Genomic DNA, 112,123 nt, shown 5'->3' on the forward strand with positions numbered 1-112,123 from the left:
CGCTTCGGTGCCTTGGCAGGCGGTGTCTCGGGGGGCGTCACAGTCGTCGTCACGGCCACAACTCCTTAACTGCTGGCGCGCAGCCGGCGCGAGATGACGTGGTTGATGATGCCGATGACGATCAGGATCGCGAACATCGTCCAGGCGATCGCCGAGGCACGGCCCAGATGCTGGTTCACCCAGCCCTGCTCGTACAGATACAGGCCGAGCGTCTGGAACTGGTGCTCCGCGCCGCCGGACGCCCCCTTGTTGGGGTCGAACAGCAGCGGCTCACCGAAGACCTGGCTGGCGCCGATCGTCGAGACGACCACCGTGAACAGGATCGTCGGACGCAGCGACGGCAGCGTCACATGCAGGAACTGCCGCCAGCGACTGGCGCCGTCCAGCGCCGCCGACTCGTACAGGTCCTGCGGGATCGCCTGCATCGCGGCCAGGTAGATCAGCGCGTTGTAGCCGGTCCAGCGCCAGATGATGATGCTGGAGACCGCGAACTGGCCGGGCCACTTGTCGTCCTGCCAGCCGATCGGGTCGATCCCGAAGATGTCGAGGACCCAGTTGATCATCCCGTAGTCGCGCCCGAAGAGCAGCACGAACACCAGGGTGGCGGCGGCGATCGAGGTGGCGTACGGGGCGAGCATCGCGACCCGCCAGAAGGTCGAGGCGCGCAGCTTGTAGTTGAGGATGTGGGCGATGCCCATCGCCATCATCAGCTGCGGGACCGTCGAGATGATGCCGATGGTCAGGGTGTTCTTCGCCGCGTTCCAGAAGAAGTCGTCGTCGAAGATCCGGGTGTAGTTCCTGAACCCGACCCAGTTCATGTCGGTCGGGGCGGTCAGCTCCACCTGGTGCAGCGAGGCCCAGCCGGTCCACAGCAGCGGAAACAGGCCGAAGGCGGCGAACAGCAGGAAGAACGGCGTGACGAACGCGTACGGGCTCCAGCGTGCGTCACGCTGCCAGCGGCGGGACAGCTTCGCCCGGCGCTTCGCCTCCTTGTCCGCGGCGGAGCCTCCGGGCGCACTGCCCGGGGCCGCGCCCCCCTTGACGGGGGACGCGGCGGTGTCGGAGCGGGTGGCCATTCGGGTCACTTGTCCAGGTTGTTGTCGATGGTCTTGGTGGCCGTCTCCCAGGCCTCCGCAGCCGACTTGCCCTTGGTGACCAGGATGACGCCGTTGTCCGTCAGACCCTGCTGGATGATCTGGTCCTTGGCGCCGATGACCTGGACCGGGATCTGCTTGGCGGCCTCGGAGAAGATCTCACCGATCGGCGAGTCGCCGGTCATCTCGTTCTTCGCGCCGGTCACCTCGGGGCTGTCGTACGCGGCCGGGGCGCTCGGGAAGCTGCCCTGCACCTTGAACAGCTTCGCCTGCTGCTCGGGCGCGGTCAGCCAGGCCACCAGCTTCTGCGCCTCCTCGACGTTCTTGCCGCTCTTCGGCACGCCGAGGAAGGAGCCGCCCCAGTTGCCGGACTTCGGCGCGACGGCCACGTCCCACTTGCCGGCGTCCTCCGGCTTCGCCTTGCCCTTGATGGTGCCGAGCATCCACGGCGGGCAGGCGACGGTGGCGAACTTGCTGTTGGCGATGGTCGTGTCCCAGGCCGGCTGGAACTGCGTCTGCGCCTGGACCAGGCCCTTCTTGGCGGCCTCGGCGGTCAGGTCGAAGGCGTCCTTGACGGCCGGGTTGGTCTTGTAGATGACCTCGCCGTCGGCGTCGTAGAACTTCTCCTTCTCACTGCTGAGGACGGCGTTGAGCAGGCCGCCGGGGGAGTCCATGAAGAAGGAGTCCTTGGCGGCACCCTTCTTGTACTTCTCACCGGCCGCGATGAACTTGTTCCAGTCACCGGCCCACAGCTTGCCGACCTCGGCGCGGTCGGTCGGCAGGCCGGCCTTCTCGAAGAGGTCCTTGCGGTAACAGATGGCCATCGGGCCGACATCCGTGCCGAGACCGATGGTCTGGCCGTCCTTGGCGGTGGCCTGCTCCCACTTCCAGGGCAGCCAGCCGTCCTTCTTCACACCCTCGACCTTGGACATGTCCGCGAACTTGTCCGCCTGGGTGCCGACGACCTCGGCGATGTTGGCGACCTCGATCGCCTGGACGTCCATCAGACCGCTGTTGGTGGTCAGGTGGTTGACGAGAGCCGGGTAGTAGTTCTCGTTCCGCTCGATCACGTTCTCGGCGATCTTGATGTCCGGGTTGAGCTTCTCGTACTCGGCGTAGAGGCCGGCCTCCTTGAAGCCCATGGTGCCGAAGAGCCCCAGGGTGATGGTGGTCTTGCCCTCACCACCGCCCGACGAGGAGTCGGAGTCGTCTCCACCGTCGTCGGCACAGCCGGCCAGCAGCCCGGTGCCCAGCGACACCACGGCCGCGATGGCCAGTGCCTTACGGGCGATGGGCTTCCCCCCGCCCGACCGCTGACGGGAGAGGGGGAGGGTACGTGCTCGCATTGCGTCCTCCTGTTGCCCTGACGTGCCGACCCCCCGGACAACGGCTTTGTTGGACCCGTATCTTGCGCGTTGCGGCTCGGGCGGGGAACGTGCGGGTTGTGTATGTGTCAGGTACTGTGGGAGCGCTCCCACAAGTGATGTGTTGAAGAGTCGCGGGTCCGGGCGAGGGTGTCAAGGGAACAGACGCGGCAAAGTGCCTTCAGTTATCGGGCTGTTAACTGGACGGCCGGGACCCGCTCCCGGAAGCCCGCGGTCCGCCGGAGGCCTCCCGGCGGTCGCCGCCGTCACCGACGGGGCTGTTACATTCCAGGCCAGCGTGACATACGACGGAAGGCGGAGCCGATGGCAAGCCACGGAGCGCGGGGCCGCGGCGGCGGCCGTCCCACCCTCGAAGAGGTGGCCGCCCGCGCCGGCGTGGGCCGAGGCACGGTCTCCCGCGTGATCAACGGCTCCCCCAGGGTGAGTGACGCCACACGCGCCGCGGTGGAGGCGGCGGTCGCCGAACTCGGTTACGTCCCGAACACGGCCGCCCGCGCGCTGGCCGCCAACCGTACCGACGCCATAGCCCTCGTCGTGCCCGAGCCGGAGACCCGCTTCTTCGCCGAGCCGTACTTCTCCGACATGCTCCGGGGCGTCGGGGCGGCGCTCTCCGACACCGAGATGCAGCTGCTGCTGATCTTCGCGGGCAGCGACCGGGAGCGGCAGCGGCTCGCCGAGTACCTCGCCGCGCACCGGGTGGACGGCGTCCTGCTGGTCTCCGTGCACGCCGACGACCCGCTGCCCGAACTGCTGTCCCAGCTGGAGATCCCGGCCGTGATCAGCGGCCCCCGCTCGGCCGCCGAGACGCTCGCCTCCGTGGACTCCGACAACTACGGCGGCGCCCGCCAGGCCGTCGAGCACCTCCTCGGCCGGGGCCGGCGCACCATCGCCCACATCACCGGCCGCCTCGACGTGTACGGCGCCCAGCGGCGCATCGACGGCTACCGCGACGCCCTGCGCGAGGCGGGCCACGCGGCCGACGACCTGCTGATCGAGGCGGGCGACTTCTCCGAGGACGGCGGCCGCCGCGCGATGGCGGCCCTCCTGGAGCGCCGCCCCGACCTGGACGCCGTCTTCGCCGCCTCGGACGTCACCGCGGCCGGCGCCCGGTACGCCCTGCGCGAGGCGGGCCGCCGCATCCCCGACGACGTGGCCCTGGTCGGCTACGACGACTCCGCGATCGCCCGCCACATGGACCCGCCGCTGACCAGCGTGCGCCAGCCCATAGAGGAGATGGGCCGCGCGATGATCGACCTCCTCCTCGCCGAGGTCGCCGACCGCCGCCCCACGGCCACCCGCGAACTGGAGCGCCGCCAGATGGTTCTGGCGACCGAACTGGTGGGCCGCGCCTCGTCGTGACCCCCGCGGCGAGTCGGCGGGACCGTCACGGGTCATGAAGAAACCCTGGTGTGAGAGTGCTGGTCAGTGGGTCAGCAGGTCGATCACGCCCGTCAGGTCCTCCTCGCCGTCGCCCTCGGCCAGGCGGCGCCGCATCAGCTCGAAGTACGGGGTGAGCAGTTCCGGGCTGACACCCTGCTGCTCGGCGGTGTTCAGGAAGGTCGGTGTGCCTGCCACCTGCATGGAGAGGCGGGAGACGACGTCCTTGGTGTAGTCGCCGCTGCGCAGCTGATCGGCGGTCCGGTGAACCGCTGGGGCCATCGCGACGAGCCAGTCGGCGAGCAGCGGGGCGAACGCCGCGGGGTCGATGTCCTCCGTGCGGATCAGGGCGAAGGCATGCGCCGCCCCGGCGAACATCCCGTACATGGCGCTGAGCAGGGCCACGTCGTGCAGGGCCGCGAAGCCCGGGTCCTCGCCGACGTAGGTGGTGCCGGCCGGGACGGCCAGGGTCTCCTGGTACCGCTCGAACAGCTCGTGCGAGCCGCTGTAGAAGACGTAGCCGCCGGACTCCGGGACGCCGATCATCGGAGGGACGGCCATGATCCCGCCGTCCAGGTGGCGGGCCCCGCGCTCGCTGACCCACCGGGCGCGGGCCCGGGCCTCGGCGGGGGTACCGGTGGTGAGGTCGACCACGTCCCGGCCGGCCAGGTCGGTGCCGGCCAGCGTCTCGGTGACCGAGGCGTCGTCCAGGAGGCAGATGACGACCAGGCTGTTGGCCGCGACGGCCGCGGCGGCGGTGTCCGCGACGCGTGCACCCTCGTCGGCGAGCGCCGCGGCGCGGTCCGGGGTGCGGTTCCAGACGGTGAGCGGGTGGCCGGCGGCAAGCCAGGCGCGGGCCAGCGCGGTGCCCATCGCGCCGAGGCCCAGCAGGGTGACGGGGGTCTTCTCAACAAGGTTCTGTGTCATGGCGATTAGGCTGGTCGCAGGCCCAGGAGTGATCAAGTACGCACTTGGGAGTGGGTGGTTACCCCGGGGTGAGCGAGCACGTCGGAAGGGGTGGGGCATGACGACGCTGAACCGGCCGGGCGCACCGGGCGGACACGTCTGCGGGATCGACACCGCGATGGAGGTGATCGGCGGCAAGTGGAAGGTGCTCATTCTCTGGGCGCTGCACGAGCAGCCCTGCCGTCGGTTCGGCGAACTTCGCCGGCTGCTTCCGGGCATCACCGAGAAGGTGCTCGCTTCTCATCTGCGTGAGCTGGAGGGGGACGGCGTGGTGCGCCGCGTCTCCTACGACGAGGTGCCGCCCCGGGTGGAGTACTCGCTGACCGAGAGCGGCATGCGCCTCAACGACGCCCTCGAGCCGCTGGCCGCCTGGGGCCGCGAGCGGGCGCCGGGCGGGGACGGAGAGAACGAGAGAGGCCGGTGACCTTGTCTTCCAAGGTCACCGGCCTCTTCGAGGAGGGTGAGTGACGGGACTCGAACCCGCGGCATCCTGGACCACAACCAGGTGCTCTACCAGCTGAGCTACACCCACCATGGCCTTGTCGGTGGGAGTCTGTGACTTCTCCGACCGGCCGAGAAAAAGTGTACAGGGTCCGAAGGGGTGCTCGCGCCCGGCTTTGGGGGGCACCCTCCGGTGACCCCCCGATCCGCCTACTGAGCAGGCAGAACGTGCTTCGCGGCGATCTTCTTCGCGGTCTCCGAGTCGGGGCCCGGCTGCGGTACGAAGACGGCCTCGCGGTAGTAGCGCAGCTCCGCGATCGACTCGCGGATGTCGGCGAGCGCGCGGTGGTTGCCGTTCTTCTCCGGGCTGTTGAAGTACGCCCTCGGGTACCAGCGGCGGGCCAGCTCCTTGACGCTGGACACGTCCACGATGCGGTAGTGGAGATAGCTCTCCAGGGTCGGCATGTCCCGCAGCAGGAAGCCGCGGTCGGTGCCGACGGAGTTGCCGCACAGGGGGGCCTTGCCGGGCTCCTTGACGTGCTCGCGCACATAGTCGAGGACCTGCCGCTCGGCCTCCTCGAGCGTCGTGCCGCCTTCCAGCTCGGCGAGCAGCCCGGACGCGGTGTGCATCTCGCGCACCACCTCCGGCATCGTCTCCAGGGCCCGGTCCGGCGGGCGGACGACGATGTCCACACCCTCGCCGAGCACGTTCAGCTCGGAGTCGGTGACGAGGGCGGCCACTTCGATGAGCGCGTCGTCCGACAGCGAGAGGCCGGTCATCTCGCAGTCGATCCACACCATGCGATCGTTCATGTGTCTCACCATAAGGGGCGCCGGCCCCGCGGTGACGTGCCGGTGTTCGTGTGAACGTCACAGGGGCTGTCGCCCGCCGGGCCGGAGACCACGTGGTCTCCGGCCCGGCGTTCAGCTCACGGTGCGCTGCGCTGGCTCGGCAGGGCCGAGGCCGTCAGGGACGGGCCCAGGGAGCCGGCCGCCGCCGTGCGGCGGGACTGGTGCGGGAGCGGGCTGTCCGGATGCAGGGCGGGCGGCACCTGGTGTCCCGGGTGGCCCGGACCCGCCGGCCCGAGCGCGCCCGGCGCGCCCTCGGTGTCCTGGTTCCGGTCCGCCTGCGGGCGCCGCGCGCGGTACGCGGCCCGGTAGGCGGCCGGGGACGAACCCAGCTGGCGCCGGAAGTGACCGCGCAGCGCGACCGGCGAGCGGAACCCGCAGCGGCCGGCCACCTCGTCCACCGAGTAGTCCGACGTCTCCAGCAGGCGCTGCGCCTGCAGCACCCGCTGGGTGATCAGCCACTGCAGCGGCGCGCTGCCGGTCAGCGAGCGGAACCGGCGGTCGAACGTACGCCTGCTCATGTACGCGCGTGCCGCCAGTGTCTCCACGTCGAACTGCTCGTGGAGGTGCTCCAGCGCCCAGGCGACGACCTCGGCGAGCGGGTCGGCGCCGATCTCCTCCGGTAAAGACCTGTCCAGGTAGCGTTCCTGGCCTCCGCTGCGCCGTGGCGGCACCACCAGCCGGCGGGCCAGCGCACCGGCCGCCTCGTTGCCGTGGTCCGTGCGCACGATGTGCAGACACAGATCGATTCCGGCCGCGGTGCCCGCGGACGTCAGCACGTCGCCGTCGTCCACGAACAGCTCCCGTGGATCGACGTGCACCGACGGATAGCGTTTCGCCAGCGTCGGCGCGTACATCCAGTGTGTGGTCGCGGGACGGCCGTCCAGCAGGCCCGCCGCCGCGAGGACGAAGGCGCCGGTGCACAGCCCTACTATGCGGGCGCCCTCCTCATGGGCCCGGCGCAGTGCCTCCAGTGCCTCCTCCGGCGGTGGCGAGGTGATCGAACGCCAGGCCGGCACGACTACGGTGCCCGCCCGGGATATCGCCTCCAGGCCATGTGGCGCGGTGAGTTCCAGGCCTCCCGTGGTCCGCAGCGGGCCCTCTTCGCCCCCGCAGACGAGCAGGCGGTAGCGCGGTACGCCGGCGTCCTGGCGGTCAACCCCGAACACCGACAGCGGTATGGAACTCTCGAAGATGGGGCCGCCGCTGAACAGCAGCACCGCGACGATCTCCTTGCGGCGGCGCCCGGAGAGTTTCCGGGCCGTCGTCTCCGGCGCGGCAGTGGAGTCGTGGCTCATACTGCTAAGCCCCCCTCGGTGGTCGCGGCGCCCTCTACCCTTACCTTTCGGGTCTGTCGCTCCTGCACGTTTCCCCTCGGTCCTGCACGAGTCCCCCGCCGTAAGACATCAAGATCGAATCTACTGCGTCCCGTCGCGCGCCGGTGGCCGGTTCGGCACCCGGCGCATTGTCGACTTGGCAACTTGGCGTGAAGCATTCGATCACGAAGCGTTGCACTCGTGGGCCGTGCGGGGAAGTGCGCCTTGTCGCGGTGGCCAATCCACGTAGGGCGCGCGGGGCCCCATGGACCCTTTTCGCGCAGGTCGAACGGGGGTTGGAGGGTGCTCGTGGCGGCAGATGCACACCGGCCAGAAGTTGGCTGAAAAGATACGGGCGAGGGCATGGAAACCGGTCAGTTGACCGGTGCGCCCGCGCCCCCGGGGCGCCGGGCCCGTCACGCTCCGGTTCCGGGCCGGTGGTCAAGCCGTTCGCGCCGGCCCCGCAAGGGGTCCCATGCCCCGTACGGCGTTCCGTATGGCCTGTGACGTGGGTCATGGGGTGTGTGGTGCGGGCGGTCCGGAACGGGTTCACTCTCGTCGTCAAGCGAATTCTGCGCAAACCGCCTGTACAGGGCAGCAACCATTGCGTGGCGGGCGGCCCCTCGGGCATGCTCCGGGGAACCCGCGTGCCGGTTGCGCGGGATCTGGGCGAAGGAGGCGTGCCGCCGTACCCTTGGGGGTATGGGGTTGGGAAGATAATTCCCGGACACCGCTCCGCCGCACACTGTCGTCCCCCACAAAGGATCGCAACCCCGAGACAGCCATGGCCGGTCACGAATTCTTCGAACCCGCGGACCGCAAGCGGTCGGTCGCCGATCCCACGGCGTCCGAACCCCTGGCGGCGGAGGAACCACGCCATCCCTGCGACCCGGCGTTCCTGCACGGAGTGGTCGTCGGCTTCGACGGCTCCACGTCGAGCGAACGGGCCCTCGCCTACGCCATCGGCATGGCGCGGCGCTTCGGGTCGGGGCTGATCATCGTCCACGTCGCCAATCGGTTGCCGACCACCGTGTGGGCGGGGTGCGAGCCGCCGGTGTTCGTCGACGTTCCGGACCACCGGACCGAGGTGCTCGGGCTCGAACTCGCCTGCGCGGACTATCTGGCGGAGGTGCCGTGGATTCTCGTCGAGCGGGGCGGGGACATCTGCCATGAGCTCGAGGAGGTGGGGCGGGAGTATGCCGCCGATGCGATTGTCGTGGGTTCCACCCACGGGCTCGTGGGGCGGCTTTTCGGGTCTGTCGCGGGGCGGTTGGCCAAGCGGGCGCAGCGGCCGGTGGTGGTGATCCCGTAAGTCCGGTGCGGACCCCTTGTGTTGCGTGGCAACGGGTGGGGCCCGTACCCGTTCTTCGGCCCGTGCGGCCCGGTGGGGGCTGGTCGCGCAGTTCCCCGCGCCCCTGAAAGCGCGGTGTTGTCCCCGGTGTTGGGGTGGTCGCGCGGTTCCCCGCGTCCCTGAAAGCGCGGTGCTGTCCCCGGTGTTGGGATGGTCGCGCAGTTCCCCGCGTCTCTTGGAAGCAGGGTGTTGGGCTGTTGCGGGGTCGCATCACCATGCGACCCCGCTTCCTTCTACTCCACCGTTACCGACTTGGCCAGGTTACGGGGCTTGTCGATGTCCCTGCCGAGGGCCAGAGCCGTGTGGTAGGCGAGGAGTTGGAGGGGGATGCCCATGAGGATGGGGTCCAGCTCGTCCTCGTTCTTGGGGACCAGGAGGGTGTGGTCGGCCTTCTCCTGGAGCTGGTGGGCCACCGCGAGGATCTGGCCGCTGCGGGCCTTGATCTCCTCCATGGCCGCGCGGTTCTTCTCCAGCAGGTCGTCGTCGGGGACGATCGCGACCGTGGGGAGGGCCGGCTCGATGAGCGCCAGCGGGCCGTGCTTCAGCTCGGACGCGGGGTAGGCCTCGGCGTGGATGTACGAGACCTCCTTGAGCTTCAGGGAGGCCTCACGGGCCACCGGGTAGCCCCGGACACGGCCGATGAAGAGCATCGAGCGGGCCTCGGCGTACCGCAGGGCCAGCTCCTTGATCTCCTCCTCCTGCTTCATGATCTCGGCGATCTGGCCGGGAAGCCGGCGCAGACCCTCGATGATCCGCTTGCCGTCGCGCACCGACAGGTCGCGCGTGCGGCCCAGGTGCAGGGCGAGCAGGGCGAAGGCGACGGTCGTGTTGGTGAAGCACTTGGTGGACACCACGCACACCTCGGGACCGGCGTGCACATACACGCCGCCGTCCGCCTCGCGGGCGATCGCGGAGCCGACGACGTTCACCACGCCCAGCACCCGCGCACCCTTGCGCTTCAGCTCCTGCACGGCCGCCAGCACGTCGTACGTCTCACCGGACTGCGAGACCGCGACGTACAGCGTGTCCGGGTCCACGACCGCGTTGCGGTAACGGAACTCGGAGGCCGGCTCGGCGTCGGCGGGAATCCGCGCCAGCTCCTCGATCATCTGCGCGCCGATCATGCCGGCGTGGTACGAGGTGCCGCAGCCGAGGATCTTCACCCGGCGGATCCGGCGCGCCTCACGCGCGTCCAGGTTGAGGCCGCCCAGGTGCACGGTGGAGAAACGGTCGTCGATCCGGCCGCGCAGCACCCGGTCCACGGCCTCGGCCTGCTCGTGGATCTCCTTGTGCATGTACGTGTCGTGGCCGCCCATGTCGTAGGACGCCGCCTCCCACTCCACGGTGGTCGGCTCGGAGGTCGTACGGGTGCCCTCGGTGGTGTACGTGCGGAAGTCGTCGGCCTTCAGCGTCGCCATCTCGCCGTCGTCCAGCGTGACGATCTGACGGGTGTGGGCGACCAGCGCGGCGATGTCCGAGGCGACGAACATCTCCCTCTCGCCGATGCCGAGCACGACCGGCGAGCCGTTGCGGGCCACCACTATGCGGTCCGGGAAGTCGGCGTGCAGCACGGCGATGCCGTACGTGCCCTCGATCAGGCGCACCGTCTCGCGGACCTTGTCCTCCAGCTTCTCGGCCGTCGAGCGGGCGATCAGATGGGTGAGGACCTCGGTGTCGGTCTCGGAGAGGAAGACGACACCGTCCGCCTCCAGCTTGCGGCGCAGGTCGGAGGCGTTGTCGATGATGCCGTTGTGGACGACGGCGACCTTGCCCTCGGCGTCCAGGTGCGGGTGGGCGTTGACGTCGGACGGGGCGCCGTGGGTGGCCCAGCGGGTGTGGGCGATGCCGGTCGTGCCCTTGAAACGCGCCGGGACCTTCGCCTCCAGATCACGCACCCGGCCCTTGGCCTTGACCATCTTCAGGCCGGCCGCCTTCGGGGACGTGACGGCGATGCCCGCCGAGTCGTAGCCGCGGTACTCCAGCCGCTGCAGGCCCTCGAGCAGCAGGGGAGCGACCTCGCGCCTGCCGATGTATCCGACGATTCCGCACATATACGTAGGTTCCTAGCCGTAGACGATGCGGCGGAGCTGCCGGAGCGAGAGCTCGGGCGGCGCCACCGCTCGGTATCTGAGGTCCGCCTCGATCCGTTCGAAGATCGTCGCGTTCACCAGGCCCTGGGCCTGGAGCTCGCGATGGCGGCGACGGACGTACTCCTCGGTCGTCTCGTCGAAGTAGGCCAGCACGTCCTGGACCACGCGCAGCGCCTCGCCCCGGCTGAGGGGCGTGGACCGCGTCAGATGATCAACAAGTTCGTCGTGCACCCGATGATCCTGAGGTACCGGCAGCAGATGCGCAAGAATCGTGCCCGATATCGGGCAGGCTGACCGCCCGACTGTCCGGGTGCGGTCACATACGCTTCAGAATCGCCTGTTTGGCGAGGGTGAACTCCTCGTCGGTGAGCACGCCGGACCGGTGCAGTTCCCCCAGCTCCCGCAGCCGGCGGAGCAGGGCGTCGTGACCGTCCTCGGCGGGGGAGAGGGCCGGCTGCGGGGCAGCCTCCCCCTCACGCGACGCGCCGTCGGCGAAGGGCGCGGCCGGGTGCGGGAGCCGGGCCTGCACGGCGGCGGCGACCAGCACCATCAGAGGGTCCTTCTTGAAGCCCCACAGTTCCACCGAGTTGGGGTCGTACTTGGCCGGGGCCTTGGTGGGGGCGTGCCGCACATGGAAGCGGAGGTGTCCGTTCTCCAGGCCGGACGCGGGCTGCCACTCCACGGCGGTCAGGTCCGTCACCGCGAGCGTGCGGGTGCCGGCGGCGGCCTTGGCGTCCTCCGTCTTCCAGTTCCACTCCAGCCGGACGCGCTCGCCGTCGAAGCTCACCGTGCCGTCCCCGGCGGAGACGGACAGCGGCACGGACGGGCCGGGCAGCAGGTACTCGGTGACCGGGTCGGAGGGGACCTGGTCCAGCAGCAGGGCGGTGCGAACCTCCTCGGTGACGTACTCGGCGACGCCGTAGCGATCGGATTCGACGATCAGCTGGTAGGGGTCGTGCGGCTCGGTGAGCCGGCCGGCGGCGGCGTGGAGGAGGGGGTCGGCGCCGTCGCGTATGCGCAGGCGCAGGCGGCCGGACCTCTTTCCCTGTTCCAGGGAGATGCGGGATATCGCCGCGAGCGGCACGGTTGTCTCACCAAGGGTGCTGCGGAGGAGGCTGACGTTCTTGTCCCGGCCGGGGGTGAGTCGGAGGGTGTCGCCGTCGAAGGTCCAGGTGCCGTCCTTCTGGATGATTTCCGCCATGGGGTGGATTGTTTCATTGGATCCTGCGGGCCGGTGGGGGCTTGTCGCGCAGTTCCCCGCGCCCCTTAGGAGCAGGATGCTGTCCTGCTGTTGGGGTGGTCGCGCCCGCGCGGCGGAGCCGCGGAGTGGTACTGCCCCGCGCCCCTTGAAGGCAGGGCGCTGCCCTGACGTCGGTCTGCGAAGGAGACGGGCGCCCCGGGGGACCGTACTTCGGGGGCGCCCGTCGGTTGTTGGGTCAGAACCCCGCGATCGGGTTCTTCAGGTTGCCCACCAGCTGGAGCGCGCCCGACGGGTCCGTCAGGTCGACCATCTGCCTGTTGTCGCGGAGCTGGAGGCGGTTGAGGCAGGACAGGGCGAACTCCGGGGTGAACATGTCGTAGCGGGCGAACTTGTCCGACAGTTCGGGGACCGATGTCTGGTACTCGCGGGTGGTCTCCGCGACCGTACGCCAGAAGTCGTCCTCCGGCAGGGTGCCCTCCTCTGTCAGGTTCGCCGCGAGGAAGCGGAAGAAGCAGTCGAAGACGTCCGTGAAGATGGACAGGAGCCTCGTGTCGTCCGGGACCTCCACCCGTATGCGGGACACCTCCGGCGGCAGTACCGCGTCCGGGTCCATCACCGCGATCTCCTCGGCGATGTCCTTGTAGACGGCCCGCCGCACCACCCCGTCCTGCAGGACGAGGATCACGTTCTCGCCGTGCGGCATGTACACCAGGTCATAGGCGTAGAAGCTGTGCAGCAGCGGGACGTAGTACGCCCGCAGGTAGTGCCGCAGCCACTCGGCCGGAGCCAGCCCCGAGCGTTCGATCAGCGCGGACGCGAAGGACTTCCCCTCGTGGTCGACATGGACGAGCGACGCCATGGTGGCGAGCGACTCGCCGTCCTTCAGGGACGGCACCGGGCTCTCCCGCCACAGCGCGGCCAGCATCTTCCGGTACGGCGAGTAGCGGTCCGTGGCCTGCTCGTACTCCAGGTGCCGGTAGCCCACGGCGGCCCGCTCGCGGATGATCGACAGCCCGGTGGCCCGCAGCACCGGATCGCTGTCGATGAGCCGGGCCAGCCAGTCGTTGATGGCCGGGGTGGCCTCCATGTAGGCGGCGGACAGTCCGCGCATGAAGCCCATGTTGAGGACGGACAGGGCCGTCTTCACATAGTGCTTCTCGGGGTGAGAGGTGTTGAAGAAGGTACGGATGGACTGCTGGGCCAGGTACTCGTCGTCGCCCTCGCCCAGGCAGACCAGGTGCCCGCGCGCCACCTCGGCGGCGAAGGTGACGGACAGCTTGTTCCACCACTGCCAGGGGTGGACGGGGATGAGGAGGTAGTCCTCGGGGGCGAGGTCCTGGTCGCGCAGGACGCCGTGGAAGCCCTCGACGGTCTCCTCGCCCAGCTCCTGCCGGATGAACGACTCGTACGCGATCCCCGCCCCCGCCGTGAACGCGGCCCGTGAGCGGTGCGCGGCCAGCCACACCAGCCGGACCGGGTTCGCGGTCTCCGGCGCGTACGACAGGTAGTCGTGGACGCCGAAGCCGAGCCGCCCGTTGTTGGCGACGAAGCAGGGGTGGCCCTCGGTCATCCCGGTCTCGATGGCCTGGAAGCCCGCGTCGACCAGCTCGGCGACCGGGACCTGCGGCTTGTTGAGCTTGTAGCAGGTGCCGGAGAGGGTGGACGAGATCTCCTCCAGGTACACCGGCAGGATCTCCTCGCTCAGGCCCAGCGACTTCTGCAGCTCGATGAAGAAGTCGAGTGCCGCGAGCGGGAGTTCGGCGTCTTCACGGTGACGGGTGATCGAGTCGGCGTCGATCCCCCAATGGTCCAGCGCGCGGACCGTCGCCGTGAAGGCGTACCGGGTCAGACCGTCGTCGCTGCGGACGACGTACCGGCCGTCACCGGTGGCTTCCGGCGTGATGAGCCGCTCGTGCGCGAACTCGGCGAGTGCCTTGCGGATCAGCAGGCGGTTGGCCCGCGCCCAGTGGTGGGGGGACAGATGCGCCACGGCGTCGGACAGGGTCATACGGCTACTCCTCGGGCGGCCACGAACTGCTCGCGCGTGCAGAAGCTCAGCAGCGCGCGCTTCTCCGGCTTGTCGATCTCACGTACGGGTGCGAAGCCCACGGCCTCGTTCAGCGCGTGCACGGCCTTGTTGGTCACGTCCGGCTCGACCACGACCCGCCGGGTGTCCGGGTCGGCGAACAGCGCCTCCATCACGGCGGTGATGACGGCGCGGGTGAAGCCGTGGAGCGGCCGGTCGGTCGGCGCGACCAGGAAGTGCATGCCGACATCGCCGGGCTCGGGGTCGTACAGGCCGACGAGTTCGACGTACCGGGGGTCGTACTTCTCCATCAGGAAGGACGGTTCGCCGTCGTGCAGGCCGAGGTAGGCGTGGTGGTGCTCGTGGGCGGCGATCCGCATGTACTCGCGCTCGACGTCCTGGAGCCTGGCGTCCTGCATCATCCAGAACGCCGCCTTGGGGTCGGTGACCCAGCGGTGCAGCAGCTCGGCGTCCTGCAGCGGGTCCAGGGGGCGGTTGGTAAACGTACCGATGCTCGTACTGCTCATCGGGTCCTTCCTTCGTGGATACCCCGTCCTTCGGGGCGGGGCGGGGGTACCTCCCGCTTGCGGGGGAGAAACGAAGCTCCTGCGGAGCAGGGCAGGAAGAGCCGGTTCGCCGCCAGGGCGGGCCGGTGCCCACCGCCCACTGCCCGATGTGTTCTCACACAGAAGCTGATAGAATGTGAGACATGACGCGGCAGGTCAAGCGGGCGTTCAAGTACCGCTTCCATCCCACGGACGAGCAGGCAGCGGAGCTGTCTCGCACGTTCGGCTGCGTCCGCCTCGTGTACAACAAGGCGCTGGAAGAGCGCACACGGGCCTGGTACGGCGAGCAGCGCCGCGTCTCCTACGTGCAGTCCTCCGCCGCGCTGACGGAGTGGAAGAAGACCGGGGAACTCGCCTTCCTGACAAAGGTGTCCTCCGTCCCGCTCCAGCAGGCGCTGCGCCACCTCCAGACAGCGTTCGGGAACTTCTTCGCCAAGCGTGCGAAGTACCCCCGCTACAAGAGCCGGAAGAAGTCCCGCGCGTCGGCCGAGTACACCCGCAGCGCCTTCAAGTGGCGCGACGGGCAGCTGACTCTGGCGAAGATGGCGGAGCCCTTGGACATCCGCTGGTCGCGTCCCCTTCCCGAGGGGACGGAGCCGACCACGGCGACGGTGTCCCGCGACGCGGCGGGCCGCTGGTTCGTGTCCCTGCTGTGCGAGGACACCATCACCGAGGCACCCGCCACCACGAACGCGGTCGGCCTGGACGCCGGGGTCACCTCCCTGGTGACCCTTTCCACCGGGGAGAAGATCGCCAACCCCAGCCACGAGCGGCGTGACCGCGCCTGCCTGGCCCGCGCGCAGCGGGAGCTGGCGCGCAAGGCGAAGGGCTCGGCGAACCGGGAGAAGGCCCGGCTCCGTGTCGCCAAGGTCCACGCGCGGATCGCCGACCGGCGCCGCGACTTCCTGCACAAGCTGTCGACTCGGCTCGTCCGTGAGAACCAAACGGTCGTGATCGAGGACCTCCCCGTCCGCAAGCTGCTGAAGAACGGCAGGCTCGCCCGCGCCATCAGTGACGCGTCGTGGACGGAACTGCGCTCCATGCTGGAGTACAAGTGCGCCTGGTACGGGCGCGACCTCGTCGTGATCGACCAATGGTTCCCCAGCTCCAAGCTGTGCGGGGCCTGCGGCACGGTCGCGGCGAAGCTGCCGCTGAACGTCCGCGAGTGGACGTGCGACTGCGGCGCCGTGCATGACCGCGACGTGAACGCGGCACGCAACATCCTGGCCGCCGGGCTGGCGGCCTCCGCCTGTGGAGACGGTGTAAGACCTCAACGGGAGTCCTCCCGGACGGGGCGGTCGTCGGCGAAGCAGGAACCCCAGCGGGCGACCGCTGGAACCCCCCGCCTTTAGGCGGGGGAGGAAGTCAAACGGCGAACTCCTGGAACGCGATGGTCTTCTCGACCGGGTAGTACTCGGTGCCGAGCAGCTCGCGGATGATGGTCGCGTTCCGGTACGGGCCCATGCCCAGGTCGGGGCTGGTGACGCTGTGCGTGTGCACGCCCGCGTTCTGCAGGAAGACCCCCCGGCCGGTGACGTCGACGGCGTAGTTGCGGGCGATGTCGAAGCGGCCGTGGCCGTCGAAGCGGAGCCGGTCGCGGACCGGTTCGAGGAAGGCCGGCGGCTCGTAGTGATAGCCGGTGGCCAGGACCAGGCCCTCGGTGCGGATCTCGAAGTCCTTGTCCTGCTCGTCCTGGTGGAAGCCGAGCAGGTAGCCGCCGTCCTCGTGACGGGCGCTCGTCAGCGAGGAGTTGCTGAGCAGCCGGGTGGGCACTCCGCGGTCGCCGCTCTCCACGTTCTTCTGGTACAGCAGGTCGAAGATCGCGTCGATGAGCTCCGAGTTGATGCCCTTGAACAGGCCCTTCTGCTGCTTCTCCAGCCGGTAGCGGGTCTCCTCCGGCAGGGCGCGGAAGTAGTCGATGTAGTCCGGGGACGTCATCTCCAGGGTCAGCTTGGTGTACTCCAGCGGGAAGAACCGCGGGGAGCGGGTGACCCAGTTGAGCCGGTAGCCGTGGACGTCGATCCCGGAGAGGAGCTCGTAGTAGATCTCGGCGGCGCTCTGCCCGCTGCCGACGATCGTGATGGACTCCTTGTCCAGCAGCTCGGCCTTGCGCCGCGTGTACTGCGCGTTGTGGAACAGGCCGCCGTCCAGCCCCCGGCACGGCTCCGGGACGTAGGGCACGGTGCCGGTGCCGAGCACCAGATGCCGGGCGCGGTACGTCTCCCCGGCCGCCGTCGCCACGGTGTACAGCCCGTCGCCCTCGTCGTAGGTCACCTCGGTGACCGTCGTGCCGAAGCGGACGCTGCTCAGCTTGCCGGCGGCCCAGCGGCAGTAGTCGTCGTACTCGACGCGCAGCGGGTAGAAGTTCTCCCGTATGTAGAACGAGTACAGCCTCCCCTTCTCCTTCAGGTAGTTGAGGAAGGAGTACGGGGACGTCGGGTCGGCCAGGGTGACCAGGTCCGACATGAACGGGGTCTGCAGATGGGCGCCGTCGAGGAACATCCCGGCGTGCCACTCGAAGTCGGGCTTGGACTCCAGGAAGACGCCGTCGAGTTCACCGATGGGCTCGGTGAGGCAGGCGAGGCCGAGGTTGAAGGGGCCCAGTCCGATGCCCACGAAGTCGTGGGCGGCGTTCGTGGCGTCAGGAAGCGCGGTCAAGGGACTCTCCCAGGTACTGCTCGGCGTGGCCGGCGATCAGATCGAGGACGGCGGTGATGTCGCGCGTCGTGGTCTCGGGGTTCAGCAGGGTGAACTTCAGGTAGTGGCGCCCGCCCACTTTGGTGCCGGCCACCACCGCGTCACCGGAGGCGAACAGCGCTTTGCGGGCGTAGAGATTGGCCCGGTCGATCCTGGCGGGGTCGGTGACGGCGGCCGGGATGTAGCGGAAGACCAGCGTGGACAGGCTCGGTTCGACCACCACGTCGAAGCGGGGGTCGGCGGCGAGCAGCCGCCAGCCCTCGGCGGCCAGTTCGCACACCTCGTCGAAGAGCTGTCCGATGCCGTCGGCGCCCATCACCCGCAGGGTCATCCACAGCTTCAGCGCGTCGAAACGGCGGGTGGTCTGCAGGGACTTGTCCACCTGGTTGGGGATGCGCTCCTCCACCATCCGGCGCGGGTTGAGGTACTCCGCGTGGTAGGTGGCGTGCCGCAGCGTGGCCGCGTCGCGGACCAGGACGGCCGAGGAACTCACCGGCTGGAAGAAGGACTTGTGGTAGTCGACCGTCACGGAGTCGGCGCGTTCGATGCCGTCGATGCGGTCCCGGTGCTTCAGCGAGGCGAGCAGGCCGCAGCCGTAGGCGGCGTCCACGTGCATCCAGGTGCCGTAGCGCGCGCACAGCTCGGCGATCCCGGGCAGCGGGTCGATGGAGCCGAAGTCGGTGGTGCCGGCGGTGGCGACGACGGCCATCGGGACGAGACCCTGCTCGGCGCAGCGCTCCAGTTCACGGGCGAGGGCGACGGTCTGCATCCGCTTGTCGTGGTCGACGGGTATGGACACGACGGCGTCCGGTCCGAGGCCGAGCAGTTTCGCGGACTTCTGCACGCTGAAGTGGCCGGCCTCGGAGGCGAGGACGCGCAGCTTCCCGAGATCCTCGGTCTTGGACTCCTCGCGGGCCAGGAGCAGCGCCTGGAGGTTGGACTGGGAGCCGCCGGAGGTGAACACGCCGTCGGCGGCCGGTCCGAGGCCGATACGGGCCGCCGTCCAGTCGATGAGTCTCCGCTCGATGAGGGTGCCGCCCGCGGACTGGTCCCAGGTGTCCAGGGAGGAGTTGACGGCACAGAGCACGGCCTCACCGAGCAGGGCCGGGATGACGACCGGGCAGTTGAGGTGGGCGAGGTAGCGCGGGTGGTGGAAGTAGACGGCGTCCCGGAGGTAGACGTCCTCCAGCTCGTCCAGTGCGGCGGTGGTGTCGTACAGCGGCCGGTCGAGGTCGATGCCGTCGATGCGCGGGGAGAGCGCGTCGACGGTGGCTCCGGTGAACGGCCGTTCGGCGGTGGCGATTCGGGCCGCCACCCGCTCGACTCCCAGGGTCACGGAGCTGCGGTAGTGCTCCGCGGTGGTGTCGTTGAGCAGGTGCGAGCGCATGTGGGGGTCCTCCGGTGGGGACGATCCGGTGCGGAAAGCCGACGGCGTGTTACTTAGGTAAGCCTAACCTAAGTAACACGCCGTGAATCAAGCCCCTCCCGTGACCGTGATCACTCCTGCCTCAGAAGCGGTCGGGGCCGGGGGAGTTCGGGGTCAGCCGACCTTCTTGGCCTTCTCGATGGCCTCCGCCAGGTTGTCGAGCAGAGGCGTGCACTTGTCGTACGACAGGATCGGCTCCGGCGAACGGGCGATGACCTGGCCGGCCTTGACCGCCGGCAGCTTCTTCCAGGTCGCCTCGGTGACGTCGGCGGGCTGGATGGTCGAGGCGCGGTCGTCCATGATGATGACGTCGGCCGGGTACTTGTCGACGTTCTCCCAGCTCAGCGTCTCGAACCAGCCGCCGGTGTCCTTCTTCGCCTCCTCCGGGGGCTCCACGAGGTTCACGCCGAGGGCCTTGAAGTACTCCAGGTCGACGGAGTAGTTGGAGCCGGAGACGTAGAAGACGTCCTGCGCGGCGGAACCGGCCAGCACCCGGATCTCCGGGCGGGCCCTGGCGGCCTTGCGCAGCCGCTCGGCGGCGGCCTCGAACCTCTTCTTCGCCTCGACGACCTTCGTGGCCTTCATGTCGGCGCCCAGCGACTCGGCCAGCTCGGCCATGCGCTGCAGCGGCTTCGGCAGCTGACGGTCGTAGACGGAGACGGCCACGCTCGGGGCCAGCTTGGCGATCTTGTCCGCCGAGGCCAGCGGGACGTACCAGAGCGACCCGGCGTCGTCGAACGTCGTGCTGATGAGCACCTCGGGCCGGAAGGCCGCGTACTGCTCGACGTTGAAGCTGTCGAACTTGTTGCCGAAGATCGTCAGCTTGCTGACGTCCATGTCACCGGCCTGGACGTCGGCTTTGCCGTCCGTCGTCCTGGTCGGGCCGAAGACACCCTTCACCTCGATGCCGTAGTCGAACAGCGCGGCGGCGACACCGGTGAACGCGACGATGTTCGTGGGCACCTTGTCGAGCTTCACCGTGGTGCCGCGGTCGTCCTCGAAGGACCAGGGGCCGGACTTCGCGGGAGCCGTCCCCTTGTCCGCGCCGCCGTCCTTCGCGTCGCCGTCCCCGCAGGCCGCGAGTACGGCGCCGAGGCCGAGCGCTCCGCCCGCGGCCAGGATGCCGCGTCGGGTGAGGTGGGTGGCACGGGCATGGGACATGGCTACGCTGCTTTCGAACGGGGCGGATCACTCGCCGGACAATTCGAAGGTAGGTTAGCCTAACCTCAATGGATGTTCAGGTGTGGGGCCGCTCACAGCCGGAGACGTGAGCTGTGCGGGTCGTTCCGCCACGGCATGACGCGGGGCCCAACTCCCCTGCAGGCAAAAGAGTTGGGCCCCGCGTCAGGGTCGTGCGCCAGCCCCTACGCGGCCGCCCGCTGCTTGCGGGCCAGGGACTTGGCGGCGCTACGGCGCTTGTCGGACCGGACGTCCACCGGGCCGCCGGCGCCCTTCCCCGGCACCTTCTCCCAGCCGCGCAGCTTGCCGGCCACCTCGGCCAGCAGCGGGCTGCCCGGCTTCACGGCGAGGTAGAACAGCGACTCGTCGGGCGTCCTGTCGTCCCCGCCCCAGCGGACGACGCCCTCGAGCTCGGCGAGGATGTCGCGGATCACCAGCTGCTGGGGGGCGAAGAAGCCGCCCTTGACGCCGCTCGGGTAGTGGCCGGGCCGGATCTGGACCGCGGTCCCGGACGCCTGGTTGGCCTCCGGCAGTGGGCGACGCACCGTGTCCGGGCTGCGCCAGCCGACCACGTCCCCCCTGCGGAGCTCGTCCACCTCGTAGTGGAACCGGCGGACGACATGGACCAGCACGGTCTCCACATCGCCGATCCGTACGGCGACACCCTCGACGGGCGTACCGGGCACCGGGCGCGTCCACACGGCCCCGCCCTGGTCGGCGGCCAGCTCCATCTCCCAGCCGTTCGGGCCCTGTTTCCCGGAGCGGGTGCGCTCGCGGCGGGCCAGGGCGCGGCGGGCCGCCTCCCTGACGTGCTTCGGCTCGGCATACCGGCCGGCCGCGTAGGCGGGAGAGGCGAGGTATTCGGAGAAGGGCAGCGTGGCCGCTGCCGCGGCACCCGCGATCACTGCGGTCCGGGTGAGGAAGGTACGGCGGGAGGTTGTCATGTACGCCTTGTCTCTCTCTTGAAGTCCCGGGTGGCCCGGCGTTCGGATTCCAGCAGGCTGAAGCCGCCCATCGCGACGGCCGTGAAGGCGAGAGCGCCCGCCGCGGGATTGAGGTAGCCGGGCACGCCCGTCGAATAGGTGGTGCCGCTCCTGACGTGGCAACCGAGACCGAGCGGGATGTACGTGGGCCGGTAGGAGTCGATCTCCATGACGTGCGCCGGTCCCACCGCCTCCTTGCACGCGAGGTCCCGCCTCGTCTCGTCCAGTGTCAGCAGGTGCAGGGCACCCCATACGTACAGGCACGCCGCGCCGGCGCCCGCGAGCGTGGCGCACGAGCGCAGCACCACCAGCGGGCCCGCGCGCCGGACACCGTGGCGGGCGAGCGTCGTACAGCCGTGGACCGCCAGAGCGGCGGCCACCGCCACACCGACGAGGAGGACGAGAAGCAGGACCAGCGGATTGTGCCCCGCGTACGGATCGGTTTCCACGATGCTCCTAGTACATCCGGGAGAGTCCGTCGTACTTCTCGAAGAGCTGGTAGAGCGCCATGCGCTTGGTGGCGTGCGCCTCGGCCTCGTCACCCCAGCCCTGATAGCGACGCAGGACCTCGAAGATCTCCTTCTGGGTGTAGTCCAGTCTCATGGACCGCAGCACGGTCTCGCCGCCGGGGCCGTTGTTGCCGCCGGGCTTGCCGCCCGCGTCCCACAGGTGGATGAGGGACACGGTCCGGACCGAGTAGGCGTTCTCCTGGTTGATCTTGTGCCACATCGTCCAGATGTCGGCGTCCTTGGCCGGGTCGAGGACGGTGCCGGTGGCCAGGCCCTTGCCGATGCAGTAGTTCCACGCCCGGATGCCGACGTCACCGCTGATCTGCGCGATACCGGTGGAGGAGTCCCGGACGGGTGATATGTCGTCACCACCGACGCCGGTGTGGTAGTAGGTCACGGCGGCGTCCACGCCCAGGTCGATCACGTCGTAGTGGCGCATCTCCCAGTAGGCCGACGTCTGGATCAGCGCCTTGCGCATGTTGTACGTGTGGGACAGGGACGTGATCAGATCGTCGTGCGCCATGATCGTCTCGAGGCACTCGGTGTGCGTGAAGATGCGGCTGGAGTCCGAGTCCGGGAATCCGATCGACTTCATGTACGTACTGATGTCGGCGTGCATCGCCTGGTAGTACGACGTGAAGTCGAACGCCACGTCGGGCTCGTCGTCCAGGCGTGAGGGGTTGAAGGAGCCCTCGCCGATGTCGCGGCCCGAGGCGATGTTGTGGTCGATGTTGATGGCGCCGTCGCCGGAGCCGACGGTCCGGGTGACGACCTGGTCGTAGGCCCAGTTCGCCGGCAGCGGATAGCCGTAGTTGCCGGAGAAGCCGCTGGACATGTCGGAGACGAAGCTCGCCGTGGCGTGGCCCGCCTCGGACACCCGGATGCACACGTTGCGCGGCCCGTAGACACCGATGCGGTAGGGGTTGCCGGACAGCGCCATGGCGTCCTCGACACCCTTGAAGTAGGGCAGGATGTCGTCGGTGACCTCGTAGTCGTAGGCGTCGAAGTCGACCGCGAAGAAGATACGGGCACCGTTCTTGAAGCCGTGGCGCTGGGCGGCGGAGACGGCGGCGAGGCCGTCCGCGTTCCCGGCGGGGTAGTTGAACCCCTCGGCGTCCCGGCCGTAGGTCTGCCAGATCGGGAAGCAGCGCAGCCCGTTGTCGGCGAGGGTCTGGAGCTCGCCGGCCTGGATCTCCTTCTCCAGCGGGGCACCGCCCGTGGGGTTGATCAGATAACGGCCGACGTACTTGATGCCCTCGGCCTTGAGTGTCGCCGCACGGGCCGGGGTGACCTTGGTGACGCCGTCGCAGGCCTCCCCCCGGCGGTTCTGGTCGCCGTACGACACCAGGAGCGACGCCCATGTGGAGTAGTCGCCCCGGCCGGTGACCGGGAGCTTCACGAACGCCTGGAACGCGGCGGTCTCGCTCGCGACCGTGCTGTCGAAGACGGAGGTGAACGGTGTCGCCGCACGCTGGTTGAGGATCAGCGCGCCGCTGTACAGCTGCGCCCAGGTGCCGGAGGAGCCCTCGGACAGCGTGTGGTCCGCCAGACCCGCCTTCGTACCCGGCCCGAAGTTGCCGTTGGCGACGCCGTCGGCCATGCCGAGCTCGTACTGGATGGCGTACAGCATGGACGAGGCCACGGTCCGGGAGTGGTGGCCGTCGCACGGCACGATGAAGAAGTCCTGGCGGCCGATGTACCGGCCGTTCAGCCACTGCTGGATCTGGCGGATCTTCGAACTGCCGCCGTTCACCGTGACATAGGGGTCCATGTTGAGGAGCCCCTTGACCACCTTGGGATAGAGGCTGCCGGAGTCCGGGAACGCCGCCGAGACGCCCATGTCGCTCATCATCGTGCTCACCGAGGCGGCCACCCGGGAGTTGTACTTTCCGTCGATCTCGCCGCCGTCGTACCCCTTGCAGTAAAGGGCGGACTGGATGATCCGGGCGAAATTCGCGGACGGTACGGTGCCGTCGTTCAGTACCGGGTATTTCGACTGCAGGGTATTCAGGGTGGTCGGGCCGAAACTGTTGGAAAGTGAGCTGATGCCCAATTCGAGCTGGAGGGCCCGGGTGAGCGCGTACATCACGGTCCAACTCGTCTGGCCGTTCTCCTCCAGGGGGGAGATGCCCAGCATGTTGGGATAGGTCGTGTTGATGAACCGCTGGGCACGGAGCACCATCTCGTCGGCCATGGACGACTCTCTTTCGCTGGGGAACGTCGCGGCAACTGCCGGTCAACAGGGACACGTTAGGGACGCCGACGTCCTGGTGACAGGCGCCCTTTCCCTGGTCAACCGGGCAAAGGGTGCGAACGCGGAGGCGTATTTACGCCTTTCCCGTCCCCGTGGGCGAGACGGGACGGGCGCGCCAATGACGCATTGGCTCCGAGAGTGCGGGAAGCGGCCCGCGCCGATATCCGTGGCCCTCCGGATGATCAAGGGCATAGGGTGCCGTGAGGGCTGCCCAAAAGGCGGCGCCGGTACCGTTTCATGGGAGTTTCGGGTGACCCGGGCAACGACGTTGAGTCAGACGGATCGTGACATCGTGCGGCTGCTGTACCAGGGGCTGGGGGACGCGGCGATCGGCCGTCGTCTGGGACTCGGCCACCGGACCGTCCAGCGGCGTGTCCAGCAGTTGATGAGACGCTGGGATGCTCCGGGACGGGTCGCGCTGGGAGCCAGGGCGCAGGAACTCGGACTCTTCGACGACCGGGGGAGCGAGGAACGGCACGGTGGTGCCGGGCCGTCGGTCGCGGCCTGAGACAGCGGGACGCGGGCCGGAGTCCGTCTCCGGCCCGCGTCCTGAAAGCGACGGGTTCGTCGCGTGCACGCCACGTCACGGCGGCGCCGGCGGTTCATATCGGCGCCGGCGGTTATGTCGGCGCCCCCCGGTTCACACCGGCGCCGGCCGTGAACGGCTCAGCCCGTCAGCCCCAGTTCCCTCGCGATCAGCATCCGCTGGACCTCGCTCGTGCCCTCGCCGATCTCCAGGATCTTGGAGTCGCGCCACATACGGGCCACCGGGTACTCGTTCATGAAGCCGTAGCCGCCGTGGATCTGTGTGGCGTCACGGGCGTTGTCCACGGCCACCGTGGACGAGTACAGCTTCGCCAGCGCCGCCTCCTTCTTGAACGGCTCCCCGGCAACCAGCCGGCTCGCCGCGTCCCGCCAGGCGAGCCGGGCCGTGTGCGCCTTCATCTCCATGTCGGCGATCTTGAACTGGATCGCCTGGTTCGCGCCGATCGGCTTGCCGAAGGCGTGCCGCTCCTTCGCGTACTTCACCGACTCGTCCACACAGCCCTGTGCGAGGCCCGTGCCCAGCGCCGCTATGGCGATCCGGCCCTCGTCCAGGATGCGCAGGAACTGCGCGTAGCCGCGCCCCTCCTCGCCCAGCAGATTGGCGGCCGGGACCCGCACGTCCTGGAAGGACAGCTCCCGCGTGTCCGACGCGTTCCAGCCGACCTTCGAGTACGGGGCCGCCACCGTGAACCCCGGTGTCCCGGACGGCACGATGATCGCCGAGATCAGCGGCCTGCCGTCGGGCCTCCGGCCCGTCACCGCCGTGACCGTGACCAGGCCGGTGATGTCCGTGCCCGAGTTGGTGATGAAGCACTTCGTGCCGTTGATGACCCACTCGTCCGTGGCCTCGTCCAGCCGGGCCGTCGTACGGGTCGCCCCCGCGTCACTGCCGCCGTCCGGCTCCGTCAGCCCGAACGCGCCCAGGATCTCGCCGGAGCACAGCCGGGGGAGCCACGCGCGCTTCTGCTCCTCGGTGCCGAAGAGATGGACCGGCATCGCGCCCAGCGACACCCCCGCCTCCAGGGTGATCGCCACCGAGGAGTCGACCCGCGCCAGCTCCTCCAGGGCCACGCCGAGGGCGAAGTAGTCGCCGCCCATACCGCCGTACTCCTCCGGGAACGGCAGCCCGAACAGTCCCATGCGGCCCATCTCCCGCACGATCTCGTACGGGAACTCGTGCCGCTCGTAGAAGTCGCCGATCTTCGGCGCCACCACATCGTGTGCGAACTCCTCGACCGTGCGGCGGAGTTCTTCCAGTTCGGGGGAGAGCTTGTGGTCCATGGTCGTTCACGACTCCTGGTGGGAGAGGGCTCGTACGGTGCGGGACGGGCTGGGTCGGCCCAGATGGGCGGCCATCCAGACGCTTGTGGCGACCAGACGGCCGAGATCGACTCCGGTGTCGATGCCGAGACCCCGCAGCATCCACACGAGGTCTTCGGTGGCGAGATTGCCGGTGGCGGACTTCGCGTACGGGCAGCCGCCCAGTCCGCCGGCGGAGGCGTCGACCGTGGTGACGCCGTGCTGGAGCGCGGCCAGCGTGTTGGACAGGGCCTGGCCGTAGGTGTCGTGGAAGTGCACGGCCAGCGCGGACACGGGCACATCCGCCTCGCCGAGTGCCGTGAGCAGCGCCGACACATGGCCCGGGGTCGCCACCCCGATCGTGTCGCCCAGGCTCAGTTCGTCACAGCCCATGTCCATCAGGGCCCGGCACACCTTCACCACCTGGGCGAGGGGGACCGCGCCCTCCCACGGATCGCCGAAGCACATCGAGAGATAGCCGCGGACATGGACGCCCTCCGTCTTCGCCCGGGTCACCACCGGCTCGAACATCGCCAGCGCCTCGTCGACCGTACGGTTGAGATTGGCCTTGGCGAAGGACTCCGTGGCACTGGCGAACACCGCCACCCGCCTCGCGCCCAGCGCCAGCGCGCGGTCCAGTCCGCGCTCGTTCGGCACCAGCACCGGCAGGGCGACCGGCAGGTCGGACACCGCCGGGTACAGCTCCTCGGCGTCCGCCAGCTGCGGCACCCACCTGGGGTGCACGAAGCTCGTCGCCTCGATGGTGCTCAGACCGGTGCCGGCCAGCCGGCGGACGAACTCCGCCTTGACGGCCGTCGGCACGGTCGCCTTCTCGTTCTGCAGTCCGTCGCGCGCGCCGACCTCGTGGATACGGACCCGCGCGGGCAGCCCCGAGGCCGGTACGGCCATGGGCAGGCCCAGTTCCGGGGCGTTCATGCCGTCTCCTCCTCCACCGGTGCGATGACCGCCAGCACCTGGTCCATCGCGACCGTCGTGCCCGGGGCCACGTCCAGTTCCGTGACCGTGCCGGCGTGCGGGGCGGAGACGACGTGCTCCATCTTCATCGCCTCCACCACCAGCAGGCTCTGGCCCGCGCTCACCTCGTCGCCGACGGCGACCTTCACCACTGTCACCGTGCCCGGCATCGGCGCGGTCAGCGAGTCGGCGCCCGCCTGGCCGGCGCGGGTGAGGGACGCGGCGACCGGGTCGTGATCGCGGACGTGCCAGGCGTCGCCGTCCCGGCCGATCCAGTCGGCTGCGCGGTGGAAGGTGTGGCGTACGCCGTCCAGGGTCACCGTCACGCGGTCGCCGGTGACGGTGTGGGTGCCGCGCGGGGTGTGCTCCACCGGGTCCGTGACGCGCAGGTGGAAGGCGGCCGGTTTCGGGGTACCGCCCAGACGCCAGCCGTCCGGCACCGAGAACGGATCCGTCCACCCGCCCGCGGCCGGCTTCAGCGCCTCCAGACGTACGGCCGCGGCGGCCTCGTACACCTCCTCGGGCACCTCGGTGGCAACGAGGTTCTCCACCTCGCGCTCCACCAGCCCCGTGTCCATGTCGCCCGACACCACCGCCGGATGCGCCAGCAGCCGCCGCAGGAACCCGGCGTTCGTCTGCACGCCCAGCGTCACCGTCTCCGCCAGCGCCGCCCGGAGCCTGCGCAGCGCCGTCGCGCGGTCGGGGCCGTACGCGATCACCTTCGACAGCATCGGGTCGTAGAGGCTGCCGACCTCCGTGCCCTCGCTCAGCCCCGAGTCGGTGCGCACACCGTCGCCCTGCGGTTCGCGCAGCCTCAGCACCGTGCCCCCGGAGGGGAGGAAGCCGCGGGAGGGGTCCTCGGCGCAGATACGGGCCTCCACCGCGTGCCCGGTGAGCGTGACGTCGTCCTGCCCGAAGCCCAGCGGCTCGCCGGCCGCCACCCGCAACTGCCACTCCACCAGGTCGAGCTTCCCCGCGGCGCCGGCCGCACCGATGGACACAGCCAGCTCGGTGACCGGGTGCTCCACCTGGAGGCGGGTGTTCATCTCCATGAAGTAGTACGACGACGGGTCGCCGCCCGGCACGATGAACTCCACCGTGCCCGCGCCCCGGTAGGCGCACGAGCGGGCCGCCTGGACCGCGGCCTCGCCCATCGCCGCCCGGGTCCTCTCGTCGAGGAGCACACTGGGCGCCTCCTCGATCACCTTCTGGTGCCGGCGCTGCAGCGAGCACTCGCGCTCGCCCAGATGGACGACGCCCCCGTGCCCGTCGGCCAGCACCTGGATCTCGATGTGCCGGGGACGGTCGATCCACCGCTCCACCAGCAGCGTGTCGTCACCGAAGGAGGCGCGGGCCTCCCGTCGGGCGGCGGCGATCTCGTCGGCCAGCGCCGGGACGTCCCGCACCAGCCGCATGCCCTTGCCGCCGCCGCCCGCCGACGGCTTCAGCAGCACCGGCATCCCGATCCCGCGGGCCGCTTCGGCGAGCTCCTCGTCCGTGAGACCGCTGCCGCTCGACCCCGGCACCACCGGCACCCCGGCCGCCCGCACCGTCTCCTTCGCCCGGATCTTGTCGCCCATCAGCGCGATCGCGTCCGCCGGCGGCCCGATGAACACCAGCCCCGCCTCCGCGCACGCCCGCGCGAACCCGGCGTTCTCCGCGAGGAACCCGTACCCCGGGTGAACGGCCTGCGCTCCGGTGCGGGCGGCGGCCTCCAGCAGCCGCTCCACCGACAGATAGCTCTCCGACGCCGCCGCCGGACCGATCCGTACCGCCGTGTCGGCCTCCCGTACATGACGGGCGTCGGCGTCCGCGTCGGAGTACACCGCCACCGAACGCACACCCATCGACCGCAGCGTACGGATGACACGGACCGCGATCTCGCCCCGGTTGGCCACAAGCACTGTCTCGAACATCGTTGTCCGTCCCCTCACATCCGGAAGACGCCGAACTGAGGGTCGCTCAGTGGCGCGTTGGCGCACGCGGTCAGGGCCAGGCCCAGGACCTGCCGGGTCTCCATCGGGTCGATCACGCCGTCGTCCCAGAGGCGGGCCGTCGCGTAGTAGGCGTTGCCCTGATGCTCGTACTGCGCGCGGATCGGCGCCTTGAAGGCGTCCTCGTCCCGCGCGGACCACTCCTCGCCGCGCCCCTCCAGCTGGTCCCGCTTCACGGTCGCGAGGACGGACGCGGCCTGCTCACCGCCCATCACCGAGATCTTGGCGTTCGGCCACATCCACAGGAAGCGCGGCGAGTACGCCCTGCCGCACATCGAGTAGTTCCCCGCGCCGTACGACCCGCCGACCACCACCGTCAGCTTCGGCACCCGCGTGCAGGCGACCGCCGTGACCATCTTGGCGCCGTGCTTGGCGATACCGCCCGCCTCGTAGTCCCGGCCCACCATGAAGCCCGAGATGTTCTGCAGGAACACCAGCGGGATGCCGCGCTGGTCGCACAGCTCGATGAAGTGCGCGCCCTTCTGCGCCGACTCCGAGAACAGGATGCCGTTGTTGGCGACGATCCCCACCGGATGCCCGTGGATCCGGGCGAAGCCGGTGACCAGGGTCTGCCCGAACTCCGACTTGAACTCCGCGAAACGGGAGCCGTCGACGACCCGCGCGATGATCTCGCGTACGTCGTAGGGGGTGCGGGAGTCGACCGGCACCGCCCCGTACAGCCCCGCCGGGTCCGCCTTCGGGCCGACGGCCGGCTCGACCGCCCAGGGGAGGGCGCCCCGCGCGGGGAGCGTGGAGACGATCGTCCGCACGATCCGCAGCGCGTGCGCGTCGTCCTCCGCGAGATGGTCGGTCACGCCCGACACCCGCGAGTGGACCTCGCCGCCGCCCAGCTCCTCCGCCGTCACCACCTCACCCGTCGCCGCCTTCACCAGCGGCGGGCCGCCCAGGAAGATCGTGCCCTGCCCCCGGACGATCACCGCCTCGTCGCTCATCGCCGGGACGTACGCCCCGCCCGCCGTGCACGAACCGAGCACCGCCGCGATCTGCGGGATGCCGGCGCCGGACATCCGGGCCTGGTTGTAGAAGATCCGCCCGAAGTGGTCCCGGTCCGGGAACACCTCGTCCTGCATCGGCAGGAAGGCACCCCCCGAGTCCACCAGGTAGAGGCACGGCAGCCGGTTGTCCAGGGCCACCTCCTGCGCGCGCAGGTGCTTCTTCACCGTCATCGGGTAGTACGTGCCGCCCTTGACGGTGGCGTCGTTGGCCACGACCACGCACTCGCGGCCGCTCACCCGCCCGATCCCGGCGATCACCCCCGCCGCCGGGGCCTGCCCCTCGTACATCCCGTCGGCCGCCAGCGGGGCCAGCTCCAGGAAGGGCGAGCCGGGGTCGAGGAGCGTGTCCACCCGGTCGCGCGGGAGCAGTTTCCCGCGCGCGGTGTGCCGTGCCCGCGCCCGCTCGCCACCGCCGAGCGCCGCCGCGGCCAGCTTGCCGCGCAGCTCCCCGACGAGGGCGCGGTGCGCCTCCTCGTTGGCCCGAAAGGCCTCCGACGCGGGGTCTGCCGCGCTGTGAAGCTCCGGTGCCTCATGCATCCTGCGGGTCCCCTCACCTTGTTAATGAGCGTTAACGCATTTCCTTCAGGTTAACGACCGCTAACCCCGCTGTCTAGAATCGTCTTCATGGCCACCAGAACCGACGCCCCCACCCGCCGTGAGCAGATCCTCAAGGAGGCCGCGCGGCTCTTCGCCGAACGCGGCTTCCACGGCGTCGGGGTCGACGAGATAGGCGCCGCGGTCGGTATCAGCGGCCCCGGGCTCTACCGGCACTTCGCGGGCAAGGACGCGATGCTCGCGGAACTGCTGGTCGGGATCAGCGGCTCGCTGCTGACCGGCGCGAAGCAGCGCCTGAAGGAGGCCGACGGGGTCGCGGCCCCCGAGGCGGTCCTCGACTCGCTGATCGAGGGGCACATCGACTTCGCGCTCGACGACCGCCCGCTCATCACCCTGCACGACCGTGAGCTGGACCGCCTCCGGGACAGTGACCGCAAGCTGGTCCGGCAGCTCCAGCGGCAGTACGTCGAGCTGTGGGTGGGGGTGGTGCGCGAGCTGTACCCGGAGCTCGCCGAACCGGCCGCCCGCTCGGCGGTCCACTCGGTGTTCGGCCTGCTCAACTCCACCCCGCACCTGACCCGCCCCGGCTCCCTGCCCGGCCGCGCGGGCACGGCGGAGCTGCTGCACCGGATGGCGCGCGGCGCCTTCGCGGCGGCGGGGTCGCGGTGACCCCGGGGGAGTGACGAGCGTTACGGGGCCTCCGCTCTGGACGCCTGTGGATACTCGCCGGTACCTTTGATCTGAGCAAGCGCTTAGACGCGTGGGACCGCAACCATCGATTGAGGAACCCCCACGGCGAGCAACCACGTACGCGAGAGCGGCGCCGGCTGAGGCGCGAGAAGGGGTGGCGGACAGTGCGCCGTACGGTTTTCAACGAGGATCACGAGGCGTTCCGGGAGACCATCCGCGCCTTCATCGAGGCCGAGGTCGTTCCCGTCTACGACGAGTGGTTCGCGGCGGGCCAGGCACCCCGCGACTTCTACTACAAGCTCGGTGAGCTGGGCATCTTCGGCATCAGCGTGCCGGAGGAGTTCGGCGGCGCGGGCATGGACACCCACAAGTTCGAGGCCGTCCTCTACGAGGAGACCGCCCGCGCGGGCGTCCAGTTCGGCGGCTCCGGGGTGCACGTGCTGCTCGCCCTGCCGTACCTCAAGATGCTCGCCACCGACGAGCAGAAGAAGCGCTTCCTGCCGAAGTTCGTCTCCGGCGAGGAGATGTGGGCCATCGCGATGACCGAGCCGGGCACCGGCTCCGACCTCGCGGGCATGAAGACCACCGCCAAGCTCAGCGCGGACGGCACCCACTACGTCCTCAACGGCGCCAAGACCTTCATCACGGGCGGCGTGCACGCCGACAAGGTGATCGTCTGCGCCCGCACCGACGCCCCGTCGGCCGAGGACCGCCGCCACGGCATCTCCCTGTTCGCCGTCGACACCAGGTCCGAGGGCTACTCCGTCGGCCGCAAGCTCGACAAGCTCGGCCTGAAGACCTCGGACACCGCCGAGCTGGCCTTCGTCGACGTCAAGGTCCCCGTCGAGGACCTCCTCGGCGAGGAGAACAAGGGCTTCTCCTACCTCGGCCACAACCTCGCCTCCGAGCGCTGGGGCATCGCCTTCGGCGCCTACGCGCAGGCCAAGGCCGCCGTCCGGTTCGCCAAGCAGTACGTGCAGGAGCGCACCGTCTTCGGCAAGCCCGTCGCCCACTTCCAGAACACCAAGTTCGAACTGGCCGCCTGCCAGGCCGAGGTCGACGCCGCCGAGGCCGTCGCCGACCGCGCCACCGAGGCCCTGGACGCCGGCGAGCTCACCCCCGCCGAGGCCGCCTCCGCCAAGCTGTTCTGCACCGAGGTCGCCCACCGCGTCATCGACCGCTGCCTCCAGCTGCACGGCGGCTACGGCTACATGAACGAGTACCCGATCGCCCGTCTGTACGCGGACAACCGGGTCAACCGCATCTACGGCGGCACCAGCGAGATCATGAAGTCGATCATCGCGAAGGACATGGGTCTGTAAGCCCCGCGAAACCCCTGCCGTATACAACTGACCCATGAGCCAGGCACTCCAGGAACTCCTCGATCTGCTCGACCTCGAGCAGATCGAGGAGAACATCTTCCGCGGCCGCTCGCGCAGCGCCGTCGTCCCCCGTGTCTTCGGCGGGCAGGTCGCGGCGCAGGCGCTGGTCGCCGCCGGGCGGACCGTCCCCGAGGACCGGCCCGCACACTCCCTGCACGCGTACTTCCTGCGCCCCGGCGACCCCGGCGCGCCCATCGTCTACACCGTCGACCGCATCCGCGACGGGCGCTCCTTCACCACCCGGCGGGTGGTCGCGGTCCAGCACGGCAAGCCGATCTTCCACCTCTCGGCGTCCTTCCAGACGTACGAGGAGGGTCTGGACCACCAGGACCCGATGCCGGCGTCCCCCGATCCGGACGCGCTCCCCACCTCCGAGGAACGCCTGCGCGGCTACGCCCACCTCGCGCCCGAGGTCGTGGACCGCTTCCTGGAGGCACGCGCCGCCGTCGACCTGCGCTATGTCGACGAGCCGCCGTACGGCCGCTTCGGCGAGCCCCGCGAACCCCACTCCCAGGTGTGGTTCCGCACCAACGGCAAGCTCGCCGACGACCCGCTGCTGCACGTCGTCCTCGCCACGTACGTCTCCGACATGACGCTCCTGGACTCCGTCCTCCTCGCCCACGGGCGCGGCGGCTGGGCCGTCGGAGACGTCGTCGGCGCGTCACTGGACCACGCGATGTGGTTCCACCGCCCGTTCCGCGCGGACGAGTGGCTCCTGTACGACCAGCAGTCCCCATCGGCCCACGGCGGCCGAGGCCTCGGCCAGGCCCGCATCCACACCCAGGACGGCCGCCTCGCGGTCTCGGTGATCCAGGAGGGCGTCGTCCGCGTTCCCCGGTGAGGCGGGCAACCCCGGGAAGGCCGTGCCCGCCGTACCGGGGCCGGGGCACGACCCGGTTGCCTAGAGCAGGCCCGCCTCCGTCAGGAGGTAGGCCGTCATCGGGTCGTAGTGGCGGGGGCTTGTGACGTGGTCGTCGAGGGGGACCGTGACCTGGACCGTGCCCTCGGACTCGGCGACGAACAGGGCCGGGTCGTTGCAGTCGGCGTAGCCGACGGAGTCGACGCCGTACTGTCCCGCCGCACCCGCCCAGCCGTGGTCCGCGACGACCAGGTCCGGCAGCGGGCGGCCCTCGCGCTCCAGCGTCGTCAGGATCGCCTTCATCGGCTCACCCGAGTGTGTGTGCCACAGGGTCGCGCCGTGCTCCAGCATCGACACGTCCGCGAACTGCATCACATAGCCCTCGTCCGTCGTCAGCCCGTCCGGGATGACGACGATCTCGCAGCCGGCGCCCCGCAGCGCGGCGGCCGTCGCCCGGTGCACATCCAGCAGCCCGCCCGGGTGACCGGTCGCGAACAGCACCCGCTGCTGCCCGTCCGCCGCCTTGCGCAGCCGCCCCGCCATGCGCTCGAGCCCGGCCACCGTCAGCTCCGGGTCGATGGTGTCCTGCCCATACCGGTACTGCGGGTCGTCGTTGACGCCGACCCGCTCCGCCATCACCGCCAGCACATCCTGCTCGTCCGTCCAGCGGTCGCCGAGCTCCAGGCCGAGCCAGAAATGGCGGTCGCCGTTCGCCAGCTTGCGGTAGTGGGAGAGGTTGTTCTCACGCGGCGTCGCCACATCCCCCGCGATGCGGGTGGCGACCAGGTGTTCGAGAAGTTCGGCGCGGCTGGGTGTCCCGGGTATCGGCATGCCCCCATTGTGGGGCAGCGGCCTGTGGGCGTCCCTGGCGTATCGCGCGCTGGGACGTGCGTCACGTACTCAGACGACTGCGTACGGCTACTCAGATCCTCAGGTGCGGCGCAGCGCGAACCACAGTTCCATGCGTACGTCCGGGTCGTCCAGGTCCGCCTCCAGCAGCGCCGCGCAGCGGGCGACCCGCTGCCGCACGGTGTTGCGGTGCACGGACAGGGCCACCGCCGTACGGTCCCAACTGCCGTGCAGGGACAGCCAGGTGCGGAGCGTGTCCATGAGCGCGGGGGCGGCCGCTATCGGGGCGAGCAGGGTCCGGGCGTGGGCGTCGGCGTCGTGCGGTTCGACGAGGTCGGCGAGGGCGGGGCGGTCGCCGTGCCGGAGCAGGGGGGTGCGGGTGGCGCGGGCCCGGGAGAGGGCGCGGGCGGCCTGGGTGTCGGCGGCGGGCCAGTCCTCGGGGGTGACGGTCGTGCTGACGCCGAGGGTCCAGCCGGGGAGCGGGTCCACGGGGCGGTCGGCCGGGATCAGGGCGCGGACGGTTCCGCCGGCGTCCTCCTGGTCGATGAGGGGGGTGCCGAGGGCGGTGGCGAGGGTGCCGGCGGCGGTCAGGGCGTCGTCCGGGGCGGGGTGGTCGTCCGGGCGGGCGTGGATCACCTGCCAGCGTTCTCCGCCGAGGAGGGGGGCGACGTTTTCGGGTGGGGTGCCGAGGAGGACTCGTACGAGGGCGGAGGCCGTGGCTTCGGCGGTGTCGTTCTGTTGCCGGGCGGTGAGGAGGGTGAGCAGGACCGCTGCGGCGGAGGCGATGGTGTGGTCGCCGGGGGTGCGGTGGGGTGCGGCTACACCGAGCACGTGGCCGTGGGGGCCGAGGGCGTAGGCGGTGAGGTGGGTGCCGTTGGCCGTGTCGGTGGCGGACGTGGGGGTGGGGCGGGGGGTGGTGCGCTGCTCGGCGCTGCGAGGTGCCGCTGCGCCCACCCTCCCCCACTCCCGGCCTCGCTCGAGCGGGGGGACCCCCCTCGCCCCGGAGGCACGACTGCCCGCGGCTGCGACGGCTGGGCGGACCACCTCGGTCAGGGTGTTCAGGGCTTCGCGTGTCATCGGGGGAGGGGGCGGGCCCGCTGTGACCGGTTCCTCCGTGTCCGGGGCGTACAGGGCGGCCCAGCCGCCGATGCGCTGGGCCAGTTGGTGGAGGAGCGGGTGGAGCGGGTCCGGGCGGGACGCCGCGGCGGCCAGGCTCTGCTGGGCCTCCGTGACGCGGCGCAGTTCGGCCAGCCGGGCCTGGGCCATCAGCTGCCAGACCGCCCGCGCCACCCCCGAGAACGTCGTCCCCGGCGGCACCTCCAGCAGCGGCAGTCCATGCATCTCGCACGCCTCCACCAGCGCCCCCGGCACCGCGTCGTGCACCGGGGCCAGGCCGAACCCGAGCGCCGCCCCGCCCGCCGCCACGATCCGGGAGACATACGCGTCGAAGTACCCCGCCCCCGCCCCCTCCGGGATGTGCGCCCCCGCCGACAGCAGCAGCTCCCCGCCCAGCAGATACGGATACGGGTCCGCCATCTCCGAGGCATGTGCCCAGTGCACCACCGTCGCGGGGTCGTCGGGCCCCGCGACGCGGCGCAGGCCCAGGTCCGCGCGGGCCAGCAGGGCCTCCAGGGACACGGGTGGCGTGGGCGGCTCCATGGGATCCGACATGCTTGGACACTTCCTCCATTCCGCGCGGCGGGAATGGAGGAAACGTACACTTCGCAGGTGCTTTCCGCCCCTCTATGGTCGGGAGGGACCGGCGAACAGCAGGAAAGAAGGCAGTGCCCATGACCAGCAACGAGACGCCCCGCGGCCCCGTCGACTCCTCCCGCGTCCCGCGCTACGCGGGCCCCGCGACCTTCGCCCGGCTGCCACGTCTCGACGAGGTCGGCCGCACCGACGTCGCCGTGGTGGGCGTGCCCTTCGACTCCGGCGTCTCCTACCGCCCCGGTGCCCGCTTCGGCGGCAACGCCATCCGCGAGGCGTCCCGGCTGCTGCGCCCCTACAACCCCGCGCAGGACGCCTCCCCCTTCGCCCTCGCCCAGGTCGCGGACGGCGGCGACATCGCGGTGAACCCCTTCAACATCAACGAGGCCGTGGAGACCATCGAGGCCGCCGCCGACGACCTCCTCGGCACCGGCGCCCGTCTGATGACCCTCGGCGGCGACCACACCATCGCCCTGCCGCTGCTCCGCTCCGTCGCCAGGAAGCACGGCCCGGTGGCGCTGCTCCACTTCGACGCCCACCTCGACACGTGGGACACCTACTTCGGCGCCGAGTACACCCACGGCACCCCGTTCCGCCGTGCGGTGGAGGAGGGCGTCCTGGACACCTCCGCCCTCTCCCACGTCGGCATCCGCGGCCCGCTGTACGGCAAGCAGGACATCACCGACGACGAGAAGATGGGCTTCGGCATCGTCACCTCCGCCGACGTCTACCGCCGGGGTGCCGACGAGGTCGCCGACCAGCTGCGCGGGCGCATCGGCGACCGCCCGCTGTACATCTCCATCGACATCGACTGCCTCGACCCCGCGCACGCGCCGGGCACCGGCACCCCCGAGGCCGGCGGCATGACCAGCCGCGAGCTCCTGGAGATCCTGCGCGGACTCGCCTCCTGCAACCTGGTCTCGGCGGACGTCGTCGAGGTGGCACCCGCGTACGATCACGCCGAGATCACGTCGGTGGCCGCGTCCCACACGGCGTACGAGCTGACCACGATCATGTCCCGCCAGATTGCCGAGGCCCGCGCGAAGTGACTCACGACCACGACCTGGTGCTCCGCCCGACCGCCGTCCAGACGGAGGCCGCGCTGAACCCTCCCCCCGGCCGCAACGGCGGAGACCTCGTCGTGGAGACCCTGGCCGGGCTCGGCGCCACCACCGTCTTCGGCCTGCCCGGCCAGCACGCCCTCGGCGTGTTCGACGCCCTGCGCCGCTCCGACCTGCGCTACATCGGCCTGCGCATGGAGAACAACGCCGGGTTCGCGGCCGACGCGTACGGCCGCATCACCGGCGAGGCGGCCCCCCTGCTGCTGTCGACCGGCCCGGGTGCCCTCACCTCCCTGGCCGCGCTCCAGGAGGCGGCGGCCGCCTCCGCCCCCGTGCTTGCGATCTGCGGTCAGGTCCCGACGGCCGGCCTCGGCGGCGGCCGCCACGGCCACCTGCACGAACTCCCCGACCAGTCGGCCGCGTTCCGGGGCGTCGTCAAGTCCGTCCACACGGTGCGTACGGCGTCCCAGATCCCGTCGGCGATCGCGGCGGCCTGGCAGTCGGCGCTGACCGTCCCGCACGGACCGGTGTGGGTGGAGATCCCGCAGGACGTCCTCCTCGCCGAGACGGTCCTGCCGGTGGTGACGGCGATGGACGCCACCCCGGACGAGCTGCCCCCACGCCCCGAACTGACCGCCCTCGCCGCCCACTTGCTGGCGACCGCCGAACGCCCGGCGATCATCGCGGGCGGCGGCGTGATCCGCTCCGACGCCTCCGGCAAGCTGAAGCGGCTCGCCGAGCGGATCCAGGCCCCGGTCGTCACCACCCCCGGCGGCAAGGGCGCCTTCCCCTGGACCCACCCGCTGTCGCTCCAGTCCTGGCTGGAGGACCGCCACACCACCGACTTCCTCGAGGACGCCGACGTCCTCCTGGTCATCGGCTCGGGCCTCGGCGAACTCTCCTCCAACTACCACACGTTCAGGCCCCGTGGCCGCGTCGTCCAGATCGAGGCCGACCTCGGCAAACTGGAGTCCAACCACCCCGGCGTCGGCATCCACGCCGACGCCCGCCTCGCCCTCCAGGCACTCCTCGAGACGGTGGAACAACGCGAGGACCCGACCGCGCCCGACCGCGTACGGGATCTGCTGAACCGCGTACGTGAACGCATCGCCGCGCAGGAACTCACCCTGGAACAGCAGGTGCTGACGGCCGTCCGCCGCGCCCTGCCCATCAACTCGCCGTCCTTCTGGGACATGACGATCCTGACCTACTGGGCCTGGTCCGCCTTCGACGCCATGGGCCCCAACCACCTGCACTCCGCCCAGGGCGCCGGCGGTCTCGGCTACGGCTTCCCGGCCGCCCTCGGCGCGGCCGCCGCCGACCCCACCCGTCCGGTCCTCGCCGTCTCCGGCGACGGCGGCGCCCTCTACTCCATCGCCGAACTGGCCACCGCCCGCCAGTACGACCTCGACGTCACCTGGCTGATCGTCGACGACGGCGGCTACGGCATCCTCCGCGAGTACATGACCGACGCCTTCGGCGAACCCACGGCCACGGAACTCACCCGCCCCGACTACGTCGCCCTGGCGGAGTCCTTCGGCGTCCCCGGCCTGCGGACCAGCCCGGAAACCCTGGAACAGGATCTCGCGAAGGCCCTGTCGGAGCCCGGCCCCTCGGTCGTGGTACTCCCCACCGTGCTACGGATGTTCGCGCCGACGCACCTGAACTGAGCCTCGTCGCTACGAGATGGCCCTGAGCCCGCCGTGCCGTGACCGCTCGCGCAGCCGGCCCACGTTCCGGGCCGTCTCCTCGTCCGCGGGCAGCAGCACGAGCAACTGCTGGGCGTCCGAGGAGAGTTCCAGCGTCTCGCGGTGCAGCCGGAGTTCGCACCCGGAGGGGTGGTGGAGCCGCAGCACTCCACGCGGCGGCACCACATGGGAGTTGAGCCGCCGGGTGAACTCGGGGCCGGCGGCGGGCGCGAGCTCCGCGGCGAGCCACTCCGCGTTCTCGACCTTCGGACCGCGCCACAGGTCGAACGCCTGCTCGTCGGCCACGTCGTCCCACTCGGTGAAGTACGCCTTCGCGCGGACGTCGGTGAACACGTACCGGGTGAGATTCGGGCTGTCGGCCTCCAGCAGTCCCGTACCGTCCGCCACGGCCCCGTAGGCGTCGGTCCAGGCGAGGAGGTCGCCCAGCCGGTTCGTCACCACCGCGATGCCCGGTTCGAGGAGGCGCAGGGTCTCCCGTACGGACGGGCGGACCTCTCGGCGGGCCGGTGCGGGCCCGAGGTGTCCGGCGCACTCGTCACCGGTGACTTTCGCGAGATAGCGCAGGTGCTCGCGCTCCGCCGTGTTGAGCGCGAGCGCGTCGCCGAGCGCGTGCAGCACGGCGACCGACGGATTGCGGTCACGGCCCTGCTCGATCCGGGTCAGGTACTCGACGCTGATCCCGGCCCGTGCGGCGACGTCCGAGCGGCGCAGCCCGGGCGACCTGCGGCGGCCGTGGTCCGGCAGCCCGAGCTGTTCCGGCTGCACGCTGTCGCGCCTGATCCGTATGAAGTCCCCCAGCGGTGTCCCCATGCCCCCGAGCCTAGGACGGCTCCCGGCCTCGCGCGTAGTGCTCAGGGTGGCCCTGTCGGGGCCAGCCTGAGCACGGCCTGGCTGCTGCCGGACCGGGATTCCAGGGTGGAGGGCATGGACAACACCAAGCACAGGCTCGTGGTCGTCGTCGGCAGCGTCCGCGAGGGACGGTTCGGCCCCGTGGCCGGCTCATGGGTCGCGGAGCAGGCCCGACAGCACGGCGGATTCGACGTGGAGGTCGTCGATCTGGCCGACTTCGACATCCCCACCGAGCTGCCCGCCGTATCCCCGAAGGCCGCCGGACACGACTACCCCCGCCCCGACCGGCTGGCCCCGCTCACGGCGGCGCTGGACGGCGCCGACGCGTTCATCCTGGTCACGCCGGAGTACAACCACAGCTACCCGGCCTCCCTCAAGGCGGCCATCGACTGGCACTACACCCAGTGGACGGCCAAGCCCGTCGCCTTCGTCAGCTACGGCGGCGCGGCGGGCGGCCGGCACGCGGTGCTTCACCTGGAGAACGTCCTGACGGAACTCCACGCGGTGACCATCCGCGACGGACTCGCCTTCCCGCTGTACTACGCCAACTGGAAGGACGGCCGCCCGCTCGACCCCGAGGCCCCCGGCTACGCGAAGACCCTGCTGGAGCAGCTTTCCTGGTGGGCGGGCGCACTGAGCTCGGCCCGCGAGGCGGCCCCCTACCCGGGGTGATGTCCGGGGCGTCAGCAGGCGCCCGGACCGACCCCGTCGATGCGGCCGCCGAAGTCGCCGAGGTAGCGGGAGCGCCAGTCGCCGTTGAAGACGTCCCGCTTCTCCACCGGCTGCCAGTTCACGAAGCAGGCCCGGGTACTGGCCACGGCCGAGCCCACGTGATCGTGCAGCCGGGGCGGCATGTCGCGGTAGCCGCTGCGCGCGGTCCACTCCCAGTAGTCGCCCTTGAAGCCCTCCTTGCTCCAGAAGCACACCGACCCGTCCGTGCAGGACGGGGGAGCGGCGGGGGCGGCGGACGCCGCCTGGGCCGGCAGCAGCAGGGCGGTCAGGGCGAGGGCGGCGGCAAGGGACCAGGAACGAGTCTTCACGGCACTCTCCAGTCAGGCGTCACGGAAAACACGGGAGTGCCCCGGCGAACCCGCCGGGGCACTCCCATGCTTCCGGCCGTACGCCCCCGCCGACCGACGCCGCGCCCCACACCACCCGATGGAGCGAACCCGGGGCTCGACGGCGTACCCCCGCCATCCGGTGGAGGCGTTCGCGCGGGGCGTGCGCGCTCGGCGTCACCGGACCGGTTCTCCAATGGGGGCCGACGTTCCCGTGCCTGCGGCATGTTGATCATTCGATCGGCTGCGGAGGTGATCCGGTGAACGATATGTTCCCTGGGGTCGCAGGCTTCCCAGCCGGGCCGCCGTCGGACGTGGCCATTACGCTGAGCGTGGAGAGGAGGACGGCTTGCTACTGAGATTCCGCGTCGCGAACGTACGGTCTCTGCGGGATGAGCAGGAACTGTCCTTCGTCGCGCCCGGCGACGGGCAGCACGTGTCCGCGAACCCGGTGGACCTCGCGGGCGGCGGATCCCTCTCCGTGCTCCCGCTGATCGGCATTTTCGGGGCCAACGCCTCCGGCAAGTCCAACGTGCTGACCGCGATGACCGACATGCGCAACGCGGTCCTCAACTCCTACGCGCACTGGGCCTCTTACGACGGTATCCCGCGCCAGGTCTTCTCCCTGGACCCCAAGAGCTGGAACGAACCCTCCTTCTTCGAGGTCGACGTCGTCATCGACGGGATCCGCTGGACGTATGGCTTCGAGCTCGGCGCCACCCGCGTCGAGTCCGAATGGCTGCACAGCTACCCGCACGGCCGCCGCCAGGAGTGGCTCGACCGTGACGCCTCCCGGCCGGACGTCTTCAAGTGGCCCGGCGCACGGGTCAGGGACCGGGCCCAGCTCGTACGGCGTACGCGGCCGAACGCCCTGCTGCTCTCCACGGCCGGCACGGACAACCACCCGCAGCTCTCGCCGCTCTTCCACTGGTTCCGTCGCAACTTCTGGATGATCAGCCCGGAGGTCGAGCGGGACGAGCGCGCGCGGTACACCACGAAGGAACTGTCCGGCCCGAGGGCCCTCAGGATCCAGGAGCTCCTGAGGGTCGCCGACCTCGGCATCACCGGAGCAACGGTGGTCCACGAGGGGCCGGGGCAGGACACGGTGAAGCTGACACACCACTCGGCCGCCGGAGACGTGTCCTTCGACTGGCAGGAGGAGTCGTACGGGACCCGGTCCTGGTTCGCCCTCCTCGGCCCTCTCCTCCTCGCCCTCGACGAGGGCGCGGTCCTGCTCGTCGACGAACTCGACGCCAGCCTGCACTCCCGTTTCGCGGCAGAGGTCGTCCGGCTCTTCCACGACCCGTACGCGAACCCCAAGGGCGCCCAGCTGGTCTTCACGTCGCACGACGCGACCGTGCTCACCACTCCTAGCGGCGAGCGGCTCCTCGACCCGGCGCAGGTGTGGCTGACGGAGAAGGACAAGGACGGGGCGACCGGGCTGTATCCGCTCACCGACGCGGAGCCGGGCAAGGACGAGGACCTCACGCAGTCCTATCTCGCGGGAGCGTTCGGCGGGGTTCCGGCTCTCCTGGAGGGGCAGATCGCGCGGCGACTGCTGGTGGCGCGTGAGGCCGGCGCGTACGACGGGACAGGCGAGCGAGCGGACGGGGCGGGGCGCGACTGATGGGGCGGGCGCAGAAGGGCAGGGACTCGTGGGAGCGTCCGGCCCGGCGGGGCGGGCAGCGCAAACGTCAGGTCTTCGTCTTCACCGAGGGCAAGGTGACCGAGCCCTCGTACTTGGACATCCTCAAGGACCAGGGTGTCCCCCTCGCCGGCGAGGTCCCGGTGGAGATGCACATCGCCAACCGCAAGGCGGACAGCGGGCGCAAGCCGCTCGACCTCGTCGAGCAGGCGATCGGGGTGAAGCGCGAAGAGGACCGCAAGGCGAAGCGGGCCAAGCTGGAGGCCAAGTACCTGTCACAGGTCTGGTGCCTCTTCGACCACGACAACTACGCGTACGTCCGGGACGCGCTGGAGCAGGCGGAGAAGGCGGGCATCGGCGTCGCCTTCTCCCATCCGTGCTTCGAGGTGTGGCGCCTCGCGCACTACAAGCCGGTCAGCGGCTCGTTCGCCGGGGTGTGCGACGGGGCGGCCGGCCGGCTCCCGTTCCAGCGGGGCTCCCAGGACGCCAAGACCCCCAAGGTCGTCCTGCCGGGCCAGATCCTGGGCCACTACAAGACGGCGCGCGAGAACGCCGAGCGGATGAACGGCCAGCACCCGGCGCATGTGGGCAAGTGGGACAGGGACCCTTACACGGACGTACACGAGTTCGTGGAGAAGGCGCTGCACATCGACACGTACTGACTGTTCTCGGCGTGATCGCGCGCTGCCTGAGAAAACGGTGTCCGGCCTGCCCGAAGATCGGGGCCGGATGGATTGTGGCGGTGGACGGTCAGGCGTGCAGGTGGCCGTTCTTGACCGCTGTGACGAACGATGTCCAGTCGGCCAACGGGAAGACCAGCGCGGGTCCCTCAAGGGCCTTGGAGTCGCGGACAGGAACGCCTATGGGGTGGTTCTCCAGAATCTCCAGACAGCTGCCGCCCTCGCTGCCGCTGTAGGAGGACTTCCGCCAGCCGGTCAGTGCGGCAGCGTTCGAGATGATCGGTTCAGCCATGATCTCCGTAATCCTTTGCTGTCGCCCTCAGTAGGGTCAGCGACTCCTTGAGTGGCAGAGCGTCGCTCAGTGCGAGATCGTAACGGCCTTGCAGTTCCTGAACCATGGCCGGGGAGTCGTGCACTTTTCCCATACGCACCCCCTCGCTGTATGCCACCGGCGGCTGATCGGCGAACCACATCAGCGTCAGCATGCTCTCCAGCAGGGGGTGGAAGCCCAAAGAACGCGGCAGCACGTGCACACGGACTCGTCGTGACCCGGCCAGCTTGACGATGTGTGTGATCTGCTCAGCCATGACCTCGGGGCCGCCGATCGGCCGGTCCAGGACGTTCTGGTCCAGAAGTGCCCACACTACTGGTGACACGGGATCCTCAAGGATCTTCGCCCGTTCCAGCCTTGTGACAACGAGCCTGTCACATTCCTCTTCACCCATGGGAGGGTAGGAGGGACCCAGAACCGCACGGGCGTACCTCTCCGTCTGAAGGACGCCGGGTACGAAGGAGAGGGCGAACTCGCGGATCTCCACAGCCTGCTGTTCGAGAGCGTGAGCCGCTTCAAAGTGCTTCACCACTGCGGTGTCATCGTCCGGCAGGAAGCTGCTGAGCACATCTCCCGTGTTCAGCGCCCTGTCGAGGCGTCTCGCGTCCTCCTTGGACGGGGTGCGCCGGCCCGCCTCGATGTGCGAGATGTGCGAACGCGTCATGACGGTTGCCGTAGCCAGCTCCTGCTGCGTCAGCCCGGCCGCCTCGCGCTGCGCCTTCAACCACTCCCCATAGATGTTGCTCATCGTCAACTCCCATGTGACAGATGCGTTGTCACCTCTGCCCCCCTGGCGAGCCTAGCCCGGCCTGTCTCACTCTGTGAGTGGATCGCTACACAGCGATGTTCATGCACGTCGACCTGCCCTCGGGCACGGAAGACCCCCGCGACCGCTAGCGACGGCCCGGGGGCATGGCCCTCAACCTCACCGGAGTTGAAGACGTGTTGCACCGTATCGCCCGCCTAGTCGAGCCGCTGCTGCGGCTCCTGTGGCCCGCCTCCGGACGCCATCGGCACCGGAACCGGCACCGTGCCGATGGAGAAGCCCGGCCCGCCCCCGTCACGCCCTGCCGCCGCCCCTCTCCGCACGAGTCCCTCCTCCGCGGCGAGGACTCCCGGCTCGTCCGCCCTTACCTCCTCGCCCACGAACGACGCGTGCAAGCGAGGTATCAGCGCGCTGGCCGCCGGACTCTCTGGTTCGCCGTGCACGGCATCGGCGTAGAGCCGGGACACTTTCCCGGTGAGGTGGCCGCCGCATGATCTACAAGAGCCACGACGCCGCCACCCCCGTGACCAGCCGGCCTCGCCTCCTCCCTTGGTCCAACCTCGACGGCAACCCCTGCTATCTCGTCACCGACGAAGCCGGCACCGGCCGCCTCGCCCGCCTCGCGGACGGCATCGAAGCCGTCCAGCTCGGCATGGCCGACGACCTCCTCGGTCACGCCGTCGACCTCCTGGGTGACGACAAAGTCACTGCACCCCAACTCCGTTACCTTGGGACGTGCTTGGCTGAGGCACTCCACGACGTACACCGCATCGCCCGCAGCAGGGGAGCGCGTCTCCCGGCACCCCAAGACGACGAGAGAAGCCCTGGCTCGGTCTCCGGAGACGGCACCGGCATCTGAAGCGGCGGCCGGACCTCGGGCTGGACTCCCTCCTGATCAAGGGAGCCCAGCCACGGCGAGGCCTACCAGATCGACTCGACCCATTCCGGGTGGTCGATGAACGGGTTGCGGTTGTGCTGGTAGGAGTCGTAGATGACGTCGTTGCGGCGCTTCTCGAAGGTGTCCGGCGGGTCCTCGGCGTTCCATTCCTTGAGTACCGCGAGCTTGCCGATGTACGGGTTGCTGCCGTTGTTCACGCTGGAGTTGACCTCCAGGTCGGCCCAGCCGTCGCCGCCCTCGTAGCGGACCGCCATGTAGAAGATCATGCGGGCCACGTCGCCCTTGACGGCGTCGCGTGGCTCGAAGGAGTCGGAGTCGGTGAGGCTGCCGCCGCCGTTCGCGACGGCGCTGCCGCCGTTGTCGAAGTCCTTGTTGCCCCGGATGCTGTTGACCTGCACGTCCGTCGGGCGCAGGTGGTGGATGTCGGTGCCGGGGCCGGTGGAGGTGCCGAAGTCTCCGTGGGACTTGGCCCACACGTGCTCGCGGTTCCAGTCGCCGTTGTCCCCGCCGTTGAGGGACTTGGCGCGGGAGACGCCCGAGTACAGCAGGATCACGTTGCCGCTGTTGTCCGGGTCCTGGTCGGTGGCCTTCAGGGCCTCCCAGACCGCCGAGTACGAGATTTTGGTCTGGTCGCTGATGATCGTGTGCAGGGAGGCCTTGAGCGCCGTGCCGGACTTGCCGATCGCGGCGGCGTAGTAGGTGTCGTCGTACGCGGGGGTCGCGGCTTCGGCGGAGGGCGCGTTCAGCGTAGGGGCGACGAGGCCGGCGAGGACGGCGGCCGTGGTGAGCGCCACCGCTGTCCGGCGCCGGCCTGCGGATATGGGGATCGCAAGCATAGGGGTGTCCGATCTACGCGGGTTGATGTCTGAGTGATACCGCAGAGAGTGACATGAGCATGCGACCCAGGGCGTGAAGGGAGAGTGGCGGTTGCGTGACGAGGCTCCGCCCTTCCCGCCGGCTTCCGTGCCCTTCCTGCCTGCTCCTGCGGACGGGGTGTCAGACGCGCCGTCGGCATGGTGATCGCCCCCTCGGACGGGGCGTCAGACGCGCCGCTGGCATAGTGATCGCCGCCCGTACACCCGAGCGCAGGAGGCAGTGACGTGGAGCTGGTCAGGGACCTGGCGGACCCGGGGCGGCGGGAGGCCGCCCGGGAGGCCTTGATGTCGCTCGGGGCGGCGGCGGTGCCGTCGCTGCTGCGCGAGATGCTGGACGAGGAATCGCCGGTGGACCGGTTCCGGATCAAGCAGCTCCTGCACGCCATCGGACCCGCGGCCCACGACGACGTGCTGGCGGCCCTGGAGACGGCGCGGGACGAGGAGACGAGGCGGAGGGTGAGCGCGGCGTTCACCGGCCTGGGCGCCGTGGAACGCTACGTCGAGGCGCTGTCCCACCCCTCGGCGACCGTCCGCGAGTCCGCCGCCGTCGGCATCCAGTCCGCGTGCTCGGTGGCGTTCGGCCGCACCCCCGCGTACCGGGGCGACATCGCTCCGGTGATCGAGGCGCTCGTCCCCCTGCTCGCCGACCCGGACCCGGACGTGGCCCAGCGCGCCCTGTGGGTGCTGCCGATGCTGGGAGACGCCGTCCTCGAACCGCTCCGGCGGATACGGCGCGACGGACCCGGGACCCTGCGGGCGGGCGCCCTCACCGCGCTGGCCTCGGCCGGCGGTGAGGAGGCCCTGTCCGAACGGGACCGGGCGGCCGTCGCACGACTGATCCGCGTCAAGGCGGGCGACGACCGGGCCGAGCCCCTGGAGGCGTGCTCCGCCTCCTGGATCGCCGTTCCCGGCGGGGACCGGGCGGGGATCGCCGAGGTGCTGGGACTGTCCGGCGAACGGCTCGCGACGTTCGCGCTGGGGTACAGCACCGTCCTCCACGACAGCGACGACTGGCCCGACCCCCGGCGCGTGTACGTCACTCCCGAGGTGGACGGCTGGACGCTGGTCCTGGGGCCGTGGTGCAACCCCGTCGATCCGGAACGCGCCGACGAGGTGCTCGGCGCCCTCACCGCGCTGAGCCGCCGCTACCGCCGGGCCCAGGCGTACTACTACGGAGAGCGCGGCGGAGGATCCGGCTGGGCGCTGGCTGAGGAGGGGACCGTGGTGCGCCGCTTCGACGCCTCCGCCCAGGGCGGCGGGCAGATCCCCGAGCTGGGCGAGCGGCTCCCCGAGGAGCTCGCGCTGCACACCGAGTGGACGCGGGACGAGGAGGACACCGACTGGGAGGACACCACCCCGTACATGGCCCCGGCCCTCGCGCTCCGGCTGGGCGCGACGACCCCCTTCGCCCTGGGCCCGGAGACCGCCGTACGCGGCCGGGGCGTCGTGGCGCTCACCGCGCTCGCGGCCGAGCAGGGCGCACCGGGGACGGGCGCGTACCGCATCTGAACCCGTCGCCCGAATGTCGCGGAGGGATGAAATCCGCTGCCTGTGGTGTTGGTGCCTTCCGGTAGATCAGGACGATCGGAGGGCACCCGCGTGACACCGCAACGGGGATGGGCACGGCGACTGGCCGGATACGCGTGGCGTCATCCGAAGGACGTCGTCCTCGCGCTGGGCTCCTCCCTCGGCGGCATGGCCGTCATGGCCATGGTCCCGCTGATCACCAAGGTGATCATCGACGACGTCATCAGCGACAAGACGAGGTCCATGGCCACCTGGGCCGGACTCCTCGTCGCCGCCGCGGTCGTCGTCTACGTCCTCACCTACATCCGTCGCTACTACGGCGGCCGGCTCGCCCTCGACGTGCAGCACGACCTGCGCACCGAGATGTACGGGACGATCACCCGGCTGGACGGCAGACGCCAGGACGAGCTGTCCACCGGGCAGGTCGTCGGGCGGGCGACCAGCGACCTCCAGCTGATCCAGGGCCTGCTCTTCATGCTGCCGATGACCATCGGCAACCTCCTGCTGTTCCTGATCTCCCTCGTGATCATGGCGTGGCTGTCGCTGCCGCTCACCGCCGTCGCCCTCGCCGTGGCCCCTGCCCTGTGGTGGATCGCCAAGCGCAGCCGCACCCGGCTGCACCCCTCCACCTGGTACGCGCAGGCGCAGGCGGGCGCCGTGGCCGGAGTGGTCGACGGCGCGGTCAGCGGCGTACGCGTGGTGAAGGGCTTCGGGCAGGAGGAGCAGGAGACCGGCAAGCTGCGCGAGGTCGGGCGGCGGCTGTACGCGGGCCGGCTGCGCACCATCCGGCTGAACTCCCGCTACACCCCCGCGCTCCAGGCCGTGCCCGCGCTCGGCCAGGTGGCGATGCTGGCGCTCGGCGGCTGGCTCGCGGTGGGCGGGCACATCACGCTGGGTACGTTCGTCGCCTTCTCCACCTACCTGGCCCAGCTCGTGGGCCCGGTCCGGATGCTCGCCGTGGTCCTCACCGTCGGCCAGCAGGCCCGCGCGGGCACCGAACGCGTCCTGGAGCTGATCGACACCGAGCCGTCCCTGACCGACGGCACCAAGGAGCTGCCCGCCGACGCGCCGGCGACCGTCGAGTTCGACGACGTCTCCTTCGGCTACGACCCCGGCCGGCCGGTCCTGGACGGGCTCTCCTTCGACATCCGGCCGGGGGAGACCCTCGCCGTCGTCGGCGCCTCCGGCTCCGGCAAGTCCACCGTCTCCCTGCTGCTGCCGCGGTTCTACGACGTCACCCACGGCGCCGTCCTCGTCGGCGGCCACGATGTGCGCGAGCTGACCACCGAGTCGCTGCGCGCCGCGATCGGGCTGGTCCCGGAGGACTCGTTCCTCTTCTCCGACACCGTGCGCGCCAACATCGCGTACGGCCGCCCGGACGCCACCGACGAGCAGATCACCGCCGCCGCGCGCGCCGCCCAGGCGGACCGGTTCATCGACGAGCTGCCCGACGGCTACGACACCACGGTCGGCGAGCACGGCCTGACCCTCTCCGGCGGCCAGCGCCAGCGCGTGGCGCTCGCCCGCGCCATCCTCACCGACCCGCGGCTGCTGGTCCTGGACGACGCGACCTCCGCCGTGGACGCCCGCGTCGAGCACGAGATCCACGAGGCGCTGAAGAGCGTCATGCGGGGCCGTACCACCCTGCTGATCGCCCACCGCCGCTCCACCCTGAACCTCGCCGACCGCATCGCCGTCCTCGACGACGGCCGGCTCGCCGACATCGGCACCCACGACGAACTGCAGCGGCGCTCCGCCCTCTACCGCCGGCTGCTCACCGACCCGGACGAGCTGGGCGCCGTCTCCCCGGGCCACACCCCGCCCGCCGGACCCCGCGCGGAGGACACCTCGGTCCGCGCGGAGCTGGACGCGGAGTTCGACGCCGAACGCGGGGTGACCCCCCGGCTGTGGACCGGCGACCGCGAGCCGAAGGACACCGCCCTGGCCGACGCCCCGGCCACCCCGGAACTCCTCGCCCAGGTCGAGGCGCTGCCCCCGGCGGACGACGTCCCCGACATCGACGAGGCCCGGGCGGTCCGCCCGGAGGAGTCGTACGGCCTGCGCCGCCTCCTGCGCGGCTTCCGCGCCCCGCTGCTGATCAGCCTCGGCCTGGTCGCCGTGGACGCCGGCATGGGCCTGCTGCTGCCGGTGCTGATCCGGCACGGCATCGACGAGGGCGTCACTCGGACCGCCCTCGGCGCCGTGTGGGCGGCCGCCCTGCTCGGCCTGCTCGCCGTGATCGTCCAGTGGGCGGCGCAGATCGGCGAGACCCGGATGACCGGACGCACCGGCGAACGCGTCCTGTACGCGCTGCGGCTGAAGATCTTCGCCCAGCTCCAGCGGCTCGGCCTCGACTACTACGAGCGCGAGCTGACCGGCCGGATCATGACCCGGATGACGACGGACGTCGACGCGCTGTCGACGTTCCTGCAGACGGGACTGGTCACCGCGTTCGTCTCGGTGGTCACCTTCTTCGGCATCCTGGTCGCCCTGCTGGTCCTCGACATCGGGCTCGCCCTGGTCGTCTTCGCCACCCTGCCCCCGCTGATCGTCGGCACGTACTTCTTCCGCCGGGCCAGCGTGAAGGCGTACGAGCTGGCGCGTGAGCGGGTGTCGGCGGTCAACGCCGATCTGCAGGAGTCGGTGTCCGGGCTGCGGATCGTGCAGGCGTTCCGGCGGGAGCGGGACGGCGGGCGCCGGTTCGCCGCGCGCAGCGCCGACTACCGCGAGGCGCGGATACGGGGCCAGTGGCTGATCTCGGTGTACTTCCCGTTCGTACAGCTGCTGTCCTCGGGCGCGGCCGCGGCGGTGCTGATCGTCGGCGGGGGCCGGGTCGACGACGGGACGCTGGCGATCGGCTCACTGGTCGCCTATCTGCTCTACATCGACCTGTTCTTCGCACCGGTGCAGCAGCTCTCCCAGGTCTTCGACGGCTACCAGCAGGCGTCCGTCTCGCTGGGCCGCATCCAGGAACTGCTGCGCGAGCCGGCCTCCACGAACGCCGCCGAGAAGCCGCTCGGCGTGCCGTCCCTGCGCGGCGAGATCGCCTTCGAGGAGGTGCGCTTCGCGTACGGCGACGGCGAGGAGGCACTCGACGGCATCGACCTCACCATCCCGGCCGGGCAGACCGTCGCGTTCGTCGGCGAGACCGGCGCGGGGAAGTCCACCCTGGTCAAGCTGGTGGCCCGGTTCTACGACCCCACGGCCGGGCGCGTCACCGTCGACGGCACCGACATCAGGGACCTGGACATCACCGCGTACCGGCACCGGCTCGGGGTCGTACCGCAGGAGGCGTACCTCTTCCCCGGCACCGTCCGCGACGCCATCGCCTACGGCCGGCCGGACGCCGGTGACGCCGAGGTGGAGGCGGCGGCCCGCGCGGTCGGCGCGCACGAGATGATCGCCACCCTGGACGGCGGCTACCTCCACGAGGTCGCCGAACGCGGCCGCAACCTGTCCGCGGGGCAGAAGCAGCTGATCGCGCTCGCCCGCGCCGAACTCGTCGACCCGGACGTGCTGCTGCTCGACGAGGCCACGGCCGCCCTCGACCTGGCCACCGAGGCACAGGTCAACCAGGCGACCGACCGCCTCGCCGGACGCCGTACGACCCTGGTGGTCGCGCACCGGCTCACCACGGCCGCCCGCGCCGACCGGGTGATCGTCATGGATCACGGCAAGGTCGTGGAGGACGGTACGCACGAGGAACTGCTGCGGCGCGGCGGCAGATACGCCGCGCTGTGGCGGACCTTCATAGGGGAGGACGTGCCCGCACCCGCGTGACGGCGCAACCAACCGGCGTACGCCATGCGTCCGTACACGCGTACGCCAAGGGGTACGGGGGAGGACGACTGTGGTCAGTGGAGCGATACGGCGGCGGCTCGCGCTCGGCCTGGCGATGCTGTCCGTCTCGGGGCTGCTCGCCGTCGCCGCGCCGGCCGAGGCGCACGCCGCCGACCACTGCGCCGGACGCAAGGTGCGCACCCTGCCGTTCTCCACGGGCTCGGTGGCCGTCTACAAGCGCGGCGGCTACGTCTGCGCGGTCACCCTCGCCAAGAAGCCCGGCACGAAACGGAAGATGTCGGTGAGCGTACGGGCGCGGGGCGGCCGTCCGGTCGTCGACGAGGGGAAGTTCAAGCACCACGCCGGGCCGGTGACCGTGTACGCCGGCCGCCGCTGCGTATGGGTGAAGGGCACGGTCGCCAAAGCGTCCGTGAGCTCCGGCTGGATCCTGTGCTGAACGGGCCGCGGACCGAGGGATAACCCTAGGTCCCCTGGTGCTACGGGGAGTTGGTCAAGTAGCTTCCGGCGCACATCTGTCTCACAGGGGAGTGCGCATGCGCAAGGCGCTCAGATGGCTGCTGGCGCTCACGGTGCTCATAGGCACCTTGAGTACGGCCGGAGCGGCCACCGCCGCCGAGCCGAAGGCCACCGGCGGCACTGACATCAAGGAGAGACTGCTCTCCATACCGGGCATGAGCCTGATCGAGGAGAAGCCGTACACCGGGTACCGCTTCTTCGTCCTCGCTTACGAACAGCCGGTCGACCACCGCAGGCCCTCCAAGGGCACGTTCGAGCAGCGGATCACCGTGCTGCACAAGGACACCGCGCGGCCCACCGTCTTCTACACCGGCGGCTACAGCGTCTCCACGACGCCCCGCCGCGCCGAGCCGACCCAGATCGTGGACGGCAACCAGATCTCCATGGAGTACCGCTTCTTCACCCCGTCCCGGCCCGAGCCGGCCGACTGGTCGAAGCTGGACATCTGGCAGGCCGCCAGCGACCAGCACCGCATCTTCAAGGCGCTGAAGGGGATCTACTCCGAGAACTGGATCTCCACCGGCGGCTCCAAGGGCGGCATGACCGCCACCTACTACGAGCGCTTCTACCCGCGTGACATGGACGGCGTGGTCGCCTACGTCGCCCCCAACGACGTGGTCAACAAGGAGGATTCGGCCTACGACCGCTTCTTCCGCACCGTCGGCACCAAGGAGTGCCGCGACCGGCTGAACGGGGTGCAGCGCGAGGCGCTGGTACGCCGGGCACCGCTGGAGAAGAGGTACGAGGCGTACGCCGCCGACAACGGCTACACCTTCGACACCATCGGCAGCCTGGACCGCGCCTACGAGGCCGTCGTCCTCGACTACGTGTGGGGCTTCTGGCAGTACAGCACCGTCGCCGACTGCGAGCAGATCCCGGCGGACGCGAAGAACGCCACCGACGACGAGATCTGGACGTCGGTCGACACGATCTCCGGATTCTCGTTCTACACGGACCAGGGTCTGAGCCCGTACACCCCGTACTACTACCAGGCCGGTACGCAGCTGGGCGCGCCGACCATCCACTTCCCGCACATCGAGAAGAAGTACGTGCGTTACGGCTACCAGCCGCCGCGCAACTTCGTGCCCCGCTCGATCGACATGAGGTTCCAGCCGTCGGCGATGCGGGACGTCGACACCTGGGTCCGCCACAACGCCCGCCACATGCTGTTCGTGTACGGCGAGAACGACCCGTGGGGCGCCGAGCGGTTCCGCGTCGGACACGGGGCGAAGGACGCGTACGTCCTCACCGCGCCCGGCATGAACCACGGCGCGAACGTGGCCGGTCTGGTCGCCGAGGAGAAGGCGTTCGCCACGGCCCGCATCCTCGACTGGGCCGACGTCGCCCCGAGCACGGTGCGGGAGAACCCGGCGTCCGCGAAGCCGCTGGCGACGTTCGACGCCAAGCTGGACAAGCGGAACGTCGAGCAGGAGCGGACGCTGCGACCGTAGCGTCCGTGCGGCACGGAAGGCCGTGGACACCGGGCAGCCGGCCCGGTGTCCACGGCCTTCGTCACTTCCGACTCCGGCTAGTAGGTCAGCCCGTGCCCGACCGGGTACAGGACCCGCGCCGGGTCGTCGGCCCGCTGGACCGGCACCGGCAGGGTGCCGCGCGGGTCCACCTTGCCGGCGATCACCCGTGCGGCGGCCCGGAGTTCGACGTCGGTCCAGGAGTACGTCGCCACGTACGCCGCGACACCGGGCAGGTGGGCCACGTCGTACGGGTTGCGGATCGCGACCGCGACGACCGGTTTCCCGGTGGCCAGCAGCTGCTCGACGAGGGTCTTCTGGCTGCTGGCGGCGCTGACGTTGTACGTCCCGACGACGATCGCGTCCGCGTCGCCGGCCGCCGCCACCGCCTGGGCGATGGTCGCGGCGGACGGCGCGGTGCCGGTGGACAGGGCGGTGGCGGTGAAGCCCAGCCCGGTCAGGGCGTCCGCGAGCACGCCGGTCGGCGGGCCCGTCGTACCGGACGGGGAGGCGGGGTCGGCGCCGGCCACCAGCAGCCTCGGCCGGCTGCGCCGGGACAGCGGCAGCAGACCGCCCTCGTTGACGAGGAGGGTGGTGGTGCGCTCGGTGATCCGGTCGGCGGTCGCCAGGTGCGAGCGGGTGCCGACGGCGCGGTCGACGCCGGCGCGGGAGACGTACGGGTCCTTGAACAGGCCGAGGCGCGACTTCAGCCGCAGCACCCGCAGGATCGACTCGTCCAGCCGCTCCTCGGTCAGCTCGCCCTCGCGTACGGCGTTCAGGACCGCGTTCCAGGCGATGTCCAGGGAGGGCGGGTTGAGCAGCTGGTCCACGCCCGCCTTCAGCGCCAGCACCGGCACCCGGTCGTCGCCGTACTTCGTCCGCACACCCTCCATGCCGAGGGAGTCCGTCACCACGACACCGTCGTAGCCCAGTTCCTCGCGCAGGATGCCGGTGAGGATCGGGCGGGAGAGGGTGGCGGGGTCCTCGGCGGGGTCGAGGGCCGGGACGACGATGTGGGCGGTCATGATGGAGTCGATACCGGCGTCGACCGCCGCCCGGAACGGCGGCGCGTCCAGCTCGCCCCACTGCTCGCGGGTGTGGTGGATGTAGGGCAGTTCGGCGTGGCTGTCGGTGTGGGTGTCGCCGTGTCCCGGGAAGTGCTTGGCGGTCGAGGCGACACCGGACGACTCGTAGCCTTCGACCTCGGCCGTGACGAGCCGGGCGACGGACCCAGGATCGCTGCCGAAGGAGCGGACGCCGATGACGGGGTTGGCAGGGTTGACGTTGACGTCGGCCACCGGGGAGTAGTTCTGGCGGATGCCCAGCGCGCGCAGTTCGCGGCCCGCGACCCGGCCGAGCGTACGGGCGTCGGAACGGGAACCGCCCGCGCCGACGGCCATCGCTCCGGGGAACAGGGTGGCGGGCTCGCCCACACGGGCCACGATGCCGTGCTCCTGGTCGGTGGAGATCAGTACGGGCAGCCCGCGGGGCAGGCCCAGGGACGCCTTCTGGATGCCGTTCGACAGGTCCGCGATCTGGTGCGGGGCGCGGGTGTTGTGCGCCCACGCGAAGTAGATGATGCCGCCGACCCGGTACTTCGCGAGCAGTTCGGCGGCCGTACGGACGCCGATCTCGTCGAGGTTGGCGTCGATGTCGGCCTGGTCGGGGTCGGTGGCGGAGTGGCCGTAGACCCGCATCACGAACAGCTGGCCGACCTTCTCCTCCAGCGTCATACGGGAGATGAGGGCGCGCAGCCTTCTGTCGTCGTGCGCGGACGGGCCGGTGGCCGCGTGGACGGTCCCGGCGGACGCGAGGGCCGTGGTGACGCCCGCCGTGGCGGCGAGGACGGCCCGTCTGGACGGTCGTGCGGTGCTTCCCGTGCTGCTGTCGGGCACGTGCGCTCCTTTGGAAGGTGATCCGCGGGGAACCGGTGATCGGGGATCCGGGGATCGGGGGATCGGGGGTCCGGGGGTCGCTGAAGGAAACTGCCAGGAGGTCAGCAATATCCGGGAAGTTTCTGCCAGTCAAGAGAATGCGCAGCAACCGGCGAGGGGCCGTCACCGGGACAGGGGGAGGGGGCGATCGGCTCAGCGGGGCGTGTGCGCCGACACCTCGGGCCAGTGCTCCCGCAGCGTACGGACGGTCTCCGCGATCGCCGGACGGCGGGCCGCGCCGGTACGCCACAGCGCGTACAGCCGTCGTACGGGCATGGGGTCGAGCGGCACCTCCACCACTCCCTTCGGCAGCGGGCCGCGCCCCAGCCGGGGGATCAGCGCGATCCCTAGCCCGGCCGCGACCAGGGCGACCAGGGTCGGGTTCTCGTCCGCCTGGTGGACGATCTCCGGCTCGTGCCCGGCCGTGCGCAGGGTGCGCACCAGCCACTCGTGGCAGACCCGCCCCGGCGGCTGGCAGATCCACCGCTCCCCGCCCAGCTCCTCGCGCCGTACGGCCGTACGCCCCGCGAAGGCGTGGCCCTCGGGCACCAGCAGATCGCACAGGTCGTCGCCGATGGCCGCCTGGTCCACGCCCGCCGGGGCGGGCAGGGGCGCGATGTCCCAGTCGTGCGCGATGACGAGATCGACGGCGCCCTTGGCGACGAGGTCCACGGAGAGATGGGGGTCGATCTCGGTGAGCCGGGTGTCGAGCGTGGGGTGCCGGCGGGCCAGGTCGGCGAGTACGGGCGGCATCAGTCCGCGCGCCGCCGATGCGAACGCCGCGACGGTCAGCCGCCCGGCCGGCACCCCGCGCCGCTCCTCCAGCTCGGTCTCCGCCCGCTCCACGATGGCCATCAACTCACGTGCGGCCCCGACCAGTTGGTGTGCCTCGTCGGTCAGTCGTACGCTCCGGCCCTCGCGCTCGAGGAGCACCGTCCGTGTCTCCCGCTCCAGCTTGGCGATCTGCTGGGAGACGGCGGAGGAGGTGTAGCCGAGGGCCACGGCGGCGGCGCCGACGGTGCCGTGGACGGAGACGGCGTGCAGGGCGCGCAGCCGCTGGAGGTCGAGCATGACGGCTCCCGATCGGTCGGCGGCGCTATCGGTTAGTGATGCTTCATCCAACCATGCAGGAATCTTCGCTGGTGCTGAAGTGTGGTGGGCGGTGATCCTCGACGTATGCGCCCTTCCCACCTGCTTCTCGCCGTCCTCGTCACCGCCGTGTGGGGAGTCAACTTCACCGTCATCGAGGTCGGGCTCGACCACTTCCCGCCGCTGCTGTTCTCCGCCCTGCGCTTCCTGGTGGCGGCGCTGCCGGCGGTGTTCTTCGTGGGGCGGCCCAAGGTGGCGTGGAAGTGGATCGTGGGGGTGGGGCTGGCGCTGGGGGTGGCCAAGTTCGGGCTGCTGTTCGTCGGCATGGACGCGGGCATGCCGGGCGGGCTGTCGTCCCTGGTGCTGCAGATCCAGGCGGTGTTCACGGCCCTGTTCGCGTGCGCGCTCCTCGGTGAACGCCCCTCGCGGACACGGCTGGTGGGCATGACGGTCGCCCTGGCCGGGATCGGCGTGGCCGCCGTGGACGAGGGCACGTCGGGCCCGCTGCTCGGCTTCGCCCTGGTCGTCGCGGCGGCGGCCTGCTGGGGTGTCTCCAACATCCTCACCCGCAGGGCGGCACCCCCGGACGCCCTGAACTTCATGATCTGGGTGAGCACGGTGCCGGTGCTGCCGCTGCTCGGCCTCTCCCTGCTGCTGGAGGGCCCGTCGCGGGACCTGGACGCGCTGCGCGGCCTGGACTGGGCGGGCGCGGGCACGGTGCTCTTCGTCGCCTGGGTCGCCACGGTGTTCGGCTTCGGCGCCTGGGGGTGGCTGCTGCGCCGCCACCCCGCGTCGACGGTCGCGCCGTTCTCCCTGCTCGTCCCGGTCTTCGGGATGTCGTCGGCCGCGCTGTTCCTGGGCGAGTCGGTGACCCCGCTGCGGTGGTGCGCGGCGGCACTGCTGGTGGGCGGGGTAGGGCTGGCGTCGGTGACGGTGAAACCCGTTCGACGGGCGGCGGTGCGCAGGGAAGAATCCCCGGTCGGCGGATGAAGGGAAGACCGCGGATGAGCTTCGTACTGGAAGGGCCGGTCCTGGAGGGCGCGTCGGTGCGCCTGGAACCACTGGACCACCGGCACACGGCCGACCTCGCGCTGGCCGCGGAGGAGAACCGGGACACCTACGCCTACACCTGGGTGCCGCGTGCCGACGAGGTCGGCGCGTACATCGACGCCCAGCTCGCCCGCGCGGCTACCGGCCGCCTCGCCCCCTACGCGCAGATCTCCCTCGCCACGGGACGCGCGGTGGGCGCCACGGCGTACTGGGAGCCCCGGTCCTGGCTGAGCGAGGACCGGCTCGACGCGATCGAGGTCGGCTTCACGTGGCTCGCCGGCCCGGCCCAGGGCACGGGCCTCAACGCCGAGTCCAAACTCCTGCTCTTCGGCCACGCCTTCGAGGGGTGGGGAGTGTCCCGCGTCGACCTGAAGACGGACGCCCGCAACACCCGCTCCCGCGCCGCGATCGAACGCACCGGCGCCCACTTCGAGGGCGTCCTGCGCAACTGGTCCCGCAGCTGGGCCCCGGGCGAGGAGGGCCGCCTGCGCGACTCGGCGATCTACTCCATCACGGCCGCGGACTGGCCGGAGTGCCGCCGCCGGCTGGAGCGGAGGGTGACGACCAGGACACCCGTGTAGCCGCGAGCGGCGCTCACCCGTCCCCGCGGCCTCACGCCGACTCGGTCAGCAACCGCGTCATGTGCTCACGCCCCGCGCCGAGGATCTCCGCCAACGGCGTCACCGCGTCGTACCACCGCTTCTCGTACTCCCAGCACAGCCAGCCGTCCCAGCCGTGCCGGGAGAGGACCTCCACACAGTCCGCCAACGGCAGTACCCCCGCCCCGAGCGGCAGCGGCGTCGTGTCGTCGGCGGAGGCGATGTCCTTGACCTGCACGTACCCGAGGTGCGGGGAGAGGGCGGCGTAGCTCTCGGCGGGCTGTTCGCCGCCGAGCCAGGTGTGCATCACGTCCCACAGCGCGCCCACCTGACGGTGGCCGACGAGGCCGAGGATCCGCATCGCGTCGGCACCGGTGCGGTGCGAGTCGTGGGTCTCCAGGAGGATGCGTACGTCCAGGTCGGCGGCGTACTCGGCGGCTGTGCCCAGCCGGCGGGCGGCGGTCGCGTCCGCCTCCTGCGGGCTCTGCTCGGTGCCGCCGCCGGGGAAGACCCGGACGAAGGGGGCGCCGAGGTCGCGGGCGAGGTCGAGGAGGGCGCGGATCTCGGTGAGTACGGGTTCGTCCTCGCCGGGCGCGGCGACCCGGGAGTATCCGGCGAGGCCCAGGATCTGGACGCCGGCCGCGTTGAACCGGGCGGCGGCGTCGGCACGTTCGGCGGGGCCGAGCCCCGGGTGGACGGGTTCCTCGGGGTGGGTGCGCAGCTCGACACCGTGGTAGCCGTGCGCGGTCGCGAGACCCAGCACGTCGGCGAGGGGCAGCCCGGGAACACCGAGGGTGGAGAACGCCAGCTTCATGGCAACGGACCCTACCGGCGCACATGCCGTTCCGGCGCGATGAAGCCGGCGGCCGGGCGCGGCTCGGTGGGGGCTGATCGCGCAGTTCCCCGCGCCCCTGGGGAGCACACGCAGCAACGCACCTTTTCCAGGGGCGCGGGGAACTGCGCGAAACGCCACAGCGCACCCGCACGGGACGACGCGCCTGTCCCCCAGGGGCGCGGGGAACTGCGCGAAAATCCCGACGGGTCAAGGTCCGATCAACCCCGCGGCCCCGCCGTGGACCCCCGCACCATCAGCTCACCCCGAACCCCCGCCACACCCCCCGGCGGCTCCTCCTCCCGCCCCATCGCGATCCGCCCCGCCCGAGCCCCCGCCTCCGCCAACGGCAACCGCACCGTCGTCAGCGCCGGCACCACGTCGATGCTGAACGGCAGATCGTCGAACCCGGCGACGGACACGTCGTCGGGAATCCGCAGCCCCGACTCCCGCAGCGCCGCACACGCGCCCAGCGCGACGGAGTCGTTCGCCGCGACGACCGCCGTCAACGACGGGTCCCGCCGCAGGAGTTCGAGCGTCGCCTCGTACCCGGACCGCCGGTCGTACCGCCCGTGCACGGTCCACCGCGGGTCCTCCGAGATCCCGTGCGCCGCCAGCGCGTCCCGGTGCCCCTCCAGCCGGTGCCGTGTCGTCGTCCGCTCCAGGGGCCCCGCGATGTACCCCAGCCGCCGGTGCCCCAGCCCGATCAGATGCTCGGTGAGTTCCTGCCCGCCGCCCCGGTTGTCGAAGGTCAGCGCGATCGCCCCGGTCTCCGGCGCCTGCGGCCGCCCGCACAGCACCACCCGCGTCCCGGCGTCCACCAGCTTCCGCAGCTTCGCGTCCATGGCCGCCCTGTGCGGCGCGTCCTCGATCGCGCCACCCGTCAGCACCACCGCCGCCGCCCGCTGCCGCTGAAGCAGCGTGAGATACGTCAGTTCCCGCTCGGGCGAGCCCCCCGTGTTGCACACGACCGCGAGTCTCTCTCCGCCCGCGCGCCCGCCGGGACCGCCGATCTCCGCCTGGATCGCGCTCGCCATGATCCCGAAGAACGGGTCGGCGATGTCGTTCACCAGGATCCCCACCAGGTCGGAGGTGGCGGCGGCCAGCGCGCTCGCGGGACCGTTGAGGACGTAGTCCAGCTCGTCCACGGCCTTCAGCACCCGCTCACGGGTGGACGCGGCCACGGGATAGTTCCCGTTGAGCACGCGCGACACCGTCGCGGGGGAGACCTGCGCGCGAGCCGCCACGTCCGCCAGGGTCACCGTCATGTCTCGTCCTCCGCCTCGCGCGTCATGCCGTACGCCGTCGTACACATCCACGCCCACACCCGTGGTTCCGACCAGACCCTATGGCCATCCGCGCGGTTGTTCGCCCCCTCGAACAACTCGCATCGGCCGTGGTCTTGTCCGCACCGACGTTCAGAGGCTAGCTTCTACGTACATAGAAAGCGCTTGCTGTCACGCTCACCAGTCGGGCGTATGCGGCGCGCGAACCGCGTACGAAGGGAATGACGTGACACGCAAGACGGTGCGTATCGCCATGAACGGTGTGACCGGGCGCATGGGCTACCGCCAGCACCTCGTCCGCTCCATCCTGGCCCTGCGCGAGCAGGGCGGCCTCGACCTCGGTGACGGCACCGTGCTGTGGCCGGAGCCGGTCCTGGTCGGCCGCCGGGAGCACGCGCTGAAGTCCCTGGCCGAACGGCACGGGCTCGAGCACATCTCCACCGACCTGGACGCCGTACTCGCCGACGACAGCGTCGACATCTACTTCGACGCGCAGGTGACCTCGGCCCGCGAGGAGGCGCTCAGGAAGGCGATCGCGGCCGGCAAGCACATCTACACCGAGAAGCCGACCGCCACCGGCCTCGACGGCGCCCTGGAACTCGCCCGCCTGGCGAACGCGGCCGGCATCAAGCACGGCGTCGTCCAGGACAAACTGTTCCTCCCCGGCCTGCTCAAGCTGAAGCGCCTCATCGACGGCGGCTTCTTCGGCCGGATCCTGTCCGTGCGCGGCGAGTTCGGCTACTGGGTCTTCGAGGGCGACTGGCAGGACGCGCAGCGCCCGTCGTGGAACTACCGCAGCGAGGACGGCGGCGGCATCGTCGTCGACATGTTCCCGCACTGGGAGTACGTGCTGCACGAGCTGTTCGGCCGCGTGAAGTCCGTGCAGGCCCTCACCGCCACCCACATCCCGCAGCGCTGGGACGAGAACGGCAAGCCGTACGACGCCACCGCCGACGACGCCGCCTACGGCGTCTTCGAACTCGACGGCGGCGCCATCGCTCAGATCAACTCCTCGTGGGCGGTCCGCGTCAACCGCGACGAACTGGTCGAGTTCCAGGTCGACGGCACCGAGGGCTCCGCCGTCGCCGGCCTGCGCAACTGCCGTGTCCAGCACCGCTCCGCCACCCCCAAGCCGGTCTGGAACCCGGACATCCCCGCCACCGAGGTCTTCCGCGACCAGTGGCAGGAGGTCCCGGACAACGGCGAGTTCGACAACGGCTTCAAGGCGCAGTGGGAACTGTTCCTCAAGCACGTCTACGCCGACGCCCCCTACCACTGGGACCTGCTGGCCGGCGCCCGCGGGGTCCAGCTCGCCGAACTGGGCCTGCGGTCCTCGGCGGAGGGCAGCCGCCTCGACGTCCCGGAGATCGCGCTGTGACCCTCCACCTCCCCGACGCGAACGGCACCCTGCGCGCCTACGAACCCCGTACCGAACCCCTCGCCACCACCCCCGGTGCCCCCTTCACCTCCCGTACGGTCTTCTCGGCCGCGCACGTCGTCGCCGACCCGTACGCGGACGTGTCCCCCGACTCACCGGCGGCCGTCGACTGGGACGCCACCCTCGCATTCCGCCGCCACCTGTGGTCGCACGGGCTCGGAGTCGCCGAGGCCATGGACACCGCCCAGCGCGGCATGGGCCTGGACTGGGCGGGCGCGGCCGAACTGATCCGCCGCTCCGCCGCCGAGGCGAGGTCGGCCGGCGGCCGTATCGCCTGCGGTGTGGGAACGGACCAGCTCACCGCCCCCGCGACCCTCGCCGAGGTCCGGCAGGCGTACGAGGAACAGCTCGCGCTCGTCGAGGAGTCGGGCGCGCAGGCCATCCTGATGGCCTCCCGCGCCCTGGCCGCGGCGGCGCGGGGCCCGGAGGACTACCTGGAGGTCTACGGCCACCTCCTCCGCCAGGCCGCCGAGCCGGTCGTACTCCACTGGCTGGGCCCGATGTTCGACCCGGCGCTCGAGGGCTACTGGGGCTCGCCCGACCTCGACGCCGCCACCGACACCTTCCTCGAGGTCATCGCCGCCCACCCCGACAAGGTCGACGGCATCAAGGTCTCCCTCCTCGACGCCCAGCGCGAGATCGACCTGCGCCGCCGCCTGCCGCAGGGCGTGCGCTGCTACACCGGCGACGACTTCCACTACCCCGAGCTGATCGCGGGCGACGACCAGGGCTTCAGCCACGCCCTGCTCGGCATCTTCGACCCGCTGGGCCCGCTCGCCGCGGAGGCGGTCCGCGTCCTCGACACCGGGAACACGGAGGGCTTCCGCGCCCTCCTCGACCCCACCGTCGAACTCTCCCGCCACCTCTTCCAGGCCCCCACCCGCTTCTACAAGACCGGCGTGGTCCTCCTGGCCTGGCTCGCCGGCCACCAGTCCCACTTCACGATGGTCGGCGGCCTCCAGTCGGCGCGCTCCCTGCCGCACTTCGCCCGCGCCTACGAACTCGCCGACGGGCTCGGCCTGTTCCCCGACCCCAAGCTCGCCGAGGACCGTATGAGGACCCTGCTCGACCTGTACGGAGTGACCCGATGACCGCGGACCTCGCCCGTTTCAGCATCAACCAGATGACGGTCAGGCAGCTGTCTCTGCCCGAACTGGTCAGCACCTGCCGTGACCTGGGCGTACCGGGTGTGGGTCTGTGGCGCGAACCGGTCCAGGCGTACGGCGTCGAGGCGGCCGCGAAACTGGTCCGCGACGCGGGCCTGACGGTGACGACCCTGTGCCGCGGCGGCTTCCTCACCGCGACCGCCCCCGATGAACGGGCGGCGGCCCTCGCCGACAACCGCCGGGCCGTCGACGAGGCGGCGACCCTCGGCACCGACACCCTGGTCCTGGTCTCCGGCGGCCTTCCGCCCGGCTCCAAGGACCTGCGCGCCGCCCGCGAACGCATCGCCGACGCCCTCGCCGAACTCGCCCCCTACGCCGAGGAACACGGGGTGAGACTGGCCATCGAGCCCCTGCACCCCATGTTCGCCTCCGACCGCTGCGTGGTCTCGACCCTCGCCCAGGCCCTGGACATCGCGGAACGCTTCCCCGCCCACCAGGTCGGCGTCACCGTCGACACGTACCACATCTGGTGGGACGACCAGGCCCCCGCCCAGATCGCCCGCGCCGGCGCCTCCGGCCGCATCCACACCTTCCAACTCGCCGACTGGATCACCCCGTTGCCCGCGGGCGTCCTCAACGGCCGGGGCCAGATCGGCGACGGCGCGATCGACATGCGGGAGTGGAGGGGCCACGTGGAGGCGGCCGGCTACACGGGCCCCATCGAGGTCGAACTCTTCAACGACACCCTCTGGACCCGGGACGGCCGCGAGGTACTCGCCGAGACGGCGGCACGGTTCGCGGAGCACGCGGGATAAAAGCCGCGTGCGGCGACCCGGGTCTTGTGCGAGGCCCGGGTTCCGACCGTGCGGCGTCCGGGGCCCTGTGCACGGCCCGGGTCGCCGCATCGAGGCGCGGGGCACGGGAGAAGCTCCGGGGAGAGGTCCTCCCGCCGGTGGCCTCGATCGGGCTCGCGGACGTAGGACACGGGCCCCGGCACGCCCTTGGCCGGGGCCCGTGGCCCGTAACAGGGCCCCGGGTGTGCTCTGGGGAGAGGTGTTCCCGTTCCCTGTCGTCATGGGCGGGGCGCACGTCGTGCGGTGCCGGATCGGACGCCGACGTTCGCCGGCACCGCACGCTGCTTCCCCCTGCTCCCCGCCGTGCACGGCCCCCACCGTGCACGGACACCAGCATGCGTACAACAGGCGTGTGAATCCTTGACCGTCCGTGCAGGAATCTTGTCGATTCCGGCAGGCGTCAGCCTGTGTGGTCCGTGTGGCGGTGGTCGGTCGGGGTCATGCCGTACGCGCGGCGGAAGACGCGGCTGAAGGTGGCCGCGTCCGTGAACCCCCACCGGGCGGCGATCGCGTGGACGGAGCGGCCCCGCAGCCGGGGGTCGGCGAGGTCGCGGCGGCAGCGTTCGAGGCGGCGGTGGCGGATCCAGGCCGCCGGGGCCTCGCCCTCCGCGGCGAACAGCTGGTGCAGATGCCGTACGGAGATGCCGTGGGCCGCCGCGACGGTCGCGGGGGAGAGGGACGGGTCGCCCAGGTTGCGGTCGATGAAGTCGCGGATGCGGGTGTGCAGGGCGCGCCGGCGGGACTCCGGCGGCAGCGTGTCCTCGCAGCCGACGCAGCCGCCCAGTACCGAGGCGAGGAGATCCGTGGTCACCGAAGCCAGTGCCGGTACGTCGGCGTCGGTGAACTCACCGGCCCGCCGGGCGACATCGGTCAGCCAGCGGTACAGCGCCCCGCCCATGCCGTGATCCAGCCGGACCGGTACCGCCAGCAGCCGGCGCACCGCGCTCGGCGGCAGCGGCAGCCGGGCGCGGGGCATGCTGACGACCACCGTCGTGGACCGCTGCGATGTGCGGTTGATCCGGACGTCGTACGGGAGGCTGCTGTCGGCCATGATGAGGTGGCCCGCCTCGAACGTCCCCGCCGTGCCGTCCTGCGCCAGTCCGCCGTCACCGGCGAGCTGGCAGTTGATCTGGAGGACCTCGGGGTCGAAACGGCGGATGGTGCGCGGCGTGCGCACGGTGTCCAGGTGCGGCAGGTCCAGCTCGGCGATCTGCAGATCCCCGAGCGGCAGCACCCGCATCGTGGCGCGGAAGTCGTCGCTGCGGTCACTGCGCAGCACATTGGGCACATGCGTCCGGACAGCCACGTCCTGCCACAGATCCCACCGCTCGGCGGGCGGCACCACCTCGGTCCGGAACTCCCGCACCAGCATCGCCACACCCCCATGGACGGCCGCGTCCATCGTAGGGAACGGGCGCCGGAAAAAATGCGGAGAGAACGTGCAACCCTGCCCGCACCTCGCGGGTCGTACGTGGTGTCAGAACCTCTGGGTGGGGACCCGGGGGGGATACGAGGGGTTCTGACGGGGAGGGACCGAGGGGGCCCGGTCGACGGACCGGGCCCCCTCGAAAAGCCGAAAGCCGAAAAGCCGCCCGGCCGCCTAGAAGAACACCCCGCAGCGCAGCAGCACATTCGCGTACGGCCGTGCCTCACCCGTGCGTACGACGAGCCGCGCGCCGGCGCTCAGCTCCTTGAGCCGCTCGTGCGGGACCAGGGCCAGGGCGGGGAAGCGGTCCGTCAGCAGCCCGGCCGCCGCCGGGTTGGCGTCCCGTATCTCCGAGGCGGCCGTCGCGCCCTCGACGACCAGCTCGTCCAGCAGCCCCTCCAGCACCTCCGCGAACGAGGGCACGCCCGCGCGGAAGGCAAGGTCCACCACGCGCGGCCCGTCCGGTATCGGCATTCCGGCGTCGCACACCAACACCCCGTCGCCATGGCCGAGTTCGGCGAGGGCTCCGGTGAGGTGCCGGTTCAGGATTCCGTGCTTCCTCACAGCGCCGCCACCTCCGCCGCCGTGGGGAAGGACACCTGCGCGCCCTCCCTGGTGACCGTCACCGCGCCCACCCGGGCCGCGTACGCCGCGGCCTGTGCCAGCGGCTCGCCCGCGCCGAGCCGCCAGGCCAGCGCGGCGGTGAAGGCGTCACCCGCGCCGGTGGTGTCCACGGCACGCACCTTCACGGACGGCACCCGGGCGACACCGTCGGCGGACCCCACCAGGGCTCCCTCGCCGCCCAGCGTCACCACCACCGACCGCGGCCCGCGCGCGAGCAGCAGCTGCGCCCACTCCTCGGGGCCGTCCCCGGCGGCGGTGTCGCCGAGGATCACCTTCGCCTCGTGCTCGTTGACGATCAGCGGATCGCAGGCCGCCAGCACGTCCGCCGGCAGCGGCAGCGGCGGCGACGGGTTCAGCACGAACCGGCTGCCCGGCGCCAGACTCCGCACCACCTCCACCACCGTCTCCAGCGGGATCTCCAGCTGCGCCGACACCACCCGGGAGGCGTGGAACAGGCCCCCGGCCGCCCGCACGTCCGCCGGAGTCAGCCGGCCGTTGGCACCCGGCGACACGACGATGCTGTTGTCACCCGACGGGTCCACCTGGATCAGCGCGACACCCGTCGGCGCCCCGCCCACCAGCACACCCACCGTGTCCACCCCGGCCGCCCGCTGCGAGTCCAGCAGCAGCCGGCCGTGCCCGTCGTCGCCGACCCGCGCCAGCAGCGCCGTACGGGCACCGAGACGGGCGGCCGCGGCGGCCTGGTTGGCGCCCTTGCCGCCTGGGTGGACGGCCAGGTCGGAACCGAGGACCGTCTCCCCGGCGCCCGGCCGGCGCTCGACACCGATCACGAGGTCGGCGTTGGCCGATCCCACGACCAGCAGGTCGTAGTCGTACATGAAGTGGCTCCCCACTTGGTCCTGCGGGGCGGACGGCCGTCGTGACCGCCCGCCCCGGTCCTGCCCGCCGGTGTCAGCCGCCGAAGCCGGCCACGTTCTCCTTCGTGACCACCTTCACCGGAACCTTCACCATCGCGTCGGTCTTCTTGCCCTCGGCCGCGCGCAGCGCGTTGTCCACCGCGATCCGGCCGAGTTCCCTCGGCTGCTGTGCGACGGACGCGTACAGCGTGCCCGCCTCGACCGCCTTGAGCCCGTCAGGCGTGCCGTCGAAACCGACGACCTGAACCGACTTGCCGGCCTTCGAGCCGAGCGCCTTGAGCGCGCCGAGCGCCATCTCGTCGTTCTCGGCGAACACGCCGTCGACGTCCGGGTGCGCCTGGAGCAGGTTCGTCATCACGTCCAGGCCCTTGGTGCGGTCGAAGTCCGCGGGCTGCTTGGCGACCACCTTGATGCCCGGGTAGTCCTTCAGTCCCTCGGCGAAGCCCGCGCCGCGCTCCCGGCTGGCGGAGGTGCCGGCCTGGCCCTGGAGGATCACGATGCTGCCCTCGCCGCCGAGCTTCTCCGCGAGCGCCTTGGCGCCCAGCGCGCCGCCCTCGACGTTGTCGGAGGCGACCAGCGCGGACGTCTTCGCCTTGTTGACGCCCCGGTCCACGGCGACGACGGGGATGTCGTCGTTGTTCGCAGAGCGCACCGAGGGACCGGCGGCGTCCGAGTCGACCGGGTTGACGATGATCGCGGACCGGCTGCCGCTGACGAAGTTCTGCAGCTGGTTGGCCTGCTGCGAGGCGTCGTTCTGGGCGTCCGTGACCGTCAGGTCCACGCCCAGCTCCTTCGCCCGCTCCTCCGCGCCGGCCCGGATCTGCACGAAGAATGGGTTGTTCAGCGTGGACAGCGACAGACCGATCTTCTGCGTCCTGCCGGCGGAGGAGCCGCCGTGCAGCAGCGACGTGGCCGCGATCACCGCGATGGTGACGACCGCCGCGACCGTATAGGTGAGCGCCTGCTTCCTCCGGTTGCCGCCGGGGTCCGCCGCCGCCGGGGCCGTACTCGTACCCGCCTTGCGGCGGGCCGTGTCCAGCAGCACCGCCAGCGCGATCACCACACCGATGACCACCTGCTGCCAGAACGCGGAGACGGAGAGCAGGTTCAGGCCGTTGCGCAGCACGGCGAGGATCAGCGCGCCGATCAGGGTGCCGGACGCCTTGCCGGTGCCGCCCGCGAGGGAGGCGCCGCCGATGACGACGGCGGCGATCGCGTCGAGCTCGTAGCCCTGCGCGGCCTGCGGCTGCGCGGAGGAGAGCCGGGCGGCGAGCACGATGCCCGCGGTGGCGGCGAACAGGCCCGAGAACGCGTAGATGGCGATCTTCTGCCGCTTGACCCGCAGCCCGGACAGCCGGGCCGCCTCCTCGTTGCCGCCGATGGCGTACATGGAGCGGCCGATGTAGGTGCGGCGCAGCACGAACGCCGTCAGCAGACCCATGACCGTCAGCACGATCACCGGCACGGGCAGCCAGCCGCCCAGGTTGTCACCCAGGTGCGAGACGGAGTCGGGGACCGCGATGGGCGACCCCTGCGAGATCACCAGCGACAGCCCGCGCCCCACGGACAGCATGGCCAGCGTCGCGATGAACGGCGGCATCTTCCCGTACGAGATCAGGAAGCCGTTGACGACGCCGCACCCTATGCCGGTGAGGACCGCCAGCAGCACCGCCAGGGCGACGGGCACCCCCGCCTCGGTGGCGCTCCACGCGAGCACGGTGGCGGACAGGGCGGCGACCGAGCCGACGGACAGGTCGATGCCCGCCGAGACGATGACGAAGGTCATGCCGAAGGCGAGGATCGCGGTGACGGCCGCCTGCACGCCGATGTTCAGCAGGTTGTCGGTGGTGAGGAAGTCGCCGGAGAGCGCCGCCATGGCGATCACGAGGGCGATCAGCGCGGTGAGCGCGCCGTTGTCGAGGAGCAGACGGCGCAGGCCGCCCGGGGCGCTCTGCACGCCCGGCCTGCTCTTGAGCGTGTCAGTTGCCACGGGGGGTCTCCGTTCCGGTGGTGGGGGTGCTGACGGCGAGTGCCATCACGCTGTCCTGGGTGGCCTGGTCGGCGGCCAGTTCGCCGGCGATCCGGCCCTGCGCCATGACCAGGACGCGGTCGCTCATGCCGAGGACCTCGGGCAGATCGCTGGAGATCATCAGGACGGCGGCGCCCTGCGCGGTCAGTTCGTTGATGAGCTGGTAGATCTCGACCTTGGCGCCCACGTCGATACCGCGGGTGGGCTCGTCGAGGATGAGGACCCGGGTGTCGGCCAGCAGCCACTTGCCGATGACGACCTTCTGCTGGTTGCCGCCGGACAGGGTGCGTACATGCTGGCCGAGGCCCGCCATCCGTACCCCGAGCTGCCGGGCGATCCGCTCCGCGGCCGTGTGCTGCCCCTTGAGGTCCACGAGGCCGCCGCGGGCGCTGGTGCGCAGGGTGACCAGTCCGAGGTTCTCCTCGACGGAGGCGTCGAGCACCAGCCCCTGGCCCTTGCGGTCCTCGGGCACCAGGCCGATACCGGCCGCCATGGCGGCGTTCACGTCGCCGCGCCGCAGGGCCGTGCCCGCGACCCGTACCGAGCCCCGGTCGTAGGGGTCCGCGCCGAACACGGCCCGGACGACCTCGGTCCGGCCCGCGCCGACCAGGCCCGCGATGCCGACGACCTCACCGGCCCGCACCTCGAAACCGACGTCGTGGAAGACGCCGTCCCGGGTCAGGCCCTCGACCTTGAGCAGCGCGTCACCGGCCTCGGCACGCTCACGCGGGTACTGCTGCTCGATCGACCGCCCCACCATGAGCCGTACGAGCTCGTCCCGCGGGGTGGAGGCGGGCACCTGGCCGATGCTGCGGCCGTCCCGGATGACCGTCACCCGGTCGCCCAGGGCGGCGATCTCCTCCAGATGGTGGGTGATGAAGACGATCCCCACGCCGTCCTCGCGCAGCCGGCGCACGATCGAGAACAGCTTCTCGACCTCCTCCGAGGTCAGCACGGCGGTCGGCTCGTCCATGATGAGGACGCGCGCGTCCAGGCTCAGCGCCTTCGCGATCTCCACCATCTGCAGCCGGGCGATGCCCAGTTCACGCACCTGCGTGTGCGGCGAGACCTTGACGCCGACCCGCTCGAGCAGGACGGCGGCGTCCGCCTCCATCCGCTTGCGGTCGATCATGCCGAACCGGCGCGGCTGCCGCCCCAGGAAGATGTTCTCGGCCACCGTCAGATCGGGGACGAGGTTGAACTCCTGGTAGATGGTGGCGATCCCGAGCCGCTCGGAGTCCTGCGCACCGTCGATGCGCACCTCCTCGCCGCCGACCGTGATCCGGCCGCTGTCGGGGGTGTAGGCACCGGAGAGCATCTTGATGAGGGTGCTCTTGCCCGCGCCGTTCTCACCGAGGAGCACATGCACCTCGCCCCGGCGCAGGTCGAAGTCGACGCTGTCGAGGGCGACCACGCCCGGGAAGGTCTTGCGCAGGCCCTCGATGCGCAGCAACTCGTCCACGTTGCTCACGACGTACTCCTTCGTACGGGGGAGGGGTGGGGGGACTGGGTGGTGGGGGCCGGCTCACCGCACGAGCGGCGTACGACGAGCCGGGCGGGCAGGGTCACGGACTCGCCGGGTCTGCCCTCGATACGGTCGACCAGCGCGCGTACGGCGGCCCGTCCCAGGGCGCCCGTGGGCTGGGCGATCGCGGTGACCGGGGGATCGGTGTGCACGAACCAGCGCACGTCGTCGAACGCGGCCAGCGCCAGGTCGTCGGGCACCCGCAGGCCCCGCGCGCGGACGGCGTCCAGCGCGCCGAGCGCCATCAGGTTGTCGGCGGCGAACACGACCTCGGGCGGCTCGGCCAGATCGAGGAAGCCCTCGGTGACCCGGCGGCCGCTGTCGGCCTGGAAGTCGCCCTGGCCTATGTAGGCGTCGGGGAGGTCAAGGCCGTGATCGCCGAGCGCCTCCCGGAAGGCGTCCACGCGCTCGCGGCCCGTGGTGGTGGCGGCGGGGCCCGCGATGATCGCGAGCCGGCGGTGCCCGAGCGCGTGGAGATGCGCCACGAGGTCCCGTACGGCGTCCCGCCCGTCCGACCTGACGACGGGCACGTCCACACCGGGGATCCACCGGTCGACGAACACCATGGGCGTACCGGCACGGGCCGCCTCCAGCATGCGCGGGGAGCCGCGGTCGGTGGGGGAGACGAGCAGGCCGTCGATACGGCGGTCCAGCAGCGTCGTGACGTGGTGGTCCTGGAGCTCCGGCCGCTCGTCGGCGTTGCCGATGATCACGCTGTAGCCGAGCGCGCGGGCCTCCTCCTCGACGGAGCGGGCCAGCTCGGTGAAGTACGGGTTCATCACGTCGCTGATCACCAGCCCGAGGGTGCGGGTCTGATCGGTGCGCAACGAACGGGCGACGGCGTTCGGCCGGTAGCTCAGCGCCTCCACGGCGGCCATCACCCGCCGGCGCGCGTCGTCGCTGACCGACGGATGGTCGTTCAGCACCCGCGACACCGTGGCAACGGAGAGCCCCGCCTCGGCAGCGACATCCTTGATGCTCGCCATCACCGCTCCACCTCCTCGTGGAATCGATTACATGAGGGATTGGAATCGATTACACGGGACGGATGCAAGGGGGGTGGGGGTGGCCGATACGTAATCGTGACCGGGGGGGGCGGGGTGGGGCGGGGGTGACTTGTCACCGGGCCGGGGTGCGGGTGGGCCGGGGGCGCCTTGTCATTGCCGCCCACGGGAGATGTGGCCCAATGGCCACTTGCGAAGGCTCCGCCCCCGTCAAGCTGCGGACAGTTCGCACCACACGTACTTGCCGTGACTGCCGTGCCTGGTGAGTGGCTGCCATCCCCATACGTCGGCGCAGGCCCGCACCAGGGCCAGGCCCCGCCCGTCCTCCGAATCGGCCTCCCCTTCGAGCGGCCGTGGGGGCTCCGGGGGCTGGGGGTCCGCGTCCCACGCCCCGATCCGCAACGTCCCCGGCGGCGACCAGCGCACGCGCAGGCCGGCGGGGCCCTTGGTGTGCCGTACGGCGTTGGAAACGAGCTCCGTGGCGAGCAGTTCGGCGACGTCGACGAGGCGGATGAGGCCGTGCATGGTCAGGATGAGGCGCAGGGTGCGGCGGCTGACGGTGACGGCGCGGAGGTCGTGGGGGATGTACAGGGAGTACTCCCACGGTTCGTTTTCGGGCATGCGGAACTCCGTTGTCGGTGAGGGGGGTGGGGTGCGGGTCCGGTGTCGTTGCCGCAGCCGTCATGGCAGGACGGGGCGGTGCGCTTCCGGTGAGCCCGGTGTCGCACGGTGTGCGTCGCGTCACTGACGGTAGGGCTAACATGTCATACGCGGCAAGCCGATCGCCTAATCTGCCCCCGAACGGGTCGCGCCGGCGGACTCGTTGATCCGAAGGAGTCCTGCATGGTCTTGAGGCGCGAGTGCACCGCACGTCAGTTGCGTCTGGCAGTCGAATTGCGCAGGTTGCGAGACGCTGCGGGGCTCTCTGCCATAGAGGCGGCGGCACTACTCGGAGTGAACCGCGTCCAGATCAGCCACATCGAGTCCGGCCTGGCGGGTGTGAGCGAGGAGCGCCTGCGCCGCCTCGCGGCGCACTACTCGTGTACGGACGAGGCGTTCATCGACGCCCTCGTGGCCATGGCAACGGACCGGACTCGTGGCTGGTGGGAGGAGTACCGAGGCTTGCTCCCCACGCCGTTCCTGGACCTCGCCGAGTTGGAGCACCACTCCACATGCCGGTGGGACGTGGAGTTCCTGTTCATCCCCGGCCTGTTGCAGACGGAGGACTACGCCCGTGCCGCCTTCGCTTCTCGGGTGCCCGAACTTCCCTGCGCGGAACTGGATCTGCGAGTCCGTCACCGGATGCGGCGGAAAGTGATTCTCGAGGCGTCGGTCCCGTACAAGGCCGTCATCCATGAAGCGGCACTCCGTATCAGGGTGGGAAGCCGAGCCACTGCGCGGGCCCAGCTCGCTCGCCTCCTGGCACTCTCCGAGACCGATCACGTCAGCGTGCGCGTCATCCCCTTCGATCTGGACGGCTTCGGTGGTACGTGGAGCCCCATGATGCTGGCGGGCGGGCGCGTGCCCAAACTGGACACGGCTGTCCGCGACGCACCTCACGGGACCGGATTCATCGATTCCGAAGTGCAACTCGGTGTCTTTCGAACGGTTTTCCGTACAGTGGAGGGCGTGTCGCTCGACTCCAGCCGGTCGCGTGACGTCATCCAGAGACTGGCCAAGGAACTGTGAGGCTTCCGTGTCCACCCCTGACAACTGGCGCAAGTCGTCCTACTCCGGCGGCGGCGACGGCAACAACTGCGTGGAGATCGCGTCCTCACCCACTCATGCCGCCGTCCGCGACTCCAAGGCCCCCGCCCGAGCCACCCTCACCTTCCCCGCTTCCGCCTTCACCCACTTCCTCAGCGCGCTGAAGCGGCCGCCTTCGATGAAGTCGTGACATCGCGGACTCGCCGCTCGATGTCAGTGGCTGCTGGCAGGATGCTGATCATGAGCCGGATCATTTCCTATAGCACCGCCGACAAGGCCGACGTCCTCGCCTTCCTCGGAGGCACGGGCCGGCTGACGGTCGTTCAGACGCGCCTTCTCGGACTCATGCGGGAGAAAGCGAAAGAGAGTCAGGAGGACCTGGAGCGTCAGGGCATAGACCTCGGTCTGACCGTCCCCGACGCGCTGGAGCACCTCGTCGCCGGTCGCGCGGACTCCACGGCCGAATACGCGGGCAGCGCCTACTACCGGGCGCTCCAGCACATCATCGACCACAACGCCTCCGACCCCGCCGACTTCGGGGTTTACTCCAAGCCCTCCACCTTCTTCGGCCTGCTCGACGAGGAACTGCGCCGCGCGGGCGTGAGCGCCGAACTCCTGCTGCACGACCACCTGTTCTCGGGGCCACCGCGAGAGATCCCCTTCTCCGTCCCCTACGCCGTGGACGGGCCGGACATCGGCATGTTCCCGCTGGCCAAGGCCCAACCGGCCGCCGACGCCTACCGTGCGGTGCTGGACCGGGTGGACGCGGACTTCCGGTACGACCTCCAGGAGATGGCCGAGAAGCTCGAGATGGAACACCGGGAGTGGGAGTACGCCACGAAGAACATCGACTGGTACACCCAGGACACGATCTTCTTCTCCATCACGGGCTGAGCGGTACGCATCGATGGCGGACGCGGGTCAGGTGAGCCGGCGCGGGGCCGTCCGGGTCGGGGTCTTCCTCGGCGGGGGCGCCTCGGTCGTGTCCACCGTTGCCATCGGGCAGGTGTGGGCCGCCTGCGATGTCGGGGTCAACTCGGCGGCGAACTCCTTCACCCTGCTCCTCCTCGCCCCGCTGCTGTGGTTCGCCACGGCGATCCCGCTCGCCGTCCTGTACGGCGTCGTCGCGAGACGGCACCGGCGTCTGGCCCTCGCGGCGGCGCTGCTGCTCGCCGTGTGCTGTGCGTGGTTCCTGGTCACCTGGCTCGGCGTGCTCGACTCCTACCCGGACCCCGTATGCCCGGGGAACGTCCCACCCTGGTGGCCGGGGTTCATACCCGCGTCATGACCCAGGCGGAATGGTGGAGCCGTCCCTGCCGTACCTGCGAAACTCCGACGTCTCCACCGTCCACGGCCCGAACGGCACGAAGTCGCCGAAGATATACGGCTCCTTGTTGCCGTAGCGGCCCTTGCACGGCTCCGAGTGCACCTCGATCGTGCCGGTGCGCGGGTCCACGATCATGTAGTGCGGGATGCCCATGGCCGGATACTCGGCCAGCTTCTCGTCGTAGTCGTTGCTCGGGTTGGACGGCGAGACGATCTCGACAGCGGCCAGCACCTGCGTCGCATCGACGGCCAGGCCCTCTTCGTCGAGCGTCGCCTCGGGGATCACCACGGCATCGGGCCGGCGCATGCGCCCGATGGCAGGGTGCTCGATCTCGGGTCCGTTGGCGCAGATGTAACCGGGGTGGGTGCGGGGCAGTTGCGCGTCCAACTGCTTGCAGATGCGGCGGACAGCCCCCTCGTGGCGCTTGGACGGGCACATCATCGCCAGTATTGGACCGGACGGCCCGATCTCGACGCTCCACGACCCCTCGAGCTGCTCCGAGTAGGCCCCGAGGTCTGCGGCGATGGCGCGCATCTTGGCGTAGTCCATGAATCCAGAGTACTGAGGGGGCGACTTCCCGGCCGCCCTGTCACACCCCACCGGTACCGTCGGATCATGTCCAACCAGTCCGCAGCCGCTGCCCCCGGCGAAGGCCGGCTCGCCACGCTCGAAGGTGTGCTGGAGCGGGTCACGTACGCCAACGAGGAGAACGGGTACACCGTCGCCCGGGTCGACACCGGCAGAGGCGCCGGTGATCTGCTCACCGTCGTCGGTGCGCTGCTCGGTGCGCAGGTCGGGGAGTCGCTGCGGATGGAGGGGCGTTGGGGGTCGCATCCGCAGTACGGGAAGCAGTTCCACGTGGAGAACTACACGACCGTGCTGCCCGCCACCGTCCAGGGCATCCGGCGCTATCTCGGATCCGGTCTGGTCAAGGGCATCGGGCCGGTGTTCGCCGACCGCATCACCCAGCACTTCGGCGTCGACACGCTCACCGTCATCGAGGAGGAGCCCAAGCGCCTCGTCGAGGTCCCGGGGCTCGGGCCCAAGCGGACCAAGAAGATCGCCGACGCCTGGGAGGAGCAGAAGGCGATCAAGGAGGTCATGCTCTTCCTCCAGACCGTCGAGGTGTCGACGTCCATCGCCGTACGCATCTACAAGAAGTACGGCGACGCCTCGATCTCCGTCGTGAGGAACCAGCCGTACCGGCTCGCCGCCGACGTCTGGGGCATCGGCTTCCTCACCGCCGACAGGATCGCCCAGTCCGTCGGGATCCCGCACGACAGCCCGGAGCGGGTGAAGGCCGGGCTGCAGTACGCGCTGTCGCAGGCCACCGACCAGGGGCACTGCTACCTCCCGGAGGAGAAGCTGATCGCCGACGCCGTCAAACTCCTCCAGGTGGACACCGGGCTGGTCATCGAGTGCCTCGCCGAACTCGCCGCCGAGCCGGAGGAGGGGGAGGACCCCGGTGTCGTACGGGAGAAGGTGCCCGCGCCCGACGGGGGCGATCCCGTCACCGCCGTCTACCTCGTCCCCTTCCACCGTGCCGAGCTGGCTCTCTCCGCCCAGTTGCAGCGGCTGCTCCGCAGCGAGGACGACCGGATGCCCGCCTTCCGGGACGTGGCCTGGGACAAGGCGCTCGGCTGGCTCAAGGGGCGTACGGGCACGGAGCTGGCCCCCGAGCAGGAGGCCGCCGTCAGGCTGGCGCTGACCGAGAAGGTCGCGGTGCTCACCGGCGGGCCCGGCTGCGGCAAGTCCTTCACCGTGCGGTCGATCGTCGAGCTGGCGCGGGCCAAGAAGGCCAAGGTGGTCCTCGCCGCACCCACCGGCCGCGCGGCCAAGCGCCTCGCCGAGCTGACCGGAGCCGAGGCCTCCACCGTGCACCGGCTGCTGGAGCTCAAGCCCGGCGGCGACGCCGCCTACGACCGGGACCGCCCGCTCGACGCCGACCTGGTGGTCGTCGACGAGGCCTCCATGCTGGACCTCCTCCTCGCGAACAAGCTGGCCAAGGCGGTGCCGCCCGGCGCCCACCTCCTCTTCGTCGGCGACGTCGACCAACTGCCCAGCGTCGGCGCGGGTGAGGTCCTGCGCGATCTCCTCGCCGACGGCAGCCCCGTCCCCGCCGTCCGCCTCACCCGCGTCTTCCGCCAGGCCCAGCAGTCCGGCGTGGTGACCAACGCGCACCGGATCAACGCCGGGCAGCACCCCGTCACCGACGGCATGAAGGACTTCTTCCTCTTCGTCGAGGACGACACCGAGGAGGCCGGCCGTCTCACCGTCGACGTCGCCGCCCGGCGCATCCCGGCGAAGTTCGGTCTGGACCCCCGTCGTGACGTGCAGGTTCTCGCGCCCATGCACCGGGGCCCGGCCGGTGCGGGCACGCTCAACGGGCTGCTCCAGCAGGCCATCACCCCCGCCCGCCCCGACCTCGCCGAGAAGCGGTTCGGCGGCCGGGTCTTCCGCGTCGGCGACAAAGTCACCCAGATCAGAAACAATTACGAGAAGGGGGAGAACGGGGTCTTCAACGGCACCGTGGGCGTGGTCACCTCGCTCGACCCGGTCGACCAGCGCCTGACGGTACTGACCGACGAGGACGAGGAGGTGCCGTACGAGTTCGACGAACTGGACGAGCTGGCACACGCCTACGCCGTGACCATCCACCGTTCCCAGGGCAGCGAATACCCGGCGGTCGTCATCCCCGTCACCACCGGCGCCTGGATGATGCTGCAGCGCAATCTGCTCTACACGGCGGTCACCCGGGCCAAGCGGCTGGTCGTCCTCGTCGGCTCCCGCAAGGCGATCGGACAGGCGGTGCGCACGGTCTCGGCGGGCCGCCGGTGCACGGCACTCGACTTCCGCCTCGCCGGCTCCCGCCTCACGCCCCTCTCGGCCCCCGCGTCACCCCTGTGAGCGGCCCGACATCAAAAAATGATCGATCAAATGAGTCACGAAGGTCACAGAGCCCTTCCGGAAGCGGAACACAGCGGGCAGGATGGGCAAGTTGGCGGCACTCAGTGCCGCGGATAGGCCCGATGGTCGACCCCGAGTGCACTCTCCTGCGCCGAGTGGGGGAGGGTGGAGACCGTCAGGGCACCTCGAAGATGAGGCACTAGGTCGGTGAGGGAAGACGTGAGCGACAACTCTGTAGTACTGCGGTACGACGGCAGCGAGTACACCTACCCGGTGATCGACAGCACCGTCGGCGACAAGGGCTTCGACATCGGGAAGCTCCGCGCTCAGACCGGTCTGGTGACACTGGACAGCGGCTACGGCAACACCGCGGCCTATAAATCCGGGGTCACGTATCTCGACGGCGAGGCGGGCATCCTCCGGTACCGCGGCTACCCGATCGAGCAGCTGGCGGAGCGCTCCACCTTCCTGGAGGTCGCCTACCTGCTGATCAACGGTGAGCTGCCGACCGTCGACGAGCTCTCCGTGTTCAAGGGCGACATCACGCAGCACACCCTGCTGCACGAGGACGTCAAGAACTTCTACAAGGGCTTCCCCCGCGACGCCCACCCGATGGCCATGCTGTCGTCGGTCGTCTCCGCGCTGTCGACGTTCTACCAGGACAGCCACAACCCGTTCGACGAGGAACAGCGCAACCTCTCCACCATCCGGCTGCTCGCCAAGCTTCCGACGATCGCGGCCTACGCGTACAAGAAGTCGGTCGGCCACCCGTTCGTCTACCCGCGCAACGATCTCGGCTACGTCGAGAACTTCCTGCGCATGACGTTCTCCGTCCCCGCGCAGGACTACGACCTCGACCCGGTCGTCGTGGCCGCCCTGGACAAGCTGCTGATCCTGCACGCGGACCACGAGCAGAACTGTTCGACCTCCACCGTGCGTCTGGTCGGCTCCTCGCAGGCGAACATGTTCGCCTCGATCTCCGCCGGCATCTCCGCCCTGTGGGGTCCGCTGCACGGTGGCGCCAACCAGTCGGTGCTGGAGATGCTCGAGGGCATCAAGGCCGACGGCGGCGACGTCGACTCCTTCATCCGCAAGGTGAAGAACAAGGAGGACGGCGTCCGGCTGATGGGCTTCGGCCACCGGGTCTACAAGAACTTCGACCCGCGCGCCCAGATCATCAAGGCCGCCGCGCACGATGTGCTGTCCGCTCTCGGCAAGTCCGACGAACTGCTGGACATCGCGCTGAAGCTGGAGGAGCACGCGCTCTCCGACGACTACTTCGTCTCGCGCAGCCTCTACCCGAACGTGGACTTCTACACCGGTCTGATCTACCGGGCCATGGGCTTCCCGACCGAGATGTTCACGGTCCTGTTCGCGCTGGGCCGGCTGCCGGGGTGGATCGCCCAGTGGCACGAGATGATCAAGGAGCCGGGGTCGCGGATCGGGCGTCCGCGGCAGATCTACACGGGTGTGGTCGAGCGGGACTTCATTCCGGTCGAGCAGCGCTGACACCTGCCGGTGGGGGTGCGTATGCGCCTCATGGCTCGTCGCCGAAGGGGTGTGGGGCGGCTGCCGGCCGGTCTGTGGCTGGTCGCGCAGTTCCCCGCGCCCCTTTGGGCGTGCTGCCCAGCCGGCCGCCCCAAGGCCGCGCCCCTCTGGGCGTGGCCATCGCACGGGTGCGATGCAAGGAAGAAGGCGCCCTGGCCGCCGGTCCCCCCACGGGCCGACGTACCAGGGCGCCTTCCCATGTCCCGGTGCGGATTCCCCCCACGGGATCCGGCCGGGCGTCTGTGAGAACAGCGCCTGAATCGCTGTGCGAGCGCGGGCGGACCTGAACCCGCCGCACTCGTCGGTGTGCGGTCTGCCGGGACAGCGCACATTCGGGAGGGCCGCTCAAAGCTCCCCGCTGGGTACGTGCCCCGGCAACGCAATCTCTGGGAAAGTCCCCCAAGACATTCCCCAGATGCCAGACGGCGCCCCCCAAGACGCTGCCTGACATCGCCAACTTAGACCTTCGAACCCCTTCGATGGTTACGTTCGGATCACTGTGATCTGCGTCTCTTGCATATGTCCCCTGGAGGCGCAAGAGTCCGCAAATCGCTCACGGGACCCAAGCGTAAGGAAGATGCGCGAGCCGTGTGAAGAGCTTATGTGAGGGTCGTACCGGACGACAGGGGTACACCCCAACTTGAGACCTCAATGAAACGCCCGTAGGCGCAGGCTGTTCGTCACCACGAAGACCGACGAGAACGCCATCGCCGCACCGGCGATCATCGGATTCAGCAGCCCCGCCGCGGCCAGCGGCAGCGCGGCCACGTTGTAGCCGAAGGCCCACACCAGGTTGCCCTTGATCGTGGCGAGGGTCCGGCGGGACAGCCGTATCGCGTCCGCCGCCACCCGCAGGTCGCCGCGGACCAGCGTCAGATCGCCGGCCTCGATCGCCGCGTCCGTGCCGGTGCCCATGGCGAGACCCAGATCGGCGACGGCCAGCGCGGCCGCGTCGTTGACACCGTCGCCGACCATGGCGACGGCGCGACCCTCGGCCTGCAGCCGCCGTACGACGTCGGCCTTGTCCTCGGGCAGCACCTCGGCGATCACCCGGTCGATGCCGACGGTCCGGGCCACCGACGCGGCCACGGTCCCGTTGTCACCGGTCAGCAGCACCGGCTCGAGCCCCAGCGCGCGCAGTTCGCGCACCGCCTCCGCGCTGGTCTCCTTGACCGTGTCCGCGACGGCGAGGACACCCCGTGCCACCCCGTCCCAGCCCGCCACGACGGCCGTACGGCCGTCCCGCTCGGCCTCGTCCTTCGCCCGCGCCAGCTCCGGCGGCAGTGCGTCGAGGAGGAGCCGCCCCACGGCCACCGCACGGCCCTCCACACGCCCGCGTACGCCCCTGCCGGGCACGTTCTCGAAGTGCTCCGCCCTCGGCAGCGCGCCGACGTGCTCCTCGGCGCCCGCTGCGATCGCGCGTGCGACGGGGTGCTCGGAGGCGTGCTCCAGGGCGCCCGCCAGCCGCAGCAGCTCCCGCTCGTCGGTGCCGTCGGCGGTGTGGACCGCCTGGAGGGTCATCCGGCCGGTGGTGACGGTGCCGGTCTTGTCCAGGACGACGGTGTCGACGCGACGGGTGGACTCCAGGACCTCCGGGCCCTTGATGAGGATGCCGAGCTGGGCACCGCGCCCGGTGCCGACCATCAGCGCGGTCGGCGTGGCCAGCCCCAGCGCGCAAGGGCAGGCGATGATCAGTACGGCGACGGCGGCGGTGAACGCGGCGACGGTGTCGCCCGTCGAGCCGAGCCACATCCCGAAGGTGCCGACCGCGATCAGCAGCACCACGGGGACGAAGATCCCGGAGATCCGGTCGGCGAGCCGCTGCACCTGCGCCTTGCCGGTCTGCGCGTCCTCGACCAGCTTCGCCATCCGCGCGAGCTGGGTGTCGGCGCCGACCCGGGCCGCCTCGACGACGAGCCGCCCGCCGGCGTTGACCGTGGCCCCGGTGACCGTGTCCCCGACGGTGACGTCCACGGGGACGGACTCGCCGGTCAGCATCGACGCGTCCACGGCGGACGAGCCCTCGACCACCGTGCCGTCCGTGGCGATCTTCTCCCCGGGCCGTACGACGAACCGGTCGCCCACCGTCAGCCGGTCCGCCGGAATCCGCACCTCCGCCCCGTCCCGCAGCACGGTCACGTCCTTGGCGCCCAGCTCCATCAGCGCCCGCAGGGCCGCTCCCGCGCGACGCTTGGAGCGGGCCTCGAGATAGCGGCCGAGCAGGATGAGCGCGGTGACGCCCGCGACCACCTCCAGATAGATCGCGGAGGCGCCGTCGGTGCGCGAGACGGTCAGTTCGAAGGGGTGCCGCATGCCGGGCATGCCCGCGTCGCCGAGGAACAGCGCCCACAGGGACCAGCCGAACGCGGTGAGCGTGCCCACGGACACCAGCGTGTCCATGGTGGCCGCGCCGTGCCGGAGATTGGTCCAGGCGGCCCGGTGGAACGGCGCGGCGCCCCACACGACGACGGGCGCGGCGAGGGTGAGCGAGAGCCACTGCCAGTTGTCGAACTGCAGCGGCGGGATCATCGCCAGCAGGACGACGGGGAAGGCGAGGAGCGCGGACCACACCAGGCGGTGGCGCAGGGCGGCCAGCTCCGGATCGGCCTCCCCGTCCTCGGCGGGCGCCTCGTCCCGCGCGGGCGCGGGTTCCTCGGCGGTGTAGCCGGTCCGTTCGACGGTGGTGATCAGGTCGGCGACCTCGAGGCCCGGCGGATAGGCGATGCGGGCCTTCTCCGTCGCGTAGTTCACCGTGGCGGTGACACCGTCCATCCGGTTGAGCTTCTTCTCGACGCGGGCCGCGCAGGAGGCGCAGGTCATCCCGCCGATGAGCAGCTCGACCTCCGAGCGGGCCGGCTGCCCGGCGGCCGGTGCCTGGGGGGCGGTGGTGCTGGTCATGTCCGGCACTCCGGGGTTGTGGCGAAGGGGGGTGGTGGCGTGCCGGGGCCGCGCGGTCAGCGGGTGGCCGGTGCGGCCCGGATCACGCCGTACGGAAGCGGGGGCCTGCGGTTCAGGCCCGGCCCGCCAGCTCGAAGCCGGCCTCGTCGACGGCGGCGCGGACGGCCTCCTCGTCGAGCGGGGCGGCGGAGACGACGGTCACCTCGCCCGAGGAGGCGACGGCCTGGACCGAGCTGACACCGGGGAGCTGGGAGAGCTCGCCGGAGACGGAGCCCTCGCAGTGGCCGCAGCTCATCCCGCTCACCTTGTAGACGGTGGTGACGGAGCCCTGGGTATCGGTCTGGGAGGTCATGTCGTTACTCCTCGTCGAGGCGTATGGGGTCGGTGTGGCCGTGGCCACGACTTCAGGTTATACCCCTAGGGGGTATGAATCCAAGTGTGGTGGCCGGGGCGGCGCGGGCCGGCCCACGGCCCTGCGGCAAGGCGCGACAAGCCGCGGTCCGCGGGATAGCGTTCCGCCGGAAGCGATGATCACGGGAAGGGGGGCGGTCATGCGAGCGGTGGTGTTCGAGCGGTACGGCGAACCGGCCGAGGTGCGGGAGGTCGCGGACCCGGAGCCGGCGGAGCACGGCGTCGTGGTCCGCGTCGAGGCCACCGGCCTGTGCCGCAGCGACTGGCACGGCTGGCAGGGCCACGACCCGGACATCGCCCTCCCGCACGTGCCCGGCCATGAACTCGCCGGCGTCGTCGAAGCGGCCGGCGCCCGGGTCACCGGCTGGCGGGCGGGCGACCGGGTCACCGTCCCGTTCGTCTGCGCCTGCGGCACCTGCCCCGCCTGCGCGGCCGGCGACCAGCAGGTGTGCGAGCGCCAGACCCAGCCCGGCTTCACCCACTGGGGCTCCTTCGCCCAGTACGTGGCCCTGGACCACGCCGACGTGAACCTCGTCGCCGTCCCCGACGGGATGTCCTTCGCGACCGCCGCCTCCCTCGGCTGCCGCTTCGCCACCGCCTATCGGGCGGTGGTGCGGCAGGGCCGCGTGGCGGCGGGGGAGTGGGTGGCCGTGCACGGCTGCGGCGGGGTGGGTCTGTCGGCGGTGATGATCGCGGCGGCCGCGGGCGCGCGGGTCGTCGCGGTCGACGTAGCACCGCGGGCGCTGGACCTGGCCCGGCGGTTCGGCGCGGCGGAATGCGTGGACGCGACGGCCGTACGGGATCCCGCGGAGGCGGTCCGCGACCTCACCGGTGGCGGCGCCCACCTCTCCCTGGACGCCCTCGGGGCGCCCGCCACCTGTGCCGCCTCCGTCAACGGGCTGCGCCGCCGGGGCCGCCACGTCCAGGTCGGCCTGCTGCCCTCACCGACGGGCACCACACCCGTCCCGATGGCCCGCGTCATCGCCCTGGAACTCGAACTTCTCGGCAGTCACGGCATGGCCGCGCACACCTACCCGCCGATGCTGGAACTGGTCCGGGCCGGCGTCCTTCGCCCCGACCTCCTGGTGACCTCCACCCTCACCCTGGACGCCGCCCCGGCCGCCCTCGCGGCCATGGGCGCCGCGGGAGCGGGAGCGGGCGTGACGGTCATCGAGCCCTGGGGTTGAGCCCCCGCGCCCCCGGCACCCCGCCCGGTCGCGGGCAGTCGTGCCGCAGGGCGGCACGGGTGGGCGCGACGGCACCCCGTTGGCGCCGGGCTGCGCCGCGTCCCCCCGGCCCGCACCCGCACCGTTGACCGGTGCGCAGCGGGGGTGGGGGCACTTGACGGCGTTCGCCGGGTGCCGCTGCGCCCACCCGTTCCGGTCCCAGCGGCACGACTGCCCGCGGCTGCGGCTCAGCCCTAGTTCCGCCCCCGGTTGCTCGGGCGGGAGGCGACCCAGGCGCGGACGGTGTCGGCGTACCAGTAGGGTTTTCCGCCCTCCACCCGGTCCGGCGGAGGCAGCAGGCCGTGCTTGCGGTACGAGCGGACGGTGTCGGGCTGCACCTTGATGTGGGCGGCGATGTCCTTGTAGGACCACAGCGATCGGTCGGTCATGGTGGCACCTCCCCGCGCGCCACGGCGACGGCCGGGGGCGGCCGTCAGGGGGAGCCGGGAGCGCGCTGGTGATCAGGCATGCGTTGTGCCCGGTGAACGAGGCCCGCCGGCGGGAGGGCAGGGGCTGTGCGCCGGGTGTGACGGAAGGCCCGCGCACGTGTGACGCCCGTGACAGCGCGGGAGTGTTTGTGACAGCAATGCCACACAGGCGCACGCCGGTTCACCGGCGGGGCGCGTTGACATGGAGGGGTCGCACGGTACCGGCGGGTAGGGACGGCGGGTCGGGTAAGAGACCGTCAAGTTCTCGTCCGAATGTCCGGACAAAACATTGACAGGGCTTCACGCCCCGGGCTAGAAACCGGGGGGAACGGTAGCGCCGTGACGCCGACGAGATCGACGCGGCGCTCGACGCCGGTGCCGTCACATGACGACGCCGTACGCCCCACAGCCCACGACCGACACCAACGCACGACCAGCACCACAGGGCAGGACCCGTACCACCCGTACCACCCGTACCACCCGTACCACCCGTACCACCCGCACCACCCGCACCACCCGCACCACCCCACCGATCGCCTCCGGCGCGGGAGGCCGCTTCGCTTTGGCAGGAGCGAAGAGCGAGCGACGACTCCCCGCCCGCCGCGGCCCCGCGCCGGAGGTCCCACCCGAGCCCCATGTGTCTATGCGGAGACCGGAACGGCCGACACTGTGTCGGCCCCGTCCGGCCGCCCGGACCTGGTGGGATGGACCCGTGGCCGGGCCACACGAACCGCATGAGCTGTAGGAACGGCACGTCTCCACCCGTCGCCGCCATCTGTGAAGGAGTTCTCGGTCATGACGAAGATCGTCAACCACTGGATCGGCGGCAAGACCGCCGAAGGCGCCTCGGGTACGTACGGTCCGGTGACGGACCCGGCGACCGGCGAGGTCACCACGAAGGTCGCGTTCGCCTCCGTCGAGGAGGTCGACGCCGCCGTCGCCGCCGCCAAGGAGGCGTACCTGAGCTGGGGCCAGTCCTCGCTGGCCACCCGCACCGCGATCCTGTTCAAGTTCCGCGCGCTGCTCGACGCCCACCGCGACGAGATCGCCGAACTGATCACCGCCGAGCACGGCAAGGTGCACTCCGACGCGCTCGGCGAGGTCGCGCGCGGCCTGGAGATCGTCGACCTGGCCTGCGGGATCAACGTGCAGCTGAAGGGCGAGCTGTCCACGCAGGTAGCCAGCCGCGTCGACGTGTCGTCCATCCGCCAGCCGCTGGGCGTCGTCACCGGCATCACGCCGTTCAACTTCCCGGCCATGGTGCCGCTGTGGATGTTCCCGCTCGCCATCGCCTGCGGCAACACGTTCGTGCTGAAGCCGTCCGAGAAGGACCCGTCGGCCTCGGTCCGCCTCGCCGAACTGTTCTCCGAGGCCGGCCTCCCCGACGGCGTCCTCAACGTCGTCCACGGCGACAAGGTGGCCGTCGACCGCCTCCTCGCCCACCCCGACGTCAAGGCCGTCTCCTTCGTCGGCTCCACCCCGATCGCCCGCTACATCCACACCACCGCCTCCGCGAACGGCAAGCGCGTCCAGGCCCTCGGCGGCGCCAAGAACCACATGCTGGTCCTCCCCGACGCCGACCTCGACGCGGCGGCCGACGCGGCCGTCTCCGCCGCCTACGGCTCGGCGGGCGAGCGCTGCATGGCGATCTCCGCGGTCGTGGCGGTGGGCGCGATCGGTGACACGCTGGTGGAGAGGATCCGCGAGCGCGCCGAGAAGATCAAGATCGGCCCCGGCAACGACCCCGCCTCCGAGATGGGCCCGCTGATCACCGCGACCCACCGCGACAAGGTCGCCTCGTACGTGACCGGCGCGGCCGCCGAGGGCGCCGAAGTCGTCCTGGACGGCACCGGTTACACGGTGGACGGCCACGAGAACGGCCACTGGATCGGCATCTCCCTCCTCGACAGGGTCCCGACGACCGCCGCGGCCTACCAGGACGAGATCTTCGGCCCGGTCCTCTGCGTCCTGCGCGCGGACACCTACGAGGAAGCCCTCGCCCTCATCAACGCCTCGCCCTACGGCAACGGCACCGCGATCTTCACCCGCGACGGCGGCGCCGCCCGCCGCTTCCAGCTCGAGGTCGAGGCCGGCATGGTCGGCGTGAACGTCCCGATCCCGGTCCCCGTCGGCTACCACTCCTTCGGCGGCTGGAAGGACTCCCTCTTCGGCGACCACCACATCTACGGCAACGACGGCACGCACTTCTACACCCGCGGCAAGGTCGTCACCACCCGCTGGCCCGACCCGGCGGACGCCCCCACGGGCGTCGACCTCGGCTTCCCGCGCAACCACTGAGCGGACCCCGGACCTTCTGCGCCCCGCCTCCGCGTTCGCCGAGGCGGGGCACAGGCGTTTGTGCGGAACTGGGTGCGGAGGAGGGTTCGATCAGCGTGCCGCAGTTCGTGAACTGCGTCCGAGGCACGGTGGAACGTGACGCGCGGATCGTCGCCGCTGTTCCGCCGGGCGCGGACCGTGAAGCCTTGCGAGACCGCCCGGTCACCGCGACCGCCTTGGTGACCGCTCCAGCGGTGGAGCTCCCGAACCCGCGTGCTCAGCGCCTGCGTGGACGACGGTGTCGCCTCATTGTCCGGCCACCGCTGCTTACGCTTCCGGCTTTAGGCTGCGGACGTGATTGAGACCATCGTGTTCGACGTCGGCGAGACGATCACCCGGGACGACCGGTACTGGGCGTCTTGGGCCGACTGGCTGGACATCCCCCGCCACACCCTGTCCGCGCTCGTGGGTGCCGTCGTCGCCCGAGGGCAGGACAACGCCGAAGCTCTCCGCCTGGTACGGCCGGGCATCGACGTTGCTGCCGAGTACCAGGCCCGCGACGCCGCCGGCCGCGGGGAAGACCTGGACGAGAGCGACCTGTACGACGACGTCCGCCCGGCACTGACCGCGCTGCGCCGGCTGGGCATCCGCGTGGTCATCGCCGGGAACCAGACACCGCGCGCGGGGCAGTTGTTGCGGAGCCTGGACCTCCCGGCGGACCTGATCGTCACCTCGGGGGAGTGGGGCGTCGCGAAGCCGCAACCGGCCTTCTTCGAACGGGTCATCGAGGTCGCGCAGACGGTCCCGGAGGCGACCCTGTACGTGGGCGACCACCCGGCCAACGACGTGTTTCCCGCGAAGGCGGCAGGGCTGCGTACGGCGCACCTTCGCCGCGGACCATGGGGCTGCCTGTGGGCGGACGATCCGGAGGTAGTGGCGCAAGCGGACTGGCGGGTCGACAGCCTTACCCAGCTCACCGGCATCGTCGGCGCCTGAGCACGAAACGGCCTCACCAGACGGGCGGTTGACGAGGCCGTTCCAGCGCACTGGGACGTGGGACTCATCCCCGCACGGCCCCGACGGGCCAGACGACGTCTACGGGGAATCCGGCTGCGCGGGCTTCCTGGACAGTGTCTGCCGTGCCGCCGCCCTTGCCGCTCGGGGGCGTGCCGTCCCAGACAGCGACCAGACGGTCGGCCCGGTGCAGCAGCGTGCGATTGGCCTCCTCATAGGCGGCTCGGTTCGCCGTCTCGTTATCGAGTACGACGACATCGTCCGCGGCCTGCACGAGCTGATCGAACGCGTCGGCGTGGTCGGGTTTGACCTTGCTCTGCCGGTAGTCCTTCGAGGGGATGACCACGACCAGGCGGCCACCCAGCTCGAGGACGACTTCAGCGAACAGGGTGTCGGATCCCCTGGCGATGCACGAGACGCCCGTGAGGCCGTCGGCGTAGGGCCGGAGTGTCTCTCGTAGCGCATCACGCACCAGGTGCACGCTGCTGTCGGTCAGGTCCATGTGCCCGGTCACGGCGATCGTGGTCACGGTGCTCCTTCAACTCGACAGGACGTCGCGGATCCTTGCCCGCGCCTCGCCGACCGTACGCGATGCCGACCGGCCCACGGTGTACGGGTACAGCTGCCCGAGCTGGGCGCGGACACGACTTGAGCGGGTCCGGGCAGCAGCGTCGACTGCGTGATGTGTGTGTTCGACCGCGCCGGTCAGATCCCCGATCAGGAAGTGGCACTCCGCAAGCCCGATCAGATCCAGGGCGTGGCTACGCCCTGCCTCCGAGCCACGTCCGGCGAGCGCACCGCGGATGTTTCCGGCAGCGGCCTCCGCATGTTTCTGTGGATCTGCGCGAGCCATGTCCAGCAGACGGCCGCCGGTGACACCGGCCAGCTCCGCACTGTCGAAGTACGCGATCCAGTAGGGCTCTTCGTCCCCGTCGGCGTCGGCGAGTGCTTCCTCCGCCTCGCTGGTGGCCCGGCGGAATGCCGCAGCCCGGCCCATGGCCGCGTATGCCCATGCCTCCCGCGTGTGCAGCATGGCCCGCAAACGCGGGCTGGTTGTTCTTCCGGTGCCCTTTTGTGCCAGGTGTGCGAGTTCGAGAGCGTCCTGCGGGCGGTCCAGGTACAGCATCTGCCGCGCCATGCCGGCCAGCACGTTGGCGCCGAATGCGGTGTCGTCGGCAGCGTGAGCAGCGCGCAGCGCCAAGAGGTAGTAGTCCTGTGCCTGTTTCTGGTGTCCAGAGTCCCAGGCCATGGTTGCTGCGGTCCCACCGAGGTAGGCCATCACCTGGAACAGCCCCTGTTTGACGTCCGGTGCCTGGTGGTCCTCCAGGTGGCCGACTACCTCGTTGAGTTGTCCGACGACCGCCTTGCGGCGGAGGCCGCCTCCGAACCGGTGGTCCCACGCGCGGAAGGCACGGGCTGTCGACTCCAGTTCGTGGACCTCACGCCGGCCGATACGGCCGCGGCGGTGGCCCTGATCGACCTGAGGGGCGGGCTGGAGCCATTCTTCCAGGGTGTCGAGCAGGGGTGCTCCGGACAGAGTGGCGCCGGCGAGGGCACGGGTTGCGGTGCGGCGGTTCATCACGAGGTCGCTCCTGGTCAGGTCTGCGGCCAGGTGCACTGTCACTGCGGGACACCAAGCGGCGCCTTCAGAGCGCTGTGCGGTAGGCGGAGTCGGCGGGTCGGGGATGTCGGGCTGTTCTTCCCACGGGCGGTCGGCGAGGCCGACGAGATGTCCGGGGATGCGCAACCCGTCTGCGATGCGGCAGATCACATCGAAGCTCGTGACCTGCTGCTGGCCGCTGATGATCGTGGAGACCTTGCCGGGGGTGAGCTGGCAGGCCGACGCGATGCGGTTCTGGGACAGGCCGCCCCACTTCTTGATCAGTGAGAAGGCCGCGGCAAAGTCGTGCTCTGCCAGGGCTCGCTTCACGTCGTCTCGTTCGAGGACCTCGGGAGCGAGCGGGCCGTGGGTGATGGCGTCCAGGGGGCGACTTCCGTAGTGATGGTAGGCGCTTCGTCACGCATCTACGGAATCAGGAACGAGCGTATTACCACGTCGGTAACCCCAGCCGGTTATACCGCAGTTGTGCGCGGGCGGCGACCCTCGATGCGTGACAGACAAGACCCCGGCAACCGCGCTGCGAGCGGCCCCGGGGCGTGGCCAACGCTGCGAAGGAGCGTCAACACCATGAACGCTACAGCCCCGCCGAAGCCGGGCGTCAAGCCGGGGACCGGAGTCAAGATGACGATTCAGGTCTACATCGTGGACGCGCAGAGGACCGTCGTCGAGGACCGCGGCGAGCTGGTCGCCGTCGGGTTCGGGGAGGACCCGGCCGCGCTCGCCCCTGACGCCTACGGCTTCCCGCCCTGCCGGTGCCCTCGTCACCGTGCCTGCCTGGCGGTGGCCCGGTGAGCGCCGCCCGCCCGGACACGCAGACCACGCCGGTCGACCTCGTCACGATGCGCGAGGTCGTGAACCGGCTGCTGGACCCCGACGCCGTCCCCGAGGCTCCGCCGCCGACCGGTGACGAGATTCAGACGCTGACCACCCTCGTGCGCGGTCACCTTGCGCTGCTGGTCCCCGAGGTGGAGGCGGCGGCCCGGAAGTTGGAGCCGGGCAGCGTCCACCGCTACACCGTGCTCGGGTGTGTGTGGGAGGCCCGCAGCAGGCTGGAGACGCAGCCGTCCCCCCGCTTCGGCGGCGCCCCGGCTACGCCCGGCGTCTGGCCCGTGCGCTGAATGCCCTGTGCGACCACCACGAGACGCTGACCAAGGCGGCGGTGGCCGCGCACGCGCCCGTGTGCCGGGCCTGCCGTGAGCCGATCGAGGACCCCGACGACGCCGTCTACCTCGGGCACGAGGAAGGGAACTCGGGGCCCGGCTGGGACATCCACGCGCACCGTGCGCACACCGACCAGGCCGGCCCGGACCCGGTCGCGGAACGCGCCGTGGCGGGCGTCCTCATTGTGAAGGCCCTGGTGCGGTGAAGGCCGGCGTCGGCCTGCTGACCTACGTGGCCCTCGTCTCGGGCCCGGTCCTCGCCGTGGTGCTGGCGCGAACCCCCAGCTGACGCACCCCCATGGCGACCGCAGGGCCAGGGTCGCACCCCATACGCCCGTCCCGTCGGAAGGCCCGCAAGCCTCCGGCGGGACGGGTCCCACAAGCCCCCGCCCCAGGACCCCCGAACCCTGGACAGGCCGAGCCCTGAGGCGGGCCTGCAATGCCCCACCACTCAATCATCAGAGGAGCGAGCATGTCTGCACCAGTCATGCAGTCCGTGTCGGCGAGGACACTTGTCAACACGGACTTCTTCATCCGCCTGAGCAGGCGCGTCGCCAAGACCACCGCCCTCGAGCAGGCGCGAGCCGAGGCCATCACGGACCAGGCTCTCGCCTACCTCGCCACGTCGGCGGGCAAGCCCAAGGGGGCGCCGACGCTGTACATGAGCGCGGACGTCGACCCGGCCTGGCACGAGTTCATGACTTTCACCGCCGAGTACGACGCGTTCTTCCAGCGGCCGGGCTGGCACAAGGTCCACCACAACCCCTGCGACGGCTGGGGTGGCGCGACCTATCCCGCGCCCGAGGCCGCCATCCCGCCCACCGTCGACGCCATCCGGGCCGCCGGGTACGCGGCGATCCCGGAGTTGTGGACCACCAAGGTGGATTGCGGGGACACCTGCGGCGACGACGGCGGCACGCCCGACCCGCTGCCCTGCGGTGACCACGGCTGACCTCTGACCTCGTGAGGGGTGGCCGACACCGCCCGTACGGAGACGGGTCGGCCACCGGGAAGAAGGGGACGCATCGATGGCGAGGAACCTGAGCAGCACTGGCAGGGTCACGATCTTCTCGACGCTGCATGACTGGGAGACCGGCTCCCGCTGCATCCTGACCTACACGACCATGGACACCGGTCTGACCGCGGTCCTCGGCGTGCTCCCCGTCGAAGGCAACCAATTCGAGCCCGGCGACCTGCTCGCCCTTGGCGGACGCCACGGGTTTGTCGGCGAGTGGAAGGGAAGCCACGAGCAGCGGTGCGCCTGCTGGCTGGCCTGCACCGGCTACGGGTCCCGGACCGTGATGAAGCCCGGCACCATCGACGCGCCGGACGCCGACTGGTCGCTCGATATGGCGCACGCGGTCGACTTGGACAGCACCTACTACGGCCACCGGCGGGTAGTGGCGGGCCGCATGACGCTGGACGATCCGACGCTGACCGAGCGAGCCCACGCGCTCCTGAAACGTCCGCTAGTCGCCGCGTAGCCCTCCGAGACCGGCCCCGTCCGTCCGTTGCCCCCGCGGCTGATGGGCGGGGCCTCTTGCTGCCGGCGTCCCGGCCGAAGTGCTCGCCCAACTGCACCTGACTCAGGTGGGCGGAGTGCCCCCGCGTCGGCGGGGAGGACCGGTACTCCCCGACGGGGAGCCACACGTCCGGCGGAACACCCCCGCGTCCGCGGGGGTGTGGCGGTGTCCCGTTCCGGCTCCTTGGGGGGCGTGTACTGCACCCGCGGTACGCGGCGGTGTTCGTGTACGCCCCCGGGAGGTCCCCGGGTTCGGTCTGCGGTCGACATCCGGACGACAGGTTCGCCCCGTACGGTTGAAGCATGGATCTTCGATTGCCCGGGGCGCGCTGGTTGCGGTCGCGTCGGGTCATTGCCGCCGCGGCCGCCGTCGTCGTGCTCGCCGGTGCCGGTACGTGGACGGCCGTCGCGTCCGACGAGGCGCCCGCGGTGCGCCGCGCCGACCGGGTCATGGCCATGGAGGGCGGGGTGCGGATCGACACCTCGTACTTCACCTCCGGGGGCGACGGGCGGCGGCCCGCCGTGCTGCTCGGGCACGGGTTCGGCGGGAGCAAGGACGATGTGCGGGAGCAGGCCGAGGAACTCGCGCGGGACGGGTACGCCGTACTCACCTGGTCCGCGCGCGGGTTCGGGAAGTCCACCGGGCGGATCGGGCTGAACGATCCGAAGGGCGAGGTCGCCGACGTCTCCCGGCTGATCGACTGGCTGGCCGGCCGGCCCGAGGTCCGGCTCGACGAGGACGGCGATCCCCGGGTCGGAATGGCCGGCGGATCGTACGGCGGTGCCATCGCGCTGCTCGGCGCCGGGTACGACGACCGGGTCGACGCCATCGCCCCCGCCATCACCTACTTCGACCTCGCCGACGCGCTCTTCCCGAACGGTGTCTTCAAGAAGCTGTGGGCCGGTGTCTTCGTCAACTCCGGCGGCGGCTGCGGGAAGTTCGAGGCCGCGCTGTGCGCGATGTACGAACGGGTCGCCGAGTCCGGGGTCCCGGACGCCGAGGCGCGTGAGCTGCTCGAGGCGCGGTCGCCCTCCGCCGTCGCCGGCCGTATCGACGTACCGACACTGCTGCTGCAGGGGCAGACCGACTCCCTCTTCCCGCTCGGGCAGGCCGACGCCGCCGCGAAGGCGATCCGCGCCAACGGCGCCCCCGTCGACGTCGACTGGATCGCGGGCGGACACGACGGCGGCGACCCGGAGGGCGACCGGGTACGGGAGCGCGTACGGAGCTGGTTCGACCGGTACCTCAAGGGCGACGAGGGCGCCGACACCGGCCCCGCCTTCCGCGTCACCCGCACCGGAGGCGTCGACTCCACCGACGGGCGGGCCGTGCTGACCGGCGCGAGCGCCGACACCTACCCGGGGCTGGCCAACGGCGGCCGGGCCGTCCCGCTCACCGGACGCGAGAAGCAGAGCTTCGCCAACCCGGCCGGCGCCGGCCCGCCCGCCATCTCCTCCCTCCCCGGACTCGGCGGCACCGGCGGGCTCGCCCAGCTGTCCTCCCTCGGCGTCGGCGTCTCCCTGGACTTCCCCGGCCAGTACGCCCGCTTCGAGTCCGCCCCGGTCGCCGACGACCTGCGGATCACCGGATCGCCGACCGTCACCGTGCACGTCGAGTCGAGCGGCGAGGACGCCGTCCTCTTCGGCAAGGTGTACGACGTCGGCCCCGACGGACGGCAGCAGGTGCTGCCCTCACAGCTCGTCACGCCCCTCCGTGTCGAGGGCGCCAAGGCCGGCAAGGACGTGACGATCACGCTCCCCGCCGTCGACCACGAGGTGCGCAAGGGCCACCGGCTGCGCCTCGTCCTCGCCTCCACCGACCTCGGCTACGCCTCCCCGGCCGCCCCGGCGACGTACACCGTCTCCCTGAAGAGCGACCTCACGGTGCCCACCGCACCCCGCGTGACCACCGCCGCCGCGCCGCTGCCCGCCTGGGTGGTGTGGCTGCCCGTCGCCGGCGCCCTGATCGCGCTCGCGCTGCTGCTGACCGGCCGCCGCCGCACCACCGCGCCGGCGCCCGACCCCGGCCTCGCCGACGTGCCCCTGCAGATCACCGATCTGGGCAAGCGGTACACCCGCTCCTCGGACCGGTACGCCGTGCGGGACCTCTCCTTCCGGGTCGAGAAGGGGCAGGTGCTCGGGCTGCTCGGGCCGAACGGCGCCGGCAAGACCACCACCCTGCGCATGCTGATGGGGCTCATCAAGCCCGACAGCGGCGAGATCCGCGTGTTCGGCCACGCCATCCGGCCCGGCGCCCCGGTGCTGTCCCGGGTCGGCGCGTTCGTCGAGGGCGCGGGGTTCCTGCCCCATCTGTCCGGCCGGGAGAACCTGGAGCTGTACTGGCGGGCCACAGGGCGGCCGGCCGAGGACGCCCACCTGGAGGAGGCCCTGGCGATCGCGGGCCTCGGGGACGCGCTCGCCCGCGCGGTACGCACCTACTCCCAGGGCATGCGCCAGCGCCTCGCCATCGCCCAGGCCATGCTCGGCCTCCCGGACCTGCTCATCCTCGACGAACCGACCAACGGCCTCGACCCGCCGCAGATCCGCGAGATGCGCGAGGTGATGATCCGCTACGCGGCCGCCGGACGCACGGTGATCGTCTCCAGCCATCTGCTGTCCGAGGTCGAGCAGTCCTGCACGCATCTCGTGGTGATGGACCGCGGGCAGCTCGTCCAGGCCGGTCCGGTGGACGAGATCGTCGGCTCCGGCGACACCCTGCTCGTCGGCACCGTCACCCCCGTCGACGAGCCGGTCGCCGAGAAGATCGCCGCCCTGCCCGGCATCGCCTCCGCCGTCCGCACCGACGAGGGGCTGCTGGTCCGGCTCGACGCCGACGGCACCGCCCCGCGCCTGGTCGCCGAACTCGTCCGGCTGGAGGTTCCCGTGGCGTCGGTCGGCCCGCACCGCCGCCTCGAGGACGCCTTCCTCACCCTGATCGGAGGTTCCGCATGAGCACGCCCACCGTGCCCCTCGAGCCCGTCGAGGTCGCCGACGGCTACCGCGCGGGACGCACCCTGCCGCTCCGGGTGGAGCTGGTCCGCCAGCTCAAGCGCCGCCGCACCCTCGTGATGGGGGCGATCCTCGCCCTGCTGCCGTTCGTGCTGGTGATCGCCTTCGCGATCGGCGGTACACCGGACGGCGGCCCCGACAACAACCGCGTCAACCTCATGGACACGGCCACCGCGTCCGGCGCCAACTTCGCCGCCGTGAACCTGTTCGTGTCCGCGGGCTTCCTGCTGGTCATCCCCGTCGCCCTGTTCTGCGGGGACACGGTCGCCTCGGAGGCCGGCTGGTCCTCCCTGCGCTATCTGCTCGCCGCGCCGGTGCCCCGGATGCGGCTGCTGTGGTCCAAGCTGATGGTCGGACTGGGGCTGAGCCTCGCCGCGATGGTGCTGCTGCCGGTCGTGGCGCTCACCGTCGGCACCGTCGCCTACGGCTGGGGGCCGCTGCACATCCCCACCGGCGGGGCGCTCGACCCCGGTACGGCGGCGCAGCGGCTCGTGGTGGTCGTGGCGTATCTGTTCGTGTCGCAGCTGGTCACCGCCGGGCTGGCGTTCTGGCTGTCCACCCGCACCGACGCCCCGCTGGGCGCGGTCGGCGGGGCGGTCGGCCTGACCATCGTCGGCAACGTCCTGGACGCCGTCACCGCCCTCGGCGACTGGCGGCACTTCCTGCCCGCGCACTGGCAGTTCGCCTGGGCGGACGCCATCCAGCCGGACCCGGAGTGGTCCGGCATGATCCAGGGCGCGTCGGTGTCCGTGACCTACGCGCTGGTGCTGTTCGCGCTGGCCTTCCGCGGTTTCGTCCGCAAGGACGTGGTGTCCTGACGCCGTGAGGGGTGGTGTCCCGACGACCGGCCCGCGCCCCCGTGCGCGGGCCAACCGGGTGAACCTGCGCAACCGATTCCGCCGAGTCGGGTTGATGAAGAAGTAGGCCATGCGGCAGCGGAGGGCCAGAACGCGTGGCGCTCCCATTTCTTCAAGCAGGAAGACAACCACATTGCGACAGACCCTGAGCAGGGGAGTGTTCGTGGCGGCCGCCGCCGCCACCGGCATTCTGTCCCTGTACGGAACCCCCGCCCTCGCCGACTCGTTCGCGGCCGGCGGAGCCGAGGATGCTCCCGGTGTGCTGTCCGGGAACAACGTGCAGGCCCCGGTGCACGTCCCGGTGAACGCGTGCGGCAACAGCGTCAACGTGGTCGGCGCCTTCAACGAGGCGTCCGACAACACGTGCGTCAACGCCGACTCCGGCGGCCGGCACGCCGACGGAGCGCAGGCGGTGGGCGGCACCGAGGGCTCGCCCGGTGTGCTCTCCGGGAACAACGTGCAGGCCCCGGTGCACGTCCCGGTGAACGCGTGCGGCAACACCGTCAACGGCGCCGCGGCGTTCAACGAGGCGTCCGACAACACCTGCGTCAACGGCTCCCACGACGACGCGGACTCGTCGCACGCCCGGAGCGGGTACGGCGACTCCTCGACCGCCGGTACCTCCGAGGCGGGCTACGGCGACTCCGGCGGCGCGCAGGCGGTGGGCGCCGCCAAGGGCTCGCCCGGTGTGCTGTCCGGGAACAACGTGCAGGTGCCCATCCACGTGCCGGTGAACGCGTGCGGCAACAGCGTCGACGTGCTCGCCCTGTTCAACAGCGCGTACGACAACACCTGCGTCAACGACAGCGGTTACGGCGAGGACGAGCCCGAGAAGGAGACGCCGGTCCCGCCCACCCACGTCAAGACGCCTCCGAAGCACGAGGTCGAGCCCCCGGCCGAGGAGGAGGTGCCCGGCAACCCGCCGCACCTGGCCGAGACCGGCGCCGACGGCCTGATCGCCGCCTCGGCGGCCGGCGCCGTCCTCATCGCGGGCGGCGCGATGATCTACCGTCGCGGTCGCGTCGGCACCCGCCGCTAGCCCGTCCCGCACAGGACGACGCGTCCCCCGGACCGCACCAGGTCCGGGGGACGCGTCGTGTCGTATGTGCCCGTCAGCCGCGGGCCGGCGACGGCGCCGTGCTACGGCTGCCACCACCCGGCACGGGAACCGTTCCGCGCATCGGCGTCGCCCTCAGCCGCCGGCGCACCCCCTGCACCAGCGTCGACGCCGTGAACGTCGCACCGTGCACGAAACGCATCGCCGGACCGAAGCCCGACGCGGTCACCAGTCCCGCCAGGAACAGCCCCGGCTGCGAGGACTCGAAGCTGTGCCCGAGTGCCGGGGAACCGTCCGGCAGCACCGCCAGCGTGCCGCGCAGCTCGGCGGAGAGCAGGCCCAGCCGGTCACGGTGCGCCTTGAACCCCGTCGCGGCGATGACGTGCTCGGTCTCCAGCGAGCGCCGGGAACCGTTACGGCCGGACAGGTCCAGGCGCAGCCCGCCCGGCACCGCCGCGGCCGCCGTGACCTCCTGGCCCGGCAGCAGATCCACCGCCCGCTCCACCCGGTCCCGCACCCACCAGGCGCCCGCCGGACCCAGCGCCGTCGCCGCGATCCGCGCCCGGGTCGCCTCCGGCAGCCGCCGGTACAGACCGGGGCGTTCGGAGTAGAACCAGTTCCGCCAGCCGGGCCCGAGACCGCTGTGGGGTGAGCGGACCGACTGCCACCACGGGCGCTCCCAGGCCGGCGGCACATCGTTCCACCGCAGCCGCTCCGCCCGCGCCAGCACCCGTACCCGCGTGCCCTGTTCGGCGAGGAGCGCCGCTGTCTCCAGGGCCGCCTGGCCGCCGCCGATCACCGTGACGTCCTTGCCCTGGAACTGGCCCAGGTCGCTGTGGTGGCTGCTGTGCGTCACCAGCGACGGGTGCAGCCCGCGCAGCGCCGGCGGCACCTCGATGAACGGCATCACCCCGACGGCCAGGGCCACCGCCCGCGCGTGCAGCGCCTGCCCGTCCTCGGTGACCGCGGTGAAGCCGTCGGCGCCGGACGAGATCCGGGTGATCGTGCGCTCGTCCACCTCCGGTACGGCGTTGCGGGCGAACCACAGGCCGTACGAGGCGAACGCCTCCACCGGGATCGGCTGCGCGTGACGTGCCGTCAGGCCCTGCTCGGCGCAGTACGCGTCCAGTTTCCAGCGCCCGTCCGGGTCGGACAGGTTGGACGCCCACGGCTCCGACTTCAGGAACATGCCGCCGGGCATGTGGTCCCGCCAGGACGCCATGGGCCGGCCGAACACGCGCAGGTTCAGTCCGGCGGCCGCGGCGTGGGACGCGATCGACAGACCGTACGGGCCCGCGCCCACCACCAGAAGGTCGTACATCATCAGCTGCTCGCTTTCTCGTTGACGGTCGGGGAGGTCGGGGAGGTCGGGGAAGTCGGGGCGGATGCCCGGGGAACAGGGCGGGGCGCCGGTACGGAGGAGCCCGCCGGGGTCAGCCGCTGCCGCAGCCGGCCGGACACATGGCGGGCCCACAGCGCCCACATCGCCCAGCCGGGGGCGCGGTCGTCACCGGCGTACCAGGCGAGTTCGCGCCCGCCGGCCCCCGTGCGCAGCGTGCTCAGCGCGGCGAACGGCGCGTAGTTCTCCACCACGAACGACCGCCCGGCCACCGGCTCCCCGTCCGGCAGCGGCCGCCCGGTCAGATCCAGGTGCAGCGCGCGTACGACGTCCAGCCCCGCGCTGTCGGCGAAGAGCCGGAACTGGGCGCCGGGGCGCGGGTTGAAGTCGAGGAGGTGGTGGCCGCCGGTCGTGCCGCGGCGGAAGTCGAGGTCGAAGACGCCCCGGTAGCCGAGCGCGCCGGTGAGCCGCTCGGCGAGGTCCCGCACCTCGGGGTTGGGCGTCCAGTGGCCCACCGCGGTCAGTCCCGCCCCGCGCGGCCACGCCAGCTGCTTGCGGCCCGGTCCGCCGGCGCGCACGGTGCCGGCCCGATCGGCGTAGCCGTGGAAGAACCAGTCCCGGTCCTCACCGGCCGGCAGGAACTCCTGGAGCAGCAGCACGCTGCCCGCCTCCGCCGTGCGTGCGTACAACTCCCGGGCCTGGTACGCGGTGTGCAGCACCTGGGTGCTGCGCAGTCCGCCGCCGGCCGGCAGCAGCCAGGGGCGGCTCCACTTCGCGACCAGCGGAAGTCCGAGCAGGCGGGCGGCCTCGGCCGCCCCGCGCGGGCTGTCCGGGACGAGTGTCCGCGGGTGCGGTACGTCCACGGCGGCGCACACGTGGGCGAGTTGTTCCTTGTCGGCGACGCGTTCGGCGAGCGCGGCCGGCATGTCCGGCAGCAGATAGGAGGGCCGGAGGGCGTCCCGCAGCCGGCCGGCGGCGATCGCGGTCGCGTCGTCCAGCGGGATCAGTACGGCCGGCCGCCCGACCCGGCCGGCCACCCGGAGCAGCACGTCGAGAATCTGTTCCTCGGATGCGCCCGGCGGCGGCGGGGAATGCGTTCCGTGGACATAACGCGAGCGGCGGACGGGACTTCTGGCGGAATCGGCGACGACATGCACTTCCACTCCCGCACGGCCGAGCGACCGTACGGCGCCGAGTGTGCCGTGATGAAAGGGGTTCCGGTCGGTCCGCAGCAGTACGGCGGGGACCCGGGTGTCGAGCAGCGACACGAATTCTCACTTCCTTCTGGTGGCGGCTCACCCGCTCGGGGGAGCCCGGCACTCGAAAGCCGCAATGGCATTGGCATCGTCGTACGACCTGTGTCTGAATTCATATGACTGTTCGTCAAGTGCGAGGAATTCAGGCAGGGGGAATTCAGGCAGTGGACGGACGAGAGCGAGAAAAGGAGCAGCCAATGGCCCCACAGCACAGGCGGGTCCGGGCCCGCGCGATGGCCGTGGGCGCGGCGGCGGTCGTCGTCTCCGCGGCCCTGACGGCCGGTCCGGCGGCGGGGGCGGCACCGACCGACGGCTCCCTTCCGGCGGTGCCGGTCCCGGGCGGCCCGGCGGCCGCCGCCACGATCCCCGCCGTCGAGTTCCCGTCCGTACCCGTGCCGGACCTTCTGGCGGCGCACCGCAGGGTCCCGGCCTTCGGCGCGTTCCTCGCCTCCGACGAGCGCGGAGTGGCCCGGATGGAACAGCTCAGCCGCTGGCTGGGCGGTGCCGAGCTGCGTGTCGGCCACACCTACCTGCCCGGCAACCGGTGGAGCGACATCGAGGGGGACATCGGCTTCCTGCGGGCGTGGGCCGACTGGCGCAACGCCCGGGACGACCGGATGCTCGTCCTCAACGTCCCCATGCAGGAGCGCAACGAGGAGGGCGTCTCGGACCAGGAGGTCCGCGGGCTGCTGCGACGAGGCGCGGCAGGGGAGTTCGACCACCATTTCCGTGCCCTGGCCGAGCGGCTCGTCGAACTGAGGGCGCCGGACACGGTCGTCGTGCTCGGCTGGGAGATGAACGGCGTCACCTATACCCACCGGTGCGGTCCGGACCCGGAGGCGTGGAAGACGTACTGGAACCGGATCGTGAGGACGATGCGTGCCGTGCCGGGGCAGAGATTCCGGTTCGATTTCACGCCGAGCCGGGGCCGGGACGCCATTGCCTGGACGGAGTGCTACCCCGGGGACGACACGGTCGACATCGTCGGCATGGATTCCTACGACCAGCCGTCCGGCCGCTCCTTCGACGAACAGGTGAAGGAGCCGTACGGACTTCAGGCGCACGTCGATTTCGCGAAGGCCCACGGAAAGCCGATCTCCTATCCGGAATGGGGGCTTTTCCGCAACGGCGACAATCCCGAGTACATGCGGCGCATGCTCGCGTGGATGGACCAGCACAAGCCGCTCTACAACACGGTGACCGACTACTGCCCGCACGGTGTGTGGCAGTGCGACGACAATCCGGACTCGTCCCGCGTCTACAAGAGCGTGCTCTCCGGCCGTACACACGACGGGGAGCCGGACACCTCCGTTCCTCCGGTCCCGCGGCCCACGCCCGAGACGCCGCTGCCACCGGAGAACTGCTCGCCGCTGGACCTGGGCCGCTGGGTGGAGTACTGGCTCGGCGGCAAGCTCTGCCTGCGCTTCGACTGGTGGTCGCGCGGCCGTTAGGGGGTGTCGTTCGGATCCTGCCGGGGTCGCCAGCAGGGCGCCGCTGCCCGGAGCCGGCCTGATCCGAACGACACCCCCTGGCGGGGCCCCGGACCGGTTCGCCGCCGTCATCGCTGCACATCGGCGGCGGTGGCCGGGCCGGGTACCGAGGCGGCCGGGACGGGGCCCCCGTCCCGGCGGGTCCGCCTCGGCCGGGCGAGCAGGGCGAGGCCGCCCAGCAGCCCGCCCGCGCTCGCCCCCACCAGCGTGGTCACCGGCGTCGACGCGGAGGCCGGCTTGCCCGGCTTCACCGCGCGCGAGAACTGCACGAGCCGGACCTGGGTGCTGCCCTTGGTGTCCTCGGCGTGCCGGGTCAGCGCGCGCGAGACCGCGTTGGCCATGTCGACGGCCAGTTCCGGCCGCGCGGACGTGGCGGAGACGGCGACCATCGGCGCGTCCGGCGAGGTCGCCGCGCGCACACTGTCCCGCAGCGTCCGTACCGGCACACCGGCCCACACCTGCGCGTCGCCGAGCACCGCGAGCTGGGTGGCGACCCGGCCGTACGCCTGCGCGAAGCCGCGGGCCGCGTCCGGGGTCGCCTTGTCGGTCGGTACGGCGACGACGTAACTGGTGGCCGTGTACGACGGGGGCGTGAGCACGCCGTACGCGCCGCCGAACAGACCGCCCAGCGCCGTGCCGGCCACCAGCGCGGACCAGGCCGGCAGCCTTCCGAGACGGGCCAGGGACGGACGGGGCCGACGGGTCGGGGTGTCGGTCATGACGGGCTTGCTCCCTCGGAGGTACGGCGGTGACGGACGGCTGAGGACGTTGCGGACGGCTCACGGCCCGGTGGACGGCTCACGGTGCGGAGCACCGGTCACGGCCGCCGTGTACACGTCCATGAGGCGGGCCGTACTGCGGGTGATGCTGTAGTGCCGCGCGGCCCGGCCGGCCGTGCGCGGTCCGGGACCGGCCGTACGGGCCTCGGCGATCGCGCGGGCGTACGCCTCCGGTCCGCCGCGCGCCCGGCGGGCGCCGGCGCGGGCCTGAGGGGGGAGGTCCTCGATCGCCGGGCAGGAGGCGTAGAGCACGGGCAGGCCGGACGCCAGCGCCTCCACGGCCGCGAGGCCGAACGCCTCCTCCGGGGACGGGGAGGCGAACAGGTCCATCGCCGCCGTCAGCGAGGGCAGATCCGGGCCGGGGGTGCCGTCGGGGACGACCGGCCGTTCACCGGTGAACAGGACCCGCCCCGCCACCCCGGCCTCATGGGCGGTGCGGCGCAGCATGTGCTCCTCGGGGCCGCCGCCGACCAGCAGCAGCCAGTGGTCCTCGGGCAGCAGGGCGAGTGCCCGGACGAGGACGTCGAACCGCTTGCCCCGGGTGAGCCGGCCGATCCCGCCGACGACGTACGCGCCCTCCGGCAGGCCGAGCCGCCGCCGGGTGAGCTCGCGGCGTTCCGCGTCGAAGCCGAACCGGTCCAGGTCGACGCCGTTGGGCACGACCTCGATACGGGGGGCGGGCACGCCCCAGCGCCTCAGCCGGTCGGCGACCGTCGGGGAGACGGCGACCGTCGCCGACCCCAGCCGCTCGCTCGCCAGATACAGGGCGCGTACGCCAGTGGTGAGCCGGCGGCCCTCCATCTGGGTGTCGCCCAGGGAGTGTTCGGTGGCGACGACCGCGCGGACCCCGGCGACCCGGGCGGCGAGCCGGCCGTAGACACAGGCCCGGTACAGGTGGGTGTGCACGAGGTCGTAGCCGCCCGCGCGGATCACCCGGACCAGGCGGGGGAGGGCTGCCAGGTCGCGGTTGCCGCCCATGCCCAGGTGCACGACGCGTACGCCGTCGGCGCCGAGGCCGTCGGCGACCGGCCCGGGGTTGGTGAGCGTCACCACGTCGCAGTCGACGGGCAGATGACGCAGCAGCAGCCGCAACTGCTGCTCGGCACCGCCGACACCGAGGCCGGTGATGATGTGCAGCGCCCGCATCACACGCCCTCCACCGGACGCCGGCGCAGCCGGTGCAGCCGGAGCTTGAGGTGCAGGCGCCACGCCGTGTCGTTCTGGCCGACATGTGCGCGCGGCAGGGCGTGCGGGCCGGTCAGCGGGCCGGGGTCGATGGCGCAGGCGTAGGCGTAGCCCGCCTTCCGTACGGCCTCGACGGCGCGCGCGTCGACCGTGCCGTACGGGTAGCAGAACCCCTCGGCCGGGGCGCCGGTCAGCTCCTCGATCCGGGCGCGGCTCTCGGCGACCTCGGCGGTGAGCGTGGCGTCGTCCGCGCCGGTCAGGTCGGTGTGGGTGAGTCCGTGCGAGCCGATCTCCACCCCCTCGGCGGCGGCGCTGCGGATACCGGCAGCGGTCAGCAGCGGCTTGCGTGGGCCGAGCGGGTCCCAGGCGTTGTCGCCGCCGAGCCGGCCCGGCAGGACGAACAGGGTGGCGCCGCAGCGGAAGCGGCGCAGCAGCGGCAGGGCGCCGGTGAGGAAGTCGGTGTAGCCGTCGTCGAAGGTGAGGCCGACCAGGTCCCGCCCCTCGCCGCGGGCGCGCGCGGCGAGGAGGTCGGCGACGGACACACCCCGCAGGCCGCGCCGCCGCAGCCAGGCCAGCTGGCGTTCCAGCCGCGCGGGCGTGACGGTGATGCGGTACGGGTCGTCCGAGCAGTCGCCCACCGAGTGGTACATCGCCACCCAGGGCACGGGGGCCGGGCGGGGCGCGGAGGGGCTGCCGGTTTCGGGGGAATCAACGGGTGCGGCCATGTGTGAGCCTTCGTGTGACGGTGCGTACGGAGCGCAGCGCGGATGCGGAGCGCCGGGCGACCGGGACGGACAGGGCGAGCGGGACGAAGACGGCGGCCACGGCCGCGCAGCCGGCCGCGAGCGCCGCCACCGGGGAGGCGAAACGGCCCGCGGCGAACGTTCCGGCGGCGACGGCGACGACCGAGGCGAGCACGGGCCGGCCCAGCTCGGCGAGTACCGTGCGGACGCCGAGGGTGATCCCGGTGGGGTTGCCGCGGCCGGCCGTTCGCAGCCCGGTGAGCAGGAGCACGGCGGTGACGGTGATGCCGACGGCGTTGGCGGCGGCGATCCCCGCCACGCCCCAGCGGCCCACGGTCGCGGCGCCGATCAGCGAGGTCGCGGCGATCCCGGCCGCCATCACGGCCAGGGGGTACCAGCTGGGTCGGCCGGCCGAGAAGTAGCAGCGGACGAGGGCGCCCACGAGGGTCTGGCCGAGCAGACCGAGGGCGTACACGCGCATGACGTCCGCCGTCGCGGCGGTGTCGGCCGCGGTGAACGCGCCGCGCTGGAACAGCAGTCCGATCATCTGCGGGGCGCAGGCGAGCACCGCGCACATGCCGGCGAGGACCACGCAGGACGCCAGTACGAGGTCCCGCTCCACCCGGGCGCGGGCCCGCCGGGTGTCGCCGTCGGCGAGCGCCCGCGCCACCACGGGGAAGGTGACGGTGCACACCATCAGCGACAGCGTCATCGGGATCTGGGCGACCTTCTGCGCGTAGTTGAGGTGCGAGATGGCCCCGGCGGGGAGGGAGGACGCGAGGAACCGCTCGACGAGGACCTGCGACTGGCGGCACAGCGCGAACAGCAGGACGGCGGCGATGAGCGCGAGCCGCATCGGCCGCTCGTCGGCGGCGGGTCCGGCGGTGCAGTCGGGCGCGGGCGCCGGCTCGGGCGACCGCAACTGCCTCCACAGTGAGGGCAGTTGCACCGCCACCATCAGGCAGCCGCCGACCGCGACCCCGACGGCGGCCGAGCGCACCCCCCATTCCCCGCCGAGCAGGAACATCGTCGCGACGATGCCCGTGTTGTACGCGACGTAGATCGCGGCGGGCGCGAAGAAGCGGCGGTGCGCGCGCAGGGCGGCGCTGCAGTACCCGGCGAGCCCGAAGGCCAGCAGGCTGAGCGCGGTGAGCCGGGTGCAGTCGGCGGCGAGCCGGGGATCGGCCAGCCCCGGCGCCAGGGCGCGGACCAGGTAGGGGGCCCCGGCGGCGACCAGCGCGGCCACGGCGGCGAAGGCGAGACACAGCCGGGGCAGGGTGGCCCTGACGAGCTCCCGCACCGGATCACCGGGCACGCCCCGCGCCCGTCGCGCCAGCGCCACACTGAACGCCGGGATCAGCGCGATCGCGAGGCCGTCCTCGATCAGCAGCGTCGCGGCGATCTCCGGCACGGTCCACGCGACCAGAAAGGCGTCCGTATCGCTCCCGGCCCCGAACAACCGCGCCAACGACTGATCCCGCACCAGCCCGAGCACGGACCCGGCGATGGACAGCACGGCGGTCCCGATGGCGGCCCGCGCGAGGAATCGCCGTGACACGGCGCCTTTCTCGTCGGCCGCGGGCGTGTTCGTCCCCGCCCGCGCGCGGACGCGGACCCCGGCCCCGGAGCCCCCGGCGGCGGGAGCGCCGGGCGCGGGGCCGGCGGGTTCGGGTTCCGGGAGCCGGGGCCCACCGGGCACGGGGGCGCCGGTCGCGGGCCGGCCAGTGGAGTGGCCGCCGGCGGTGTGTTCGGGGGCCATGGGGAGGGGCGCCCGCGGCGCGTGGGCGCCGGTCGCGGGGCCGTCGGCGCGTGCGCCGGTTCCGGGCCGGGGCCCGTCCGCGGCGCCCCGGCGCGGGGCGGGACGGGCGGTCGCCGGGCCCTCGGCCGCAGATACGGCTCGCGCGGCGGGGCCCGCCGGCCCGGCGGCGGACGGCTCCGGCGCCGTGGTGGCGGCGGGCCGTGACGGCAGTACGGTCATGGGGTCGCGGCCTCCTCGGCCCGCGCGGTGTCCGTGCGGTCGTTCCCGGACAGGGCCCACCACGCCGTCAGGCCCAGGGCCACGCCGGTCAGTACCGTCGAAGGGCCGCCGATGTCGCCGTACACGAAGTCGGTGAGCTGCCAGAGCAGCAGGCCGACGGCGATGAACGCGCAGTCGGAGCGCGGTCGGCGCCGCAGCGCGCACACCAGCAGCGCCAGCCAGCTCCCGCCGAGCGCCACCAGCCCGATCAGGCCCTGCTCACTAAGCACCAGGAGATACATGCTGTGCGGCGACAGCAGCGCCTGCCGGTGGTACTCCTCGCCCGCGCCCCCGATGTCGCTGCCCGAGGACAGCGCGAGCGTGGCGTGCCCGTCGCGGTACTCGGGGAAACCCTTCAACCCGACCCCGGTGAGCGGGTGTTCGCGCCACATGCCGGCCGCCGCCGCCCACAGGGTGTACCGGTCGACGACGGACTGGTCGGGCGTGTCGGCCACCTCCGTGATGCTGCCGATCCGCTCCTGCAGCATCGCCGTACCGACCCCGAAGCCGCCCACCAGGACGACGCCCGCCGCGACCACGGCCGCCGCCACCTTCAGCGCGCGCCGGGGCCCCGCCAGCGCCAGCTGCGTCCCGCACGCCAGCGCGGTCGCGATCCACGCGCCCCGGCTGAACGACAGCGCCAGCGGCACGATCAGCAGCACCGCGCACCCGGCGGCGGCCGCCCGCTGCCGTACCGGCGCCCGGCCCAGCGCGACGCCCGCCGCGCAGACCACCCCCAGCGACACCGCCGCCGCCATGCCCATCACGTCCCGCGCCCCGAACGTGCCGACCGCGCGGATCGTCTCGCCCTGGTACGAGGCGCCGGTGCCGGTGACGTACTGGTGCACCCCGACGGCCCCCTGCCACAGGGCGAGCCCCACGAACGACCAGGCCAGCACCCGGAAGCCGGCCCGCCCGCGCAGCAGCACCAGCACGGCGGCCGGAACGAGCACGAAGATCTGCAGATAGCGGGACAGCCCGCCGAACGCGGCCTGGGGCGAGGCCGCCCCCATCGCGGCGAGCGCCAGCCCCACGACCGGCAGCCCCAGCACGACGGCCGCGGCACGCGACAGCGGACGCCGGCGTTCCCGCAGCAGCAGGAGCACGCCGTGGCCGACCGCCAGCGCGGACACCACGTCGGCGGGCCCCGGGCCGTCCCCCGTCGGCGGCAGTCCCGCCAGGGCGACGACCGCCACGAGCGGCAGTACCGGCACGAGCGCGGCGGCGGCCCGGCGCGGCGGCGGGACGAGGGCGGACCTCACGAGATGTCAGCTCCCCGTCGGGCGGACCAGCGTGGCCGCCGTGCGCAGCAGGATGCAGAGATCCCGCCACAGCGACCAGTCGTCGATGTAGGCGTTGTCGAAGCGGCAGCGGTCCTCGATCGAGGTGTCGCCGCGCAGCCCGTGGATCTGAGCGAGTCCGGTGATGCCGGTACGCATCCGGTGCCGGGCCGCGTAGCCGGGGTACGTCTCGCTGAACTGGGTCACGAAGTACGGCCGTTCGGGCCGGGGGCCGACGAGGCTCATGTCGCCGCGGAGCACGTTCCACAGCTGGAGCAGTTCGTCCAGCGAGGTGCGCCGCAGCATGCGGCAGAACCAGCGCATCTCGTGCTCGCCCGCCACGCTCCACCGGGTCGCCGACTCGTGCTCGTCGACCGGCCGGTGGGTGCGGAACTTCAGCAGCGTGAACGGCTCCCCGTTCCGGCCGATGCGCTCCTGCCGGAACACCACCCCAGGCCCGTCGGCCAGCCGCAGCGTGACCGCGCACACCAGCAGCAGCGGGGCGACCAGCAACAGCAGCGTCCCCGAGACCAGGACGTCGAGCATCCGCTTGCCGAAGCGGTCGCCGCGCGCCGGGGCGAAGTCCAGCCGCCGGCACGAGAACCCGGCCAGCCGCTCCCGCGTCGGGTACGGCGCCGGTTCGGCGTCGACCTCCCACACCGTGCAGCCCGCCCCGGCCAGCGCCCGCAGCAGCGGCCCCTGTTCGGCCCGTACCGACGGATGGACGGCGAGCACGGCCCGCACCCCGTTCTGGACGACCGCCCGCTCGACCTCCTCGTCCGTACGCAGCACCGGGACGCCCTCGACGCCGTCCGGCCGGTCGGCGACGATCCCCACCGGCCGCACTCCGCAGCGCGGATGGCGCAGCACGGCGGCGGCCACGCGCTGCGCGGTCGCCGCCGGCCCGATGACGAGCGCGGCCCGCGGACGGCGCCGCAGCGCCGCCCGCCGCCGCCCGTGCACGACCGCGCGCAGCAGGCACGCCGCCGCCGTCTGCACGGCGGCTCCGGCCAGCACGGTGCCGGGGGACAGCGCCGAGTCCGGCCGGTACGCGGCCCACAGCGCCGCGCCGGCCAGCCAGACCGTCACGACACGGCCGCACACGGCGGGCAGTTCGTCCAGCGCCGCCGCGGGCCGCGCGTCGCGCGGGCGCAGCAGCAGCGACAGCCCGGCCAGCAGGACGAGGAGCAGAGGCAGACGCCGGTCACCGAGGAGGAGCAGTGCGGCCGGCAGTACGGCGGCGCCGTCCGCGACGAGCAGCGGCAGCCGCGCGGCCGGCCGGGGCGGTACGGACGGCAGCCGCGGACCGGTGCCGCGCGGGGGCAGGACGGAGACGGACGGGAAGAATCCGTGCTCCCGCGGCGATACGCCGGGGGAGGGCACGGTACGTTCGGCGGTCACGAGTGGATGGACTCCCTGTGCTCGGATGGCTCGACGGGCGGTGTCGTCCGGCCGGCCCCGGCGTCTTCGCCCGTCCGGGCCGGACGCGCACCGGGCGCGGCGTGCCGGGTGCCGAGCAGGTCGTGGTAGACGTCGGCGACCGCCCGCGCGGTGTGCCGTACGTCGTGGAGGGTCAGCACATGGCGGCGGCCCCGCTCGCCGAGGGACGTGCGCAGCGGCGGGTCGAGCAGCAGCGCGCCGACGGCGGCCGCCAGGGCCCCCGGGTCCTCCGGCGGCACCACACAGGGGGCGGCGAAGGAACGCGGCAGACTCTCGCGGGCGCCGTCGACGTCCGTGACGACCACGGGCCGCCCGCACGCCATCGCCTCCAGCGGGGCGAGCGCCATGCCCTCCCAGCGGGACGGCAGGACGACCACATCGGCGGCCCGGTACCAGGGGGCGGCGTCGGCGACGGCCCCCGCGAACAGCACCGACGAGGGGGCGGCCGCCCGCAGCCGGTCCCGGTCGGGGCCGTCGCCGACCAGTACCAGCCGGGCCCCGGGCACCTGTTGCCGTACGGCGGCCCAGGCGCGCAGCAGGACGTCCTGCCCCTTCTGCCGGCACAGCCGCCCCACACAGACCGCGAGCGGCGCCTGTGCGGGGAGCCCGGCCAACTGCGCGAGCCCGCTTCGTACGGGACCGGCGGGCGCCGGACGGAAACGGTCGGGGTCGATGCCGTTGGGGACGACGGTCCAGCGGCCGGTGATGCCGGCGTGCACGCCGGTGGCGCGTTCGGCCTCGCTCACACACACCACCCGCGCGGCCCAGCGCGCCGCCCACCGCTCCCAGCGCAGCGCCAGGGCCGCCGTGCCGCCGCCGACCGCCTCGAACGACCAGGCGTGCGGCTGGAACACGGTGGGGATGCGGCCGCGGACCGCGAGCCGTCCGGCGAGCCCGGCCTTCGCGCTGTGCGCGTGCACCACGTCGGGGCGGACCTCGTCGATCAGCCGGGCCAGTTGCCGTACCTCACGCGCGAGCGAGGGGCCCGGCGAACGCCCGGCGTTCCAGGGCCGTACCTGCGCGCCCAGCGACCGGAGCCGGCCGGTGAGCGCGCTGTCGGGGCAGATCGCGGTGACGTCCAGGCCGTCGGCGAGCTGCGCCCGGACCAGGTCCGTCACGACGCGGGCGACCCCGCCGTCCACCGGCTGGGTCAGATGCAGGACCCGGGGCCGGTGGGCGGGGGACGGCATGTCCACCGGCGCGGTCTCGGCGCTCACGAAGGAGCTCGGCGTGTTCACCGCCGGGCGTCGACGGCGGCGAAGAGTACGCCCGCCCAGGCCGCGTCCCGCTGGGAGGTGAGCCGGAGGACCGCCCGGTCACCGGCGCGCGACAGACCTCCCGAGAGGTCGAACACGTCTGAGTCGTAACCGAGGGTGTTGGCGTACGACGGCACCCGCGCGGGGGCGGTGCCGGCGTCGGTGATGGTGGAGTTGAGGACGTCGTCGGAGGGGTTGGCCCGGTCGGCCAGCGCGGCGGGGGCGGACTCGCCGGCGGTCAGCACGAGCGAGTCGCCGTCGGTGCCCCGGTCGCCGTTGTACGCCACCAGTCCCGCCCGGCCCCCGGCGCCCGCCGCGAACGGCAGGTTCCGCAGCGGCATCTCCACGCCCGAGCGGCCGCCCAGCGGGGCGAAACCGTCCCAGAGCGCGAGGTGCCGCAGCGGCTCCGCCGCGTTCTCGTAGGCCACCACCAGCGTCCAGCCGCCCCAGGTCCCGGCGGCCGACCTGCCCATGGCCACATTGACCTGCGCCACCGTGTACAGACCCGGCTCGCTGTCCCGCACCAGCTCCGTCACGTCCGCCGAGGCCTGGAAGGCGTCCGCGCCGTCCGCCACGCGGTGCCCGACCAGCGTGTCGGCGAGCAGTTCCTTGTACTCCCCGCCGGGTTCGGCGATCAGCACGCGCCCGTTGTCCTGCCACGGCTTCTGTTCACCGGCGAGCAGATTGCCGCCCCAGTACAGCCGGGCGTACGTCACCCGGGAGCCGGAGGGCAGAGCGACCTCCGCGCGGGAGGAGTTGTAGGTGTTCGGGTCGCGGTCGACATCGATGTACGTCATGTCGAAGTCGCCGTTCGCCCCGTTCGCGCCGGCCCGTGCGTCACGGCACGAGGCCGCCGTCGTACGGCAGGTGGCGGAGGCGTTGGCCGCCCGCACGATGCCGCCGTGCTGGAGCGCGTGGTAGCGCTGGGCGAAGGGGAGACCGTCCGCCTCGGGGGCGGGCGCGGCCGGCGCCGCGTTCGCGGAGCCACAGGGTGCCCACACCACGGCGAGGGAGAGGACGCCCACCGCCGCACGGCGAAGCAGCTGACCCAGGGATTGGCGCATGACCGTCGGAGCCTTTCGGAAACAGGGCGGCGGTGGCAGGCAGCGGGGACGAGTGCGATGCGTCCGCCCGAGAGAGTGCTTCGGAGACTCGCAACTCTAGTCATCAAACGGACAAACTCCCCGAAATTCGGTGAAAGGTGGCAAGTGTGTTGGAATCGTGAAACCGAGAGGGCCCGGCCCACTGCCCCGCCGGGCTGAACACGCGGTCGGGTGACGAGTGGGAACCCCGGATGGCGCAGCCCCGGTTGCGGGGCCGTACGAGCACTCCCACGGTGGGCTTCAAGATCCGTGGAAGCCCTCGAAAGGAATCCCCATGCGCGCTCTGCCTGCCCGGCGCATCGCACTCGGCGCACTGTGCGCCGCCCTTCTCGCCGGGGTCACCGGCCCCGCCGCCATGGCGGCCGACACTCGTCCCACGCCGACCGAGCCGCTCGCACAGGTCAGGACCGTCGACGCGCGCGAGCACGGACTCACCCCGGTCGTCGACCTGCTGAACGCCGTACTCGAGGCGGACGACGGCCGGCTGCCCGCCGAAGAGGCCCGCAGACTGGGCGACGCGGCGCGCGCCGCCCTGGCGAAGCCGGCCGACGACGACCCGGCGACGACGATCGAGTCGTCCTCGGTCACGACGAACGACACGTCCCTCACCGAGGCCGACCTCACCAGCGAGGAGGCAACCGCCCTGCGTGAGGTCCTCGACGGCCTCCTCGCCCTGCTCCGGCCCGAATCCGCGGCGGCGACCGGGACGGAGACGGAGACGGAGACGGACACGGCCACCGAGACCACCTCGGACACCAGCGCCACCCCCCAGGTGTCCTCCGTCGTCGACGAGTTGGTGGCCCGGGCGCACGATCTCGTCGCCGCGCTGCTCGGCACCGGACCCCAGGCGTCGACCCTGCCCGCCCCGGCCGCCGCCCCCGCCGCCGAACCCGCGCGGACACCACTGCTCCCGGGCGTCACACTGCCGGCGCTCACCTCCGTACTGGTGCCGTCCTCGTAGAACTCTCATATGAGGACTTGGCAATCTTGGTCTTCACGGTTTCCGCTTCGGCCGGGCATCGTTAGGCACGGCGACAGAATTCCCCTCCGGCGACCGCCCCCCGCGTTGCCGAAGAAAGGAACACGATGAAGTCCCTGAAGGCTGCCGCCGTCCTCGCCGGAACCCTGATCGCCGCCGCTGCCGCCGCGCCGGCGTATGCCCAGGAGTCCACAGAACTGGCGTCCACCGGACTCGACACCGGCCTGCGCACCGCGGTCCCCTTCGAGCTGATGCCGCTCCACGAGTCCGAGTCGGCCGGCACCGACGGCACCACGGTGCTCGACACGACGAAGGAAGCGGCCGCCGTGGTGAACGACGCCAAGCCGGTCCACGGCGACCTGGGGCTGCACGCCTGACATCACGCCCTGCGACGACCGGCCCCCAGTTTCCACCGGGGGCCGGTCGTCGTTTGCCGGTACGGAAAAACCGTACGGACAAGGGAGCGTGACCGATGGCCACCGGCATCCGGAGAACCCCGAAAGCACCGCGGAACGGCAGAACACGGCGGGACGTGATGGCACGCGGAGCACTCGCCGCCGCCCTGACACCGCTGCTCACCGCCTTCCGCACGCCCCGGTCGGCCAACGACGACGGCGCGTCCTTCGACCGCGTCCACCGGGGCCGCCGCATCCGGGGCACGCGCGACGCGGACGGCCACTGGCACATCACCCTCGACGGCCGCCCCCTGCACCTGATGCGGCGCGCCGACGGCACCTGGCTGAGCATGGTCGACCACTACTGCTCGTACCCGGCCCCGCTCGACGCCGCCCGCGCCGCCGTGGACGCCCTCGCCCCCGGCGAGCAACTCAGGGGAGGCGGCCATGGCGTACGTGCGTAAGGACGCCGCCACCCTCACGGCGGGCGAGAGACGCCGGTTCGTGAACGCGCTGCTGGAGGTCAAACGACGCGGCGAGTACGACGAGTTCGTGCGCACGCACCTCGCGTACTTCGCCTCCGACGGCGAACGGGGGCTGCGCACCGCGCACATGGCGCCCTCCTTCCTGCCCTGGCACCGCAGGTTCCTGCTCGACCTGGAGGAAGCCCTGCGCCGGGTCGACCCGTCGGTGACCCTGCCGTACTGGGACTGGACCCGTGACCGCACGGCCGGCTCCTCGCCGTGGACGGCGGACCTCCTCGGCGGCGACGGCCGCCGCTCCGATCTCCAGGTGACCACGGGCCCGTTCGCGTACCGGGAGGGCGACTGGACCATCCGGATCGGCGTGACCGAGGGGGAGTTCCTCACCCGCGACCTCGGCCGCCGCGCCGACCCGATCGCCCTGCCGACCAAGAGCGACCTGGAACAGGCGCTGAAGGAACCGGCGTACGACGTGCCGCCCTGGGACTCGACGGTCACCCGGGGCTTCCGCAACCGGCTGGAGGGCTGGGGGACCGGGCGGGGCAGCGCCTCGTGGCGCAACCACAACCGGGTGCACCGCTGGATCGGCGGGGCCATGCTCGGCGCCGCCTCCGTCAATGACCCCGCCTTCTGGCTGCACCACGCCTTCGTCGACCTGCAGTGGTACCGCTGGCAGCGCAGACACCGCGGCGCACGCTATCTGCCCGCGACCGCGCCGGGCCCCGGTGACGAGCAGCACGGCCGGGTCGTGTCCCGCCGGGAGAAGCTCCCGCCGTGGGACGTGACCCCGCGGGAACTGGAGGACGTCGGCGCCGTCTACCGCTACGCGTAACACGCGGGACGGCACGCGGACACGCGAAGAGCCCCGGCGCCCGAGGCGGCCGGGGCTCTTCGCGCGAGGCCCTACTTGTTGACGCAGTAGTTGCCGACGGCGGGGTTGAGGAAACCGATCACGTTCACGGTGTT

Annotated in this window: 101 protein-coding genes, 1 tRNA gene and 1 pseudogene (2 of these 103 only partly in view); 46 read left to right on the forward strand and 57 right to left on the reverse strand. The window is 71.5% G+C overall.

Going from position 1 to position 112,123, the window contains the following annotated elements:
• The 3 genes in view from ACGFR9_RS19480 to ACGFR9_RS19490 are tightly spaced (at most 12 nt apart) and all read right to left on the reverse strand, a layout consistent with a single transcriptional unit that may run on beyond the window.
• On the reverse strand, positions 1–53 hold the start of the coding sequence (locus ACGFR9_RS19480; RefSeq protein ID WP_393209938.1) for a carbohydrate ABC transporter permease. It extends 853 nt beyond the left edge of the window; the window shows 53 of its 906 coding nt (coding positions 1–53); it begins with the start codon at positions 51–53; the stop codon falls past the left edge of the window.
• Between the two features lie 12 nt (positions 54–65).
• Positions 66–1,076, reverse strand: coding sequence for a carbohydrate ABC transporter permease (locus ACGFR9_RS19485; RefSeq protein WP_393210424.1), 1,011 nt, complete (start codon positions 1,074–1,076; stop codon positions 66–68).
• Between the two features lie 5 nt (positions 1,077–1,081).
• Positions 1,082–2,440 (reverse strand): ABC transporter substrate-binding protein, encoded by a 1,359-nt coding sequence (locus tag ACGFR9_RS19490; protein ID WP_393209941.1) that lies wholly within the window; start codon positions 2,438–2,440, stop codon positions 1,082–1,084.
• A gap of 342 nt (positions 2,441–2,782) precedes the next feature.
• On the opposite strand from ACGFR9_RS19490, the gene ACGFR9_RS19495 reads away from it, so the two are divergent.
• On the forward strand, positions 2,783–3,838 hold the full coding sequence (locus tag ACGFR9_RS19495) for a LacI family DNA-binding transcriptional regulator (RefSeq protein WP_393209944.1): 1,056 nt from the start codon (positions 2,783–2,785) through the stop codon (positions 3,836–3,838).
• Between the two features lie 63 nt (positions 3,839–3,901).
• On the opposite strand, the gene ACGFR9_RS19500 is transcribed toward ACGFR9_RS19495, so the two are convergent.
• Positions 3,902–4,783, reverse strand: coding sequence for an NAD(P)-dependent oxidoreductase (locus ACGFR9_RS19500; RefSeq protein ID WP_393209947.1), 882 nt, complete (start codon positions 4,781–4,783; stop codon positions 3,902–3,904).
• Between the two features lie 97 nt (positions 4,784–4,880).
• Here ACGFR9_RS19500 and ACGFR9_RS19505 point away from each other — a divergent pair, with 97 nt between their 5' ends.
• Positions 4,881–5,246, forward strand: a complete 366-nt coding sequence (locus ACGFR9_RS19505; protein WP_393209950.1) for a winged helix-turn-helix transcriptional regulator — start codon at positions 4,881–4,883, stop codon at positions 5,244–5,246.
• Between the two features lie 35 nt (positions 5,247–5,281).
• On the opposite strand, the gene ACGFR9_RS19510 is transcribed toward ACGFR9_RS19505, so the two are convergent.
• From ACGFR9_RS19510 to ACGFR9_RS19520, 3 genes are all read right to left on the reverse strand, one after another.
• Positions 5,282–5,354: transfer RNA gene (locus tag ACGFR9_RS19510), tRNA-His, on the reverse strand.
• Positions 5,355–5,473: 119 nt separating this feature from the next.
• Complete coding sequence (gene orn / locus ACGFR9_RS19515; RefSeq protein WP_393209953.1) at positions 5,474–6,076, reverse strand: oligoribonuclease; 603 nt, start codon at positions 6,074–6,076, stop codon at positions 5,474–5,476.
• Between the two features lie 116 nt (positions 6,077–6,192).
• Positions 6,193–7,410 (reverse strand): helix-turn-helix domain-containing protein, encoded by a 1,218-nt coding sequence (locus ACGFR9_RS19520; protein ID WP_393209956.1) that lies wholly within the window; start codon positions 7,408–7,410, stop codon positions 6,193–6,195.
• Between the two features lie 802 nt (positions 7,411–8,212).
• Here ACGFR9_RS19520 and ACGFR9_RS19525 point away from each other — a divergent pair.
• Positions 8,213–8,740, forward strand: coding sequence for a universal stress protein (locus ACGFR9_RS19525; RefSeq protein ID WP_393209959.1), 528 nt, complete (start codon positions 8,213–8,215; stop codon positions 8,738–8,740).
• Positions 8,741–9,012: 272 nt separating this feature from the next.
• Here the strand turns inward: ACGFR9_RS19525 and glmS are convergent, their stop codons facing one another.
• The 5 genes from glmS to ACGFR9_RS19550 all read right to left on the reverse strand — a co-directional run bounded on the left by glmS (position 9,013) and on the right by ACGFR9_RS19550 (position 14,623).
• On the reverse strand, positions 9,013–10,830 hold the full coding sequence (gene glmS / locus ACGFR9_RS19530) for a glutamine--fructose-6-phosphate transaminase (isomerizing) (RefSeq protein WP_393209962.1): 1,818 nt from the start codon (positions 10,828–10,830) through the stop codon (positions 9,013–9,015).
• A gap of 12 nt (positions 10,831–10,842) precedes the next feature.
• Positions 10,843–11,100 carry a hypothetical protein gene (locus tag ACGFR9_RS19535; RefSeq protein ID WP_030217181.1) on the reverse strand — a complete coding sequence of 86 codons (258 nt, stop codon included), beginning with the start codon at positions 11,098–11,100 and terminating at the stop codon, positions 10,843–10,845.
• 85 nt (positions 11,101–11,185) lie between these two features.
• Entirely contained in the window at positions 11,186–12,070 is an 885-nt protein-coding gene (locus ACGFR9_RS19540) for a DUF4429 domain-containing protein (RefSeq protein WP_393209965.1), read from the reverse strand.
• A 235-nt stretch (positions 12,071–12,305) separates the two neighbouring features.
• Positions 12,306–14,078 (reverse strand): IucA/IucC family protein, encoded by a 1,773-nt coding sequence (locus ACGFR9_RS19545; RefSeq protein ID WP_393209968.1) that lies wholly within the window; start codon positions 14,076–14,078, stop codon positions 12,306–12,308.
• Entirely contained in the window at positions 14,075–14,623 is a 549-nt protein-coding gene (locus tag ACGFR9_RS19550; protein WP_393209971.1) for a GNAT family N-acetyltransferase, read from the reverse strand. The genes ACGFR9_RS19545 and ACGFR9_RS19550 overlap by 4 nt, the downstream gene beginning before the upstream one ends.
• A 182-nt stretch (positions 14,624–14,805) precedes the next feature.
• On the opposite strand from ACGFR9_RS19550, the gene ACGFR9_RS19555 reads away from it, so the two are divergent.
• Positions 14,806–16,014 (forward strand): RNA-guided endonuclease InsQ/TnpB family protein, encoded by a 1,209-nt coding sequence (locus ACGFR9_RS19555; RefSeq protein ID WP_393209974.1) that lies wholly within the window; start codon positions 14,806–14,808, stop codon positions 16,012–16,014.
• A 13-nt stretch (positions 16,015–16,027) separates the two neighbouring features.
• Here the strand turns inward: ACGFR9_RS19555 and ACGFR9_RS19560 are convergent, their stop codons facing one another.
• The 6 genes from ACGFR9_RS19560 to ACGFR9_RS19585 all read right to left on the reverse strand — a co-directional run bounded on the left by ACGFR9_RS19560 (position 16,028) and on the right by ACGFR9_RS19585 (position 23,650).
• On the reverse strand, positions 16,028–17,320 hold the full coding sequence (locus tag ACGFR9_RS19560) for a lysine N(6)-hydroxylase/L-ornithine N(5)-oxygenase family protein (RefSeq protein ID WP_311645269.1): 1,293 nt from the start codon (positions 17,318–17,320) through the stop codon (positions 16,028–16,030).
• Entirely contained in the window at positions 17,304–18,746 is a 1,443-nt protein-coding gene (gene desA / locus ACGFR9_RS19565) for a lysine decarboxylase DesA (RefSeq protein WP_393209978.1), read from the reverse strand. Before desA ends, ACGFR9_RS19560 begins: the two co-directional genes overlap by 17 nt.
• Before the next feature lie 153 nt (positions 18,747–18,899).
• The gene (locus ACGFR9_RS19570) at positions 18,900–19,946 is read right to left on the reverse strand and encodes an ABC transporter substrate-binding protein (protein ID WP_393209980.1); all 1,047 of its coding nucleotides are present in this window, start codon (positions 19,944–19,946) and stop codon (positions 18,900–18,902) included.
• 203 nt (positions 19,947–20,149) lie between these two features.
• Positions 20,150–20,908, reverse strand: coding sequence for a twin-arginine translocation signal domain-containing protein (locus ACGFR9_RS19575; RefSeq protein WP_393209982.1), 759 nt, complete (start codon positions 20,906–20,908; stop codon positions 20,150–20,152).
• Positions 20,905–21,396, reverse strand: a complete 492-nt coding sequence (locus tag ACGFR9_RS19580; protein ID WP_393209984.1) for a hypothetical protein — start codon at positions 21,394–21,396, stop codon at positions 20,905–20,907. Before ACGFR9_RS19580 ends, ACGFR9_RS19575 begins: the two co-directional genes overlap by 4 nt.
• A gap of 7 nt (positions 21,397–21,403) precedes the next feature.
• Positions 21,404–23,650 (reverse strand): glycoside hydrolase domain-containing protein, encoded by a 2,247-nt coding sequence (locus tag ACGFR9_RS19585; RefSeq protein WP_393209987.1) that lies wholly within the window; start codon positions 23,648–23,650, stop codon positions 21,404–21,406.
• A gap of 310 nt (positions 23,651–23,960) precedes the next feature.
• On the opposite strand from ACGFR9_RS19585, the gene ACGFR9_RS19590 reads away from it, so the two are divergent.
• Complete coding sequence (locus ACGFR9_RS19590; RefSeq protein ID WP_393209990.1) at positions 23,961–24,218, forward strand: response regulator transcription factor; 258 nt, start codon at positions 23,961–23,963, stop codon at positions 24,216–24,218.
• Between the two features lie 158 nt (positions 24,219–24,376).
• Here ACGFR9_RS19590 and ACGFR9_RS19595 read toward each other — a convergent pair whose 3' ends face one another.
• Genes ACGFR9_RS19595 through ACGFR9_RS19610 form a run of 4 tightly spaced genes read right to left on the reverse strand, consistent with a single transcriptional unit; the run spans position 24,377 to position 30,077 of the window.
• A complete protein-coding gene (locus ACGFR9_RS19595; protein WP_393209993.1) occupies positions 24,377–25,537 on the reverse strand; it encodes an acyl-CoA dehydrogenase family protein in 1,161 nt (386 codons plus the stop codon).
• A 6-nt stretch (positions 25,538–25,543) separates the two neighbouring features.
• Positions 25,544–26,491, reverse strand: a complete 948-nt coding sequence (locus ACGFR9_RS19600) for a hydroxymethylglutaryl-CoA lyase (protein WP_393209996.1) — start codon at positions 26,489–26,491, stop codon at positions 25,544–25,546.
• Positions 26,488–28,446 carry a biotin carboxylase N-terminal domain-containing protein gene (locus ACGFR9_RS19605; RefSeq protein WP_393209999.1) on the reverse strand — a complete coding sequence of 653 codons (1,959 nt, stop codon included), beginning with the start codon at positions 28,444–28,446 and terminating at the stop codon, positions 26,488–26,490. The genes ACGFR9_RS19600 and ACGFR9_RS19605 overlap by 4 nt, the downstream gene beginning before the upstream one ends.
• Positions 28,447–28,460: 14 nt before the next feature.
• Positions 28,461–30,077 (reverse strand): carboxyl transferase domain-containing protein, encoded by a 1,617-nt coding sequence (locus ACGFR9_RS19610; protein ID WP_393210002.1) that lies wholly within the window; start codon positions 30,075–30,077, stop codon positions 28,461–28,463.
• Between the two features lie 87 nt (positions 30,078–30,164).
• Between ACGFR9_RS19610 and ACGFR9_RS19615 the strand changes: the two genes are divergently transcribed.
• The 3 genes from ACGFR9_RS19615 to tesB all read left to right on the forward strand — a co-directional run bounded on the left by ACGFR9_RS19615 (position 30,165) and on the right by tesB (position 33,008).
• Entirely contained in the window at positions 30,165–30,764 is a 600-nt protein-coding gene (locus ACGFR9_RS19615; protein WP_393210005.1) for a TetR/AcrR family transcriptional regulator, read from the forward strand.
• A gap of 185 nt (positions 30,765–30,949) precedes the next feature.
• Positions 30,950–32,107: an acyl-CoA dehydrogenase family protein gene (locus ACGFR9_RS19620; RefSeq protein ID WP_393210008.1), complete on the forward strand. Its 1,158-nt coding sequence runs from the start codon at positions 30,950–30,952 to the stop codon at positions 32,105–32,107.
• 34 nt (positions 32,108–32,141) lie between these two features.
• Entirely contained in the window at positions 32,142–33,008 is an 867-nt protein-coding gene (tesB, locus tag ACGFR9_RS19625) for an acyl-CoA thioesterase II (protein WP_393210011.1), read from the forward strand.
• Between the two features lie 60 nt (positions 33,009–33,068).
• Here tesB and ACGFR9_RS19630 read toward each other — a convergent pair whose 3' ends face one another.
• Positions 33,069–33,857 carry a phosphatase gene (locus ACGFR9_RS19630; protein ID WP_393210014.1) on the reverse strand — a complete coding sequence of 263 codons (789 nt, stop codon included), beginning with the start codon at positions 33,855–33,857 and terminating at the stop codon, positions 33,069–33,071.
• Between the two features lie 99 nt (positions 33,858–33,956).
• Positions 33,957–35,546, reverse strand: coding sequence for a helix-turn-helix domain-containing protein (locus ACGFR9_RS19635; RefSeq protein WP_393210017.1), 1,590 nt, complete (start codon positions 35,544–35,546; stop codon positions 33,957–33,959).
• A gap of 119 nt (positions 35,547–35,665) precedes the next feature.
• Between ACGFR9_RS19635 and speB the strand changes: the two genes are divergently transcribed.
• A complete protein-coding gene (gene speB, locus ACGFR9_RS19640; protein WP_393210020.1) occupies positions 35,666–36,634 on the forward strand; it encodes an agmatinase in 969 nt (322 codons plus the stop codon).
• On the forward strand, positions 36,631–38,316 hold the full coding sequence (locus ACGFR9_RS19645) for a thiamine pyrophosphate-binding protein (protein ID WP_393210023.1): 1,686 nt from the start codon (positions 36,631–36,633) through the stop codon (positions 38,314–38,316). Before speB ends, ACGFR9_RS19645 begins: the two co-directional genes overlap by 4 nt.
• Before the next feature lie 9 nt (positions 38,317–38,325).
• Here ACGFR9_RS19645 and ACGFR9_RS19650 read toward each other — a convergent pair whose 3' ends face one another.
• Positions 38,326–39,165: a helix-turn-helix domain-containing protein gene (locus ACGFR9_RS19650; RefSeq protein WP_393210026.1), complete on the reverse strand. Its 840-nt coding sequence runs from the start codon at positions 39,163–39,165 to the stop codon at positions 38,326–38,328.
• 114 nt (positions 39,166–39,279) lie between these two features.
• Here ACGFR9_RS19650 and ACGFR9_RS19655 point away from each other — a divergent pair, with 114 nt between their 5' ends.
• Positions 39,280–39,876, forward strand: coding sequence for an NADPH-dependent FMN reductase (locus ACGFR9_RS19655; protein WP_393210029.1), 597 nt, complete (start codon positions 39,280–39,282; stop codon positions 39,874–39,876).
• An 11-nt stretch (positions 39,877–39,887) separates the two neighbouring features.
• Here ACGFR9_RS19655 and ACGFR9_RS19660 read toward each other — a convergent pair whose 3' ends face one another.
• On the reverse strand, positions 39,888–40,244 hold the full coding sequence (locus tag ACGFR9_RS19660; protein WP_393210032.1) for a peptidase inhibitor family I36 protein: 357 nt from the start codon (positions 40,242–40,244) through the stop codon (positions 39,888–39,890).
• Between the two features lie 367 nt (positions 40,245–40,611).
• On the opposite strand from ACGFR9_RS19660, the gene ACGFR9_RS19665 reads away from it, so the two are divergent.
• Both ACGFR9_RS19665 and ACGFR9_RS19670 read left to right on the forward strand, forming a co-directional pair.
• A complete protein-coding gene (locus tag ACGFR9_RS19665) occupies positions 40,612–41,889 on the forward strand; it encodes an ATP/GTP-binding protein (RefSeq protein ID WP_393210035.1) in 1,278 nt (425 codons plus the stop codon).
• A complete protein-coding gene (locus tag ACGFR9_RS19670; protein ID WP_393210038.1) occupies positions 41,889–42,569 on the forward strand; it encodes an RloB family protein in 681 nt (226 codons plus the stop codon). Before ACGFR9_RS19665 ends, ACGFR9_RS19670 begins: the two co-directional genes overlap by 1 nt.
• Before the next feature lie 88 nt (positions 42,570–42,657).
• Here the strand turns inward: ACGFR9_RS19670 and ACGFR9_RS19675 are convergent, their stop codons facing one another.
• Together ACGFR9_RS19675 and ACGFR9_RS19680 are read right to left on the reverse strand one after the other, a co-directional pair.
• Positions 42,658–42,879 (reverse strand): DUF397 domain-containing protein, encoded by a 222-nt coding sequence (locus ACGFR9_RS19675; protein ID WP_393210041.1) that lies wholly within the window; start codon positions 42,877–42,879, stop codon positions 42,658–42,660.
• Positions 42,872–43,666 carry a helix-turn-helix domain-containing protein gene (locus ACGFR9_RS19680; RefSeq protein ID WP_393210044.1) on the reverse strand — a complete coding sequence of 265 codons (795 nt, stop codon included), beginning with the start codon at positions 43,664–43,666 and terminating at the stop codon, positions 42,872–42,874. Before ACGFR9_RS19680 ends, ACGFR9_RS19675 begins: the two co-directional genes overlap by 8 nt.
• Before the next feature lie 508 nt (positions 43,667–44,174).
• Between ACGFR9_RS19680 and ACGFR9_RS19685 the strand changes: the two genes are divergently transcribed.
• A complete protein-coding gene (locus ACGFR9_RS19685) occupies positions 44,175–44,543 on the forward strand; it encodes a hypothetical protein (RefSeq protein ID WP_393210047.1) in 369 nt (122 codons plus the stop codon).
• A gap of 62 nt (positions 44,544–44,605) precedes the next feature.
• On the opposite strand, the gene ACGFR9_RS19690 is transcribed toward ACGFR9_RS19685, so the two are convergent.
• Positions 44,606–45,418, reverse strand: coding sequence for an endonuclease I family protein (locus tag ACGFR9_RS19690; RefSeq protein WP_393210050.1), 813 nt, complete (start codon positions 45,416–45,418; stop codon positions 44,606–44,608).
• Positions 45,419–45,682: 264 nt separating this feature from the next.
• Here ACGFR9_RS19690 and ACGFR9_RS19695 point away from each other — a divergent pair, with 264 nt between their 5' ends.
• The 4 genes from ACGFR9_RS19695 to ACGFR9_RS19710 all read left to right on the forward strand — a co-directional run bounded on the left by ACGFR9_RS19695 (position 45,683) and on the right by ACGFR9_RS19710 (position 52,752).
• On the forward strand, positions 45,683–46,966 hold the full coding sequence (locus ACGFR9_RS19695; protein ID WP_393210053.1) for a HEAT repeat domain-containing protein: 1,284 nt from the start codon (positions 45,683–45,685) through the stop codon (positions 46,964–46,966).
• Between the two features lie 90 nt (positions 46,967–47,056).
• Positions 47,057–50,764: an ABC transporter ATP-binding protein gene (locus tag ACGFR9_RS19700; RefSeq protein WP_393210056.1), complete on the forward strand. Its 3,708-nt coding sequence runs from the start codon at positions 47,057–47,059 to the stop codon at positions 50,762–50,764.
• Positions 50,765–50,834: 70 nt separating this feature from the next.
• A complete protein-coding gene (locus tag ACGFR9_RS19705) occupies positions 50,835–51,221 on the forward strand; it encodes a hypothetical protein (RefSeq protein ID WP_393210059.1) in 387 nt (128 codons plus the stop codon).
• A 97-nt stretch (positions 51,222–51,318) separates the two neighbouring features.
• On the forward strand, positions 51,319–52,752 hold the full coding sequence (locus ACGFR9_RS19710; protein ID WP_393210062.1) for a S28 family serine protease: 1,434 nt from the start codon (positions 51,319–51,321) through the stop codon (positions 52,750–52,752).
• A gap of 77 nt (positions 52,753–52,829) precedes the next feature.
• Here ACGFR9_RS19710 and ACGFR9_RS19715 read toward each other — a convergent pair whose 3' ends face one another.
• Complete coding sequence (locus tag ACGFR9_RS19715; protein WP_393210065.1) at positions 52,830–54,665, reverse strand: glycoside hydrolase family 3 protein; 1,836 nt, start codon at positions 54,663–54,665, stop codon at positions 52,830–52,832.
• Positions 54,666–54,857: 192 nt separating this feature from the next.
• A complete protein-coding gene (locus tag ACGFR9_RS19720; RefSeq protein ID WP_393210068.1) occupies positions 54,858–55,775 on the reverse strand; it encodes a LysR family transcriptional regulator in 918 nt (305 codons plus the stop codon).
• A 105-nt stretch (positions 55,776–55,880) separates the two neighbouring features.
• Here ACGFR9_RS19720 and ACGFR9_RS19725 point away from each other — a divergent pair, with 105 nt between their 5' ends.
• Together ACGFR9_RS19725 and ACGFR9_RS19730 are read left to right on the forward strand one after the other, a co-directional pair.
• Positions 55,881–56,783, forward strand: a complete 903-nt coding sequence (locus ACGFR9_RS19725; protein ID WP_393210071.1) for an EamA family transporter — start codon at positions 55,881–55,883, stop codon at positions 56,781–56,783.
• Positions 56,784–56,797: 14 nt separating this feature from the next.
• Positions 56,798–57,424 (forward strand): GNAT family N-acetyltransferase, encoded by a 627-nt coding sequence (locus ACGFR9_RS19730; RefSeq protein ID WP_393210074.1) that lies wholly within the window; start codon positions 56,798–56,800, stop codon positions 57,422–57,424.
• A gap of 31 nt (positions 57,425–57,455) precedes the next feature.
• Here the strand turns inward: ACGFR9_RS19730 and ACGFR9_RS19735 are convergent, their stop codons facing one another.
• A complete protein-coding gene (locus ACGFR9_RS19735) occupies positions 57,456–58,256 on the reverse strand; it encodes a sugar phosphate isomerase/epimerase family protein (RefSeq protein WP_393210077.1) in 801 nt (266 codons plus the stop codon).
• 239 nt (positions 58,257–58,495) lie between these two features.
• Complete coding sequence (locus tag ACGFR9_RS19740) at positions 58,496–59,542, reverse strand: LacI family DNA-binding transcriptional regulator (protein WP_393210080.1); 1,047 nt, start codon at positions 59,540–59,542, stop codon at positions 58,496–58,498.
• Positions 59,543–59,786: 244 nt separating this feature from the next.
• Here ACGFR9_RS19740 and ACGFR9_RS19745 point away from each other — a divergent pair, with 244 nt between their 5' ends.
• The 3 genes from ACGFR9_RS19745 to ACGFR9_RS19755 are packed head-to-tail and all read left to right on the forward strand — an operon-like array spanning position 59,787 to position 62,919.
• Positions 59,787–60,938: a Gfo/Idh/MocA family protein gene (locus tag ACGFR9_RS19745; protein ID WP_030217317.1), complete on the forward strand. Its 1,152-nt coding sequence runs from the start codon at positions 59,787–59,789 to the stop codon at positions 60,936–60,938.
• A complete protein-coding gene (locus ACGFR9_RS19750; protein ID WP_393210084.1) occupies positions 60,935–62,089 on the forward strand; it encodes a dihydrodipicolinate synthase family protein in 1,155 nt (384 codons plus the stop codon). The genes ACGFR9_RS19745 and ACGFR9_RS19750 overlap by 4 nt, the downstream gene beginning before the upstream one ends.
• Positions 62,086–62,919, forward strand: coding sequence for a sugar phosphate isomerase/epimerase family protein (locus ACGFR9_RS19755; protein WP_393210087.1), 834 nt, complete (start codon positions 62,086–62,088; stop codon positions 62,917–62,919). The genes ACGFR9_RS19750 and ACGFR9_RS19755 overlap by 4 nt, the downstream gene beginning before the upstream one ends.
• Before the next feature lie 439 nt (positions 62,920–63,358).
• Here ACGFR9_RS19755 and ACGFR9_RS19760 read toward each other — a convergent pair whose 3' ends face one another.
• From ACGFR9_RS19760 to ACGFR9_RS19790, 7 genes are all read right to left on the reverse strand, one after another.
• Complete coding sequence (locus ACGFR9_RS19760; protein WP_393210090.1) at positions 63,359–64,360, reverse strand: helix-turn-helix domain-containing protein; 1,002 nt, start codon at positions 64,358–64,360, stop codon at positions 63,359–63,361.
• A gap of 198 nt (positions 64,361–64,558) precedes the next feature.
• Complete coding sequence (rbsD, locus tag ACGFR9_RS19765; RefSeq protein ID WP_393210093.1) at positions 64,559–64,948, reverse strand: D-ribose pyranase; 390 nt, start codon at positions 64,946–64,948, stop codon at positions 64,559–64,561.
• Positions 64,945–65,847, reverse strand: coding sequence for a ribokinase (locus ACGFR9_RS19770; RefSeq protein ID WP_393210096.1), 903 nt, complete (start codon positions 65,845–65,847; stop codon positions 64,945–64,947). Before ACGFR9_RS19770 ends, rbsD begins: the two co-directional genes overlap by 4 nt.
• Positions 65,848–65,920: 73 nt before the next feature.
• Entirely contained in the window at positions 65,921–67,876 is a 1,956-nt protein-coding gene (locus ACGFR9_RS19775; protein ID WP_393210099.1) for a substrate-binding domain-containing protein, read from the reverse strand.
• Positions 67,866–69,386 carry a sugar ABC transporter ATP-binding protein gene (locus ACGFR9_RS19780; RefSeq protein ID WP_393210102.1) on the reverse strand — a complete coding sequence of 507 codons (1,521 nt, stop codon included), beginning with the start codon at positions 69,384–69,386 and terminating at the stop codon, positions 67,866–67,868. The genes ACGFR9_RS19775 and ACGFR9_RS19780 overlap by 11 nt, the downstream gene beginning before the upstream one ends.
• Complete coding sequence (locus ACGFR9_RS19785) at positions 69,383–70,426, reverse strand: LacI family DNA-binding transcriptional regulator (RefSeq protein WP_030217331.1); 1,044 nt, start codon at positions 70,424–70,426, stop codon at positions 69,383–69,385. Before ACGFR9_RS19785 ends, ACGFR9_RS19780 begins: the two co-directional genes overlap by 4 nt.
• 228 nt (positions 70,427–70,654) lie before the next feature.
• The gene (locus tag ACGFR9_RS19790; protein ID WP_393210105.1) at positions 70,655–71,065 is read right to left on the reverse strand and encodes an ATP-binding protein; all 411 of its coding nucleotides are present in this window, start codon (positions 71,063–71,065) and stop codon (positions 70,655–70,657) included.
• 222 nt (positions 71,066–71,287) lie between these two features.
• On the opposite strand from ACGFR9_RS19790, the gene ACGFR9_RS19795 reads away from it, so the two are divergent.
• The 4 genes from ACGFR9_RS19795 to ACGFR9_RS19810 are packed head-to-tail and all read left to right on the forward strand — an operon-like array spanning position 71,288 to position 73,439.
• On the forward strand, positions 71,288–72,133 hold the full coding sequence (locus ACGFR9_RS19795) for a helix-turn-helix domain-containing protein (protein ID WP_393210108.1): 846 nt from the start codon (positions 71,288–71,290) through the stop codon (positions 72,131–72,133).
• Between the two features lie 7 nt (positions 72,134–72,140).
• On the forward strand, positions 72,141–72,341 hold the full coding sequence (locus tag ACGFR9_RS19800) for a DUF397 domain-containing protein (RefSeq protein ID WP_393210111.1): 201 nt from the start codon (positions 72,141–72,143) through the stop codon (positions 72,339–72,341).
• Between the two features lie 50 nt (positions 72,342–72,391).
• Positions 72,392–73,045: a hypothetical protein gene (locus tag ACGFR9_RS19805; RefSeq protein ID WP_393210113.1), complete on the forward strand. Its 654-nt coding sequence runs from the start codon at positions 72,392–72,394 to the stop codon at positions 73,043–73,045.
• A 13-nt stretch (positions 73,046–73,058) separates the two neighbouring features.
• Positions 73,059–73,439 carry a hypothetical protein gene (locus tag ACGFR9_RS19810; protein ID WP_393210116.1) on the forward strand — a complete coding sequence of 127 codons (381 nt, stop codon included), beginning with the start codon at positions 73,059–73,061 and terminating at the stop codon, positions 73,437–73,439.
• Here ACGFR9_RS19810 and ACGFR9_RS19815 read toward each other — a convergent pair.
• A complete protein-coding gene (locus ACGFR9_RS19815; protein ID WP_393210118.1) occupies positions 73,434–74,027 on the reverse strand; it encodes a Uma2 family endonuclease in 594 nt (197 codons plus the stop codon). The two genes, ACGFR9_RS19810 and ACGFR9_RS19815, sit on opposite strands and share 6 nt — an antisense overlap.
• 66 nt (positions 74,028–74,093) lie before the next feature.
• On the opposite strand from ACGFR9_RS19815, the gene ACGFR9_RS19820 reads away from it, so the two are divergent.
• Together ACGFR9_RS19820 and ACGFR9_RS19825 are read left to right on the forward strand one after the other, a co-directional pair.
• On the forward strand, positions 74,094–76,385 hold the full coding sequence (locus ACGFR9_RS19820; RefSeq protein WP_393210121.1) for an ATP-dependent RecD-like DNA helicase: 2,292 nt from the start codon (positions 74,094–74,096) through the stop codon (positions 76,383–76,385).
• A 219-nt stretch (positions 76,386–76,604) separates the two neighbouring features.
• Positions 76,605–77,894 (forward strand): citrate synthase, encoded by a 1,290-nt coding sequence (locus ACGFR9_RS19825; protein WP_393210123.1) that lies wholly within the window; start codon positions 76,605–76,607, stop codon positions 77,892–77,894.
• 687 nt (positions 77,895–78,581) lie between these two features.
• On the opposite strand, the gene ACGFR9_RS19830 is transcribed toward ACGFR9_RS19825, so the two are convergent.
• Both ACGFR9_RS19830 and ACGFR9_RS19835 read right to left on the reverse strand, forming a co-directional pair.
• Positions 78,582–80,831: a heavy metal translocating P-type ATPase gene (locus ACGFR9_RS19830; RefSeq protein WP_393210126.1), complete on the reverse strand. Its 2,250-nt coding sequence runs from the start codon at positions 80,829–80,831 to the stop codon at positions 78,582–78,584.
• 112 nt (positions 80,832–80,943) lie between these two features.
• Positions 80,944–81,183 (reverse strand): heavy-metal-associated domain-containing protein, encoded by a 240-nt coding sequence (locus tag ACGFR9_RS19835; RefSeq protein WP_393210129.1) that lies wholly within the window; start codon positions 81,181–81,183, stop codon positions 80,944–80,946.
• A gap of 199 nt (positions 81,184–81,382) precedes the next feature.
• On the opposite strand from ACGFR9_RS19835, the gene ACGFR9_RS19840 reads away from it, so the two are divergent.
• Positions 81,383–82,429: a zinc-dependent alcohol dehydrogenase family protein gene (locus tag ACGFR9_RS19840; protein ID WP_393210132.1), complete on the forward strand. Its 1,047-nt coding sequence runs from the start codon at positions 81,383–81,385 to the stop codon at positions 82,427–82,429.
• Between the two features lie 233 nt (positions 82,430–82,662).
• Here the strand turns inward: ACGFR9_RS19840 and ACGFR9_RS19845 are convergent, their stop codons facing one another.
• On the reverse strand, positions 82,663–82,857 hold the full coding sequence (locus ACGFR9_RS19845; protein ID WP_393210135.1) for a helix-turn-helix transcriptional regulator: 195 nt from the start codon (positions 82,855–82,857) through the stop codon (positions 82,663–82,665).
• A 571-nt stretch (positions 82,858–83,428) separates the two neighbouring features.
• Here ACGFR9_RS19845 and ACGFR9_RS19850 point away from each other — a divergent pair.
• The 3 genes and pseudogenes from ACGFR9_RS19850 to ACGFR9_RS19860 all read left to right on the forward strand — a co-directional run.
• A pseudogene (locus ACGFR9_RS19850) lies at positions 83,429–83,527 on the forward strand (5-deoxy-glucuronate isomerase); the annotation flags it as partial.
• 164 nt (positions 83,528–83,691) lie between these two features.
• Positions 83,692–85,194, forward strand: a complete 1,503-nt coding sequence (mmsA, locus tag ACGFR9_RS19855) for a CoA-acylating methylmalonate-semialdehyde dehydrogenase (RefSeq protein ID WP_393210138.1) — start codon at positions 83,692–83,694, stop codon at positions 85,192–85,194.
• A 333-nt stretch (positions 85,195–85,527) separates the two neighbouring features.
• Positions 85,528–86,169, forward strand: a complete 642-nt coding sequence (locus ACGFR9_RS19860) for an HAD family hydrolase (RefSeq protein WP_393210141.1) — start codon at positions 85,528–85,530, stop codon at positions 86,167–86,169.
• A 64-nt stretch (positions 86,170–86,233) separates the two neighbouring features.
• Here ACGFR9_RS19860 and ACGFR9_RS19865 read toward each other — a convergent pair whose 3' ends face one another.
• Positions 86,234–86,716 carry a hypothetical protein gene (locus ACGFR9_RS19865; protein WP_393210144.1) on the reverse strand — a complete coding sequence of 161 codons (483 nt, stop codon included), beginning with the start codon at positions 86,714–86,716 and terminating at the stop codon, positions 86,234–86,236.
• Positions 86,717–86,725: 9 nt separating this feature from the next.
• The gene (locus ACGFR9_RS19870; protein ID WP_393210427.1) at positions 86,726–88,171 is read right to left on the reverse strand and encodes a helix-turn-helix domain-containing protein; all 1,446 of its coding nucleotides are present in this window, start codon (positions 88,169–88,171) and stop codon (positions 86,726–86,728) included.
• A 204-nt stretch (positions 88,172–88,375) separates the two neighbouring features.
• Here ACGFR9_RS19870 and ACGFR9_RS19875 point away from each other — a divergent pair, with 204 nt between their 5' ends.
• The 8 genes from ACGFR9_RS19875 to ACGFR9_RS19910 all read left to right on the forward strand — a co-directional run bounded on the left by ACGFR9_RS19875 (position 88,376) and on the right by ACGFR9_RS19910 (position 95,395).
• Positions 88,376–88,600: a hypothetical protein gene (locus ACGFR9_RS19875; protein ID WP_393210147.1), complete on the forward strand. Its 225-nt coding sequence runs from the start codon at positions 88,376–88,378 to the stop codon at positions 88,598–88,600.
• The gene (locus tag ACGFR9_RS19880) at positions 88,597–88,926 is read left to right on the forward strand and encodes a DUF6415 family natural product biosynthesis protein (protein ID WP_393210150.1); all 330 of its coding nucleotides are present in this window, start codon (positions 88,597–88,599) and stop codon (positions 88,924–88,926) included. The genes ACGFR9_RS19875 and ACGFR9_RS19880 overlap by 4 nt, the downstream gene beginning before the upstream one ends.
• A 41-nt stretch (positions 88,927–88,967) precedes the next feature.
• The gene (locus ACGFR9_RS19885) at positions 88,968–89,174 is read left to right on the forward strand and encodes a hypothetical protein (RefSeq protein ID WP_393210153.1); all 207 of its coding nucleotides are present in this window, start codon (positions 88,968–88,970) and stop codon (positions 89,172–89,174) included.
• Between the two features lie 266 nt (positions 89,175–89,440).
• A complete protein-coding gene (locus ACGFR9_RS19890) occupies positions 89,441–89,920 on the forward strand; it encodes a hypothetical protein (RefSeq protein ID WP_393210156.1) in 480 nt (159 codons plus the stop codon).
• 76 nt (positions 89,921–89,996) lie between these two features.
• Entirely contained in the window at positions 89,997–90,452 is a 456-nt protein-coding gene (locus ACGFR9_RS19895) for a hypothetical protein (RefSeq protein WP_393210159.1), read from the forward strand.
• Positions 90,453–90,793: 341 nt separating this feature from the next.
• A complete protein-coding gene (locus ACGFR9_RS19900) occupies positions 90,794–93,442 on the forward strand; it encodes an alpha/beta fold hydrolase (protein WP_393210162.1) in 2,649 nt (882 codons plus the stop codon).
• Complete coding sequence (locus ACGFR9_RS19905) at positions 93,439–94,317, forward strand: ABC transporter permease (protein WP_393210165.1); 879 nt, start codon at positions 93,439–93,441, stop codon at positions 94,315–94,317. The genes ACGFR9_RS19900 and ACGFR9_RS19905 overlap by 4 nt, the downstream gene beginning before the upstream one ends.
• A 172-nt stretch (positions 94,318–94,489) precedes the next feature.
• Positions 94,490–95,395, forward strand: coding sequence for a chaplin (locus tag ACGFR9_RS19910; RefSeq protein ID WP_393210168.1), 906 nt, complete (start codon positions 94,490–94,492; stop codon positions 95,393–95,395).
• Positions 95,396–95,468: 73 nt separating this feature from the next.
• On the opposite strand, the gene ACGFR9_RS19915 is transcribed toward ACGFR9_RS19910, so the two are convergent.
• The gene (locus ACGFR9_RS19915) at positions 95,469–96,734 is read right to left on the reverse strand and encodes an NAD(P)-binding domain-containing protein (protein WP_393210430.1); all 1,266 of its coding nucleotides are present in this window, start codon (positions 96,732–96,734) and stop codon (positions 95,469–95,471) included.
• Positions 96,735–96,736: 2 nt separating this feature from the next.
• Entirely contained in the window at positions 96,737–98,020 is a 1,284-nt protein-coding gene (locus ACGFR9_RS19920; RefSeq protein WP_393210171.1) for an ATP-grasp domain-containing protein, read from the reverse strand.
• A 185-nt stretch (positions 98,021–98,205) separates the two neighbouring features.
• On the opposite strand from ACGFR9_RS19920, the gene ACGFR9_RS19925 reads away from it, so the two are divergent.
• Positions 98,206–99,459 carry a glycoside hydrolase family 26 protein gene (locus ACGFR9_RS19925; protein WP_393210174.1) on the forward strand — a complete coding sequence of 418 codons (1,254 nt, stop codon included), beginning with the start codon at positions 98,206–98,208 and terminating at the stop codon, positions 99,457–99,459.
• A 107-nt stretch (positions 99,460–99,566) separates the two neighbouring features.
• Here the strand turns inward: ACGFR9_RS19925 and ACGFR9_RS19930 are convergent, their stop codons facing one another.
• The 8 genes from ACGFR9_RS19930 to ACGFR9_RS19965 form a co-directional block, all read right to left on the reverse strand.
• A complete protein-coding gene (locus tag ACGFR9_RS19930; protein WP_393210177.1) occupies positions 99,567–100,217 on the reverse strand; it encodes a lipopolysaccharide biosynthesis protein in 651 nt (216 codons plus the stop codon).
• 60 nt (positions 100,218–100,277) lie between these two features.
• A complete protein-coding gene (locus ACGFR9_RS19935) occupies positions 100,278–101,423 on the reverse strand; it encodes a glycosyltransferase (RefSeq protein ID WP_393210180.1) in 1,146 nt (381 codons plus the stop codon).
• Positions 101,423–102,187, reverse strand: coding sequence for a polysaccharide deacetylase family protein (locus tag ACGFR9_RS19940; RefSeq protein ID WP_393210183.1), 765 nt, complete (start codon positions 102,185–102,187; stop codon positions 101,423–101,425). Before ACGFR9_RS19940 ends, ACGFR9_RS19935 begins: the two co-directional genes overlap by 1 nt.
• On the reverse strand, positions 102,171–103,964 hold the full coding sequence (locus ACGFR9_RS19945) for a lipid II flippase MurJ (RefSeq protein ID WP_393210433.1): 1,794 nt from the start codon (positions 103,962–103,964) through the stop codon (positions 102,171–102,173). The genes ACGFR9_RS19940 and ACGFR9_RS19945 overlap by 17 nt, the downstream gene beginning before the upstream one ends.
• 215 nt (positions 103,965–104,179) lie before the next feature.
• Positions 104,180–105,484, reverse strand: a complete 1,305-nt coding sequence (locus ACGFR9_RS19950) for an O-antigen ligase family protein (protein ID WP_393210186.1) — start codon at positions 105,482–105,484, stop codon at positions 104,180–104,182.
• 6 nt (positions 105,485–105,490) lie between these two features.
• Positions 105,491–106,903, reverse strand: coding sequence for an exopolysaccharide biosynthesis polyprenyl glycosylphosphotransferase (locus ACGFR9_RS19955; RefSeq protein ID WP_393210189.1), 1,413 nt, complete (start codon positions 106,901–106,903; stop codon positions 105,491–105,493).
• Positions 106,900–108,132, reverse strand: coding sequence for a glycosyltransferase (locus tag ACGFR9_RS19960; RefSeq protein ID WP_393210436.1), 1,233 nt, complete (start codon positions 108,130–108,132; stop codon positions 106,900–106,902). Before ACGFR9_RS19960 ends, ACGFR9_RS19955 begins: the two co-directional genes overlap by 4 nt.
• A gap of 44 nt (positions 108,133–108,176) precedes the next feature.
• Positions 108,177–109,262: a DUF3344 domain-containing protein gene (locus ACGFR9_RS19965; protein WP_393210192.1), complete on the reverse strand. Its 1,086-nt coding sequence runs from the start codon at positions 109,260–109,262 to the stop codon at positions 108,177–108,179.
• A 313-nt stretch (positions 109,263–109,575) separates the two neighbouring features.
• Here ACGFR9_RS19965 and ACGFR9_RS19970 point away from each other — a divergent pair, with 313 nt between their 5' ends.
• The 4 genes from ACGFR9_RS19970 to ACGFR9_RS19985 all read left to right on the forward strand — a co-directional run bounded on the left by ACGFR9_RS19970 (position 109,576) and on the right by ACGFR9_RS19985 (position 111,989).
• Positions 109,576–110,262 carry a hypothetical protein gene (locus ACGFR9_RS19970; RefSeq protein WP_393210195.1) on the forward strand — a complete coding sequence of 229 codons (687 nt, stop codon included), beginning with the start codon at positions 109,576–109,578 and terminating at the stop codon, positions 110,260–110,262.
• Positions 110,263–110,387: 125 nt separating this feature from the next.
• Entirely contained in the window at positions 110,388–110,657 is a 270-nt protein-coding gene (locus ACGFR9_RS19975) for a hypothetical protein (RefSeq protein WP_393210198.1), read from the forward strand.
• 158 nt (positions 110,658–110,815) lie between these two features.
• Entirely contained in the window at positions 110,816–111,139 is a 324-nt protein-coding gene (locus tag ACGFR9_RS19980) for a tyrosinase family oxidase copper chaperone (RefSeq protein ID WP_393210201.1), read from the forward strand.
• Complete coding sequence (locus tag ACGFR9_RS19985) at positions 111,123–111,989, forward strand: tyrosinase family protein (protein ID WP_393210204.1); 867 nt, start codon at positions 111,123–111,125, stop codon at positions 111,987–111,989. The genes ACGFR9_RS19980 and ACGFR9_RS19985 overlap by 17 nt, the downstream gene beginning before the upstream one ends.
• A gap of 71 nt (positions 111,990–112,060) precedes the next feature.
• Here the strand turns inward: ACGFR9_RS19985 and ACGFR9_RS19990 are convergent, their stop codons facing one another.
• Positions 112,061–112,123, reverse strand: the final stretch of a protein-coding gene (locus tag ACGFR9_RS19990) for a chaplin (protein WP_393210207.1). 177 nt of this gene lie beyond the right edge of the window; only the last 63 of its 240 coding nucleotides appear in the window; its start codon lies off the right edge, out of view; it ends in the stop codon at positions 112,061–112,063.

This window comes from Streptomyces sp. NPDC048584 (assembly GCF_043199595.1).
Lineage (GTDB): Bacteria > Actinomycetota > Actinomycetes > Streptomycetales > Streptomycetaceae > Streptomyces > Streptomyces edwardsiae.

Excerpts from the sequence above, each read along its gene's own strand:
- ACGFR9_RS19485 (WP_393210424.1), bottom strand. The coding sequence starts at position 1,076 with ATGGCCACCCGCTCCGACACCGCCGCGTCCCCCGTCAAGGGGGGCGCG.
- ACGFR9_RS19490 (WP_393209941.1), bottom strand. The coding sequence starts at position 2,440 with ATGCGAGCACGTACCCTCCCCCTCTCCCGTCAGCGGTCGGGCGGGGGG.
- ACGFR9_RS19495 (WP_393209944.1), top strand. The coding sequence starts at position 2,783 with ATGGCAAGCCACGGAGCGCGGGGCCGCGGCGGCGGCCGTCCCACCCTC.
- ACGFR9_RS19500 (WP_393209947.1), bottom strand. The coding sequence starts at position 4,783 with ATGACACAGAACCTTGTTGAGAAGACCCCCGTCACCCTGCTGGGCCTC.
- ACGFR9_RS19505 (WP_393209950.1), top strand. The coding sequence starts at position 4,881 with ATGACGACGCTGAACCGGCCGGGCGCACCGGGCGGACACGTCTGCGGG.
- orn (WP_393209953.1), bottom strand. The coding sequence starts at position 6,076 with ATGAACGATCGCATGGTGTGGATCGACTGCGAGATGACCGGCCTCTCG.
- ACGFR9_RS19520 (WP_393209956.1), bottom strand. The coding sequence starts at position 7,410 with ATGAGCCACGACTCCACTGCCGCGCCGGAGACGACGGCCCGGAAACTC.
- ACGFR9_RS19525 (WP_393209959.1), top strand. The coding sequence starts at position 8,213 with ATGGCCGGTCACGAATTCTTCGAACCCGCGGACCGCAAGCGGTCGGTC.
- glmS (WP_393209962.1), bottom strand. The coding sequence starts at position 10,830 with ATGTGCGGAATCGTCGGATACATCGGCAGGCGCGAGGTCGCTCCCCTG.
- ACGFR9_RS19540 (WP_393209965.1), bottom strand. The coding sequence starts at position 12,070 with ATGGCGGAAATCATCCAGAAGGACGGCACCTGGACCTTCGACGGCGAC.
- ACGFR9_RS19545 (WP_393209968.1), bottom strand. The coding sequence starts at position 14,078 with ATGACCCTGTCCGACGCCGTGGCGCATCTGTCCCCCCACCACTGGGCG.
- ACGFR9_RS19550 (WP_393209971.1), bottom strand. The coding sequence starts at position 14,623 with ATGAGCAGTACGAGCATCGGTACGTTTACCAACCGCCCCCTGGACCCG.
- ACGFR9_RS19555 (WP_393209974.1), top strand. The coding sequence starts at position 14,806 with ATGACGCGGCAGGTCAAGCGGGCGTTCAAGTACCGCTTCCATCCCACG.
- desA (WP_393209978.1), bottom strand. The coding sequence starts at position 18,746 with ATGCGCTCGCACCTGCTCAACGACACCACCGCGGAGCACTACCGCAGC.
- ACGFR9_RS19570 (WP_393209980.1), bottom strand. The coding sequence starts at position 19,946 with ATGTCCCATGCCCGTGCCACCCACCTCACCCGACGCGGCATCCTGGCC.
- ACGFR9_RS19575 (WP_393209982.1), bottom strand. The coding sequence starts at position 20,908 with ATGACAACCTCCCGCCGTACCTTCCTCACCCGGACCGCAGTGATCGCG.
- ACGFR9_RS19585 (WP_393209987.1), bottom strand. The coding sequence starts at position 23,650 with ATGGCCGACGAGATGGTGCTCCGTGCCCAGCGGTTCATCAACACGACC.
- ACGFR9_RS19595 (WP_393209993.1), bottom strand. The coding sequence starts at position 25,537 with ATGGACCACAAGCTCTCCCCCGAACTGGAAGAACTCCGCCGCACGGTC.
- ACGFR9_RS19600 (WP_393209996.1), bottom strand. The coding sequence starts at position 26,491 with ATGAACGCCCCGGAACTGGGCCTGCCCATGGCCGTACCGGCCTCGGGG.
- ACGFR9_RS19605 (WP_393209999.1), bottom strand. The coding sequence starts at position 28,446 with ATGTTCGAGACAGTGCTTGTGGCCAACCGGGGCGAGATCGCGGTCCGT.
- ACGFR9_RS19610 (WP_393210002.1), bottom strand. The coding sequence starts at position 30,077 with ATGCATGAGGCACCGGAGCTTCACAGCGCGGCAGACCCCGCGTCGGAG.
- ACGFR9_RS19615 (WP_393210005.1), top strand. The coding sequence starts at position 30,165 with ATGGCCACCAGAACCGACGCCCCCACCCGCCGTGAGCAGATCCTCAAG.
- tesB (WP_393210011.1), top strand. The coding sequence starts at position 32,142 with ATGAGCCAGGCACTCCAGGAACTCCTCGATCTGCTCGACCTCGAGCAG.
- ACGFR9_RS19630 (WP_393210014.1), bottom strand. The coding sequence starts at position 33,857 with ATGCCGATACCCGGGACACCCAGCCGCGCCGAACTTCTCGAACACCTG.
- ACGFR9_RS19635 (WP_393210017.1), bottom strand. The coding sequence starts at position 35,546 with ATGTCGGATCCCATGGAGCCGCCCACGCCACCCGTGTCCCTGGAGGCC.
- speB (WP_393210020.1), top strand. The coding sequence starts at position 35,666 with ATGACCAGCAACGAGACGCCCCGCGGCCCCGTCGACTCCTCCCGCGTC.
- ACGFR9_RS19650 (WP_393210026.1), bottom strand. The coding sequence starts at position 39,165 with ATGGGGACACCGCTGGGGGACTTCATACGGATCAGGCGCGACAGCGTG.
- ACGFR9_RS19655 (WP_393210029.1), top strand. The coding sequence starts at position 39,280 with ATGGACAACACCAAGCACAGGCTCGTGGTCGTCGTCGGCAGCGTCCGC.
- ACGFR9_RS19670 (WP_393210038.1), top strand. The coding sequence starts at position 41,889 with ATGGGGCGGGCGCAGAAGGGCAGGGACTCGTGGGAGCGTCCGGCCCGG.
- ACGFR9_RS19675 (WP_393210041.1), bottom strand. The coding sequence starts at position 42,879 with ATGGCTGAACCGATCATCTCGAACGCTGCCGCACTGACCGGCTGGCGG.
- ACGFR9_RS19680 (WP_393210044.1), bottom strand. The coding sequence starts at position 43,666 with ATGAGCAACATCTATGGGGAGTGGTTGAAGGCGCAGCGCGAGGCGGCC.
- ACGFR9_RS19685 (WP_393210047.1), top strand. The coding sequence starts at position 44,175 with ATGATCTACAAGAGCCACGACGCCGCCACCCCCGTGACCAGCCGGCCT.
- ACGFR9_RS19690 (WP_393210050.1), bottom strand. The coding sequence starts at position 45,418 with ATGCTTGCGATCCCCATATCCGCAGGCCGGCGCCGGACAGCGGTGGCG.
- ACGFR9_RS19710 (WP_393210062.1), top strand. The coding sequence starts at position 51,319 with ATGCGCAAGGCGCTCAGATGGCTGCTGGCGCTCACGGTGCTCATAGGC.
- ACGFR9_RS19720 (WP_393210068.1), bottom strand. The coding sequence starts at position 55,775 with ATGCTCGACCTCCAGCGGCTGCGCGCCCTGCACGCCGTCTCCGTCCAC.
- ACGFR9_RS19725 (WP_393210071.1), top strand. The coding sequence starts at position 55,881 with ATGCGCCCTTCCCACCTGCTTCTCGCCGTCCTCGTCACCGCCGTGTGG.
- ACGFR9_RS19730 (WP_393210074.1), top strand. The coding sequence starts at position 56,798 with ATGAGCTTCGTACTGGAAGGGCCGGTCCTGGAGGGCGCGTCGGTGCGC.
- ACGFR9_RS19735 (WP_393210077.1), bottom strand. The coding sequence starts at position 58,256 with ATGAAGCTGGCGTTCTCCACCCTCGGTGTTCCCGGGCTGCCCCTCGCC.
- ACGFR9_RS19740 (WP_393210080.1), bottom strand. The coding sequence starts at position 59,542 with ATGACGGTGACCCTGGCGGACGTGGCGGCTCGCGCGCAGGTCTCCCCC.
- ACGFR9_RS19755 (WP_393210087.1), top strand. The coding sequence starts at position 62,086 with ATGACCGCGGACCTCGCCCGTTTCAGCATCAACCAGATGACGGTCAGG.
- ACGFR9_RS19760 (WP_393210090.1), bottom strand. The coding sequence starts at position 64,360 with ATGGACGCGGCCGTCCATGGGGGTGTGGCGATGCTGGTGCGGGAGTTC.
- ACGFR9_RS19770 (WP_393210096.1), bottom strand. The coding sequence starts at position 65,847 with ATGTACGACTACGACCTGCTGGTCGTGGGATCGGCCAACGCCGACCTC.
- ACGFR9_RS19785 (WP_030217331.1), bottom strand. The coding sequence starts at position 70,426 with ATGGCGAGCATCAAGGATGTCGCTGCCGAGGCGGGGCTCTCCGTTGCC.
- ACGFR9_RS19790 (WP_393210105.1), bottom strand. The coding sequence starts at position 71,065 with ATGCCCGAAAACGAACCGTGGGAGTACTCCCTGTACATCCCCCACGAC.
- ACGFR9_RS19795 (WP_393210108.1), top strand. The coding sequence starts at position 71,288 with ATGGTCTTGAGGCGCGAGTGCACCGCACGTCAGTTGCGTCTGGCAGTC.
- ACGFR9_RS19805 (WP_393210113.1), top strand. The coding sequence starts at position 72,392 with ATGAGCCGGATCATTTCCTATAGCACCGCCGACAAGGCCGACGTCCTC.
- ACGFR9_RS19810 (WP_393210116.1), top strand. The coding sequence starts at position 73,059 with ATGGCGGACGCGGGTCAGGTGAGCCGGCGCGGGGCCGTCCGGGTCGGG.
- ACGFR9_RS19815 (WP_393210118.1), bottom strand. The coding sequence starts at position 74,027 with ATGGACTACGCCAAGATGCGCGCCATCGCCGCAGACCTCGGGGCCTAC.
- ACGFR9_RS19820 (WP_393210121.1), top strand. The coding sequence starts at position 74,094 with ATGTCCAACCAGTCCGCAGCCGCTGCCCCCGGCGAAGGCCGGCTCGCC.
- ACGFR9_RS19830 (WP_393210126.1), bottom strand. The coding sequence starts at position 80,831 with ATGACCAGCACCACCGCCCCCCAGGCACCGGCCGCCGGGCAGCCGGCC.
- ACGFR9_RS19835 (WP_393210129.1), bottom strand. The coding sequence starts at position 81,183 with ATGACCTCCCAGACCGATACCCAGGGCTCCGTCACCACCGTCTACAAG.
- ACGFR9_RS19840 (WP_393210132.1), top strand. The coding sequence starts at position 81,383 with ATGCGAGCGGTGGTGTTCGAGCGGTACGGCGAACCGGCCGAGGTGCGG.
- ACGFR9_RS19845 (WP_393210135.1), bottom strand. The coding sequence starts at position 82,857 with ATGACCGACCGATCGCTGTGGTCCTACAAGGACATCGCCGCCCACATC.
- mmsA (WP_393210138.1), top strand. The coding sequence starts at position 83,692 with ATGACGAAGATCGTCAACCACTGGATCGGCGGCAAGACCGCCGAAGGC.
- ACGFR9_RS19875 (WP_393210147.1), top strand. The coding sequence starts at position 88,376 with ATGAACGCTACAGCCCCGCCGAAGCCGGGCGTCAAGCCGGGGACCGGA.
- ACGFR9_RS19890 (WP_393210156.1), top strand. The coding sequence starts at position 89,441 with ATGTCTGCACCAGTCATGCAGTCCGTGTCGGCGAGGACACTTGTCAAC.
- ACGFR9_RS19895 (WP_393210159.1), top strand. The coding sequence starts at position 89,997 with ATGGCGAGGAACCTGAGCAGCACTGGCAGGGTCACGATCTTCTCGACG.
- ACGFR9_RS19900 (WP_393210162.1), top strand. The coding sequence starts at position 90,794 with ATGGATCTTCGATTGCCCGGGGCGCGCTGGTTGCGGTCGCGTCGGGTC.
- ACGFR9_RS19905 (WP_393210165.1), top strand. The coding sequence starts at position 93,439 with ATGAGCACGCCCACCGTGCCCCTCGAGCCCGTCGAGGTCGCCGACGGC.
- ACGFR9_RS19915 (WP_393210430.1), bottom strand. The coding sequence starts at position 96,734 with ATGTACGACCTTCTGGTGGTGGGCGCGGGCCCGTACGGTCTGTCGATC.
- ACGFR9_RS19925 (WP_393210174.1), top strand. The coding sequence starts at position 98,206 with ATGGCCCCACAGCACAGGCGGGTCCGGGCCCGCGCGATGGCCGTGGGC.
- ACGFR9_RS19930 (WP_393210177.1), bottom strand. The coding sequence starts at position 100,217 with ATGACCGACACCCCGACCCGTCGGCCCCGTCCGTCCCTGGCCCGTCTC.
- ACGFR9_RS19935 (WP_393210180.1), bottom strand. The coding sequence starts at position 101,423 with ATGCGGGCGCTGCACATCATCACCGGCCTCGGTGTCGGCGGTGCCGAG.
- ACGFR9_RS19940 (WP_393210183.1), bottom strand. The coding sequence starts at position 102,187 with ATGGCCGCACCCGTTGATTCCCCCGAAACCGGCAGCCCCTCCGCGCCC.
- ACGFR9_RS19945 (WP_393210433.1), bottom strand. The coding sequence starts at position 103,964 with ATGGCCCCCGAACACACCGCCGGCGGCCACTCCACTGGCCGGCCCGCG.
- ACGFR9_RS19960 (WP_393210436.1), bottom strand. The coding sequence starts at position 108,132 with ATGCCGTCCCCCGCCCACCGGCCCCGGGTCCTGCATCTGACCCAGCCG.
- ACGFR9_RS19965 (WP_393210192.1), bottom strand. The coding sequence starts at position 109,262 with ATGCGCCAATCCCTGGGTCAGCTGCTTCGCCGTGCGGCGGTGGGCGTC.
- ACGFR9_RS19970 (WP_393210195.1), top strand. The coding sequence starts at position 109,576 with ATGCGCGCTCTGCCTGCCCGGCGCATCGCACTCGGCGCACTGTGCGCC.
- ACGFR9_RS19975 (WP_393210198.1), top strand. The coding sequence starts at position 110,388 with ATGAAGTCCCTGAAGGCTGCCGCCGTCCTCGCCGGAACCCTGATCGCC.
- ACGFR9_RS19980 (WP_393210201.1), top strand. The coding sequence starts at position 110,816 with ATGGCACGCGGAGCACTCGCCGCCGCCCTGACACCGCTGCTCACCGCC.
- ACGFR9_RS19985 (WP_393210204.1), top strand. The coding sequence starts at position 111,123 with ATGGCGTACGTGCGTAAGGACGCCGCCACCCTCACGGCGGGCGAGAGA.